89 protein-coding genes and 3 pseudogenes are annotated in these 91,811 nt (G+C 33.7%); 41 read left to right on the top strand and 51 right to left on the bottom strand.

Translation table 11 applies throughout. The features are described 5' to 3' along the window. Together CJF42_RS06440 and torT are read right to left on the bottom strand one after the other, a co-directional pair. A partial coding sequence (locus tag CJF42_RS06440) for an ATP-binding protein (RefSeq protein ID WP_252097542.1) occupies positions 1–1,751 on the bottom strand: 1,751 nt, incomplete at its 3' end. 12 nt (positions 1,752–1,763) lie between these two features. Beyond that, the gene (gene torT / locus CJF42_RS06435; RefSeq protein ID WP_286203474.1) at positions 1,764–2,846 is read right to left on the bottom strand and encodes a TMAO reductase system periplasmic protein TorT; all 1,083 of its coding nucleotides are present in this window, start codon (positions 2,844–2,846) and stop codon (positions 1,764–1,766) included. A 596-nt stretch (positions 2,847–3,442) separates the two neighbouring features. Between torT and CJF42_RS29025 the strand changes: the two genes are divergently transcribed. The 6 genes and pseudogenes from CJF42_RS29025 (at position 3,443) to CJF42_RS06410 (ending at position 11,131) form a co-directional block, all read left to right on the top strand. After that, positions 3,443–3,565: a hypothetical protein gene (locus tag CJF42_RS29025; RefSeq protein ID WP_286203472.1), complete on the top strand. Its 123-nt coding sequence runs from the start codon at positions 3,443–3,445 to the stop codon at positions 3,563–3,565. 152 nt (positions 3,566–3,717) lie between these two features. Beyond that, positions 3,718–5,268 carry a response regulator gene (locus CJF42_RS06425; RefSeq protein WP_095365888.1) on the top strand — a complete coding sequence of 517 codons (1,551 nt, stop codon included), beginning with the start codon at positions 3,718–3,720 and terminating at the stop codon, positions 5,266–5,268. A gap of 762 nt (positions 5,269–6,030) precedes the next feature. After that, positions 6,031–6,177: a winged helix-turn-helix domain-containing protein gene (locus tag CJF42_RS29495; RefSeq protein ID WP_502694775.1), complete on the top strand. Its 147-nt coding sequence runs from the start codon at positions 6,031–6,033 to the stop codon at positions 6,175–6,177. A 177-nt stretch (positions 6,178–6,354) separates the two neighbouring features. Further along, positions 6,355–6,444, top strand: a pseudogene (locus CJF42_RS29490) (transposase); the annotation flags it as partial. Positions 6,445–6,832: 388 nt separating this feature from the next. Beyond that, positions 6,833–7,984: an efflux RND transporter periplasmic adaptor subunit gene (locus CJF42_RS06415; protein WP_095365887.1), complete on the top strand. Its 1,152-nt coding sequence runs from the start codon at positions 6,833–6,835 to the stop codon at positions 7,982–7,984. Between the two features lie 18 nt (positions 7,985–8,002). After that, positions 8,003–11,131, top strand: coding sequence for an efflux RND transporter permease subunit (locus CJF42_RS06410; protein WP_095365886.1), 3,129 nt, complete (start codon positions 8,003–8,005; stop codon positions 11,129–11,131). 406 nt (positions 11,132–11,537) lie between these two features. On the opposite strand, the gene CJF42_RS06405 is transcribed toward CJF42_RS06410, so the two are convergent. Then, positions 11,538–15,512, bottom strand: a complete 3,975-nt coding sequence (locus CJF42_RS06405) for a PAS domain-containing hybrid sensor histidine kinase/response regulator (RefSeq protein ID WP_095365885.1) — start codon at positions 15,510–15,512, stop codon at positions 11,538–11,540. A gap of 134 nt (positions 15,513–15,646) precedes the next feature. On the opposite strand from CJF42_RS06405, the gene CJF42_RS06400 reads away from it, so the two are divergent. Further along, entirely contained in the window at positions 15,647–16,759 is a 1,113-nt protein-coding gene (locus CJF42_RS06400) for an HD-GYP domain-containing protein (RefSeq protein WP_095365884.1), read from the top strand. 196 nt (positions 16,760–16,955) lie between these two features. Here CJF42_RS06400 and CJF42_RS06395 read toward each other — a convergent pair whose 3' ends face one another. After that, on the bottom strand, positions 16,956–17,264 hold the full coding sequence (locus CJF42_RS06395; RefSeq protein WP_095365883.1) for a hypothetical protein: 309 nt from the start codon (positions 17,262–17,264) through the stop codon (positions 16,956–16,958). An 827-nt stretch (positions 17,265–18,091) separates the two neighbouring features. On the opposite strand from CJF42_RS06395, the gene CJF42_RS06390 reads away from it, so the two are divergent. Continuing rightward, positions 18,092–18,319 carry a hypothetical protein gene (locus CJF42_RS06390; RefSeq protein ID WP_095365882.1) on the top strand — a complete coding sequence of 76 codons (228 nt, stop codon included), beginning with the start codon at positions 18,092–18,094 and terminating at the stop codon, positions 18,317–18,319. Beyond that, positions 18,291–18,488 carry a hypothetical protein gene (locus CJF42_RS06385; RefSeq protein ID WP_095365881.1) on the top strand — a complete coding sequence of 66 codons (198 nt, stop codon included), beginning with the start codon at positions 18,291–18,293 and terminating at the stop codon, positions 18,486–18,488. Before CJF42_RS06390 ends, CJF42_RS06385 begins: the two co-directional genes overlap by 29 nt. Before the next feature lie 629 nt (positions 18,489–19,117). Here CJF42_RS06385 and CJF42_RS06380 read toward each other — a convergent pair. From CJF42_RS06380 to CJF42_RS06370, 3 genes are read right to left on the bottom strand one after another with little or no spacing between them, the layout of a single operon-like run. Further along, positions 19,118–21,043: a response regulator gene (locus tag CJF42_RS06380; RefSeq protein WP_095365880.1), complete on the bottom strand. Its 1,926-nt coding sequence runs from the start codon at positions 21,041–21,043 to the stop codon at positions 19,118–19,120. Next, a complete protein-coding gene (locus tag CJF42_RS06375; RefSeq protein WP_095365879.1) occupies positions 21,043–21,651 on the bottom strand; it encodes a chemotaxis protein CheC in 609 nt (202 codons plus the stop codon). Before CJF42_RS06375 ends, CJF42_RS06380 begins: the two co-directional genes overlap by 1 nt. Beyond that, on the bottom strand, positions 21,638–22,003 hold the full coding sequence (locus CJF42_RS06370; RefSeq protein ID WP_095365878.1) for a response regulator transcription factor: 366 nt from the start codon (positions 22,001–22,003) through the stop codon (positions 21,638–21,640). The genes CJF42_RS06375 and CJF42_RS06370 overlap by 14 nt, the downstream gene beginning before the upstream one ends. A 119-nt stretch (positions 22,004–22,122) precedes the next feature. Here CJF42_RS06370 and CJF42_RS06365 point away from each other — a divergent pair, with 119 nt between their 5' ends. Then, entirely contained in the window at positions 22,123–22,905 is a 783-nt protein-coding gene (locus CJF42_RS06365; protein WP_095365877.1) for a PAS domain-containing protein, read from the top strand. Positions 22,906–22,937: 32 nt separating this feature from the next. Here CJF42_RS06365 and CJF42_RS06360 read toward each other — a convergent pair whose 3' ends face one another. The 4 genes from CJF42_RS06360 to sbcD are packed head-to-tail and all read right to left on the bottom strand — an operon-like array spanning position 22,938 to position 29,260. Continuing rightward, positions 22,938–23,921: a phosphotransferase gene (locus CJF42_RS06360; protein ID WP_095365876.1), complete on the bottom strand. Its 984-nt coding sequence runs from the start codon at positions 23,919–23,921 to the stop codon at positions 22,938–22,940. Positions 23,922–23,935: 14 nt separating this feature from the next. Next, complete coding sequence (locus CJF42_RS06355) at positions 23,936–24,316, bottom strand: nuclear transport factor 2 family protein (RefSeq protein WP_095365875.1); 381 nt, start codon at positions 24,314–24,316, stop codon at positions 23,936–23,938. 4 nt (positions 24,317–24,320) lie between these two features. Next, positions 24,321–28,022 carry an AAA family ATPase gene (locus CJF42_RS06350; protein ID WP_095365874.1) on the bottom strand — a complete coding sequence of 1,234 codons (3,702 nt, stop codon included), beginning with the start codon at positions 28,020–28,022 and terminating at the stop codon, positions 24,321–24,323. Beyond that, the gene (gene sbcD, locus CJF42_RS06345) at positions 28,022–29,260 is read right to left on the bottom strand and encodes an exonuclease subunit SbcD (protein WP_095365873.1); all 1,239 of its coding nucleotides are present in this window, start codon (positions 29,258–29,260) and stop codon (positions 28,022–28,024) included. Before sbcD ends, CJF42_RS06350 begins: the two co-directional genes overlap by 1 nt. Before the next feature lie 520 nt (positions 29,261–29,780). Here sbcD and CJF42_RS06340 point away from each other — a divergent pair. Further along, positions 29,781–29,963 (top strand): hypothetical protein, encoded by a 183-nt coding sequence (locus tag CJF42_RS06340; RefSeq protein WP_095365872.1) that lies wholly within the window; start codon positions 29,781–29,783, stop codon positions 29,961–29,963. A gap of 24 nt (positions 29,964–29,987) precedes the next feature. Here the strand turns inward: CJF42_RS06340 and CJF42_RS27295 are convergent, their stop codons facing one another. Next, on the bottom strand, positions 29,988–30,191 hold the full coding sequence (locus tag CJF42_RS27295) for a hypothetical protein (protein WP_170940506.1): 204 nt from the start codon (positions 30,189–30,191) through the stop codon (positions 29,988–29,990). Between the two features lie 217 nt (positions 30,192–30,408). Here CJF42_RS27295 and CJF42_RS06330 point away from each other — a divergent pair, with 217 nt between their 5' ends. Continuing rightward, complete coding sequence (locus CJF42_RS06330; RefSeq protein WP_095365871.1) at positions 30,409–33,303, top strand: FAD-binding and (Fe-S)-binding domain-containing protein; 2,895 nt, start codon at positions 30,409–30,411, stop codon at positions 33,301–33,303. Positions 33,304–33,360: 57 nt separating this feature from the next. On the opposite strand, the gene CJF42_RS06325 is transcribed toward CJF42_RS06330, so the two are convergent. Genes CJF42_RS06325 through CJF42_RS06320 form a run of 3 tightly spaced genes read right to left on the bottom strand, consistent with a single transcriptional unit; the run spans position 33,361 to position 35,102 of the window. Continuing rightward, on the bottom strand, positions 33,361–34,575 hold the full coding sequence (locus tag CJF42_RS06325; protein WP_170940505.1) for an EAL domain-containing protein: 1,215 nt from the start codon (positions 34,573–34,575) through the stop codon (positions 33,361–33,363). Between the two features lie 37 nt (positions 34,576–34,612). Then, on the bottom strand, positions 34,613–34,783 hold the full coding sequence (locus tag CJF42_RS27290) for a hypothetical protein (RefSeq protein WP_170940504.1): 171 nt from the start codon (positions 34,781–34,783) through the stop codon (positions 34,613–34,615). Between the two features lies 1 nt (position 34,784). Next, positions 34,785–35,102: a GAF domain-containing protein gene (locus CJF42_RS06320; RefSeq protein WP_095365869.1), complete on the bottom strand. Its 318-nt coding sequence runs from the start codon at positions 35,100–35,102 to the stop codon at positions 34,785–34,787. Between the two features lie 302 nt (positions 35,103–35,404). Between CJF42_RS06320 and CJF42_RS29020 the strand changes: the two genes are divergently transcribed. Together CJF42_RS29020 and CJF42_RS06310 are read left to right on the top strand one after the other, a co-directional pair. Continuing rightward, positions 35,405–35,527 carry a hypothetical protein gene (locus CJF42_RS29020; protein ID WP_286203471.1) on the top strand — a complete coding sequence of 41 codons (123 nt, stop codon included), beginning with the start codon at positions 35,405–35,407 and terminating at the stop codon, positions 35,525–35,527. Between the two features lie 297 nt (positions 35,528–35,824). After that, a complete protein-coding gene (locus CJF42_RS06310) occupies positions 35,825–37,201 on the top strand; it encodes a hypothetical protein (RefSeq protein ID WP_095365868.1) in 1,377 nt (458 codons plus the stop codon). Positions 37,202–37,622: 421 nt separating this feature from the next. Here CJF42_RS06310 and CJF42_RS06305 read toward each other — a convergent pair whose 3' ends face one another. Together CJF42_RS06305 and CJF42_RS06300 are read right to left on the bottom strand one after the other, a co-directional pair. Beyond that, positions 37,623–38,360: a hypothetical protein gene (locus CJF42_RS06305; protein ID WP_141235498.1), complete on the bottom strand. Its 738-nt coding sequence runs from the start codon at positions 38,358–38,360 to the stop codon at positions 37,623–37,625. A 64-nt stretch (positions 38,361–38,424) separates the two neighbouring features. After that, complete coding sequence (locus tag CJF42_RS06300; protein WP_141235497.1) at positions 38,425–40,800, bottom strand: aryl-sulfate sulfotransferase; 2,376 nt, start codon at positions 40,798–40,800, stop codon at positions 38,425–38,427. A 412-nt stretch (positions 40,801–41,212) separates the two neighbouring features. Between CJF42_RS06300 and CJF42_RS06295 the strand changes: the two genes are divergently transcribed. Further along, complete coding sequence (locus CJF42_RS06295) at positions 41,213–42,112, top strand: hypothetical protein (protein ID WP_095365865.1); 900 nt, start codon at positions 41,213–41,215, stop codon at positions 42,110–42,112. Positions 42,113–42,150: 38 nt separating this feature from the next. On the opposite strand, the gene CJF42_RS06290 is transcribed toward CJF42_RS06295, so the two are convergent. Beyond that, positions 42,151–43,308 carry an anhydro-N-acetylmuramic acid kinase gene (locus CJF42_RS06290; RefSeq protein WP_095365864.1) on the bottom strand — a complete coding sequence of 386 codons (1,158 nt, stop codon included), beginning with the start codon at positions 43,306–43,308 and terminating at the stop codon, positions 42,151–42,153. A gap of 85 nt (positions 43,309–43,393) precedes the next feature. Here CJF42_RS06290 and CJF42_RS06285 point away from each other — a divergent pair, with 85 nt between their 5' ends. Then, positions 43,394–45,199: a glycoside hydrolase family 3 protein gene (locus CJF42_RS06285; RefSeq protein ID WP_095365863.1), complete on the top strand. Its 1,806-nt coding sequence runs from the start codon at positions 43,394–43,396 to the stop codon at positions 45,197–45,199. A gap of 69 nt (positions 45,200–45,268) precedes the next feature. On the opposite strand, the gene CJF42_RS06280 is transcribed toward CJF42_RS06285, so the two are convergent. Both CJF42_RS06280 and CJF42_RS06275 read right to left on the bottom strand, forming a co-directional pair. Continuing rightward, a complete protein-coding gene (locus tag CJF42_RS06280) occupies positions 45,269–45,709 on the bottom strand; it encodes an Hsp20 family protein (RefSeq protein ID WP_095365862.1) in 441 nt (146 codons plus the stop codon). A gap of 154 nt (positions 45,710–45,863) precedes the next feature. Continuing rightward, positions 45,864–46,304: an Hsp20 family protein gene (locus tag CJF42_RS06275; protein WP_095365861.1), complete on the bottom strand. Its 441-nt coding sequence runs from the start codon at positions 46,302–46,304 to the stop codon at positions 45,864–45,866. Between the two features lie 316 nt (positions 46,305–46,620). Between CJF42_RS06275 and CJF42_RS06270 the strand changes: the two genes are divergently transcribed. Further along, positions 46,621–47,475 carry a PA4780 family RIO1-like protein kinase gene (locus CJF42_RS06270; protein ID WP_095365860.1) on the top strand — a complete coding sequence of 285 codons (855 nt, stop codon included), beginning with the start codon at positions 46,621–46,623 and terminating at the stop codon, positions 47,473–47,475. 256 nt (positions 47,476–47,731) lie between these two features. Here the strand turns inward: CJF42_RS06270 and CJF42_RS06265 are convergent, their stop codons facing one another. The 5 genes from CJF42_RS06265 to CJF42_RS06245 all read right to left on the bottom strand — a co-directional run bounded on the left by CJF42_RS06265 (position 47,732) and on the right by CJF42_RS06245 (position 51,660). Further along, positions 47,732–48,160 (bottom strand): GNAT family N-acetyltransferase, encoded by a 429-nt coding sequence (locus CJF42_RS06265; protein ID WP_095365859.1) that lies wholly within the window; start codon positions 48,158–48,160, stop codon positions 47,732–47,734. Between the two features lie 133 nt (positions 48,161–48,293). After that, complete coding sequence (locus tag CJF42_RS06260; protein WP_095365858.1) at positions 48,294–49,133, bottom strand: PhzF family phenazine biosynthesis protein; 840 nt, start codon at positions 49,131–49,133, stop codon at positions 48,294–48,296. A gap of 31 nt (positions 49,134–49,164) precedes the next feature. Next, positions 49,165–49,680, bottom strand: a complete 516-nt coding sequence (locus CJF42_RS06255) for a GNAT family N-acetyltransferase (protein WP_095365857.1) — start codon at positions 49,678–49,680, stop codon at positions 49,165–49,167. 241 nt (positions 49,681–49,921) lie between these two features. Further along, on the bottom strand, positions 49,922–50,446 hold the full coding sequence (gene def / locus CJF42_RS06250; RefSeq protein ID WP_095365856.1) for a peptide deformylase: 525 nt from the start codon (positions 50,444–50,446) through the stop codon (positions 49,922–49,924). A gap of 311 nt (positions 50,447–50,757) precedes the next feature. Beyond that, positions 50,758–51,660, bottom strand: a complete 903-nt coding sequence (locus CJF42_RS06245) for a hydrogen peroxide-inducible genes activator (RefSeq protein WP_095365855.1) — start codon at positions 51,658–51,660, stop codon at positions 50,758–50,760. A 223-nt stretch (positions 51,661–51,883) separates the two neighbouring features. Here CJF42_RS06245 and CJF42_RS28070 point away from each other — a divergent pair. Then, positions 51,884–52,372, top strand: a pseudogene (locus CJF42_RS28070) (peroxidase family protein); the annotation flags it as partial. 54 nt (positions 52,373–52,426) lie between these two features. On the opposite strand, the gene CJF42_RS06235 reads toward CJF42_RS28070, so the two are convergent. Beyond that, positions 52,427–54,190: a S8 family peptidase gene (locus CJF42_RS06235; RefSeq protein ID WP_095365854.1), complete on the bottom strand. Its 1,764-nt coding sequence runs from the start codon at positions 54,188–54,190 to the stop codon at positions 52,427–52,429. 362 nt (positions 54,191–54,552) lie between these two features. Between CJF42_RS06235 and CJF42_RS27285 the strand changes: the two genes are divergently transcribed. The 3 genes from CJF42_RS27285 (at position 54,553) to CJF42_RS27280 (ending at position 55,125) form a co-directional block, all read left to right on the top strand. Continuing rightward, the gene (locus CJF42_RS27285) at positions 54,553–54,699 is read left to right on the top strand and encodes a hypothetical protein (RefSeq protein WP_170940503.1); all 147 of its coding nucleotides are present in this window, start codon (positions 54,553–54,555) and stop codon (positions 54,697–54,699) included. 111 nt (positions 54,700–54,810) lie between these two features. Beyond that, on the top strand, positions 54,811–54,939 hold the full coding sequence (locus CJF42_RS29015) for a hypothetical protein (protein WP_286203470.1): 129 nt from the start codon (positions 54,811–54,813) through the stop codon (positions 54,937–54,939). Between the two features lie 42 nt (positions 54,940–54,981). Next, on the top strand, positions 54,982–55,125 hold the full coding sequence (locus CJF42_RS27280; RefSeq protein WP_170940502.1) for a hypothetical protein: 144 nt from the start codon (positions 54,982–54,984) through the stop codon (positions 55,123–55,125). A 396-nt stretch (positions 55,126–55,521) separates the two neighbouring features. On the opposite strand, the gene CJF42_RS06230 is transcribed toward CJF42_RS27280, so the two are convergent. Beyond that, a complete protein-coding gene (locus CJF42_RS06230) occupies positions 55,522–57,990 on the bottom strand; it encodes a pre-peptidase C-terminal domain-containing protein (protein WP_095365853.1) in 2,469 nt (822 codons plus the stop codon). Positions 57,991–58,394: 404 nt separating this feature from the next. Between CJF42_RS06230 and CJF42_RS06225 the strand changes: the two genes are divergently transcribed. The 4 genes from CJF42_RS06225 (at position 58,395) to CJF42_RS06210 (ending at position 60,892) form a co-directional block, all read left to right on the top strand. Next, complete coding sequence (locus tag CJF42_RS06225; protein WP_141235496.1) at positions 58,395–58,742, top strand: hypothetical protein; 348 nt, start codon at positions 58,395–58,397, stop codon at positions 58,740–58,742. Positions 58,743–58,973: 231 nt separating this feature from the next. Next, the gene (locus CJF42_RS06220; protein WP_095365851.1) at positions 58,974–59,750 is read left to right on the top strand and encodes a siderophore-interacting protein; all 777 of its coding nucleotides are present in this window, start codon (positions 58,974–58,976) and stop codon (positions 59,748–59,750) included. Between the two features lie 423 nt (positions 59,751–60,173). After that, the gene (locus tag CJF42_RS06215; protein WP_095365850.1) at positions 60,174–60,368 is read left to right on the top strand and encodes a hypothetical protein; all 195 of its coding nucleotides are present in this window, start codon (positions 60,174–60,176) and stop codon (positions 60,366–60,368) included. 170 nt (positions 60,369–60,538) lie between these two features. Next, the gene (locus CJF42_RS06210; protein WP_141235495.1) at positions 60,539–60,892 is read left to right on the top strand and encodes a hypothetical protein; all 354 of its coding nucleotides are present in this window, start codon (positions 60,539–60,541) and stop codon (positions 60,890–60,892) included. Between the two features lie 31 nt (positions 60,893–60,923). Here CJF42_RS06210 and CJF42_RS06205 read toward each other — a convergent pair whose 3' ends face one another. From CJF42_RS06205 to CJF42_RS06195, 3 genes are all read right to left on the bottom strand, one after another. Then, entirely contained in the window at positions 60,924–61,178 is a 255-nt protein-coding gene (locus tag CJF42_RS06205) for an ATP-binding protein (protein ID WP_286203473.1), read from the bottom strand. 14 nt (positions 61,179–61,192) lie between these two features. After that, complete coding sequence (locus CJF42_RS06200) at positions 61,193–62,572, bottom strand: sensor histidine kinase (protein WP_095365847.1); 1,380 nt, start codon at positions 62,570–62,572, stop codon at positions 61,193–61,195. Positions 62,573–62,635: 63 nt separating this feature from the next. Then, entirely contained in the window at positions 62,636–63,337 is a 702-nt protein-coding gene (locus CJF42_RS06195; protein WP_095365846.1) for a response regulator transcription factor, read from the bottom strand. Between CJF42_RS06195 and CJF42_RS06185 the strand changes: the two genes are divergently transcribed. Genes CJF42_RS06185 through CJF42_RS06180 form a run of 3 tightly spaced genes read left to right on the top strand, consistent with a single transcriptional unit; the run spans position 63,319 to position 65,670 of the window. Further along, positions 63,319–64,041: a Plug domain-containing protein gene (locus CJF42_RS06185; protein ID WP_141235494.1), complete on the top strand. Its 723-nt coding sequence runs from the start codon at positions 63,319–63,321 to the stop codon at positions 64,039–64,041. The genes CJF42_RS06195 and CJF42_RS06185 overlap by 19 nt on opposite strands. A gap of 41 nt (positions 64,042–64,082) precedes the next feature. Next, positions 64,083–64,250: a hypothetical protein gene (locus CJF42_RS27275; RefSeq protein ID WP_170940500.1), complete on the top strand. Its 168-nt coding sequence runs from the start codon at positions 64,083–64,085 to the stop codon at positions 64,248–64,250. Next, positions 64,234–65,670, top strand: coding sequence for a TonB-dependent receptor plug domain-containing protein (locus CJF42_RS06180; RefSeq protein WP_095365843.1), 1,437 nt, complete (start codon positions 64,234–64,236; stop codon positions 65,668–65,670). The genes CJF42_RS27275 and CJF42_RS06180 overlap by 17 nt, the downstream gene beginning before the upstream one ends. 91 nt (positions 65,671–65,761) lie before the next feature. On the opposite strand, the gene CJF42_RS06175 is transcribed toward CJF42_RS06180, so the two are convergent. Further along, positions 65,762–67,195: a catalase gene (locus CJF42_RS06175; RefSeq protein ID WP_095365842.1), complete on the bottom strand. Its 1,434-nt coding sequence runs from the start codon at positions 67,193–67,195 to the stop codon at positions 65,762–65,764. A 234-nt stretch (positions 67,196–67,429) separates the two neighbouring features. Here CJF42_RS06175 and ahpC point away from each other — a divergent pair, with 234 nt between their 5' ends. Together ahpC and ahpF are read left to right on the top strand one after the other, a co-directional pair. Next, a complete protein-coding gene (gene ahpC / locus CJF42_RS06170) occupies positions 67,430–67,993 on the top strand; it encodes an alkyl hydroperoxide reductase subunit C (RefSeq protein ID WP_095365841.1) in 564 nt (187 codons plus the stop codon). A gap of 123 nt (positions 67,994–68,116) precedes the next feature. After that, positions 68,117–69,682, top strand: coding sequence for an alkyl hydroperoxide reductase subunit F (ahpF, locus tag CJF42_RS06165; RefSeq protein ID WP_095365840.1), 1,566 nt, complete (start codon positions 68,117–68,119; stop codon positions 69,680–69,682). Positions 69,683–69,794: 112 nt separating this feature from the next. On the opposite strand, the gene CJF42_RS06160 is transcribed toward ahpF, so the two are convergent. The 9 genes from CJF42_RS06160 to CJF42_RS06120 all read right to left on the bottom strand — a co-directional run bounded on the left by CJF42_RS06160 (position 69,795) and on the right by CJF42_RS06120 (position 73,469). Further along, positions 69,795–70,274, bottom strand: coding sequence for a hypothetical protein (locus CJF42_RS06160; RefSeq protein ID WP_095365839.1), 480 nt, complete (start codon positions 70,272–70,274; stop codon positions 69,795–69,797). Positions 70,275–70,305: 31 nt separating this feature from the next. After that, entirely contained in the window at positions 70,306–70,773 is a 468-nt protein-coding gene (locus CJF42_RS06155; protein WP_095365838.1) for a hypothetical protein, read from the bottom strand. Between the two features lie 19 nt (positions 70,774–70,792). Beyond that, on the bottom strand, positions 70,793–71,029 hold the full coding sequence (locus CJF42_RS06150; RefSeq protein ID WP_095365837.1) for a hypothetical protein: 237 nt from the start codon (positions 71,027–71,029) through the stop codon (positions 70,793–70,795). After that, on the bottom strand, positions 71,026–71,250 hold the full coding sequence (locus CJF42_RS06145; protein ID WP_095365836.1) for a hypothetical protein: 225 nt from the start codon (positions 71,248–71,250) through the stop codon (positions 71,026–71,028). Before CJF42_RS06145 ends, CJF42_RS06150 begins: the two co-directional genes overlap by 4 nt. Positions 71,251–71,259: 9 nt before the next feature. After that, complete coding sequence (locus CJF42_RS06140; RefSeq protein WP_095365835.1) at positions 71,260–71,448, bottom strand: hypothetical protein; 189 nt, start codon at positions 71,446–71,448, stop codon at positions 71,260–71,262. A 32-nt stretch (positions 71,449–71,480) separates the two neighbouring features. Beyond that, positions 71,481–71,792, bottom strand: a complete 312-nt coding sequence (locus CJF42_RS06135) for a helix-turn-helix domain-containing protein (protein ID WP_095365834.1) — start codon at positions 71,790–71,792, stop codon at positions 71,481–71,483. A gap of 72 nt (positions 71,793–71,864) precedes the next feature. After that, entirely contained in the window at positions 71,865–72,200 is a 336-nt protein-coding gene (locus CJF42_RS06130) for a type II toxin-antitoxin system RelE/ParE family toxin (protein WP_095365833.1), read from the bottom strand. Positions 72,201–72,272: 72 nt separating this feature from the next. Further along, positions 72,273–73,061, bottom strand: a complete 789-nt coding sequence (locus tag CJF42_RS06125; RefSeq protein ID WP_095365832.1) for a tyrosine-type recombinase/integrase — start codon at positions 73,059–73,061, stop codon at positions 72,273–72,275. Between the two features lie 138 nt (positions 73,062–73,199). After that, positions 73,200–73,469 carry a hypothetical protein gene (locus CJF42_RS06120; protein WP_141235493.1) on the bottom strand — a complete coding sequence of 90 codons (270 nt, stop codon included), beginning with the start codon at positions 73,467–73,469 and terminating at the stop codon, positions 73,200–73,202. Positions 73,470–73,999: 530 nt separating this feature from the next. Between CJF42_RS06120 and CJF42_RS27270 the strand changes: the two genes are divergently transcribed. Next, complete coding sequence (locus CJF42_RS27270) at positions 74,000–74,149, top strand: hypothetical protein (RefSeq protein WP_170940486.1); 150 nt, start codon at positions 74,000–74,002, stop codon at positions 74,147–74,149. 462 nt (positions 74,150–74,611) lie between these two features. Further along, positions 74,612–74,803, top strand: coding sequence for a hypothetical protein (locus tag CJF42_RS06105; RefSeq protein ID WP_095365830.1), 192 nt, complete (start codon positions 74,612–74,614; stop codon positions 74,801–74,803). Positions 74,804–75,041: 238 nt separating this feature from the next. Here the strand turns inward: CJF42_RS06105 and CJF42_RS06100 are convergent, their stop codons facing one another. Continuing rightward, positions 75,042–75,944 (bottom strand): LysR family transcriptional regulator, encoded by a 903-nt coding sequence (locus CJF42_RS06100; RefSeq protein ID WP_212668781.1) that lies wholly within the window; start codon positions 75,942–75,944, stop codon positions 75,042–75,044. A gap of 116 nt (positions 75,945–76,060) precedes the next feature. Between CJF42_RS06100 and CJF42_RS06095 the strand changes: the two genes are divergently transcribed. Next, entirely contained in the window at positions 76,061–76,528 is a 468-nt protein-coding gene (locus CJF42_RS06095) for an OsmC family protein (RefSeq protein ID WP_095365828.1), read from the top strand. Positions 76,529–76,541: 13 nt separating this feature from the next. Here CJF42_RS06095 and CJF42_RS27265 read toward each other — a convergent pair whose 3' ends face one another. The 5 genes from CJF42_RS27265 to CJF42_RS06070 form a co-directional block, all read right to left on the bottom strand. Continuing rightward, positions 76,542–76,748, bottom strand: a complete 207-nt coding sequence (locus tag CJF42_RS27265; protein ID WP_095365827.1) for a hypothetical protein — start codon at positions 76,746–76,748, stop codon at positions 76,542–76,544. A gap of 329 nt (positions 76,749–77,077) precedes the next feature. Next, positions 77,078–78,370: a methyl-accepting chemotaxis protein gene (locus CJF42_RS06085; protein WP_095365826.1), complete on the bottom strand. Its 1,293-nt coding sequence runs from the start codon at positions 78,368–78,370 to the stop codon at positions 77,078–77,080. Between the two features lie 251 nt (positions 78,371–78,621). Further along, the gene (locus CJF42_RS06080) at positions 78,622–79,101 is read right to left on the bottom strand and encodes a hypothetical protein (protein ID WP_095365825.1); all 480 of its coding nucleotides are present in this window, start codon (positions 79,099–79,101) and stop codon (positions 78,622–78,624) included. Between the two features lie 135 nt (positions 79,102–79,236). Beyond that, positions 79,237–80,298 carry a hypothetical protein gene (locus CJF42_RS06075; protein ID WP_095365824.1) on the bottom strand — a complete coding sequence of 354 codons (1,062 nt, stop codon included), beginning with the start codon at positions 80,296–80,298 and terminating at the stop codon, positions 79,237–79,239. Positions 80,299–80,469: 171 nt separating this feature from the next. Beyond that, positions 80,470–81,624, bottom strand: coding sequence for a D-alanine--D-alanine ligase family protein (locus tag CJF42_RS06070; protein ID WP_095365823.1), 1,155 nt, complete (start codon positions 81,622–81,624; stop codon positions 80,470–80,472). A gap of 605 nt (positions 81,625–82,229) precedes the next feature. On the opposite strand from CJF42_RS06070, the gene CJF42_RS27260 reads away from it, so the two are divergent. Together CJF42_RS27260 and CJF42_RS06060 are read left to right on the top strand one after the other, a co-directional pair. Further along, positions 82,230–82,406: a hypothetical protein gene (locus CJF42_RS27260; RefSeq protein ID WP_170940498.1), complete on the top strand. Its 177-nt coding sequence runs from the start codon at positions 82,230–82,232 to the stop codon at positions 82,404–82,406. Between the two features lie 458 nt (positions 82,407–82,864). Continuing rightward, positions 82,865–83,407: an RNA polymerase sigma factor gene (locus CJF42_RS06060; RefSeq protein ID WP_095365821.1), complete on the top strand. Its 543-nt coding sequence runs from the start codon at positions 82,865–82,867 to the stop codon at positions 83,405–83,407. Positions 83,408–83,907: 500 nt separating this feature from the next. Here the strand turns inward: CJF42_RS06060 and CJF42_RS06055 are convergent, their stop codons facing one another. Beyond that, complete coding sequence (locus CJF42_RS06055) at positions 83,908–84,186, bottom strand: helix-turn-helix domain-containing protein (protein ID WP_095365820.1); 279 nt, start codon at positions 84,184–84,186, stop codon at positions 83,908–83,910. A 230-nt stretch (positions 84,187–84,416) separates the two neighbouring features. On the opposite strand from CJF42_RS06055, the gene CJF42_RS29010 reads away from it, so the two are divergent. Beyond that, entirely contained in the window at positions 84,417–84,542 is a 126-nt protein-coding gene (locus tag CJF42_RS29010; protein WP_286203469.1) for a hypothetical protein, read from the top strand. Here the strand turns inward: CJF42_RS29010 and CJF42_RS06050 are convergent. The 3 genes from CJF42_RS06050 to CJF42_RS06040 all read right to left on the bottom strand — a co-directional run bounded on the left by CJF42_RS06050 (position 84,487) and on the right by CJF42_RS06040 (position 89,087). Further along, positions 84,487–85,713 (bottom strand): type 1 periplasmic-binding domain-containing protein, encoded by a 1,227-nt coding sequence (locus tag CJF42_RS06050; RefSeq protein WP_095365819.1) that lies wholly within the window; start codon positions 85,711–85,713, stop codon positions 84,487–84,489. The two genes, CJF42_RS29010 and CJF42_RS06050, sit on opposite strands and share 56 nt — an antisense overlap. A gap of 24 nt (positions 85,714–85,737) precedes the next feature. Further along, positions 85,738–88,185, bottom strand: coding sequence for an MFS transporter (locus tag CJF42_RS06045; RefSeq protein WP_095365818.1), 2,448 nt, complete (start codon positions 88,183–88,185; stop codon positions 85,738–85,740). A 218-nt stretch (positions 88,186–88,403) separates the two neighbouring features. Further along, a complete protein-coding gene (locus CJF42_RS06040; RefSeq protein ID WP_095365817.1) occupies positions 88,404–89,087 on the bottom strand; it encodes a DUF2490 domain-containing protein in 684 nt (227 codons plus the stop codon). Positions 89,088–89,288: 201 nt separating this feature from the next. Here CJF42_RS06040 and CJF42_RS06035 point away from each other — a divergent pair, with 201 nt between their 5' ends. The 3 genes from CJF42_RS06035 (at position 89,289) to CJF42_RS27255 (ending at position 90,724) form a co-directional block, all read left to right on the top strand. Further along, the gene (locus CJF42_RS06035) at positions 89,289–89,726 is read left to right on the top strand and encodes a DUF2589 domain-containing protein (protein WP_095365816.1); all 438 of its coding nucleotides are present in this window, start codon (positions 89,289–89,291) and stop codon (positions 89,724–89,726) included. 31 nt (positions 89,727–89,757) lie between these two features. Further along, complete coding sequence (locus CJF42_RS06030; RefSeq protein WP_095365815.1) at positions 89,758–90,321, top strand: DUF2589 domain-containing protein; 564 nt, start codon at positions 89,758–89,760, stop codon at positions 90,319–90,321. A gap of 184 nt (positions 90,322–90,505) precedes the next feature. After that, positions 90,506–90,724: a hypothetical protein gene (locus tag CJF42_RS27255; protein ID WP_095365814.1), complete on the top strand. Its 219-nt coding sequence runs from the start codon at positions 90,506–90,508 to the stop codon at positions 90,722–90,724. A gap of 276 nt (positions 90,725–91,000) precedes the next feature. Here CJF42_RS27255 and CJF42_RS06015 read toward each other — a convergent pair. Next, positions 91,001–91,078, bottom strand: a pseudogene (locus CJF42_RS06015) (Mobile element protein); the annotation flags it as partial. A gap of 200 nt (positions 91,079–91,278) precedes the next feature. Between CJF42_RS06015 and CJF42_RS27250 the strand changes: the two are divergent. Continuing rightward, positions 91,279–91,455 (top strand): hypothetical protein, encoded by a 177-nt coding sequence (locus CJF42_RS27250; RefSeq protein ID WP_170940497.1) that lies wholly within the window; start codon positions 91,279–91,281, stop codon positions 91,453–91,455. A gap of 36 nt (positions 91,456–91,491) precedes the next feature. Then, positions 91,492–91,761: a hypothetical protein gene (locus tag CJF42_RS06010; RefSeq protein WP_095365813.1), complete on the top strand. Its 270-nt coding sequence runs from the start codon at positions 91,492–91,494 to the stop codon at positions 91,759–91,761. Positions 91,762–91,811 lie beyond the last annotated feature (50 nt).

The raw sequence follows: 91,811 nt of genomic DNA, 5'->3' as shown, positions 1-91,811 counted from the left end.
TCATTTATCAACATATCATGTAAAATTTCTCGCGCATATGCGTTATCATCTACAATCAGTACGGTCATATCTTTGATTAATTTTGGTTTTACCTGTGCTTCACTTGAACGCTGTTTTTTTATACCAAAATTGGCTGTAAAAGTGAAAGTACTACCTTCACCTTCGGTACTTTCAACAGTAATATTTCCATCCATTAATTTGGTTAATTTTTTACAAATTGCTAAACCTAACCCAGTGCCCCCAAACTTCCTTGTTATTGAAGAGTCTGATTGGCTAAATGGCTCAAACAGTATTTTTTGGCTCGCAGTCGACATACCGATACCAGTATCTTCAACAGAGAAGCGTAAAGTGAGTGATTTTTTTTTCCATTTAATAACTTCAGCTTTGACTATGACTTTACCGTGGGGTGTAAATTTAATCGCATTACTAATTAAATTAATTAAAACCTGATTAAGTCTTAAAGGATCACCAATAAGAGTTTCAGGTATATCTGACGAACAATCAAAAATTAATTTAAGATTTTTATCAGCTGCGCTTAAGCTATTAATAGTAGATAAATTATTAAAAACATCCTTAATTTGAAAATCGATATATTCCAATTTTAACTTGTTTGCCCCTATTTTTGAGAAATCAAGAATGTCATTGAGTATTGCTAATAATGAAGTTGCTGAAATATGTACTTTATTAATATAATTTTTTTGTTTATCTGTAAGTTCTGTATTCAAAGTTAAATAAGACATTCCAATAATCGCATTCATTGGCGTTCTAATTTCATGACTCATATTTGCTAAGAAGTTAGATTTTTCTTTAGCCGCACTTTCAGCTTGATTTTTTGCTTGTTCTAATTCTTTTGTTGCTATGGTAACGCGTTTCGCAACTTGAATATTTTGTACTTGTAATACAATAATGATAATTGTAAATAACAATGTAATTATTATGCCTAACCATAATGCAGTTTGACTTGAACGAAAATCAATCCCTCCATCAAAGTCTGAGGTAAAATACCAAGTAAATACAATTTCCGCTTCAGAGCTTATCGCTCTATTTACTGTATGATATTCGGAATTATGATTAGTCTTATAAATTGAAATGAAGTTTTTATCTTCTTTTTCGGTATAAAAACGACCATCAATATTTAATAAAACTCCGGTTGGAGTATGTATTGCGTACAATCCATCAATAATGGCCTGATAGTTTAGCAAACCCATTGTTAATATCGGGCCTGTCATAGTTTCTGTATATAATACGATTACTGAAGAAGGCTTACCTTGCTTATCAAATTTAGGAGGACCTAAAATAATTCTACCTGGTTTGGATTGAGCAGTATTAAATAAATTATTTAAATATAAATTCTGATTTAATTTTGTGCCTTTTTTTAGAAAACCTTGTTGCTGTGTACTTGCGATGATCTCCCATTCTAACTTTGTATCACCCTTAGCAATTAACTTGCCAATTGCCATATCATCAAGAAAGAAAGCAACTGAACGAGACTCTAAGGAGTCAAAAGCTTGTAAAAACTGCTGATTAGTTACATTAGTACTATTTTCATATAAAATAGCTATTCCAGAAACGGATAAATATGCACCTTCTAGCCAACCTAATAGGTTATCAGTTAAAAATTCCGAAGATTTAATGGCTTTATTTTGCCAATTATTTTGTGCATCAAGTTTCCAAGTTTTATTAATCCAAAAAGTACAAAAAAATAAAAATAAAAATAAAAATATAGAGGGGAACCAAGATAAAAAATTCATTTTTTTCACAAATCAGTTGCTCCAATCGTTCACACTAAATACAGGTCTAAACCCTCTTGGTGCAACTGATGTTGATGAAATAAAATTATTTAATGTTTTTTTATCAACAATTTCAACTAAAGGAGCAATTTGAGTAAATGAATCATCACCTTCAAGTAATCTAACAATAATATCTACAGATAAACGAGCTTGAATAGCTTGTTTATCTGTAGCAGCAGCAATAATTTGATCGCGCTGAATAGCTTTAAAGGTGTCAGAGCTAAAATAATAGGATAGTACTCCAATACTCGCACTTTGGTTTTTCTGTCGAATAATATCAATAGCAGCATCAGCACTAACCGTAGTCCCTACGATGTAGTCAATATCAGGAAAAATTTCTAAGGCATCTCTGATAAGTTTGCTTTGTATTCTGTATCCTGTATCACCCCAAGCTGTGTGTACTATTTCTATATCACTTCCTGTTAACTCTTGGATAAACCCCTTATTACCAGCAGCTGGCCAACCGGGTCCTTTTGGTCCCGGCAACCACAAAACTTTACTTGGTTCTTTAGCGTGTTTTAATAAATACTTTGCTATTTCAACACCATTATCAAAATAATTAACAGCAACACGAGCGCTTATGTGTTTAGAACTAATCCAATTGATCAAATCAACAACAAGTTTTCCTTGGGAGTGATATAACTGAACTAAATCATTATTTTTATCTGTATCTACACTACTTAAAATTAAGCCATCGGCGCCACTTGCCATACACTCCTTAATTTGTGTGCGTTGTGAAGCCAATTCAGTATAACCCCCAGCCTGTTTAATTCTCATACGAATGCCTAAATGCTTAGCTTGATCTATTAAAGCATAGTTAACTGCAAGCCAGTATGAGTCTTTCAAATGAGGAATAGAAACACATATTTTCCATTGTTTTTTGGCTGTTTTTAATGAATGGTACTTAATTACCTCTCTTTTTATTTCCTTAGGTTCCCAACTATTTATATTAATTGGCCAAGAGTATACCTTCAACGGTTGCCAATCAGCGTAGCAATATGAAACTGTCATAAAACAAACCAATAAAAACAGTACTTTTGTATTAATAATATCCACCCCTTTGATTACAAAGTAGTATGATACAGTTAACAAGTAATCATACAAATCAGACCTCTTAGAATAACCTTAAAGATTACTAGATCGTTATATCAGTCCTATGGCTATTTATTTTAGATTAATCAATGCTAAAAATAGTAAAACTCATTAATACATTTTTTATAGTATAGTTTAAAATCTAATTAGTGGGTCAAAAGCGCATCCATGAATGAACAAGTATAATTTTGAAATTTGATGGAAATTAGAAAGAGCCATTCATCAATTTTCAGTAATACCTTTAGAAAATAGTAAACTACTTACTTGCTAATTGAATGATATTTTTAAGCTGATAAACCACGCATTTTGAATTTTTTTTTGTATATGACATGATCAATGTATTTGCTCTGTTTATGTTTAAATAGTACAATTGTGTAGCTGCTTTGAAGTTCTAAATAAAATGATATATACCCAAACCACTTCAAGATGCAGGATTCAGTTGGAATTAGAAATGCTTTAGGCAAGGCATTGATTGAAGAACATGGTTATTCCCTTTTCAAAATCAATAACGCTGCATAAAGTATTTATAAACCAACCTTACAGGGACTTCTGAGCAAATCATGCTCGTTGTTCCATCTTTTTTTAAGGGAGTAACCATTAATGCAAAGATGCGCCTAGATCATGAATTGCTCAGCAGTCCTGAACCTCACATCTTGAAGTGGCTTGGGTATAGTTCAAGATAAAGCGAATCAGTTAGAGATAATCCATATTTTATCAACGCAAAAAATTCAAGTTATTATAGTTCCTAGCTTACATAATTTATTTTTACTTTAATATATTTAGCTAAACTCCTGCAACTTAATTGGGTATAACTAAATTAAAAAGGTTACTTTGAATGAGTATTTTATTAAATAAAAATCTAATAAACACGTATAAGACCATACTCGTTATAGATGCAGAGCAAACCATGCGAAATATCACTGCCGATGCTCTCATAAGTTTAGGTATAAACAATGTAATAAAAGCAGCAGATGGTGAAGCTGCACTTGCTCATATTGAAGAAATGAATATTGATCTGGTTTTATGTGATTTTGATTTACCAAAGTTAACTGGTCTTGAGTTACTGAAAATAACGCGTACTAATAAAAAAACGTTTAAAATCCCTTTTATAATCATTTCAACAAATATAAATTATCAAGATGTATCTAGTGCAATCGAACTCGGGGTTTCTGATTATTTAGTAAAACCGTATACAATAAAAATGCTAGAAACAAAATTAGAACATACCCTAAAAAGACCAATTAAAGAAGTATTCTCTAGTAAAGCTAAAGCTAAAATTCCTAAATTAGCAAATTCCAAAGCGCATAAATTAACAGTGTTAATTGTTGATGACGTAATAGATAATATAAAAATTATTGCTGAAATATTAAGGAATGACTACAAAGTAATTATAGCTAATAATGCAAAAAAAGCATTGAAAATATGTAATTCAGATAGCCCACCAGATTTAATGTTACTAGATATTATGATGCCTGAAATGTCAGGCTTAGAAGTATGCAAAATAGTTAAAAACAACCCTTTTACAAAACATATCACGATCATCTTTACTACTGCACTAGACCAACCTAAAGATATTGTAAAAGGTCTTGAAGTTGGAGCTGTTGATTATATAACCAAACCAATTAGCCCTTCTATATTAAAAGCAAGAGTGAATACACATATAAATATTACTAAGCAAAATAATCAAATGAGAGACCAAGTAGATCGAATGATCGAAAATTCGCAACTGCGCGACGATTTTGATCGTTTTACTCAGTACGATCTCAGAAAACCAATTGATGAAATAATTAAGTCAATAACGATATTAAATAAGTATAAATTTAATGATAACAAATATAACTTCTCGAAAATGATTTTATCAAAAAATGCCACGCTATTAAGTCAATCCATCGATAATATGCTAACATTATATAAGATTGAAGATGGTAGTTATGAATACTCACCAGCCCCTTTTGATTTAAAAATATTAATAGACGAAGTGCTATCAGCATTTATAAGTACCTCAAAAGATAAATGTTTTGAAATAGATTTGAATCTTAATAAAAGTGTTGTGTTAGGCGAATCACTACTAACCCGAACTATTATTTCGAATTTAATAAAATTTTCATTTAGCACAACTCTAAGGGGAGCAACGATTCAATTAATTTTATCTCATAAAAATAACTTAACAACATTCAGAATATGCTTATCCTCAGTAAATATTAATTTCCCTATAGAAGATATGTTTAATAAAAATAACATTCATACTGAAAATAAATTAGAAGCACTATCATTGTATTGTGCTAGAAGTATGGCCGAGATTCAAAATGGTAATTTGATTTCTTATTGGTCTGATGCGGATAATAAAGAGCTTAATCTTGAATTAACTTTAAACTCTAAAGCATAAATGTAAATTTAGTGGCCTGATTAATAATCATCAGTTATTTAGCCAAAGACGAATAAAATAAGGATAATGGCTTAAACTAATGAGAGGAAGAAAAGTATAAAATCTAACTAATTGATAAAATTAAATATTTTTTCTTCTTAGGGCAAGTAACGCATTCACTCTGCTTAAATAAACGAAAGCCGCTTGCAAATAAAACACGATCACCACTATTTACTATAAATAAGTCATACAACTTAAGATCGGGCTTGTTCAAAACCCAGATAAGGTGTCAGATGCGCGACACCATAGTTACTTATTTGTATATATGCCCTGTTTAGTGTTTAAAAACGAATCTAAAACTTCAAAAGTAACATCCTGAGATTTTTAATCACAATGATTATTTACAGCGCAGTTTGCAAAAGTGCTAATACTTATATCTCCATCAGCTATATAAATATTTTGAGTAAAGTAGCTAAATTCAGTACCGTCATGATGATAGTTTTTTTACCATTCACTTCTTCAACAAAAATACCAAGCCCATAATATACCCGTGCTCAATGAAGATACTTGATTTATACAATAATGAGGATCCTGATATCTTTCAGGAAAAATATCAAACTGACTACCAATAAAAAAATATACCTTGAAGCCCTAAACGATGCAAGTCGTGATGGACGTGTGTTCGAGATCGCATTAAGGCCGTTTCACTTAGTTCAGAAGGTTGATCAGCGTCGATGATTTCTCAGGCATTGCGACTTCATTAAACGATTATCGTTAGACATATTGACGATTATAACAATAATTGAATATATTTGGAGAACCTATGACATTCACTGTTCTATTTCAGGTTTAAATAAATGGCTACATCAACATAATTTTAGTTATACCATATATGAGCCTCTCCGATTGCAAGACAATTTAAATCGTTGAAATAGAGTGCATTGCAGCCATACCTGGTACTATAAGTAGCCTTAAGGTGTTCCTCATAAATTTGACAAAGAAAAACAAGCAGATTTTATTGAAAAATACACTGAATTACGAGCTCATAATGGCAGTAATAATAGAATTCATTTGATTTTAGATGTCGTTGGTTAACATCGAGCACCGGTTGTTAAAGATAAAGCAAATGAACTTAATATAAAACTTCACTATCTACCGCCTTACAGCCCAAATTTAAACCCAATAGAACGGCTATGAAAAATTATAAATGAGTATATTAAAAATAATAAATATTTTTCTACTGCGAAAGAAATTAGAAATAAAATTAATGCGTTTTTTAATCAAACACTGCCAAAAACAAGTAATATTTTAGACAGTAGAATTGATGATAATTTTCAGGTGCTAAAATCTGCACCTTGAAGTGTGATAGTTATATATTAAGATAAGCTGACAGCATTTAACTGTGCAGTTAAAATGCATTTTTCTTTTCAGCTGGTCAAAGCAGTAAATTCAACTTCACTCCACGATGCCATTTTAGATGCATGATTATATAAATAACAAATTGTTATGTTTTCTTACAATTGAATTCACATCTTTTTACAAGTTTTGATACTATTACATCAATTGTGCTTTCAAGGTGAATAAAATGAATCAAAAATGGATAAAAGGCTTAATACCTGTTGTTATTTTAGCGACATGTATTGGTAGTTTTGTAACAATTAATGCTATAGCGAAAGATACCGAAGAAAAAAAACCGGTTGATACCCGACCTACAGTAAAAATAGAAAATATTACAGCAAGTGATTATCAAATCGTGATTACTAGCTATGGGGAAGTAGCCCCTCTAGAAAGCACGCAATTAGCTGCACAAGTTCAAGGCGAAGTGGTTCAGTTGCATAAAAACTTTATACCAGGCGGATTAGTTCATCGCGGTGATATTTTATTTACAATTGAAAAAGATAATTACCAAGCTGACTTATTACAAGCACAAGCACAACTCGTTAATGCGCAAGCTTCTTTAATTGAAGAAAATGCAAAACAAGATGTTGCAATCGATGAAGCGAAACGTTTTCCAAATAAAAAATTTACTGATTTATACCTTAGAAAACCACAGGTTTTAAGCGCACAAGCTGCGGTTAAATCAGCTCAAGCAGGCTTAAAGCGTGCTGAACGTAATCTAGCAAAATGTAATGTTAAAGCGCCATATGATGCATTAATAATTTCAAAAAATATCGGCTTAGGCCAATTTGTAAATACAGGTTCACCCGTTGCTGTACTTAACAATATTGAATCGGCAGAAGTATTGATCCCGATAGCTGGCTTTGATAGCGCATTTTTACCAAAAAATTTAAATGGCATAAATGCATCAGTCAGTCAAAAAGGACTTAATGCTTTTAAGCGTGAAGCCATTATCTCACGCGATTTAGGTATTGTTGATAGTGAAACACGTATGAGCAATTTAGTTGTAAGAATTGAAGACCCATACGGTTTAGATGCCAACCTACCTGTAATTAAATTCGGCAGTTATGTTGAAGTTAAGTTTGCTGGGCAGACTTTACAACAAATTTATAAATTACCTCAAGAGCTTGTAAATAACCGCACTGTTTGGGTTGTAGATTCAGAGGACAAATTAGAAGCCAAACAAGTTCAAGTAATAAGAGAAGAAGGTGAATTCTTTTTAGTCAATCAAGGTTTAAACAATCAAGATAAATTAGTTGTGACATTACCTGAATATCCGCAGAAAGGTATGCAGGTAAACATTGCTGATTCTGATGTTTCAACTACTGAAAAATTGTAGTAAAAGGAATTTATTAATATGACACAACATAAACAAACAGGGATTATTGCTTATTTTGCTAATAATCCCGTTGCTGCTAACTTAATGATGGGCTTTATCATCATTATGGGCATATTGAGCTATTTTACAATTCAAAGGCAGATGTTCCCTAATATTGAAATCAATTATATCAATATTAATGCTTCTTATCCTGGTGCCTCGCCTCAAGAAATTGAAGAAAGTATTCTGATAAAAATTGAAGAATCAATTAAAGATGTTACAGAAATAAAAAAAGGGATTTCTCGTTCTTTTCGCAATAACGGTCGTATTTCATTAGAAATAGATCCTGATAAATCACTTTCGGATGTACTAGATAAAATAAAGTTGCGCGTTGATGGTATTGCTACTTTTCCAGCAGGAATGGAACCGGTTACGATTTATCAAGCTGAATTTCAGCAAGATGTGATTGAAATGTCATTAGTTGGCGACTTACCTTTAACACAGTTAAAACCAATCGCTCAACAAATAGAAGATGAACTTCTTCAACTTCAAAATGTATCTTTAGTGAATTTAGATGTGCCTGAAGATGAAATAGCGATAGAAATCGATCCAGAAAACCTACGAAAATATAATTTGTCTTTAAGTGATGTAAGTAAGGCGATTAGCAGGCACTCTGCTAACTTTTCTGCGGGACAATTGCGTACAGATGCTGGTTTTATTTCAGTAAGAATTGAAAACCAATATTACAATGGTGAAGAATTCCGCCAAATACCGATAAAAATTGGTCAAAATGGCGCTAAAGTTTTACTACAAGATATTGCCGTTATTAAAGATGGTTTCACTGAAGGTGAGCGTTACTTTAAATACTCTGGTAGTAATGCCATGTTTATGTCGGTAAAAGCGACAAAAGATCAAAATATGATCCCTGTTGCAGAGTCCGTTAAAGCATTTATTGCACAAAGAAACAAAACTCTACCACCTGGTCTAGAACTTAAAACCTTAGTTGATATGACTTATTACCTAAATGCACGTTTAGATATGATGTTAAAAAACCTACTTCAAGGTTCTATTATGGTAGCACTTATGCTGACCTTATTTTTACGCTTTAAGTTAGCTATGTGGGTAATGGTTGGTTTACCCGTTTGTTTCTTAGGTGCTGTAATGGTGATGCCAATTTTAGGTATCAGTATTAATATTATCTCTTTATTTGCATTTATCATGGTATTGGGAATAGTAGTCGATGATGCCATTGTTATAGGTGAAAGTGCCTATAGTGAAATTGAAAAATCAGGTGGTGGTGTCGAAAATGTAGTCAAAGGCGCTAAAAAAGTAGCGACACCAGCAACATTTGGTGTTTTAACAACTATGGCTGTATTTGCCCCTTTTACTTTATCAAGTGGCCCTGACAGTGCATTCTTTTATGGTATCGCTGTTGTTGTCATTTTATGTTTAGCATTTAGCTTAATTGAATCAAAATTAATTTTACCTGCTCATTTAGCACACTCAAAGTTTACTCCTATTGCTGAAAACAGTTGGAGAGCTAAGTTTAATAAACGCTTTATGGACTTTGTAAATGGGCCTTATAAACGTTCTATAAAAAAAGCGATTGAATGGCGTTGGGTAGTATTATCTGCATTTGTTGGTTTATTAATTATCAGCTTTGCTTTGATATCTTCTAATTTAGTTCGTACGATACCAACACCTAAGGTCCCTCACGACTTTCCTAGCATAGAAATCGAAATGAATGACAACATTTCTGACCTGAAAACAATCGATGCTTTAAAAACAATTGAATCTATTGTTTGGCAAGTTGAAGATCAAACTAAATCTGAATTTGATCAAGGTATGATAAAAGACTTACTTGCCTTTAATCAAAGTAAAACAGAAGCCAGAATAGTTATTCCATTAGTTGATGAAAATTTAAGACCTTTCAGTACATTTGAGCTATCTCGAAGATGGCGTGAACAATTACCAAAAATTCCAGGCCTTAAATCTATAACCATCCAAGATGATGTAAATAGCTCTGGTAGTGACGGAGAGTTTGGATATTTATTATATGGTTCTGATATTGACACTTTAAATCAAGCTGGATTGCAATTTATTGCAATGTTGCAGCAAGAAAAAGGTCTATACGATATTAGTTCTACTATTGATCCTGCCAGTAAAGAAGTGCAATTAAGTCTATTACCAGTTGCATATGATTTAGGATTAGACTTAGCTACAATAGCTAATCAAGTTGGAGCCAGTTTTTACGGTGGAGAAGCGCAGCGCGTGATCAGAAATGGTGAAGAAATTCGTGTTATGGTTCGCTATCCAAAATTGACACGTGAAGCGTTTTCATCACTTAAATATACTGTTATTACAACAGATAATGGCAAAGAAGTGATGTTAGGTGATGTAGTAGCCCTTTCAGAAAAGCCTGGTATTAGTTATATACGTCGTGAAGGTGGCTATAGAACAGTTTATATATATGGCGCAATTGACGAAGAAACTGTTGAGCCAAATGAAGTTGTTGACAGAATTGATGAGAAACTTCTACCTGAGCTTAAAAAGTTATTTCCAACGGTTAAAACAGAGCTTGGTGGTTCAATTGAAGAACAACAAGCACAGCAAAATGAACAAATACTGTTTTTTGTTGCTGGCATGATTATCGTTTATATTTTACTCGCAGTACCACTGCAAAGTTATACGCAGCCACTTATTATCATGTCAGTTATACCATTTAGTTTAACCGGAGCTATTTGGGGGCATTTCTTCTTTGGTTTAGATTTAAGCATGATGTCATTCTTTGGCATCATTGCTGCCGCAGGTGTTGTAATAAACGATAGTTTAGTAATGACTGATTACATAAATCAAGCTCGTAAAAAAGGAATGGCAATTCGTGATGCTGTACTTGAAGCTGGTTGCGCACGATTTAGAGCCATCACATTAACTTCTATTACCACATTTATGGGGGTATTACCTATTATGTTTGAAACCAGTTTACAAGCGCGATTTGTAATACCTATGGCTGTTGCATTAGGTTTTGCAGTGATGTTCGCGACACTGATCACTTTGGTATTGGTGCCATGTTTATACATAATTGGCCAAGATATACGCATACCAATTAGAGCTGTTAAGCGCAAATTTTCAGCCCGTAAAAATAAAACGTCTACTGTAACGGCATAATTCATATTACAGTTAAAATAATGCTGTCATTAAATATGACAGCATTCCATTTTCTATTTAACTCAAAGGTTATTTTTTATAGCTGTTTAGGGGCTGTTGAACTTTCGAGATTACTTTTTCAGCGAATTGTTAGGCATTTATACAAGGCAGAGGCTTTGTCATGTGTTCCACATAAAAAGGCGATAACGCAGTAAAAATGCCCAACAAACGCTGTCCGAAGGATTCGGCTAAAAGCAATTTATGCTTTTTTGAGTCGTATTTACTTAGAATGACTAGGCTACACACTACTCGCCGCGACTAAAATGCTTTTATCTCGAACAAAATTTAATCCTGAAAGATCAACAGGCCCTAATATATCAATAACTTTTTAACAAATCTAAGTTTAAAAATTTAACAGTACATAAAATTATTGAATTAATTTTTCAACCAATTCTTTTGCTTTATCAAATTCAAAATTTTCTATCGCTTTGGCAATATTATTCAGATTTAAATTTTTACCGTACTCGGAGTCTTTAACGAGTGCTAATTCATCTAAGGCGCGAGTATCATAATTTTCAATCAGATCAAGTAGATTATCCAAAGAAATATTGGTTTCCTTTGCGGGTTTTGTTTGTGCTTGGGTTTGGCTATCAGTTTGTGCTGATTGTTCGGATTGATTTAAATATTCTTTTATAATGCTTAAATATTCGCTCACAATATCAATTTTAACCATCTCAGGGTAGATTCCATTATTGAATGTTGTTTCTAATTCCTTGGCCATGTCTGCCAATTTAATAGCCGCTAAATTTGAAGCCGCACCATATAAAGAATGCGCCATGCGTGTAGCTGTTTCGAGATCTTCTATGGCCATAGCCTGTTTTAAGTTGATCATTTCTTCTATTTGAGCAGAAATGAAGTGTTCTAAAATTTCCCAATATTTTTTATTATTGCCGCCAAGTCGGGATATGCCTAACTTAACATCAACACCAGGAATATCCTCCCGATTGAGCCGATTTGTTTCACTCGGGTTAGTGTGTTCGTTATTTTCTTCAACTTCTTCAACCGTTAACTCAGCCCCTTTAATGTAATGGGCAATTTTTGTCCTTAGTTCGTTAAAGTCTATGGGTTTACCTATATGATCATCCATACCCGCTTGTTTACAATTTTGAATATCACTATCCATTGCATTGGCTGTCATGGCAATAATAGGCATACCGTCAAGCTTTGATATTTTTCTAATTTCTTTGGTGGCTGTAATACCATCCATGACTGGCATTTGCATATCCATAAAAACCAGATCAAAAGTATTTTCGGTTAATTTGTCGAGAGCCTCCTGGCCATGATTAGCAACCGTGATATTGACCTTAAACTCTTCCATCATACCCATCGCAACTTCTTGATTGGTTATATTATCTTCTACAAGTAAGATAGATTTATCACTCAGGTCTAAGCTGACTTCTTCTTTATGTTTGTTTGACTCGGATAACCTGACATGTTCAATATCATATGCATCCATTACCGCATCAAATAACAGCGAAGGGTTTACTGGTTTAATAATGATCCCGTCTAATAAGGATTCTATATTTTTGGTCATACCTACTTCACGGCCATAGGCGGTCACTAATATAAATTTTGGTTTATGGACTAAGTTCATGGCATGAATTTTTTTTATGGTTTCTATGCCATTGATCCCTGGCATATTCCAATCCATAAAAATAATAGCATAATCTGGATTTTTAGAATTTTCAATCGCGGAAATTGCTTCAAGGCCGTTACTAACGGCCGAGACATTAAATTTCATTGCAGTGAGTAAATTGAGTAGTATACCCCTAGCAACATCATTATCATCTACCACTAACACAGGTTTATTGATTAAATTTTCAACAGGTTGATAACAAGCCCGCATTTTAGCATCTTGCAGGCCACATATTAAGGTAAATGAGAACGTAGAGCCTTTTCCTGCAGAACTGTCGCACCAAATCTTACCACCCATTAGTTCGACTAAACGTTTTGAAATTGTCAGCCCCAGACCAGTTCCACCGTATTTTCGGGTAATGGATGCATCAGCCTGAGAGAAAGATTTAAAGAGTTTATCTTGTTGCTCAGGAGATAAACCTATTCCCGAATCACGTATATCAAATTGCAGCACTAATTTATCATCTTTACGTTCAAGCAACTTCACCGCTACAACCACTTCACCTTTCTCGGTAAATTTTATTGCATTACCACATAAGTTGATCAAAACTTGTCCGATTCGTAAAGGATCCCCGACAAGCGCCAAAGGAATAGCAGTGTCTATATCAAATAAAAATTCTAATCCTTTATCTTCTGCTTTGATTGCGATGATGTTGGTCAAGTTATCTAATGCATCGTCCAACCTGAAATCAACCATTTCAGTACTGAGTTTGCCCGCTTCAATTTTAGAATAATCTAATATATCGTTGATAATGCCTAATAATGATTTAGCTGCAGCATCAATTTTACTGATATAGTTTCTCTGTTTGGTATTTAAGTCGGAATTTAATGCCAGATGAGACATACCGATAATGGCATTCATCGGAGTGCGTATTTCATGACTCATATTTGCGAGAAAGTCCCCTTTTGCTTTACTCACTTCATCAGCCGCTTCTTTGGCTTTACGTAATTCTATCTCCATTTGTTTTCGCTCTGTTACATCTAATAACAGGCCTACAACACCTTGAGGGTCGCCATTTGCGGAATAAAAGGTGGCTTCATAGACCATAACATCCCTGTATTCCCCAGCCGAATTTTTTAATCGTGTATCATAATTCAAAGCGCCTGTATTTTCTAAAAGTTTGATCTCAGAGTCATCAAATTTTTGCGCGATGTCTTTTTCAAATAAATCTTTAGGGGTAAATCCGATAATATCGGCTTCAAATAAACCAAAAAACTCGGTAAAACTGTTATTGACACCGATATATTCGCTAGCAACGTTTCGGTAATACATGGGATTTGGGATTGCATCGAGAATTTGTCGGTTTAACTCTAATTGTTCTATGACTTTTTGTTCGGTTCTTTTTTGAAGTTCAAGGTTTCGGGTGAGTTGAACCCCTATAGACAGATCATCAATCACATCCATTATCCAATGTTCAACGCTTTGTTGAAAAGGGGTTAAAGTACCTATCTCTAATAATCCCACTGGGTTTTTATTAACCACTAAAGGAAAATAATGCATCTCAGATAAAGATAAATTAGAACCATTGAGAGAAATAGAATATTTACCGTCCAAATTTTTAAAATTGCGATATTCTTGACCATAAAGTATACTTTTATGTATTGAATCATCATGTTCATAAAATGTGGGTGCTCCTATGCTATATCCTATACCTGCGACTCTCTCGAGCTTGGTATCGTCCAATACATAAAGACCAATTAAAGGTAAATTCAGCTTAGCAATTAAAAATTGATAGACTTCTTTGCCTAAAACTGCAGTATTTTCTTTCCCTCTGAGCACCACGCTAAAATCTTTTAATAAAGAATTTCGTTGAAATTGTTCGGATACATTCTTAAATACGTGATTTAATGCTTGGTTAAACTCACCCATCTCACCTTTAGCGGTCGTATCCAAAGTGAAATTAAAATCATTTTTAGCCACATGTCCTACTACCGTATTTTGCATATTTCTTATCGGATGAATATACAATATCCATTGAATGAAAAAACATACTAAAGTACTTAATATAAAAATACACCAAATAAAAACTTGCATGAAATATACATAAGATTGATTTTTTTGAATCATACTTATATTGTTTAAACTGCGCTTGGTGATCGAACGATGTGCAATGCTTATCATCGACATGATTTTTGCTGTATCGATTAAATATTGGGTATTAACTAACTTAGTCATAGCATCGGCGCTGGAGTTTGGATTGCTTGACAGACGAAATAATACTCTGCGTTCATCTGCGGCTATTTCGTTGGCTTCTTGCAAAGCAAGGCTAAGCTGCGTTAATTCGTAATCACTGATATCATATTTTTTGATTTCGGCTATCAAGGGAGGAGTTTCGGTTGAATATATTTTTTCGAGAGGGATCATTTTATATTCAGGGTTTAATATTTTTTCCCAATAAGTCACTGAGGTTCCTTTAGGCAGAGCAGCAGTGCCATTTCTAACCGCTAAAATTTGTTCAAATAGCTTAAACCATCGTTTATTACCGGTTAACACATAAAGTTTAGCAAACTTTGTTTGCTGATTTTTGCTCAGACGAAATTCATAAAGTAATGAATTAGTGTTATTTAAATTAGCATAATTTTTGATTATTTTTTCTTTCTTTATTTCGGTTAACACCATCAAAGTGATGGAAAGAATTAAGCTTATGAACATTAATATTAAAAAACCTTTTAAAATATTTTTAAATCCAGTTTTTGTCCAGCCCATCAGTCTTGCTTCCTTTAGTTTTTTAAATACCCGAGGTTTGAATTATCAAAAATTAACTCTGTAAGTATTAGTGCCGATATTAATATTAGACCTATAATTTAAATTAAGTTATTAAATTTTTTAATGGAGCCGGTATGTTTAACAAAAAAGCAGGAGCTTTAGAAAAAATTAAACCTACAGTTTTAATTGTTGACGATACACCCGATAATCTGACCTTGCTAAATGAATTATTAAAAGAAATTTATAATATAAAAGCCGCAGTCAATGGTGTGATAGCACTTAATATTATTAATAAAGGTGGCATAGACATCATATTATTAGATGTGATGATGCCTGAAATGGATGGTTATGAAGTTTGCCGCAGAGTAAATGCCGATCAATTAATATCGCATATTCCGATTATTTTTTTAACCGCTAAAAATAGCATTGAAGATGAACAAATGGGTTTTGAATTAGGTGCAGTAGATTATATCAGCAAACCAATCAGTCCTCCTTTGCTTATTGCCAGAGTAAAAACGCATTTAGAGAATAAAGCCACAAAAGATTTTTTGAAAGATCAAAATAACTTCCTAGAAGAAGAAGTTAAACGCAGAACTGAAGAGGTATCAAGAATACAAAATGTAACCATTACTGCGATGGCAAGCCTAGCAGAAACCAGAGATCAGGAAACAGGTAATCATATTCGACGTACTCAGCTATATATTAAAGTGCTTGCGACTAAATTAGCGACTTTAGATAAATATAAAGTGCAACTCACACCCGATTATATTGACATACTATTTAAATCGGCGCCACTTCACGACATTGGTAAAGTGGGTATTCCTGATAATATTCTGTTGAAACCCGGTAAACTGACTGCAGATGAATTTGTTATTATGGAAGGTCATGCCATGTTGGGCTTTAAGTCAGTGGAAGAAGCAGAAAAACATATGGGAGTAGAGGATACGTTTTTATTTACCGCCAAAAATATTGCTCATTATCATCATGAAAAGTGGGATGGTTCTGGTTACCCTGATGGTTTGGTTGGAGAAGATATTCCTTTATGTGCCCGAATGATGGCGATTGCTGATGTTTATGATGCTTTGATCAGCAAACGTGTTTATAAAAAAGCGATGCCCCATGAACAGGCAATGCAAATTATTATTGAAGGCCGGGGTAGCCATTTTGATCCAATTTTAATAGACAACTTTCTTGAGGTTGAGCCTGAATTTTATGCGATTGCTTGTGAATATAGCGATGCTAAATAAATCTTTATAAAATTAATGAAAATCACGAGTGTGTTATTCGTACAGTTTCCTGCCCTAAAACGAATTGGGGCACAAAAGTAGTTAAAGGTGTAGATTTTGTTAACCGACACCTTAATATTTTCAAGTTATGATGAAATGATGGGTGAAGGAAGCTAACTCTATTAAATTTTTATCTAACTCACATTCCGCAGAATTTTTAGGCTCGTTTATTATCCTGTTCAAAGATCTGGTTAAATAATTTTTTACGTTCTTTTTGTAGTAATTCAGCACTGGCATTATCAGTCATTCCCATCACCTGCTCATCTAGTATTTCAAAACATATCCCTTCTTTCAAATATGTTTTAGCATCAGTTAGATATTTAAGTTTTTCATAAAGTGTCATTATGTTTTTATAAAGGTATTTCTTTCGTTGCTTCCCTTTGTTGTCTGTTGTTATTTCAGGAAAAAAGCAAGGTAGGTGATAATTGATGTATGGGTAAAGGTACTTCAGATTAAACTCATTCATTAGCGGTGCCCATTTTTGAGCAATATGCTGATAACCTAACTATTTTCTTACTATTGAAGCATTTTTGCTTTCCGCTAATGCACTATCATTTGAGTGACGAGAACGTAATTTCGTTAACTCAACTTGAAGTTTTGTTAATAATTTACAAACATGTTTATTGATATATTCAGAGCCATTATCAGAGTGATTTAGTAAAGAGTCGTCACTGCCTTTGATAACTTGTTGATTGCCTAAGGTTGTAAATATGAGATACCGATATTTTAGCTAGAGACTTATATTCTTGTTGGTCAAATACATGAAAAGCTCGCTCGCAAAGTTTTTTTATTGCATGACCCAAATGTCTTCGTGGCGAGTATCCATTTCAACTAAAAGCTTAATATCCTTTTTATCATAAGTCTTTGAAAAACCATTGCTACGGCAAGGATGCCATTCAATGCGACCTGTTTTTTTTATATTGTTTTATCAAGCGTGTTAATTGTTGCCGAGAATAACCCGTTACTTTACGTAAGTAACGGTTTGGTTGCCTTGAATAAAAGATTCAAGGGCTTCAATAGTAGCTAAATTGTCAATATTCATGATCGTTTTCATCTTATGATCATGAACAGAATTTGAGTTTTTAGACGCATTTCATGTTAGAAATACGTAATTACTTCAGACTCATTTCATATTGGACAAGGCTTCATATGGACAAATTTTGTTATTGAGGTAAGCTTTGTGTATACTTTTTTTTTGTTTGCAGTATAAGAGATTAATACTATCGCAGTTCAAGCCATCGGTGAATATTCATAGCGATTTTATCAGCCACAGCTCTACCTAAATTTATAGATATGCGATCTGAAGCACTCTCAGCAAAAATGTATGCTGTTGCTGGCACAATTAATAGTGCTAAAAATATTGTTTATGCTATGGCACTTGCTCGTGGCAAGCAGAATGAACATTTTGTCTCTAGTTCTGGTGTCGCAGCTATTTCAAACCAAGCCAAAGTGGGAGATGTCTTTATTGAATATGGCTACTTCTGGGGCTATTATGGCAGCAACATCGCTGAAGATTCATAGAGATGGCTATTCCGGTGATTATGATTTTAAGACTGATACCTCCGTTGATCCTCATGTAATCATTATTTTCCCTAATGGCCTTTCTGAAAATGATCAATGCACAGTAAGCTATCATCAAGCAAAGGCTGTCGAGCCAGCTCGAGTAGAAATTAATACGGATGGCTGTTGATAGTTTTGCTTAATCAATCGTTGGATGTGTTAGTTTTGAAATATATTGCATTGGACTAATGACATGGCTATTGATTGATAAACTAACCAGTAAGAAAACTGGTCGAGCAAGCCTTGGCAATCAATTTAGTTATCAAATTGATTGAGCGAAATAAAGGTAACAAATCAATCGCGCTTATAAGAGTATTGGTGATATGTCGCCAATTGAGTTCGAAAGTTCCATGTTAAAACTGTGCGGTAATGGTTGACCAGAATAATGCGCTTGAAGTTCATGATTTGGATAAATGTCCTGATAATGGGCTACAGAGTTTAAACGTTATGTAGGACTGGCTATTCTTGCGAGAAACATTCAAAAACTGGGGGTTCAATTGCAAAAAACACAGCAACTGAATGAAAAGCGCCAACGATATAAAGATAAACTCGCGGCTTAGGGAAATGCCACAACAAAAAAGCGAAAGCCCTAAGATAGTTACGCGAAAAACTCACTAAATCTCGTTAAAAAACATTTGAATTACTCATAAAATCAAACTCACTTAACACCATGAATAATTTTTTTGCTACGCAGTTAAATTTAATAAACTCATGTCGAAAATTCGACTTTTCGGTCGGGCACTAATTAAAGCAATCAATTCAAATTTTTTTAGTCTTTGAACATGCGAGTAAAGTTTGTGATATCTTTTCAATATTAATCGGTTTAGTCAAAAAATCATTCATACCACACTTTATACATTGCTCTTTTTCTGTATGTGTTGCATTTGCAGTCAGAGCGACTATTGCAACATTTTGATAAGCTTCACCGGCTTTACCTTGTCTAATTTGCTCTGTGGTTTCAAAACCATCTAACCTAGGCATTTTGCAATCCATAAATATAATATCGAATAAGTCATCTTTTGAATTCTTCAAAATATCAATGGCATCCAAGCCATCCTTTGCGATTTTACACTCAAAACCTAATTTATTAAGTATTTTTTTTATCACAATTTGATTTATTGGATTATCTTCAACAATTAAAATAGAAAGTTCATTTTTAGTAAATTCAGTCAATTTATGACTTATTGAACTAACAAGTTTATGTTGAATCAATTCAATTAATTTGGTTCTAAAGATGGGTTGATTTATAGTATGAAAAATATCAATACCTTTAGTTTCAGAATATGATGGTGTAATCAATATCGGTTCAATTTTTTGTTTATTTGCCTTTAAAAATTTCACTACAATATTAAGGTTTTGATCATAAAAACCGGATTCCAAAAATAGCAAATCAATATCTTTTTTAGTTTTAAGTAAAGTAAAAGCATCAAAGTCAATGGAGCTGGTAAATACCTGCGCTCTTTCATACTTTAAATAAGATTTTAATATCTCTAAACTGGTACCATTTAATCCAATAATGATAACATTTTTATTTTTCAGCAAAGGCTTCCTAACAGGCTCAGGTTGATAAGCGAGTATAATGTCGAAATTAAAACAACTCCCTTCACCTATTCGACTTTCCACTTCTATTTCACCGCCCATTAAATTACATAATTGCTTCGCGATTGATAAACCTAAACCAGTACCACCATATTTAAGTGCAATCGAATTATCAGCTTGTTTAAAGGGTGAAAATAAAGCAGATTGATGGATTTCATTTATACCTATGCCTGAATCATAAACCTGACAAAAAAATTGTACTTTTTGGTTATCTATCGTTAATATTTTTGCTTTTATAGTCACTTCACCGACTTCAGTAAATTTTAAAGCATTTGAAATCAAGTTCATCAAAATTTGCTTAATTCGGTTTGGATCGCCAATTACACAACTGACATTTAGCTCTGTTGTATCTAAATTTAATCCTACATTTTTTTCTTGCGCTGTAAATACAAATAATTGTACCACTTCTTCTAAAAACACGATGATATTAAAAGACCTTTGCTCTATATCAAGTTTACCCGCTTCAATTTTTGAAAAGTCTAATATGTCACTCACTATAAATAACAAAGCATTAGCACTGGTGTAAGCAACATTTACAAACTCTTGTGTCTTTGGGGGTAAGTTATCTCTTTTTAATAAATCTAACATGCCTAAAACACCATTTAATGGTGTTCTAATTTCATGGCTCATGCTTGCTAAAAATTCACTTTTAGCTTGCTCTGCCTTTTTCCTTTCTATTACTTGTCGCTCTAATGCTTTCTCTCTTGCTACCGAAGCAGATACATCTGTTATTTGAATAATACAACACGATTTATTTTTAACTGTAATAGGAAAAACACTAATTGATTGCTGAATTAATTTTTGACTTGAATTAAAAAGAGGAAAAACCGAACGATTAAATACATTAGATAACACTGAAGGCATTTTTTGTATAAATGCCAACTCAACAGCATGTAATAATCGACCTTGATAAGCATCAGGATAAATATTATTAAGTGTTTCGCCTATCACTTCATTTGAATGTAACGCGCTATTTTGCTCCATCCATAAATTCCAAAGGAATATTCTTTTTTCATTATCGATGCCAATTAAACCAACGCTGATCTGATTTACTATTTCAAGTTCATTAGATTTATCTTCATCCATCAAGATAAAAGCCCATTAATCATTTTATTCAACATGTTTTTAAACTGTAAAAAAGATAAACTTTCTAATAAAAAAACTAAATATCCGTGCACCTTACTTTCGCTAAGCATTAAATTGATACGTATAAATAAAATATTCTCTTGCTCTTGAGTTTGTAAGACTTTTGATATTGACCCTATTTGATAAGAAGGCAAACCGACTTTAAATTCTTCTTGAAATGATTGCCCAAGAGAGCCAATACACGCATTAAGCACTATATTGCCTATCTCAGTAAACCCTTCTTGATGTAGCTCAGCGATTGTTTCGTTAGAATAGCCTTCTCCAAGCATCTTTTTCACAATTTCTAAACTACTCTCTTCTGGGAATAACAACATGCTATTAGCGCTAAATGTTCCTTGTACTGATTGAGAAACACTGCATATATCTTGATGCTCTGCCATTTTTTTATTCAAATCGTCTATCGTTATATATTCTACTGTTGGCACTGATAATATGATTTCCTGATTTACAATTTGGCTTAAAGAATCTGCTGCCTTACCTATACCGATATTAAATAATTCGACTAAATAGTCTTGCTCCAGTTCAGTCAATAAATTAGTTTTGCTCATTAAAATATCCTAGCATTTTATGAATACTCTCAAGCGTTACTGGTTTATTAAATGATTGAATCCCTAGCTTATCTGCTTTTTCATGTGTTGCTTGCTGAATGTTTGCTGTTAATAAGGCAAATTTTGATTCTTTAAATTTTGGTTTGAGTAATTCAATCAGCTCTAATCCATCTCGGCCTGGCATATTTAAATCTATTGAAAAGTAATCCGGCTTATGCTCAGTACATAACTTTAATGCCTCTTTTGCATTACCTGCTTCAATTATTTTCCAATCTTGATATTGTTCTAACACAATGTTTTTAATCATCATCCTAGATACGCGGCTATCATCAACTATCATAATATTTTTCATCTATTTTACACACCTCCCCTGCTAGATATATTATTAAACATAGTCGTAATTTAACCATTCATAAAATTATTTTTAGACTACAATTAAATAAAATCGATTCGCTGCTAAAAGGAATTGAAGTGAAACGAAATAATGAAAATGAACATAAACGTTTTTTTCAATTAACCGAAAATGCTTCTACTGGTATTTTTGAGGCAGGCCCCAGCGGTGAATGTACTTATACAAATAAAGCACTACAATATTTACTTGGCTTAACTTACCATCAAACATTAGGCCAAGGTTATACAACTTATTTTCATCCAGAGGATAAAGAAGCCGTCATTAGGCACTGGTATCGTTGCATAACTAAAAAAAGTGATTTCTCATATAAATTTAGAATACTATTACCTAATAATAAAATGCTTCACTTGCTGGTAAACGCCCATCCCATTTTAAACAGTAAACACCAACTCATTGCCTATGTAGGCTGCGTAGAAGATGTATCTGAATTTAATCAAATTCAATCTCAACTTAAAATCAGTCAACAACGATATAAACTTGCATTAAAGGGTTCTAGTGCTGGTATATGGGATTGGGATATAGAAACCAATGAAGTTTATTATTCTGTGAAATTTACAGATCTGTTAGGCTACGGTAATTTAGCTTTTGGTAATAACTGGGCTACTCTGTTAGAACAAATACACCCTGATGATATTGGTGAATTTGAATTTAAGTTACAAAAACACTTAGATGATCCATTTATGGAGTTTAATATTGAATGCCGTTTATATTCACAAAAAAGGCATGAATTGTGGTTTCAAATATTAGGAGAGGCAATCAGAGAGCAACATGGTAAACCATTTCGTATGGTGGGTTCTATTTTAGATATTACTGATAAAAAGCAATCTCAAATTGTAATTTAGCAACAAGTTAATTTCGATCTTTTAAGTTAAAATTAATTATTACTAATGTCAGAGTTTAACTCTATGAGTGCAAGCTCTGTTATAGCTAAACTATGTTGATTCAATTTAAAATGATTGGGTGACCACCCTTTTAAAAAGCGTACAAAATCAGCCCATGCAAATTTATATAAACTTCGCCATTGTTTACAAACATCTAAAGCATCAATATAATCATGATATCGTGATAAATACTTTGCTAACTTAGCAAAGTAAAAATCCAAATAGACAGTTTCATTTTTCATTAAGGTTTGAGGCATACTACTGAGTAAAAGCATCACATCTTTAATACCCACTCCACCGCCCACATATTGAAAATCAACGGCTGCGGCACCTTCATTATTAAATAAGAAATTAGCAAGTTTTGCGTCACCATGAATAATAGTTTGGTACTCACACTTATTTAATAAGGTATTGATATTGTGAGCTTGTGCTTTTAAATCCGAATCGTTCATAGCAGCCAGTTCTTCTACTCTAGTCGCTAAATGCCAATAGCTTCCTATTTGCCAAAGATTTTTCGGGTTAACCTGTAAGTGTTGCGCATGAAAATGTGCTAACCAGTTTAAACACTGTTTTATTTGTTTACTGCTGACATCATACTTAAGTGGTAAAAAGTGACAACATGCTAAATCTTCTAAAATAATGACAGTTTCATGATTTAAAGTTTTAGAAACATATGACTTAGCCACTTTTGTTGCACACAATTTTGAGTACTCCTGATACCAAGTACTTTCAACTTGGTAAGACTTTAGTTTTCGTTGTGTCGAAAGGTCAGAGTGCCACCCTTTTGGGTGGCTTATTTCTGTAGGTACTTTAATACATTTTACAATTACACTTTTCATTAAAGCGTCTAACAATTCAACCCGTAATAGTTGACCAAAATCGCTCCATAAGGACTGGATAAGCTCAACTTGACCAATCTGTATCTGTGCACCAAACCGATCTTTTAAAGTACTAAATGTTAATTCACTTAAAAGCATGAATTCGTTATAACCTAACTAAACACATCACAAGGTGTGCCTTGATGAAATTGCATTTGCCATTGTGTTCCGTTGTATTTATAAATAGAGCTTCTATGTGAATACTTAATATCCGAACGACCAGAAACAAAAATTTTAGCCCGATACACAAGTTGAGCGACATCATCAGCTAGTACCCTTAATTGATAATCTTGCTGAGTCACAGTAAAAAGTATTTCACCTGCCAATCTGTCATACACATCAGCTTTTAAATATGGTGCCCCACCACTTGCCGGATATTCCATAAAATCCTCTGTAATGAGCTGGTTTAATGTCGCTTTACAACGACGTACTTCTGGTTCAATTAATTTCAATTCTAGAGTAATCAAGTATTGCTTTAGTTGCACCATATTCATAATATTACTCCTTGATAAACTTATACTTATCTTCCAATTTGCTTACGCCTAAGCCATTCATTTTTTTCACTAAGATCTGTACAGGAATACGTTCTTTCATCGCTTCAATATGGCTGATCACACCTATCATTTTACCACTGGCATTTAAGCTATCTAATGCATTAAGCGCGATATCTAAAGTTTCACTATCTAATGTACCAAAGCCTTCATCTAAAAACAGTGAGTCAATACTCGTTTTATGACTCACTAAATCAGATAAAGCCAATGCTAAGGCAAGGCTTACTAAAAAGCTTTCTCCACCTGACAAGGTTTTAGTATCACGTACTGTATCACCCTGCCAAGTATCAATAACTTGTAGCTCTAATGCCTCAGTTTGCTTACGTTGCAATAAATAACGACCATGTAATCTATCTAGTTGTTTGTTAGCTAAATACACTAAATGATCGAGTGTTAAACCTTGTGCAAATTTATTAAACTTAGCACCTTTTTGAGAGCCAATTAAGCTATGCAGATAAGCCATATCATCATATTCTATTTGGCTCTGTGCTATTTGTTCTATTAATAATGCCTGATTTTGCTGTTTTTTATCATTTTCAGTTAATTTAAACTTCGCATTAGCAATACTTTCAGTTAAAGCTAAAATATCAGTTTCTAATTTTTCTAATTGTTCTGTTACTTCTAATAAATTAGATTCAGACAACAACTTACTTTCATCTTGTTTTTTAACACTGTCTAATTGTTTTTTAGCTTCAACTTGTACTGCTTTGGCACCATCAAATTCTGTTTGTAAAGTTTGCTTTAAATTGATCAAGGTTTCCCGTTTATCTTCATCAAGTAATGCCGTTTTAAACTCAGACTCCTCGGTAAATGGACTCTCAGACAACTGCTGTTGCCATTTTTCTTGTTCCTGAGTTTGTTCCGTATTTACTGATGCCAATTGAGTAGTAAGCTCATCTAATTGACCACTTAACTTAGTTAGTTCTTGCGCAGCAATGTGTGCATCAGTTTGAACTTGTTTTTGTTTATCTTGTGTATCAATAAGTTCTTTTTCACTTATAGCTCTTTGCTCAGCAACATCTTTATCAGCGAATAACTCAAAACGTGTTTTTGAATCAAGTTCAAGCTGCTGTTTTAATCCATTTAAAACATCTGTTTCTTGTTTTAATTGTGCTTGGGAGTAGGCAATTTGTTTTTCTAAGTTTTCACTCTTAACCAATGCTGCTGTTAACTGCTCTTGCAATGCTATGATTTGTTCTTTGGCATGTGTATATTTTTGGGCATCTTGTTGTTTATTCTCAAACCACTCACTTGCATTATGAAGTTCAGGTAGAGTAATCGATAAGCTTTCAAATGTTTGTTTTAATTCATTTTCATCAGTTTTATATTGTTCATCAATGTTTTTAAGATCTAATTCTGTTGCTATAACTTGCTGCTGTAAAGCTAAAATTTGTTGCTGCGCTAATTCGATTTGATGAGCATTTTTAGTTTGCTCATTTGCAGAAGCATCGACAAGAGTTTGTAATTCTCTTATTGCAACTTCTTGTTGCTCTATTTGTCTTATATGTTGTTCTAAGTAGTTTTTCTGCTCTGAACATTGGTTTATATAATCATTAAATACATTAATATTATCTATGATGATTTGCAGTTGTAACTCATTACAAATACTTTGCCATTGTTCATTTAGCGTTTGCCCTGTGTTTGATAATTCTTGTAATTGCTTAGTGATTGAAGTTAATTGTTCATTGACCACAGCTTGTTGCGTTTTTAAGTTTTCGCCATTACCTTTAATGGCATCTAGCTCAGTGGTAACAGCATTAAGTCTTTGCTCAGTATCAGAGACATTAACTGTTTGATAATTTTTAATTGAGGGATGTTCGTAGGAGCCACATAAAGGACAGGCATCACCTGGTTGTAATTGTGCTCTCGCTTGCGTTAAGTCTGTTATCTTTCGTTCTTGCTCTAAGATTTTTTGTAAATCTTTTTGCATTTGTAGCTTAGGTCGGTAATCAGTTCTTAATTGCTGAATTTGTTGCTCAAAATTAACTGCGTTTTGTTGTAGATCTTGATGTTGTTGCGTTAATTGATGGTATTCATTTTGCGAATTTTGCCATTGTTCGCTATGTTGTTTAAGGATTAAACGTTGTTCTTGCTGCTGGTTTAATATTAATAACTGCTGCTTTAAGTTAGCTAGCTCGTCATCATTGAGTAAGGCAACCAAGTTTTGTTTTTGTGCATTTAATTCTACTTGTTGAGACTTTGAACTTAGTTCAACTTGCTTAATCTTCGCTTGTGTTTTTTCACAGTTTGTTTGATGTTCAGTCGCAGCAGTTTTAGATGCTTTTAATGTTTTCGTAAATTCGATTTTTTGATTGTTAAGCTTACTTAAACCATCAAATTTTAATTGCCAAACTGGTAGTTGTTCGGTTAATTTTTCATCATGCTTATTTGATACCAAATACTCAGTAAATTGAGTATGTTCACCTTGCATCTTTTTTTGTGTTTCGATATGTACTTTTTGCTCGGTTTCTTGTAGTTGCTCAGTTACTTTTAATGTCTCTATTTCGTGTTGTTTTTTATCTAATTCATCAGATAATTGGCTACATTTAGCATCTAAAGGCACGACCTTATTATTTAATAGCGCATTTAATTCAGTATGAGATTGAGTCAGTATTTCAAGTTCGCTATTAGTTGAGGTAAGCACTTGAAATAATTCAGTTGATACTTTTTCTGTAACTTGTTGATCTGTACTTAATACGCCGTGTTTATGCCTAATTGTAGACAATTGCTGCTTAGCTTTATTTAATAATACAAATTGCGATCTGAGTTTTTCAGCTGGTTCACAGTTAGCTAACTTTTCAAAGCTATTTTGTTGTTCATCTATATTTTTTTTTGCGGATAATAAATTATTCTCTGATTGGGTTAAGTTATTTTGCGCTTCATCATGTTTTTTCAACCAAGCTTGTTGCTCTATTAAAGTTTTTTTAATTTTATAGTTGTTTTCTAAACTTGTTTGATTATTTGTTTGCTGCTGTTTTAACTGAGCTGAATCATCATCAGATAAAACATCAACATCTTGTTTTTTATCATTTAACCTTACTAACTCATTTTTAAGTACACTGAAATCTTGATGAACTTTTTCAGAGATCACACTGAATATTTCGGTGCCTGTTAATTGCTCTAATAATTCAGCTCGTTCATTTGGCTCTGCATTTAAAAAAGCGGCAAACTGACCTTGAGATAACAACATAGACTTAGTAAAACGTGCAAAATCAAGACCACTGATCTCTTCAGTTAATTGCACTTTAGCTTTTACTTGTGACGCTAAAATACGGCCTTCACCATTATCTTCTAATTGAACCAGTTCAACTTTAGCTTCTTGTAAATTACCGGCAATTTTACCCCGAGATCGCTTTTGGCTCCAAAATGAACGATAAGCAATGCCTTTTACTTCAAATTCCACTTCTGCCATACATTCAACGGTATCGCGAGTCATTAACTCATTGGTGGTTTTCGAGATGTTACTCAGTCGTGGTGTTCTATGGTAAAGCGCTAAACAAATCGCATCTAATATGGTGGTTTTACCTGCTCCTGTTGCACCTGTGATAGCAAACAAACCATTATCGTTAAAAGGCGCTTGGCTAAAGTCAATTTTCCACTCACCTTTAAGTGAATTAATATTCTGAAATCTAAGGCTTAAAATTTTCATTATTTAGCCTCCTTAATATCTGCAACAATTTTTTGAAAAGCTGTGATAATTCGCGTTCGCCTTTGTTGTTCTTGCTCTGTTTCAAATGATTCTTGTGCCAAACGTTGCTCAAATACATCTAAAGGAGTTAACTCTGCCAATACTTGTTTTTGTTGCTTTTCAATCGATACTTGTCGATTAGAGCGCGCTCTACGTAGTTGTAACACTTCCACATTGAGACCTTCAACTAAACTCACGATACGTTGTTGCAAATCATTTAGGTAGTCTTGTGTTTCAACTTCAATATATAACCAAGTTGGTAAAGCATCAGATTCATTTTCAAGTGCATTAAGTTGCGTCTCAATACTCTCTAAATCCCCTTTAATTGATTGCATAGGCTGAAATAATGGCACTTTTAAAGGCGTAACAGCCTCTAAAGTACAGTCATTAAACTCAGCAATTAATATTTGTTTTTCAGTACCTAGTTCATCAAAGCTTAATGGGATCGGCGAACCACTGTAACGAATATGTTCAGATTTAGCGACAACCTGCGGGCGATGTATATGCCCAAGGGCGATATAATCTGCCGGTGGAAACTCTGAAGCCGAAAAAGCTTCTAAACTACCAATATAGATATCACGAACGGAATCTGACTTTTTAACACCTAAAGCTGTTAAGTGCCCTGTAGCTATGATTGGGAGATTACTATCAAGTGTTTTACGTTTATCATTTGCTAATTGATATAAGCTGGCATAATGATTTTTTATTGCTTGCCCCAACGCTTGTTGTTTTTCTTGTCCTGTTTCACCTGCACGACTAATCATAACATCTTTAGGCCGAATGAAAGGAATGGCACATAGCACGGCTCCTGGCTGTCCTTTATTCTCACCAAACAAATGATTTAAAACGATAATTTGTTCACTTAAATCATCACTTACATTAGCAATAACTTGTGTATTTAAATAAGCCAATAAGCTTTTAGATTCATTTAAAGTAGATACAGAATCATGATTACCACCCAGTACAATCAGTTGACAGTCTAATTTATTCACTTCAACAACAAAACGATTATAAATTTCACGAGCATAACTTGGTGGTGCGCCAGTATCGAATACATCACCTGCAATAATCACGGCGTCAACTTGTTGCTCAACAATTTGGATTAATATCCAATTAATAAATGCTTGGTGTTCGCATGCGCGACTTTTGCCAATAAAATTCTGGCCTAAATGCCAATCTGATGTGTGTAATATTTTCATATATACCTGTATTCTTTATTCTTTATTCTATTCATAAATAAACATGCTTGAAGCCCAAATAATGTTCTCTTTTGGCGTGACCATATTTTTATAAATATAAAAGTGATGACTATATACCCAAGCTCTCAAACCTGCATTTTCAAGTAGCACGGATATATCAAGCTGAACCTATCTACAAGACCTGAAATGAGTGATCTGAGTAATATTTTCATATTACAAAAAGGATAGTGACGATTAAAATGATTATCTCAATTTATCAACCATATAAATAGCTTTAGCTATGCTAATTTTTTTAGGTGTGCAGATTTAAAACAGTTTACAGATTTATGTTAAATATATTAGACATAATAAATCAAAATAATACAAAATTAACCAATAATGTATAATTCTATCGTTAAGATGTCTCTCACTTCTTATTACATCGCATTTTGCATTGCGAAATGTCGACTTTGATATTAAAACTGGGATTATTTGCATGATCCTGAACTGCTACTTTTACAATTTTAACCGGAGTATTATTATGAATAACTGGAAAAAAGAAGTATCTCATTTAGATAAAGTATTAACTGAACAGCTAGAAGTTAACGAAGAAGATAACTTTGAACAAATGCTGAGTATACATAAACAGGTGAGAACACAGTTAAATCTGGTTAAAGCAGCGTCTCCTTTATCTGATGCACATAGACTCAGCGAATGTGATTAAATTTATGCCCCTCTATGCCTATATTTAACTCCACCATGCTACATGGAGATGTGTAATTTCGAAGTAGCACGGATATAGGCATAACCAAGTCACTTTAAAATGAAGTATCTTGGATATATACCCAAGCCACTTCAAGATGTGAGGTTCAGGACTGCTGAGCAATTCATGATCTAGGCGCATCTTTGCATTAATGGTTACTCCCTTAAAAAAAGATGGAACAACGAGCATGATTTGCTCAGAAGTCCCTGTAAGGTTGGTTTATAAATACTTTATGCAGCGTTATTGATTTTGAAAAGGGAATAACCATGTTCTTCAATCAATGTCTTGCCTAAAGCATTTCTAATTCCAACTGAATCCTGCATCTTGAAGTGGTTTGGGTATATAATACTTTGGTATTTAATGATAATTTAGTTATTAAGCGCCAAAGCATTATTCCGGGATCTGTATGACACATCTGTTATTTACCAATTTCAAATCTCAACTCACTACATTTTTAAATCCAGATGCAATCATTGAATCTTTCACGAAACGTTATGCTTATGGTACTGACGCTAGCTTTTACCGATTAATACCCAAATTAGTTCTAGCACTTAAAAATAAATATCAAATACAGCAAGTTTTAACGCTGGCAAATCAATATAGCGTACCGGTAACTTTTAGAGCTGCGGGCACAAGTTTATCTGGTCAAGCAATAACAAATTCTGTATTAATCACTTTAACTTCTAACTGGCAAAACGCTGAGATTATCGATCAAGGCGATAAAATCATTTTGCAGCCCGGTATTATTGGTGCAAAAGCAAACCAACTATTGAAACCATTTAATAAAAAGTTAGGTCCCGATCCTGCCTCTATTGATAGCTGTAAAATTGGTGGCATGGCAGCAAACAATTCATCTGGCATGTGCTGTGGTGTAAAACAAAATAGCTATCATACCTTAGCTGATATGACGATTATTTTTTCTGATGGCACTTTGCTTGATACATCAAATAAGCAAAGTTGTGATTCTTTTTTAAATACAAAATCAGAGCTTATAAATCACATTAACCAATTGCTGTTAAGCGTACACAATAACCCTGAACTATCTCAGTTAATTAAGCAAAAATATCGTTATAAAAATACCTGTGGTTATGGCATTAATTCATTGCTTGATTTTGAAGACCCTATCGATGTTATTAAACATTTAATGATAGGCAGTGAAGGTACGTTAGGCTTTATAGCAGATATTACTTATCACACAGTTGATGATTATCAACATAAAATAACCGGTTTCTATATATTTGATGATTTAGCTTTAGCGTGTGAACTTGTATCTGAATTTGCAAAACTAAATATCACAGCCCTTGAGTTATTAGATTTTCGAGCATTACAAAGTGTTGCTAATAAACCTTTAATGCAACAATGTTTAAATCAAAATTCTGACGTAGAATTGAGCAAAAACTCAGCGGCTTTACTTATTGAAGTACATGCTAAAAGTGACTATGAATTAGCTACAATTCACAAGCAGTGCCAAAGTCTGATATCTAAATTTCAAACCAATATACAAGCTGAAGTCCCATTCACTGAAGATCAGTCAATCAGTAATCAACTTTGGCAAATTCGCAAAGCAACCTTTCCCGCTGTCGGTGCAACAAGACAAACCGGCACTACCGTAATTATTGAAGATGTCACCTTTCCTATAGAAAAGTTAGCACTAGGTGTTAAAGCATTACAGAGCTTATTTAATAAATACCAATATAATGAAGCCATAATATTTGGCCATGCATTAGATGGTAATTTACATTTTGTTTTTACTCAGTCATTTAATGTACAAAGCCAAACTAATAGATACAGTGCATTTATGCAAGACGTTGCTCAATTGGTAGCAATTGAATTTAAAGGTTCATTAAAAGCTGAGCATGGCACGGGTCGAAATATGGCGCCGTTTGTTGAATTAGAGTGGGGCTCTGATGCATACAAATTAATGCAACAAATAAAACAGGCTTTTGATCCTAATAATATTTTAAATCCAGATGTTGTAATAAGCGACAATAACAACATACATTTAGAAAATTTAAAAAAAATGCCACCAACTGATGACATAATAGATCAATGCATTGAATGTGGTTTTTGTGAATCCGTCTGCCCATCAAATGGTTATACGTTCACACCTAGGCAACGTATTAGTGTTTGGCGACGCATTGTAGAACTTGAAAGTAGCCTTAAACAAGATTTAAAAAATGACTTAGTAAAACAAGAACTAGATGCACTACAGCAAGATTATCAAAGCTTAGCTATAGACTCTTGTGCTGCTACAGGTTTATGTGGATTAAAGTGCCCTGTTGACATAAATACAGGTGAGTTTATAAAGTCATTACGAGCAAAAAAAATAACAAACAAAAATGCCTTCTTAAAGTTATCAAAATTAACAGCAAAGCATTTAGATAAAACAATTTCAGCTGCAAAACTTGGTTTATCCGCGGTAAATGCTATTCATTCTGTAATACCTAAACCAGTTATAGAAAAAAGTTTTAAACTACTTAATTTTGTTACTAATAATCATATTCCTTTGTATTACCCAGCTTGGCCTAAAGGTGCTAAAACCATTTCATCAAACAAATCAGAGTTTAATACAGATAAACAAAAAGTTATCTATATACCAAGCTGTGGTGGCAGAGCATTTGCGCAAGATGAAACAGCTCAAGATCAACGCCCTTTATTTGAAGTAATGACTTCAATTTTAGAAAAAGCTAATTTTGAAGTGTTGATCCCACAAAGAATTAATAATCTATGCTGTGGTATGCCTTGGCAGAGCAAAGGCGATAATCAAAGTGCTGATCAAAAATCTCAAGAACTAATAACAATAATTGAATCTTTAAACCAAGATAATAAAATTCCTGTGATAATTGATGCGAGTCCATGTTCTTTAACGCTCAATAATTTTGAAAATATCGCATTTAAAGTTTATGAAACTGCAGAGTTTATAAATCTCAATGTTTTAACTTCTTTAAAAATCATCCAACAATCACAACCTATTACACTACATGTTACCTGTAGTAGCAAAAGGCAAAACACTGAACAAAATTTAATTGATATTGCTAAAGCTTGCGCAAATGAAGTGTTGATCCCAAGCGATATAAACTGCTGTGGTTTTGCTGGTGATAAAGGATTTTTTGAGCCCGGGCTCAATGAAAATGCTTTAAAACCCCTGAAACTACAATTAAATAACTGTAATATAGGGAAAATAACAGAAGGATTTTCAAATAGCCGAACTTGCGAAATAGGCTTAACCAAAGCAACTGATATTCCCTATCAATCAATTGTTTACTTGCTTGATAGGGTGAGTAAATCTTTAGGTAATTAGATCATGAGTTGCTCAGCAGTCCTGAAACTCGCATCTTGAATTAGTTTGGGTATATATTTAGATGATCGTAGTCATTGTGAGATAACCTTTCACATCTTTCTCTTGCTTAAACTGATTGCACTTTAACCAATGCACTACCTTGGATATCGGCATTGGTTTAGCAATGTGATAACCCTGAATACAACTTGGTTGTATATATTGGGTTATTTGATAATCTTTTGCGCACTCAACGCCTTCAATGATGACGTCAAACCCTAATTCTTTCGCTATGGTTGTGATCCCCGCTGAAATTTTAAGGTTTGCTGGATCCGCCTCTATTTGTCTTAAAAAAGATTGATCTAATTTTATACTATGTGCAGGGAGCTTAGTTAAATATGATAAAGAACTTTGACCAACACCAAAATCATCAATATGAATGTTTATTCCTAAATCACGTAAATTCTTAAGCCCAATGGCAATAGTATCCAAATCTTTTATCAACGCTGTTTCTGTTATTTCAGCGATGAGTTGTCCGCTCGACATTGCCAGTGTTGCTAATTTCAATTTATCGTGTATTTTATCAAAATATAGATCATAACAAGATAAATTTACCGCTATTTTAGGAAACATATTTTCTGTTGATAGTACTTGAGCGGCTTCTATTGCCAGGTCAATAACGCGTAGAGTTAAATCTTGCATTAATGGCGTTTCTTCAATCCATGATATTATTGAAAATGGACTAATGTTACCCAATTCAGGATGTTTCCATCTTAATAGGCACTCAAGTTCGATACATTGTTCAGATTTAGAATCTATAATGGGTTGAAAATACAATCTAATTTCTTCAGAGTTTTTTAATGCTCTAGGTAGATCCGACATTAACTTAAATTTTTTTTGAAGAAGGTTATCTTCTTTTTCATTGTATGCAATATAGGGATGCCTTGTGCCTCTGATCTGAATCAATGCTGAAGTAGCGAAACGTATCAGTTCTTTGGCATTTTCATTACCTTCAATGTACCGACTAACAAAACCTATTTTAGGGCAAGGTAAATATTCTACTCCGTTAATATTGATTGGTGATTTAAGTTGCTTAATCAGCTGTTTTAAAGCCATTATATCATTCTCATAATGAATATCTTTCACAATAGCCAGATAAACATTTTTGCTGTGAGAATAAAGTAGTGTTTTGTCAGGACATTTATTTATCAGATGTGCTACTGACTCAACAATACAAGTTTTAACAAAGTTGCTACCCTGAACGGCTTCGCCTGCTTGTAAAGTATAATCATTCATCAATTCGATGGCTAAAATTGATAGTACTTTAGATTTATTAGCGTTCATTGATAAGTTCTGATAATTGATTTATCGCTACAGTTTCAGTAGACAACATCGCTGTATGATCTATCTCATTATGATTGGCTTTTAATTGTAAAAGTCTCATGGTTAACTTTGCTAATTCTTCCAGTTTATTTGTTTGTTCTTGGCTGAGCGTTTGCCGCATTTTAGTGTCGACAAAGCATAAGGTACCAACTGGAAAACCTTGCTCGGTCTTTAGAAGCATCATTAACAATTAATGCTGTTTTTTGTTCTATCGCCGCTGAGCAAAATGAATCTCTACGATCCATTTCTTTGACATCAGTGCCAAAACCAGATTTAAAAAACAAGCGATCTCTATCAACCATAGAGATAAATGACATCGGTGCGTCAAATATTATAGAAACCATTTTGGTTATTTGATCAAAATCACTGTCCCTTTCTGTATCTAGCACATTAAGTTTATGTAGCGCATTGATGCGTTTTATTTCAAAATCAGGTGTCATTATTGAGCCTCTTTGATGTTGTAAAATAGTCGAAATTTCTGTTATTTACAAAATTCAATGATGTTGTTTATATCATAGTAATGTCGGTTGATGTATTTGGCACGCTTATCGACTTGCTGAAATCGCGCATTTCCATGTAGCATGGGTATATACCCAAACCACTTCAAGATGCAGGATTCAGTTGGAATTAGAAATGCTTTAGGCAAGGCATTGATTGAAGAGCATGGTTATTCCCTTTTCAAAATCAATAACGCTGCATAAAGCATTTATAAACCAACCTTACAGGGACTTCTGAGCAAATCATGCTCGTTGTTCCATCTTTTTTTAAGGGAGTAACCATTAATGCAAAGATGCGCCTAGATCATGAATTGCTCAGCAGTCCTGAACCTCACATCTTGAAGTGGCTTGGGTATAAAGGTTTCTAACTACTAACATCGAAAAAGACAAACATGAACAATGGCTTAAATTAAGACTAAAGCATTAGCTGTCAAACAATATCACCCTGTATACTGTTCCAAGTTTAACTATACCCAAGCCACTACAGAATTCAGTTAGAGTTAGAAACGCTTTAATTTCAACCCAGAACATCAAGGGAGTAAGCTGTTTTGTTTTTTCCTAGAGGTTTCCTAGTATTTACAGAAAATATAACAGTACATCTTTGACAACAAGAACCCATAAAAGGTACATTGTGATTTAATATTTGATTATAAAAAGGAATGTAATTGTTCTTATCTCAGCATATAAAATTTACTATTTTAAAATTGGCTATGTATACAAATATTCATAAACATACAATAAAATATTACGCACATAAAACAATTAAAAGTGAAAAGTTTATAAAACTAATTTTACTTGTTAATGGAATTACGAGTTTTTTTTTAATAAACAAAATAGTACCCAAAATAGATAACTTTAATAAGGCAAGTCAATTTAATCTTCATAATATGTTAAATAAATCTAACCCAATTGATTTTGATCTAGAATCAAATCTAGAATACATGCTTTTTATTATAGGACACCATCAAATAGAGTTATGTAAATCTGGATCATTTTATGGTAAATATATTATAGACTTCTCTCACATGAAGGATATGAGTCTCATTTCTGAACATATCAAGCCTACCATAGGCGTTTTTGATCTTATTGATAATAAATTAAAAATTAATAAAATCTCTATTGATAACAAATTAATTAAACCAACTGACGCACAATGGTTTTTAGCAAAGAAAGAGCTTTGTAGAAATAGTATTCTTTTTGCAAAATTTCAATACCATGCTTTATCAATACATATGAAATTTGGTGAAATTTTAAAAGAATTAACAGAAAATAGCTCAAAGTATCCTTGTAAAAGTTTACTTTATATATTCACAGACAAAGTTCATTTTAAAATAATCAACAACTTGTTAGAAGATATTCTTATCCACAAAGATGATCCTATCAGGTTTCTTAAGGATAATAATGTAGACTCCAATAAAATACATGATTACTTAAAAGAGGATTCTGTTAAGGGATTTAAAGTCAGAAAGTTTAATTATAATGATTACTTTAATGATAATTGTTTTAAGAATATAAACGAGCCTTATCCAAAATTTGTAAAAAAACTATGGGACTGCTTTAACCTTTTTGTTAGGCAATACATTGAAACTTTTTCAAATTTAACTTTAAATGAAATAATACCAGTTAACATGCAAGATAATATTTACGATTCTTTAAGGTTCAAAGTAAAGGATAAAAATGACCTAATTGAAATATTAACCATAATTATTTTTCAAAACTCTGTTGGCCATAGCATTGCATGTGGACATATATTTGACATGCATAACTACGATATAGGTCAAATGCATATTAACAAAAATGTGCACCTTAGAGCTGCTATTAGACTTCAAGTTCGTCAGTATAGTTATCAAGGGTTTAATACTATAAAGGAGTTATTCCCTCTTCTTGAAGCAAAAAAATTTGAAAATAATAGTCATCAAAATATATATAATTTATTTCAAGAATCACTTTTGAAAGTTGAAAGTGAAATTTTAAATCATGAAGATTCAGATAAATACACTTGTTTACTCCCTTCCAAAATATCTAGAGTAATACATACATAGTTTGAATAACTTCCGAATCAAGATTAAAATATTTTTCAATATACTATTTTAACAATATATACCCATAATACCTCAAAACGAGCGATTTCGGCGAGAATTAAACAGGATTTAGATAAGGCATTAATTGAAGAGAATGGTTATTCCCTTTTCAAGATCAATAACGCGGCTTAAAGTGCTTCTAAACCAACACATAAGGGACTTCTAAGAAAATCATGCTCGTTGTTCCCTACATGCATTGCCAAGAATACGGGTATATGTTGTATATACCTCTTTACCTGTGCTACTTGGCAATAACATAAGATCTCACTTGTATGCCACCCATGCTTCAAGCTCAGCTGGCATACCAGCATGATTTCCTTTAAGTACTAGAATATATTCAGCTTTTGTTTAATAATTTGTTGGACGGTGTCTCTTTAGCAGCTCATAACATTAACTCTAATGTAACTTGTTCAGATAAAGATAACAAAACCAGCCTCCCATTTTTATGGCTAGGTACTGAGTGAGTTATTATTTTAAGGGCTTCACTTACATTAATTGAAATAACTAATGATAATGGCTTATGACTAGCTGGGATCTCTAAATTGATAGGAAAGTTTTTACCAAAAGCATAATCTGATTTAGCAATTATATGAGAAGTACCTATATTTAATTCAAATTGTTTCCCTGCAATAAATAAGCTCGATTTAGTGATTTCAGAAGATAAACCTTGGTTATCTGGTACCTTACCCAAGGTGTAATTCATTTGACAATATTTTCCTTTGGGCAACTTATATATGCCTAAATAAATATCTGTTTTAACTAATAAATTATGGCGTTGTTGAACGGGTATTTGAGTTGGCTTTGTAAAGCTCACACCATGATTAGCATGAGCCGCAGGTATTAACCAAGATAACAAATTAACTTTATCATTATTAACAGGTTTTAAGTTAATTTGTGGGCAGGCAATTAATTCAAAACTAAATGAAGACAGATAAGCTTGCGTTAAATTAATTAAGTCACCATTTTGTGCTGTTAATTTATTATCTAGTGCGGGGATCTGCAGCTTAACTTCAACTCTTGTAAAGTCATCACTGTGTGCTAATACTAAACTACTCTTGATTAATAAAAGCCAAACAAAGCTAAGTTTAAGCCATGTGTTTTTTAATATTTTTATATTCAAAACTGATATTCCAAAAGCCACATCTATTACACTAAATGTGGCTTATTAAACTATAAATTATAAACTACGGATTAAATCTCGGGTTATTGTCAGATACTAAATGTGTTGGCCCTTTGAAACATGCCATATAATAAGGCCATTCATCTGTCGCGTAATAAGCATAACTGCCATCAGGACGTATCATACCATTACATTCATCTAGTGGACTTAAATCTGCTTGGTACTCATGATAGTTCCAAGCGTTTTCATTTGAATAATCTCCTGTACCAATATAACGATAGCTGCTATTTACTTTAACTGTGCTACTACAACTTTCATCGCTACATTCCCAAGGTGACATAATAGGGAAGCCATCTAATGCATAAGCCATTACAACTCCTGACGTTTGTGCTGGTAATAAAGACTCAGCACCTCCTAAGGTTTCCCATTCAAAAAAGCACTTTGCACGTTCATGAAAATGATACTCACGGGTATGGCCGCCACAATAGTTCAATAAACCATCCGTTACAGGATTTGCATAGTTATCAGCTGAGTTTTCATTTGGACCAAAAATTTGCAGACCTGTCACCGTCACAGCAATCGGGCCCAATAAAGGAATCGCCACTTGTTGTGATGTTAAGTTAGGGTTTCTCGGTATCGTCCAACTTTTATAAATGGTAGAAGGGATCGCGCTGCCTTGACCTAAATTGATCCAATCAAAATTAGTCGCACCATTACTCGTAACATATAACACTTCATCATCACAAGTCACACTTAATGTTGGTTTTAACGCATCGCCAAAAAGATCTGCATTGGTATTACCATCTAAATTATAATCAATATAATTATCTGAATTATTGGTATCAACAAAGTTAACTGCTTCACTGCAATTAGCAATATCAATGGGAGAATTTACATTATTTGGCGGAGTTTGGACTAAACCAACAGAGCTACTCATTAAATTTTGCCAACTAATACGTTCTGCACGATAAATAGCAGTATTTAAGACTATTAACTCCCATGTCACTTGCGATGGCAACTCAGGTGTTACTTCAATAATATGTGCTGTATTACTGCTACCGGGACCACCAGCATTAATTAAAATATTGCCATTGGATAATTCATCAACATCACCTAAAGCTTGGGTATATTTAGGAGCGATATATTCCCAGTTTTGAACAGCCGTCATTTCATTGGTATTAATGTTATAACGCACCGCCCTACTATTATTTATATTGCCGGCAAGTTCTGACTCATTTCGATTATCAAATATTAAAATATCACCCAAGTTTGTAAACATAGCGGCATGCTGACTTGCCATCCAACTGCCATTATTTAATGTGAAAAAACTACCTGAGTAGCTATTAGATATCTCTTTATCATCACCTAAAATCCAAAGTACATTTCCCGTTTGATGATCAATATTAAGCACCCAGCTTTGTGAGCGACTAGATAATAGAATTGTATCGTCATGGGGATCATAAAAAAGCGCATTCGAATGAGTCCAATCTTTTTGCCCGTTATTAATTCGATTAGCCAATACTCCCGGAAAACGCTCTGTATCCATATGTTCAAAAGAAGACCATTGCCATAACGTATTACCTTGCTGATCAAGTTCTATAATTTTATCGCCTTTGATTTGTTCATTATTAATTGTGGCAACTTCAGTGGTCAGTACTAATAAATTACCATTACTTAATAAATTTACATCATGGTGATATGTTGGCAAATCATATGTTTGTAAAATTTCTCCTTTGGTATCAATTATCCAAACAGCACGTGTTAGCAATAACATTAATCGTCCGTCACCTAAAGATTTCACAACAGGGGATGCCGACATAGGAATATTATCTCCATGTAAATACCATACATATTCACCAGCTTCATCTACACCATAAAAAGTTGAAGCACCTTCAGTAGCAGCAAAAAAAGTAATACCACCAAGGCTATTTTGTTCATGTGTTAAAACTTCAACGATTGGTGCATCTGCAGGTAAATCACCAGTTGTATGTGTTTCTATATCTGTTTCATAAACTTGATTATTACTATCTGTAATGATGGCTTTAAAGTTATATGGTGTATTTTCACGCATACCAACAATCGTAAAAACGTGCTCTTTACCTAGATCACTTTTAAGGGTTTGTTTAAGAGCTGTATTTTCTGAACTAAATTCGATTATAACTTGTGCATTTTCTTGTGTGATTACACTCGCTATCGCCATTAAGTTATTTTCGCTATGACCGACTACACTCAAACTACTATCAGAAACTGGTGTATCATTATCGTTACCAGAGTCATTTCCAGATCCTGTGCCATCATCAACAATAGGATCTGGCACAATATCGACCATTTTTTCTGAAGAGGAACTTCCGCCACAACCACCAATTAAAAATAACAGCATTACAAATATAAATGATGTCCGATAGTCATTTATCATCTTATTATTAGACTTTTTAAACAAAATGGTTCCCCTAAATTACTTTGCATTTATTTCAATTTAAATACAGAAAAATTCTTACAATAAATGTAGTCAATTCTGATTTGAAATAATTAACTTAAAACTATAAACGCTTAAAAGTTGAATTGGTTGACATGAAAATGTAATTTAAAAATTGAAATGAGCTAAATCAGCAGAAAAAACGATGCGACTTATACTATTTTCGTTAATAAAGAGGTCAATCAGCGGAAGTTCTAAGCGCTTTAGGCATGGTATTGGTATTAATTATTGTATGGATGGTGCAAGCCTTGAAAAAGCAAAAAATCGATATCAAAAACAGGCAAAGTTAAGCTGTAGTGTGTAGTCCACATATTTCATATAATCTATTAGCATAATAAATTATAATATTATTTTTATTCAATAACTTGGATTTACCATGCAACTAAATAGCGCATTAGAAAGAGTGGCAACCATACATCAGCAACACGCAATAAAGTGCTATTTAGCAGTAAAGTCTCTTAAAAATATGTTTAATTGGCCAAAAGAAGATTGGAGTACAATTGAAAATCTAATCAAAATAGAAGAACCTAAATTTGATTTAAAAATACTACAATCTAATGAACTTCCTTTTGAAGTTATTAGAAGGCGCAGACATTGGGTTTTAGCCCATGCAATATATCCATATGCATATTTCACAATGCTAGATTGGTTTCAAGAATCTTGTAGTAAAAAAATATTTGATTACTACTTAGAACAAAGTACCGAAAAAAATGAATATTTAGGGCACAATGTATCAATTTTATTAGCATTTATAAAAGCATGGGACGAGGTACACACTGAAAATCAAAAACTGAGGTTTATTGAGCGATTCTGTGAGTTTATTACAGCTACATTTTATGGCAACAATCATAAGTCATACCCTTTACACCATGATTACAAACATTTAGAAAATTTTGGAATAAATGAAGTATTAAAATGCGCCCTTGCACAACCTGGATTTTGGGGTCACCATATTATAGCGCTAGCCTCTATTACGAGAGCTCAGTCCTCCTTATCAGAAACAACATTTGAAAAACTATTGATTAACTTACATGAGCAGTGTCATTGGGTTTATCAAGATGAAATGGATCAACCACATATTAATGAACTTGTAGAGCAAGTACCATCATTCAAAGAGTTAGAATGCCAATGCCATAAATTACTTCTCAATAAAAAAGATAACTTACATCAAATCACATTAGCGGAGTCTATTGCATACATTTTTCATAGAGTAGACATCTCTCAAAATAACAAGTTGAGATTACTAGAAATTCTGAAGCATTATTCAAAAAACTAACGATCAGTAATTTATTTCGTTAAAGGTAAGTACTTCTGCTAAAAACTATTAAATATTCGTGTAATTGAACCACATATCTCAGAGCGCCTTGCCCCTGTCACTTGTGGATCATTACCAGATAGTCTATTTAAACATCTATGTGCTAACCAAGCGAAAGCCATCGCTTCCATAAAATCACCACTGATCCCCACATCATCTGTTACTTTAACTTGCCAAGTTGGTAATGAGGTTTTCAAATATTGCATAATTGCATTATTTTTAGCGCCACCACCACATACTAAAAGGCGACCGGAGGGTAAATAATTGATAGCTTCAACAATAGGGTTACAAGTTAAAGCAACAAGTGTCGCCATAACATCTTCATCAGATATATCACCTTTATAATAAGTCAGTTTTTGCTCAAGCCACTCTAAGTTAAACAATTCACGTCCTGTACTTTTTGGCGCAGGTAAACCAAAATAATTTTCTGAACCAAGTAACTTTAATAATGTATCGTTACATTTTCCTTTTGCAGAAAAGCCACCATTTTCATCATATCGTTTACCAGATACTTTAGCCATCCAACTATCAAGTAATACATTACCTGGCCCAGTGTCAAAACCAATTAAAGGAGGTGGATTAATAATAGATATATTTGCGATACCGCCTATATTTAAGAATACGAGAGGTTGCTCGATTATTGATGTCATTTGAGAAACTAATCCTTGATGAAACAAAGGCACTAATGGTGCACCTTGACCACCTAAAGCAATATCCATTGACCTAAAATCAGTCACAGTTGTAATATTAGTATTGACTGCTATTTTTGCAGCATCAACCAATTGCATTGAAAATGAATTATTACCACAAGGCTGATGAAATACAGTTTGCCCATGACAACCTATCGCAATAATTTGGCTTGGCGCTATTTTTTGATTCTTTAAAAGTAAATTAACCGCTTTGGCATAAGCTAAACTTAACTCACCAGTGATCTCACCCAAATTTTGTAATGAAGTATTTTGTGTTTCACATAATGACAATATACTTTTGCGTAAATCATTATCAAAGGGAAATTCCTCCCCAACTACAAAGGTCGTTTTATTATCATTTTTAGAAATTGATACCAAAGCGACATCTATACCATCAAGACTTGTTCCTGACATTATGCCTAAATAATATTGGTTTAAAGAAGTATCTGTTGTATTGGTGGTTTTCATATAAAATAACAATCTCAAAGCAAGCGACGAATTTAAATCTAATTTAGATTTTAGCCACTTTATGGTTTTAAAAACAGGACTTTAAATGTCAGTTGTATCTGGAAATAAAATAAAACATCAAAATGTACCTTTAAAAGTACAAATTGCACAAAAATTAATGATTGATTTACGTTTTTATAATGATGAACCCATCTCTAAAATAAATGAACGTAAACCATTAACCACACTCCCTAAATCAATTAAAACTTTTATAAGTGATAGTCACCTAGGTGGCATTATTTTATTTTCAGACAATTTAGAAAACCCAGAACAAACCATCAAACTCAATTATGACTTACAACAAGCAGCTTCAAATTCTCATTTTAAATTTCCTTTACTTATTTCAGTTGATCAAGAGGGAGGGCGCGTATTTAGAACCAACCGTCAAGATACCACCTCATTTACCGGAAATATGTCAATTGGAGCAACTTATGAAAAATATGGTTGTGTATATGCAGCTAAAACCGCAGAAGTTATAGGGAATGAACTAAACCATTTAGGTTTTAATGTTAACCACGCCCCCACTATAGATGTAAATGCAAACCCTAATAACCCAGTGATAAATGTGCGCTCTTTTGGTGAGAGCCCTGAAACAGTTGCGAAACTGGGATTATCACAAGTAAAAGCATTTCAAAAAAATATCATAAGCACCATTAAGCATTACCCTGGTCATGGTGATACCGATGTTGATAGTCATACAAGTTTACCTGTTGTAACGCACGATCTTGGTACAATATATAAAATGGATATCGCACCATTTAAATACATAATAGAAAACTCAAAACCTGCAATGATCATGACTGCACATATACAATACCCTGCATTAGATAATAGTGAATTTATTACCAAATCTGGCACCAAAGTACTTAAACCTGCTACGATGTCTCGCATTATGATCAATGATATTTTACGTAACGAATTAAATTATCAAGGTGTCATTATTACTGATGCTTTAGATATGGCTGGCATAGCTAACTTTTTTAGCGAACATGATGCTGTTATAAACACTTTTAAAGCGGGTGTTGATATTGCACTAATGCCAATCAAAATCAGGAGCCCGCTAGATTTTAATAAGTTAGAAAAACTCATTGATGCCATAGTCTGTGCAATAGAAATAGGAGAATTAGATAAAAAAGAGATCCATAGCTCATTTTATCGTATCCAAAAGCTTAAAAATGATTATGAGTTAGAAAAATCATTTGATGTTGATATAAGTGATTCAATAAAAAAAGCAAAAACACAACTTGCCAGTGATCTAAGTCGAAAGTTAGAGCAGCAACTGGCTGATGATGCCATTACGTTAGTTACTGGTTGTGATGACATTTTACCTCTGAAGGAAAATCAAAAAATTCATTTGATCATGCCTGATAAAACAAAATCTATTACACTAAAGCATATGCTTAATACGCATTTAGGCAATAAAACTTTAATTACCTATACCAATATGCACAATTATGATTTAAATCAAGTTCACCAACAGATCAAAAATGCTGATATTGTAATAGCCAGCCATATTTCTCCCAAGCAAAGTGCTGCAGAAATGGGCGGCATGGATGATTTAGCTGTAAACTCAAAAATAAGTAAAAATGTAACTAGTCCACAAGCTGTTTATGATTTATTAAAACTTGCCAAAAAACATAATAAGCAAACCATGTTTGTAAGCTTAAGAACCCCTTATGAAATTACTAAATTTAAACAAGTGGCAGATCTCTGTTTAGCAACATATGCCTACAATACTTATATTGACCTCAATTCAAATGAAATAAATAGTCCTGCATTATATGCTTTAAGCAAAGTATTAACGGGGAAAATATCAGCAAAAGGTGTTTTACCTGTTACCGTTAATATTTAATATTAACGCATAGAAAAAGCCCGATAAATCGGGCTTTAAAATCAGGGGAATAACGAAAAATAAACAAAATTAGTGTTCTACTAACACCTCTTTACCAATTTGAATTTGACGAGGTTTAAGTTCTTCGGGTATTTCTCTTTCTAAATCAATATATAACAAACCATTTTCGATATTTGCCGATAATACCTTAACGTGATCACCTAATTGGAAAGATTTTTCAAAATTTTGAATGGTAAGTCCTTGATGAACAAACTCAGATTCTACTTTCTCTACTGGTACTATTGTACCTGTGATTTTTAAAGCTTTATTTTGAGATTCAATATTTAATTCTGATTCTGTAAAACCAGAGACAGCCATAGTGATGCGATATTTATTATCATCAAAAGATTCTATATTATATGGAATGGAATTTGATTTTTTGTCATTTCGTTTAGCCGTATCAATTAAAGAAGTTAATTGTTCAAAGCCGATGAATGAACGGTTTAGTGGAGAAAAGTTTATTGTACGCATAATATTATCCTCATTGAGCGATATTGTATTGTGCTCTTCATAATGAACGAGCATTTTGTTTTACTATTATTTAAGTGGACCCTTTGGGCATCCTACTTTGTTTGAAACTACAGATAATTATGCAGTTTCATTTTTATTTATAATCAAATATTGACTAACTTTCTAATAATTTACTACTGCCAATTTTGATTTGGCGCGGTTTCATTGCTTCAGGAATTTCTCTTTCTAAATCAATATGAAGTAAACCATTCTCTATATCAGCACCCATTACTTTAACATGATCGCCTAGTTGAAATTTACGTTCGAAGTTACGTTCTGCGATACCTTGATGAATAAAATTACTTTCGATCTTAGATTTATTGGCTTTGGTACCGGTTATTTTTAAATTATTATTTTCTGATTCAATAGCTAGCTCAGATTCGGTGAATCCGGCAACAGCCATGGTAATACGGTATTTATTTTCTTTTAGCAGTTCAATATTATAAGGGGGAAAACCTGATTGTTTTTCGTTACGATTTGCTGCATCTATAAGAGAAGCTAAATGATCAAAGCCGATGAATGAACGATGAAGTGGTGAAAAATCTACTGTACGCATAATATTATCCTCATTGAGCGATATTGATAATTCAACATTGAATTATCTTTAGTTTTGCTCTTCATAATGAACGAGCGTTTTGAGTGTTATCTATAAACTTAGAAAAACGTTTAAATTAAATAGTTTGTTTGGAACTATGTACTACTTTTAACTTTGGGACCCTGTCGGCGTCCTCTGATTAAAGATATATGGATAAAAAAATAACTTTCAAGGGGAAATAGTAAAAAATTAAATTTTTCTTAAAAAATTATCTTTATTAACGTAAAATGATTTCTTGTACTAAATTAACAACGCGAAGTAGAAAGAACTAAACTATATGAAGACACCAAAACGGATCCAACCTTTAGTTGATGAAGGCCTAGTCGATGAAGTTATCAGCCAGCTAATGAGTGGCAAAGAAGCAACTGTATATGCCGTACGTTGTGGTGATGAAGTACGTTGTGCCAAAGTTTATAAAGAAGCAATTCAACGTAGTTTTAAAAAAGCAGCACAATATAATGAAGGCCGAAAAGTAAGAAGTAGTCGCCGCGCTCGCGCAATGGAAAAAGGCTCTAAATTCGGCAGAAAACAACAGGAAGAAATTTGGCAAAATGCAGAAGTGGACGCTTTATATAAAATAGCCGAAGCAGGCGTACGCGTACCTGAACCTTTTGGCTGTTATGATGGTGTGCTATTAATGGAATTAATCACCGATGAAGATGGTGATGTTGCACCACGCTTAAATGACGTTGAAATGTCAGAAGAACAAGCAATTGAAGATCATCTAGTCGTAATGACCTATGTTATGCGTATGTTATGTGTAGGTTTAGTACACGGTGATTTATCTGAGTTTAATGTACTCGTTGATGAATATGGTCCTGTGATCATAGATTTGCCACAAGCAGTAGATGCCGCAGCAAATAATAACGCCAAAGCCATGCTTAAACGTGATGTGAAAAACATGACTAATTATTACAGTCAATTTGCACCTGAACTTTCAAAAACACATTATGCCGAAGAAATGTGGGCACAATTTGAAGCGGGTGATTTACATGCCGATTATGAACTAACAGGCCAATTTAAACAGAGTACTAAGCAAGCAAATGTTGATTCTGTATTAGATGAAATTAAAGCTGCATTTGAAGAAATGCAAGATAGAGAAGAAGCAATTGCAGCGAGCTTAGAAGACTAATTTATGATTTAGAGTTGATTTTTTTTAAACAAACCAAAAGATCTGCTCTTTTTATGATGTGATAAAAGCAGTTTCTACTGTTTATACTAATAATTCGCTTATTGTTTAAGTTTAGTCATATGAAGAGTCTCTGACCCTAAGTTACATAAAAATATTTTGCTTTAACATTATTAGCAAATATTTTTCAATACAATAAGCAATATTCTTGTAATTTAAATATTAAGTGATAGAAAATACTCAGCTATTTTCAATAACTTTACCCTAAGGTTTTCGTTAAATAATGTGATGCATGCCCTTTTGGTCTATCCGGTAAAGTTGCAACATGTTCATAACCCGCTTTTTCATAAAAAGGCTTTGCTTGCCAGCTTGTAGTTTCTACAAATGCCTTTTCACAACCATTTTCTTTGGCAAAAATTTCAGCCTGTTTTACAAGTTTATTGCCAATACCTTGGCCTCTACATTCTTGTGAGAGCCAGAGTAATTCTATATGCAAAGTATTCCAATAACAGTTACAACGGATCCCACCTGTAACCTCATTTAAATCATTTCGCGAAAATACTGAAAACTTAACTTCAGCTTCATTAAGCTCTAAATCAGGGATTGATTTTTGATTAAATGAGATAATCCCTTGGCTAATAATATGTGCCTCTTCTTTCGAAGCAGATGTCGTTAATTCTATTTTCATTTATTTTCTCAATTCTTACTTAACTAAAGTATGCATTTTAAAATTAAGGGGTGATTATAAAGATAATTAGAATACAAAACAGATACAGAAATATAAAATAAAAACCAATACAGATTACTTTATTAAAAATCCGTTAAACAAAATTAATATTTGCCACTTTACATACTTGCCCACTTACATAAACATTACTAAATTCATTTTTATCGCCATCAATACAGACCTTTATTTCACTTGGTCGCCCTAAAAAACGGCCTTGTTTTATAACAAACGATTCTTGAATATTTACTTTATTATGTTTACATAAAAAAGCGCCAGCAGGGCCTGCGGCACTACCCGTTGCAATATCTTCAACTTTTCCAAAATTATCCCAAGTGCGGCCTTCAAAAGTATTAACATCCAAAATATATGCAAATTTAGCCTTATGTTTGGCCAGTAAAGATTCCAAGTTATTTATATCAATTTTTACCTGTTCGATGCCGCCGCTAATTGGAATTATAAGATATGGCAACCCCGTTGATATCACTTCAAGCGGCAAGTTCGAAACCTGTTCTATATTAAATACATCTAAAAATACTTGTGAATCTGTGGTAGAAAGCGTTTTAATAAACTCTGGCTTGCCTTGTTCCATTGCCGCTTCAAAATAATGATCTAACTTATTAGTTTTTAGTTTAACTGTTTTTGTATTGAGCTTTACATGCCATGTGAGTGTATCATCTTGACCATATTCCTCATGTAAATGTGCCGCTAAACCAATTAAAGGGTGGCCTGCAAAGTCTAACTCTTCTTCAACTGTAAATATTCTTGCATTAAACCCATTTTCCCCTTTTACAACAAAAATTGATTCAAACTGTCTCATTTCTTGAGTCAACAATTGCATATTTTCAGATGATAGTTCATCAAAATCATAAAATATCGTAAGTCCATTACCTGAGAGTTTGTCTTTTGCAAATACATCAACTAACTTACATTTCATTTTAACTTCCTTTTGTGATTTGTAGTCAAACTTATAATTCAAGTGAAAATTTAACACTCGGAGTATCGTAGCCAACTAACTTACTCTCCCCCTGCATACTAAAACCCAATTTATTTAACACATTAACTGAGTTGATATTATCTTTTGCTGTATAACCAAGAATACGTGTTAATTTTAATTCATTTTTTGCATAATCAAGCACTGCTTTTGCAGCTTCCTGCAAATAACCTTGTTTATGATATTGACTCATTAACGCATAACCCAAATCAATATCATCTGTATTGTCTCGTTTAAACAATCCACATGAACCAATCGGTATATTGGAATCTTTCAATAGAATAAGAAACATACCAAAACCATTTTTTTGATAACTTTTCATTGGCCCATCAATAAGAAATTGCTGCGCATCTTCAAGATTATAAATTTTCTTATCTGCAATATTCTTAATAAATAGAGGTTCGTTAAAGTGCGCTAAAACAAAAGCATTATCATCCTCTTTCATCTGACGTATTATTAATCTTGAAGTCGACGCTATCACTTTATCCATGGAATACTCCTTTGATTCTGTTTGAATTTATTAAGGCTAAATTCACTATATAGCATGTTTAGAGGGATAAATAATGAGATAAATTGTTTTTGTATGAATTGAACTAATAAGAGATGTGAATCCGATTAAACCTTTTGTTATAAGATCTTTGTGAGAATGACTTAACGACACAACTTACTACCCAATCAAGATGCTTCAGGACTGCTGAAATCACGCATTTCCATGTAGCATCAGTATAAGTTTACAATACAGCTTCCTTTATTGCTTTTTTAACTTTTTTAACTTTTTTAACTTTTTTCAAAGCTAGTTTCTGCTTTAACGGTGAAAGATAGTCAATAAATAACTTGCCTTTTAAATGATCTATTTCATGCTGCAATACAATTGCAAGAAAGTCATCAGACTCTATAAGCACCTCTTTTCCTGTACGATCTAAACCTTTAACTTTAACACTTGTGAACCGCTCGACATCAGCATAATACCCTGGTACAGACAAACAACCTTCTTGCCCTTTTTCAATGTTTTTTCCACTGATCACTTCAGGGTTAATAAGTATTAAAGGTGAATTTCGTTTTTCAGATACATCAATCATAATAATTGCTTCTTTTCGACCAACTTGTGTAGCAGCTAAGCCGATACCATCATCAGTGTCATACATTGTATCTAACATATCATCAATCAAACCTTGGACTTTTTCAATTTGGATAACGCGTTGTGCTTTAACTTTTAATTTTTCATTTGGAGCTTTAATAATGTCTAAAACGGCCATATTTCCTCAATATTTCAATTAAGAGTTAATCCATAAACATGAATTAACTCTATTCAAAGCAGGACTTAATTATGAAATTTGGCAACATTGATCGCCATAATAATTGTTAGGGTAATTACATTGGGTTCTTTTTTGTTTATTCTCTCTTTTTTCAAAGATTGATTTTATATTATTTAATATACTTTTCATATTGTTCACCTTAGTTGTTTAGTACAAAGCCAGTGTGATGTATTTTTTAAATTTGTTAAATCAGGTTAATTAGAAGATATAATTCTAAAAAACTGGACTTTCAATTTTCACTTTTTAGTACTTTAATTACACTTTTCAGATAATTGCGCAGAAAAAATATCTTTAAGCAGAATTAATTCTCTGGTTCTCACATAATTAGGCCTAATAACTAAAGCTATCGTTCTGTGTGGCCCTGGTTCATTTAAATGAATTGCTCTGAGTTCTGATTCATTATAGGTAAGTTGATCTAGCGCCATTTGTGGTACTAAGGTTGTGCCAAGCTTGCCTGCAACCATTTGAATTAAAGTATGTAAACTTGCTGAATCAAAATCTGAATCTTGCTTTTTATTGTGTAAACTACATGCTGCTAATGCATGCTCTTTTAAACAATGGCCATCTTTTAATAACATTAACTTTTCAATTTCTAACTCTTCACTGGTAATTTCTTTTACTTTACTTGGACATTCATCTTTATGGCATACCCAATAAAAGTCTTCTTGCCAAAAATCAAAACTCATTAATCCGTCTATTGGATATGGCAAGGCAAGTATCGCAGCATCAACATCGCCATTTCGAACCATATCGACTAGAGTATGAGATTGTTCTTCAACGATTTTTAATTTGAAATCTGGATATTTTGCTCGAACTTCAGGCAATACTTTTGGTAAGAGGTAGGGGCCAATTGTGGGGATCACTCCTATACTCATAGGTGCTGAAAAATGTGCTTTATTTAATTGTGATATTTGTAATAACTCGTCCAATTCCAATTTTACTTTTTTTGCTTTATTAAGTATTAACTGCCCATCATTGGTGATCAAAACTTGTTTATTATTTCTTTCAAATATTGTTACATCAAGCTGTTTTTCAAGCTCATTGATTGCTGTACTTAATGCCGATTGAGATACATTACATGCTTCAGCCGCTTTTTTAAAATGCAGAGTCTTTTCAATAGCTAAAGCGTAGTGCAGTTGTTTTAATGAAATCATATATCTTTAAGTGTTATTAATAATGTTACTTCGATTCTAATCAGTAAGTAAGCATAGTGCACGATTAAAAAACAGAATGTTATCTTTAATTTAATCAATTATAAAAGTTTCACCTTAAACTCCAAGCTTTATATTAACAATAAATCAACTATAAATCAGTAACTTAATAATACTAAAAAAGTCAATACCACTGGCAGTTGCTATTTCAGTTGCGCTTTTATCTATGGTGATATATTCCTCTTCACATGCAGCGAATAAAAAAATAATCAATTTTGGTGGCTTGAACAATTAAACTTGAGCCCACTTCGCCAACATGGTGCAGAATCAAACCCTGATGCTGAGCGTAGTTCAATTACGCTAAATAGTTTGCAACGATCGATTTAGTTACACTTAAAAAAAATATTCAAATCACATTCACTGATTCAAAAACCGGCTTATCTGCTGGTTGGGGACATTATGATCTACTGATGATCGAATGGCATAGCTCAGGGGGTTATCGTGTACACAATGGTCGTGATGGTGCATCTGGCGGACAACAAAGATTCGACCCACTTAATAGCTGACCCGATAATGCTAATTTGGCTAAAGCCCGGCGTTTATTATGGCCTGTTAAACAAAAATATGGTCGTAAAATTTCTTGGGCGATTTAATGGTACTATCAGGAAACGTCGCCCTCGAATCTATGGGTTTTAAAACCTTTGCTTTTACCGGTGTAGAACCGATAATTGGAGGCCATAATATTTATGGCCTAGATACTGCAAAAAATTTATTGTGCTGTCAAAGAAACACCTGAGAAAGTAGAATAAGCATATAAACTTAAATACCAAGTGCCAGCTGTAGGATTAGTTATAGTACAAGTCTCAGTGCTAGTCGGTGTTGTTGATTTACATTGATAGCTGTTTTCGGTAGCGTAACTTCCAGCTTGTATATATAAATCCATATCTCCAGTGCCACCCATTGTATTAACTGTAAATGATGCTGTATTTACTGGCACATCAATTGTAATATCAACCCATTGACCTTGTGAAGCACCTAGATTCGTTTCGGTTACATTAAGACCCCCTCCTGTATTGCCTTTCGCCCTTAAAACAGCAGCTTCAGCATCAACAAGACCTGTACCACAACCAGAACAAGATGCTGGGAAAGTACGAGTTGTGCTTTTCAATATATCTTCAATTTCATCAGGTGTTGCACTTGGTTTAGCTTGTTTTATCAGAGCTGCAACACCTGCTATATGAGGTGCAGCCATTGATGTACCTTGCATATAAGTTAAAGTATCAGAGCTAGGGCCATTACTACCAGTATTATGTGTAGATAATACACCATAGTTATTACCATATCTTTGATCGCCACCAGGAGCAGCTAAGTCGATAGCATCACCATAGTTTGAGTAAGATGCACGTGCACCTGTAGGGCCAGTAGCAGCAACATTAACTACTCCGCTACAGTTACCTGGATTAAAATTATTTGCATTTTGACCGTCATTACCTGAAGCAACAACAATAACTGCGCCATTAGATCTCGCAGTATTGATTGCTGTTTGTGTTACTGAGCTACATGCGCCTTGACCACCTAAACTCATATTAATAACTGATGCTGGATTTGCATTGTTTGGTACACCAGATACAGACCCCCCTGAAGCCCAAATAATCGCATCGGCAATATCAGAAGTTAAACCACCACATTTACCTAAAACTCTTACTGGTACAACTTTAGCGTTATAAGCTACACCAACACCACCTTGACCATTACCTTCAACTGCAGCAATTGTTCCCGCGACATGAGTTCCATGCCAGCTTGAACTTTGATCTGTTCTAGGTACCGGATTGCCTTGCTCGTCGTTACCACACTCACCACGAGTAATCGCATCGCCAGGATCTCTCGCATCTGAGTCACGTCCACCAGTACCATCATTTTCTACTAGAGAATGTGAGATCATATCGTAGCCACCTACGATATTATCCACTAAATCAGAGTGTGGACGATAACCTGTATCGAGTACGGCAACAGTTACACCATTACCAGTTGCGTTATTCCAAGCTCGAGGTAAATTAATTCCTGAAGTTTCATTTGAGTAATGCCATTGAGAGCTATAACTAGGATCATTCGGTGTTGCGTAGTGTTGTAACATTTGATCTAATTCAATTGATTCAATATTCCCTGACGCAGCCATATCTAGCATATATTTTTGTGCTTCAATAGCCGTCATTTTTTTATTTACACTAATGACATGATGGTTTTTAAGTGCCATAGAACGCATATATTGTGTTTTTAGATTATTATTATTTTTAAAATTATTAGCAAAGTTTTTGGCTTTATCTTGCAAGTCTTTAGTTGAAGTACTCATTACAGTACCTATCTGATGCTTATTCATTTTATATTTAATAATGAATTGTGTTGCACCTAAGTTCTGGCTGGCTAATTTTAGCTCTGTTTGTTTTAAATCTATCTGTGCAGCATTTATATGAGCAGTAGAAAAAACTGCAGGAATAGCAATTGCTAATAAATGTTTTTTAAATGTGTGTTTCATTAATTTATCCTGGATTATTGTTATTAATTTTGTATAAATAAATCATTAATGTTTATTTACGGGTACAATTGTAAATAAAAAGTAACAGTGATGATAGGGGAGCACCAGCCATTTAAGGCAAAAGGAAACAAAAACAAGGTAACACGTTAAAGTTAAGATAATGCGACGCAGAAAAACTCTGGATAATACTGTAACTTCCCAACATCTAACAGTAGATCTCGCTAATCAATAAATCTCACTAAAACAGCGCAGCAGAGCTAATATGGAAAATTTTTGTAGGTCTAGTTATTCTCCATCAAGAAAATTTAACGCAGTATACAGAAATTTTAGCCTCGCCCGCAGGGAATGGCCAAAAATCAATTATGAGTTTATTAAAAGTTTTACCCGTTGTTTATATTTTATCTAGCTTTATGGCAAATGCGGAAAGCCAACAAATTCTAACTGATAAAAAGATAACTAAAATTCATATACCCAAACCACTTCAAGATGCAGGATTCAGTTGGAATTAGAAATGCTTTAGGCAAGGCATTGATTGAAGAACATGGTTATTCCCTTTTCAAAATCAATAACGCTGCATAAAGTATTTATAAATCAACCTTACAGGGACATCTGAGCAAATCATGCTCGTTGTTCCATCTTTTTTTAAGGGAGTAACCATTAATGCAAAGATGCGCCTAGATCATGAATTGCTCAGCAGTCCTGAACCTCACATCTTGAAGTGGCTTGGGTATATATATGCAAATCAATAACTCTCACTTACACACCAGCAATTTCGGATAAAGGAGGTTGTGATGGCGTCAGTCGCCGCAAATAATAATGAAATAATACCGTGGGACCAAGATCCAGAGTTAAAAGCTTTATATTCAGCTGCATTAGCAGCTTATTCTGCTGCATTAGCAGCTTATTCTGCTGGAAAACTGTTGGTTTTGGTATAAGTGGTTGCGCGAATGGATATGACGGCTCAATTCCAGTGATATATACCCAAACCACCCATCATGCGTGTAGCCGTGCAAAATACCCCCAGACTGATGCGGTTATCCGCATCAAAATAACTAAGTCTGCTCGCTTTTAGCGAGCAAAATATAAAAATTGAATATACAACTGTAGATATTAAATGATCTCATAATTACGGAATCATCGCACGGTTTGCTAATATAGAGCGCACGCTCTGTCTTGCATTCCAGGGCAGAATGGCATCCAAGTTTCCAGGAGTATGAATAAAGACCATCGTAGCGATTTTTAAAGACTTACAGTCAAATTTATTGCCATACAAGGCAATAAATTTGGACTCAATTGCTTCATGCAATCGAGTCAACAATTATTTAACTTTATTACTCCCAAATTGCATTTAAATTTACTCCTAATGCACTGCCACCATAAGCAAATATACCGATATACCAAACACCAGCAGCAGGTGCCGTTATTTTACACTCTTCAGTATTATTATTCGTATTAGCACGACAAATATTTTGGGTATAAGTCGGTTTACTACCTTGTCTTAGGTAAAGATCAGCATTACCAGTGCCACCAGATGTTAATATGGTCAAATAACGTATACCTTCCGGAATATTAACAGCATAGTACTGCCACCTGCCAACTGGGATTGAGATATTATTTTTGATAAGTGATCCACCTGGATTATTTGTCGATAACGTATAACCACCTTGAAGATTTAAACTCTCAAAGCGACTGTAAGCTTTTAACATTATGTACCAAGTACCTTTACTTGGATTATCTACAGAACAAGTTTCTGTATTACCATCACTATTTGACCGACATATATAATTTGAACTTGTTGGACTATTAGCGTGTTTAATATATAAATCCGCATCACCTGAACCACCAAATGTATTAATTACCAGCTTTTTAGCATCAACAGGTACATCAATTGTATAATATAATCGTTCTGTAGTAGATGCTGAGATAGCACTTTTTATTTCATTATTACTAAGTACATTAGTAGTCGTGTCATTGTAAGGTGCATATGAAGCCTGCAATGTCACATTTTCATAATGATCGTAAGCACTCAGTAAAATATACCAATCGCCTTGGCTTGGCATTGATATAAAACATTGCTCTTGATTACCTGAGCCATAGCTACAATACGAAGTTTTTACACTGTTTGTTGCAATACTATTTTTTGCTAAATAAATGTCGACATCACCAGTACCACCAGCGGTATTCACTGTAAAGTTAGTCGCTCTTGCTGGAATCTCTATTTTGAAATTTTTAGCTTCATACTTACTTGCAGATAAATTTGATATAACTTGTGCTTTACTTAGTGGTACTACTACTTGTTCATTCTCTTTTTCAATATAACTTAGCTGCATAGAAACGCCACTATAAGCTTTATATGCTTGCATTAGAATATACCAAGTGCCTGAGATTGGCATTTCGATTAAACAACTTTCTGCATTTTTATCATTATATGAACGACAATCATATAGTTTTTCTGTGGGTTGTACTGCCTTTCTCAGGTATAAATCAACGTCACCACTACCACCCGCTAATTTGACACTTAAGTTACTGGCATTTTCGGGTAAAGTGACTGTAAACAGTCTTGATTCACTTTTATTAGCTGTTAAATTATTTAAAATTTGATTATTGATTAAAGGCACAACTTCTATAGGCTCAACGGAACCCACTCCTGGGTTGGTAAACCAAGCAGAGCAAAATTTTTGACTATTCTTTTCTAGCCAATAATTATTACAGTTTGTATCGTAATCACTATTACCTGCATGTATTTTATAACCAGAGAGTGTCACACCATTCAAGCTAAACGGCGAACCATTCTTTTTCAAGGTAACATGCGTATGTGGACCACCAGACCAACCTCCTTGACATAAGGCTTGTGCTGAATTATTAGCATAATTAGCTATTGCTTGATTACGCTCAACACGCTCATGATTTTGATTTTTTATATTATCGACATGATAATAACTCGTTGACCAACCTCCTTCATGGATCACTTCAACAGAGCACGATGAATGAACAATAACTATACCAGGTGCTGACGCTGAAACCCATAAATGTGTAACATCAGAGCCCCAGCCACCACCATTACTATAATCAATCGCGGATTCAGAGCTATGCGTACCACCTACATGCCAAGATTCACCAACTGGGAATGGAAACTGTAATAAATCTACAGGTGGTAAGTTAGATGCATCCCCATTCGCACTATCACTAACAGGCGCATCAGGCATAATTGAATATAAATGATCATATGTTAAAAACAGCAAATTTTTAATTTCAATTATAGTTTGCCCACCTAACGATTCAGGCGACAACGATAATAAACTTTGCATTGCAATTTTTGCATGTGCATCGCTGATTTCTTGATGCCTGTTTAGGCTAGCTTGACTACCAAATAAAAGTACATTTAATTTTGTAGTAATATCTTCTACTTGCTGTGAAAAACCAACTTTATTAGAAAGTAAACCAAAAGGTTTATCAATATATATATCAGGTTCAAAGCTTGAAATCAGCTGTGTTTTGAACTCAATTAAAGATATTATTAATTGAGGGCTAATTGAAGTTCGACCCGCATGATGTGAAATTATTTCAGCATATTGACTTAAATGGGGAGCATTTTCATTAAGGTAATTCTTAATATCGAAATTAAGCATTTCATCATAAGTATAAACAAGATCACCTTTAGTTAAAGGTGATAATTCAATCACGTTTATTTCATCGGTATTAGCATATACATTACTAGAAAATATGCATGCTAATATCGATAAACTTATGTTTAAATATATTTTTTTAAAAAAATATTTAATTGTATTTCTTCTATTCATAGATTGTGCCTATTAGTGCCTGTATCTTTAATTAAAATATGCTAGTGCTACACTTCAATAAAAATGAAAATAGGTACGAAAGATATTTTATCAAGCCAATTAGAGCAAGTTTTGCACATTACAAATTTAAAAGATGAATACTTTTAGAACAAAATAATAAAGAATGCTTCGTCGCAATATAAAAATACTCATGATGATCTAGCTGCGCTATTTTTAAAACGAATTAAAAAGAGAAACGCGTTATTCCAAACGCTTGAACGATAATAATTAATTATTGGTAGATTTTATTGTAATGACACAGATATCAAAGCGATTAATAAAAGATGATAAAAAAAACACATGTATTTCAACAAGACTCAATAGTGAAAACGCTTATGCTTTGCATACTGACTCTTGGTTGTTACTTGATATATAAACTTTATTATTTCTCTAAAAAAATTAACCAAAATACCGAACTAACAATACCAAATAGCTTTATTGCTGTTACTATTTTATTTTCCACTTTTTCTTTTGTTAGCTTAATTTATGGTTTAGTTAATCTAGATGAGTCATTTATATTCAAAAACCACTTAGGTATCCATATCATTTCTAGTATTTTAGATATCTCTTGGATCACCATGGTTCGTAATCGTATAAATACCATAACAGGCGCCAATAAAGGCGATAGACTTTGGTTAAATCCCTTTATTACTTCAATTTTTCATGTGATATATATGCAACATAAAATAAACCAAAGTTTAATGAAGTCTTAGAAGCCCTACTGGTCAGCTTATCGCTTTTAAAAACAAACAACTTACTCTATCCCCTTAAACATAAAAAAAGAGATGATAATTTTAAATGAGTAATTCGAAGGTTATGAGCTCTAAAGGTCAGTATTACCTCTAGAATTCATAACTGAAAATATAAATTTGATTTTAAATACTACCCAGCTGTGAAAAGTGATGCTAACCTAAATGCAAAAGAGAATTATTATTAAGTAGATAATGAATAAACTATCACTCAAGCAACTAACAGTATTAAGTACAAATAAAATTACTGCAAACATGCAACGTATAACCTTACAAGGAAATACACTAGCTGACTTTTCACATGAATGCGAAGGTAATTATATAAAACTACTATTCAACCCCATTGGAGAAACTGATTTAAGTACGATGACTGAAGGTGAGAAAACTATCATGCGCACTTATACCATTCGACGTTTTTCGCCTATAGATCACACTATTGAAATCGACTTTGTACGCCATATTACTCAAGATTTACAATGTGGTTTTGCTGCTCGTTGGGCTATGAATGCTAAAAAAGGTGACACTATTAATATTGTTGGGCCAGGTACAATAAAAGAGATGAATACGCATACTGATTGGTTCTTAATGGTTGCCGATATGACCGCGCTGCCAGCCCTTTCTGCAAAAATTAAAAAACTGCCACATGATGCCGAAGGTTATGCCATTATAAAAATTATTGAAACTAATGATATACAATTAATAGCAGCACCGAGCAACTTCAAGGTTATATGGATTACTGAAAAAAAATCACTTGTTGACACAGTAAAGTCACTCACATGGTTAACTAGTACAGTATCAGTGTGGACAGCATGTGAGTTTGATTCAATGCGTCAATTACGCAACTACTTTCGTAATGAAAAACAAGTAGCACACGAAAATATCTACATTAGTAGTTATTGGAAAAAAGGAGTTTCCGAAGATGGCCATAAAGTAATTAAGAAACAAGACGCCACAGAATATAATGTGTTTTAAATTTGATAAATACAACTAAGCTACATATTTAGTCTATTCATTTTTTATCCATTGAGTAACATGTTGTAAGAATGCTTTTAACCAATATAAACAATACTTTTGAGCGAATAAGATCCGTTAAAATACTGAGTTTTGTATATTGCGGATCGACACTATGTTGGGGCTGACTTAATTTTGAAAGTTGTAATATACCCAAGCCACTTGATAATGCTTGTTTCAGAATTTATCAGGTGAGTTAACACAAGGCACATCATTTTAGGAATGCTTATTGCATTTCAAACTGATGTAACGTAGTGATTATTTACCTGATAAATTCCCTACGGGCGGATTTTAAATGGTCAATTTATTACAAACTTTGAAAAATAAAACTAATGATGGCGATAATGCATTGTCTCAATTTGAGATTTAGCAAATAATTTCACTTTGCAAGGCAAATTAAACTCTCAGTTATTCCTTGATGCAATAGAAACATGGGAGAGTAAAACTAAAGAAAAATTTAATGTCAGCAGTACTGAAGATATGGTTACCGTTATGTTCGAAATATCCCAAGATACAACAAATAAGTTCTTTGATCTTCAAGAAAAACTATCATTGAAAATCCAGCCTAATCACTTGTGACTTTTATTGATGAGAGCAATTTATTTAGCCATATTAGCGTTGAAGTTTCTGAAGAAGAAAATACTCTAAACCATAAAACGGGTAATTTTGATTTTTTAGCTAGTCTAAATGTTGTTTCATAGCATATTTTTAATCAATACTTCAAAGATCAAGATACTATGAATTCGAGTATGTTTGATCATTTTATGAATATGGAACGGATAGATTTACATGCTGTAATTAATAATAAAGCGGCATGCAGTGAATTATTTTTAGCTGAGAAATTTCAAAATTATCTTAATATGGATTTTAATAAGGAGCAAAAAGACACTGGAGTCACTGTTAAACTAAACAAACCTTTAGAAGATAATAAAGGTGATATTCTCCAGAATAAACAAGATGATCTACTCTTAAAAAATATTATCAAAGCAGATATTTTTGAATGGCCATTACCAGAAAAGCCTGGATATGAAAAAGTTGATATTAGGGGGTTAGTAGTATTCCAGGTGACAGTATTTTATATATTACAGCGCGCAGTCTCTTAACTATAAAACCATTTTAAAAACCACTATAATTTTATACCTGCTTACATTTAAAATACATTTTCATTGCTAAACCAGGAGTCATTCGCTGTACTTCAATTGTGCCTTGTTGCGCTAATACCAGTTCGTATACTAAGGCTAAGCCTATGCCTGTACCTTGTGTTGAGCGAGTTAGCTCACAGCCTCCCCGATAGAACAATTCAAATATTTTATTTTGTTGCTCTGCAGTAATACCATTGCCATAATCACGAATTTCCATCAGTATTTTATCTTTATTATTTGGATCAATATTAAAAATAAAATCTATTTTTTTCGACTTTCATCCTGGATTACCTCGTTATCAAAAAACTTGATCGCGTTATCCGTTATATTGATCACAACTTGTGAAAACGCATCAATATCAACTAATAGCATTACCCGATCCGGTTGTTCAAAATCGTTAGATATATTTAACTGGAAGTCACTTTTAATTAATAATGAAGATACTTTAGAGCGAATGATATCCGTTAAAATACTAAGTTTTGTATATTTCGGATCGACACTATGTTGAGGCTGACTTAATTTTGAAAGCTGCAATATATTGTCTATTAAGCGAGATAAACGCTCACTTTCACTGTGTATAAATTCGTAATATTCTGCTTTGTATTCTTCAGAAGGCACCATGCCAGATTTTAGCATTTCTGAATACATGCGAATGGACGTCAAAGGTGTTTTTAGCTCATGGCTTACTGAAGACACAAAGTTTAGCCTTTGCTCTGCTAATTTTAGCTGTTTAACCCCGGTTCTATAAAAACCATAACAGCCCAATATAATGCCAGCCATTAAAAATAACATTAAACTTAAGCTATAAATTGCCGATGTTGTAAGTTCTAATTTTGAAGTTGAATAAGTAAGTTTATAACCTTTAAAAGGCCACCTTAAATCTAGGCTACCTATAATAAGTTGATTTAATTGAGCGTCTAATTGCTTAGTTTGAGTTATTTCAGCCTGCTCTTGAGCATTGGTTTCATAAATAAAAAAAGTACTATCAGAAAGTGTATTATTCGGTTGTATTTTGATTGCAATGGCAGTGTCAAATTGGACTATTTTTATAATGCGCTTAATTCTACTATTTAAGTATCTTTTAATATCAACAAAATAACCTTGCAGTTTTTTGGTTTTGTTAACTTGTATAATGCGATAAAAAATAAGGTATTCGGGTACATCGGATATTAAAGCAAAGGTTTTACTGTCAGCCGATAATTTATCATCAATCAGTGTTTTTAATTCTTTAGATTTTGATGTGATCTGATATAACTTTATAGCGAGGTTTTTACGTTTTTGTGCTGTTTCATCATCATCACTTGTTAATTTTACAGTATTATTAATAGTTTCAGGCCATACAGGGCTATTAAATTCACCTTGTTGATCTATTTGAAAATAGCCAATTAGACCAGTAAAACGCTCATTATATTCAGGAGTTGAAAGAGGAGACTTTACACGTGTTACTTGTTTATTAAGTGGATTATAAATATGTTGGTAATAATCAAATGTGAGAGTGCTCATCGCATTGTCAAATACTGAACGCTTAAAAAGCTTTAAATTTAATTGAGCAGTGACTTTTTCTGCTTTTCTTTGGTACTCTAATAAAAGATCTTTTTCAAATTGATTAAAGCCTTTATAAAAAAAATAAACGTAAAGCATCGTAATCGATTAACACGCTGCTGATAATTTAATAAACGCTTGTCTGAAAATAATTGCTTCATATTACGACTGACAGCAAAATAGTTGATACCCTTCACCTCTCAGTGTAACTAAATGTTCAGGAAATTTAGGGACAATCTCAATTTTTTTACGAATTTTAGCGATATGAATATCTACCGTTCGTGTATCTATCTGTTCCGTCGATTTATACCCCCACACTTTTCTGAGTAATTCATCACGAGACACAGGTTTTTTTTGCTGATTTAAATAAGTTAAAATAGTTACTTCACGACGAGTATAACGCATTTCTTTGTTATAAGAAGTGCCTATTAACTTTTGTGTACATATACTGACATCATCGTTAATTGTGAGTTTATAATCATTGCCAGATAAACCTGAACGCCTGATCAAAGCGGTTACTCTTAAGATTAGTTCAGAAGTAGAAAAAGGTTTTGCCAAATAGTCATCAGCACCTAAAGTAAGGCCGTTAATAATATCTTCTTCTGTATTTTTTGCGGTTAACATTAAAATTGGTTGCACTTGAGATTGCAGCCTTATGGCATTATAAATTTCAAAACCGTTCACTGAGGGCAACATCACATCCAAAATAATACAACTAAATTGACCCTTTAAAGCACGGTTTAAGCCTTTTTGGCCATCCATTTCGCTTTCTACATCAAAACCATGAAATATAAAAAGGTCAGTTAAGCCTCGTAAAATACTAGGTTCGTCTTCAACGATTAAAAGTGTTGGTTTTATACGCATATAATTTTTCAAATCCTTTGCACATTAAGACGAAACTATATCGTTTTTTTAAATACGCGACGATACGTAAAGCTATTTTATCTTGTTTTTTACTAGGCACAGGTCCCCTTTTACTCGGATTTTCAAATGCTAGCTGTGCCAGTGAATCCACGACTAATACTTCAAATATCGATAAATATGATACTAGTTTTTTCATGGCGTTTGAGCCGCAAACCTTATACGACATTTTAGAAAAAACACCGGGCGCTAACCGTTTATTAAACTCAATGAACAATACGTCACAAAATCGAGGATTTGGCTCTGTCGGTGATCAAATTTTAATTAACAGTAAACGCATGTCGGGTAAAGAAAATAATATCGCCAACGAACTTGACAATATTCAGGCTAAAGATATTGATTATATTGAACTTATTCGTGGTGCCAGATCTGACTTAGATGTACAAAATAATGGCTTAAGTCACACTGTTAATCCAACTGAGCTCAGTTCATCTGAACAATTTATTTCCCCAGAGCAAACTCATACACAAACCAATACGCGTATACGTGAGAACTTATACAAAGAAATCCAGTTATCAACCAAGTTAGAATATTTATACCCAAACCACTTCAAGATGCAGGATTCAGTTGGAATTAGAAATGCTTTAGGCAAGGCATTGATTGAAGAACATGGTTATTCCCTTTTCAAAATCAATAACGCTGCATAAAGTATTTATAAACCAACCTTACAGGGACTTCTGAGCAAATCATGCTCGTTGTTGCCTGCATGGATGTAGGTACTAGAGCAATGCAGGAGCATATTGCCGGTCCATCTTTTTTTAAGGGAGTAACCATTAATGCAAAGATGCGCCTAGATCATGAATTGCTCAGCAGTCCTGAACCTCACATCTTGAAGTGGCTTGGGTATATATTCTGATAAAACCGCTATGCAACTCAATGCCCTTTACGAGAAGATTTATGTTGATGCAACTATCATTAATGATAGTGAATACCTAATAACTAACTCTCAAGAAAATAAAGCGCTACTTTATGATTGGGCCAGAAATAAATGGGAGATCAGCGGAGATATTACCTATGCAGTCAATGATGACAATCAATTAAAGCTACTGTTTATTAGCAATAAATTAGACTCTGACGATAAAATTTGGCATAGCGCCTCTCTAAATGGTGATGTACTTCAACCTGACTATCAGTTGCCTCGAAAATATACTTCAAAAGAAAATGTATTGCGTACAAACTGGCGATATAAATTAACTCCTCAACATACTTTTGATTCTGGTATCGAAGGAGCAATAAATCAACTTGATGAAAAATTACAGTTTATCAGTCAATCAAATTCACCTTATCACTCTACTGAACTCAATGATATTAAAGAAACACGCTATGAAGCTTTTAGTAATTATAATTTTGCAATTTCTTCAACACTAAACCTGCAATCATCATTAATTTATGAACGCTCCACGATAGATGTAAAAACAGATTTATCATTAATAACTGATACATTACAAAATGCACAAAATGATGTCTCTCGTACATTTTCTTATCTCAAACCACGTTTAAATATAAGATATGATTTAAATGATATTTATCAAATGCGTTTTAATTACCAACGTACTGTTAGCCAACTTGATCTTAAAAGTTTTGTGCCTTGGTTTGATAGCTATGAAAATAGGCTAGAAGAAACAAACCCAGATTTAAAACCGGAAGTACGAGATAAATATTCAGTGGGTTTAGAAAAACAATGGCAACAAACCAATGGCAGTCTTACATTAACGCCTTATTACCATAAAATCAGCGATTTAATTAACGAAGTACTGTTAACTAAACGCTCTGGAAATGGCAATATTGATAGTGCTAAAGAATATGGCGTTAAATTAGATACTCACTTTGGTTTAGAAGCTATCGGATTCAATAATACTTTAATTAGTGCCAATTATACGTGGCGAGACAGCGAAGTGATCCATCCTTTCACTGGAGAAAAGTCACCAATTGAAAGAGTGAGTCAAAATGAATGGAATATAAAAATAAACCAAAATGAGATTCTACCTGGGCTTTCGTTGAGCTTAACTTTAGAAGATAAAAGCCACTATGAATTTTATTATTATGATTATCAAGGCAATGTAGATACAAAAATGTCTGCAAATGCTTTTATTGATTATCAAGTAACTAAAAACCTTAAAGTGAGACTTAAAGGGGATAATTTACTTCATGATAAATACACAGTAAATAAAACTCGCCATACCGAGCTGTTTACGCAAAGTGATTTTTTAAGACAAGAGCAAAGAAAAAATGAACGCGCCCCTAGATTTTCAATCACGCTAACAGGACAGCTCTAATAAAAACCAACAGTAAATTACTTTAGACTAAATTAAATCAAAAGCGAGTATAAAACATTGAGCAAACTCGCTTCTGATTTTTTCAGTAATTTTATAAATTTAGCGCAGCGCTTATTCCTGCACCATAATTCGCATCAGCCGCTGTACAATGTTTAATATGCCTTAGCTTTATTTCATCTGATACACTTGCCATTGAACCAGCCGTATTATCAAATAGCGCTTGTTGTTGCTTTGGGGTCATTAGTCTAAACAAATCACCTGCTTGAGAAAAATAATCATCATCTTCTCTATGATCCCAATGATCCGCATAACCTTGTAAATCTAATGGTGGCTCAGAAAAGTCAGGCTGCTCTACCCACTGCCCTTTATTATTAGGCTCATAACCGATTTTGGCTCCTTGATTGCCATCAGTTCTCATTTGTCCATCTCTATGGTAACTATTAACCGGACATCGCGGCGCATTTACAGGAATATGATTATGATTGACACCTAAACGATAACGCTGTGCATCGCCATATGAAAATAATCGTCCTTGGAGCATTTTATCTGGTGAAAAGCTAATACCGGGTACCACACTTGCGGGATTAAAGGCCGACTGCTCAACATCTGCAAAGAAGTTCTCTGGATTACGGTTTAACTCCATTACACCCACATCAATTAAAGGGTAATCTTTATGTGGCCATATTTTAGTTAAATCAAAGGGGTTGTAACTTACTTTATTTGCATCGGCTTCAGACATAATTTGAATTTTTAATGCCCACTTTGGATAGTCATTATTTTCTATCGCTTCAAATAAATCTTTTTGATGGCTTTCTCTGTCTTTACCTACAATTATTTCAGCCTCTGCATCCGTTAAGTTTTTAACCCCTTGCTGAGATTTCAAGTGAAATTTAACCCAAAACCGTTTGTTATCAGCATTGATAAAACTAAAAGTATGACTGCCAAAACCATGCATGTGACGATAAGTTGCAGGAATACCCCGATCGCTCATAACAATCGTGATCTGATGCAAGGCCTCAGGTAAAGAGGTCCAAAAATCCCAATTATTAGTAGCACTGCGCATATTCGTTTTAGGGTCTCGTTTTACCGCATGATTCAAATCAGGAAATTTCAAAGGATCTCTTAAAAAAAACACTGGAGTGTTATTACCAACCAAATCCCAATTACCTTCTTCTGTATAAAACTTAACAGCAAAACCACGAATATCTCGCTCAGCATCTGCTGCTCCTCTTTCACCTGCAACCGTAGTAAAACGAGTGAATAACTCTGTTTCTTTTCCTACTTCTGAAAAAATTTTGGCGCGGGTATATTTTGTAATATCGTGAGTAACAGTAAATTTACCAAATGCACCTGAACCTTTAGCGTGCATACGCCTTTCAGGTATCACTTCACGATCAAAATGTGCCAATTTTTCTAAAAACCATACATCTTGTAAAAGCTGTGGCCCTCGCTTCCCTGCTGTCATAACATTTTGATTATCTGCCACAGGGCAGCCCACCTCGGTTGTTAATTTTTTATTTGACATATGCCTTAACCTCAAATTTGTAGTGACAGTTTAGTAAATCAGCGAGAATTAATTCTAGTTCATATTTATTCATTCAGCATTACGATTAATTAGTCGTTCAGTTTTTTAGAATATTAATATCAGTTTAATCAAATTTATTAATTTCTTCATTAAATCTAGTATACATCCATCGAAAGCAAACATGCTTTTTAAAAAACGAAAAAAATTTTACATTTAAATAAAGAGGAACACCCCATGGCTCAAATAGGCAAAACTATCCCAGAATTTAAAGCTCAAGCATTTCACAATGGCGAATTTGTTGAAGTAACAACTGATAGCGTGAAAGGTAAGTGGTCCATCTTTTTATTCTACCCAGCTGATTTCACATTTGTATGTCCAACAGAGTTAGAAGATATGGCAAATCAATATCAAACGTTACAAGAATTAGGTGTTGAAGTTTATGCAGTATCAACAGATACCCACTTTTCACATAAAGCATGGCATGACTCGTCAGATGCCATTGGTAAAATTAAATTTCCTATGATTGGCGACCAAACAGGACATATTACTCGCGGTTTTGATGTGATGATTGAAGAAGACCATATGGCACATCGCGGTACATTCTTAGCAGATCCTGATGGCGTAATTCAAGTTGCTCATATTCATGCTGGTGGCATTGGCAGAAGTGCAAAAGACATGGTTCGTAATGTAAAAGCTGCGCAATATGTTCGTGATAATGACGGTGAAGTATGCCCTGCAGCTTGGGAACAAGGCGAAGCAACATTAACGCCTAGCCTAGATTTAGTTGGCAAAATCTAACAACAGCTAAATAAAATGGCGGAATAACTTAAAACTTCCGCCTTAATTTTTTAATCAAATTCACTAGTTAAATTCACTGTATTTATAAGTTAAAACACTGAATTCAGTTATAAGGTTGCCCCTATGTTAAGTAACGATATTTTAAACGCATTAAAAAGTTATACCCAAAATATGACTAACAAGGTGTCACTAGTTTTACAAACTGGTGAACACACTAAACGACAAGAATTAAAAGATTTTTTATCACAGATAACGTCTGTTTCAGATAACTTATCATTAGTAGAACGTGATGATAATTTACGTAGTCCAATAACCTTTTATTTAGAAGTTGAAGGTAAGAATAATGGTATTCATTTTTCAGGTATCCCCAGTGGACACGAATTTAATTCGCTTATTTTAGCCATTTTACAATCGTCTGGCACAGAGCTAAAACTAGATAAAACCCTAACAAATATGGTTAAAAATATTTCTGATAAATTGCATTTTGAAGTATTTATATCCTTAAGCTGTCATAACTGCCCTGATGTTGTGCAATCACTCAATCAGTTTGCATTACTAAATAATACCATCAGCAGTGAAATGATAGATGGCGGCTTATTTAAAGAGTTAATCGATGAACGTAATATTCAAGGTGTGCCTAGCGTTTATTTAAACGGTGAATTATTTGCAAATGGTAAAATAGATACTGCTCAGTTAATTGATAAGCTGACCAAACGCTTTCCTTATATCCTAGAAAGTAAAAAAACAGAACAACTACCACTTCAAGACGTCACAGTGATAGGCGCCGGCCCTGCTGGTGTTGCGGCTGCAATTTATGCTGCACGAAAAGGTTTAAATGTTACTATGATTGCCGATCGTATTGGTGGCCAAGTAAAAGATACCGTTGGCATTGAAAACCTGATCTCTGTACCAAAAACGACAGGCACTGAACTAACAGGTAATATGCAAGCACACTTAAATGATTATGATATTACGATTAAAGAATTTTTACGTGTAGATAAAATTGAAAAAGATGTCGATATTACAAATGCACCAAAAAAACTTCACCTTTCAAGCGGAGAAATAATAGAAACTAAAACAGTGATTGTTGCCACAGGTGCAAAATGGCGTGAGCTAGGAGTACCAGGTGAGAGAGAAAACATAGGGTCAGGTGTCGCTTACTGCCCTCACTGTGATGGTCCATTTTTTAAAGGTAAAGATGTAGCAGTTGTCGGTGGTGGTAACTCAGGAATAGAAGCCGCACTTGATTTAGCGGGTATGGTAAACCATGTGACTGTATTGGAATTTTTACCTGAGCTAAAAGCCGATAAAGTGCTGGTAGAAAAAGCCATGGCGCACGAAAAAATTACGATTATAAAAAATGCTGCCACAAAAGAAGTGGTAGCAGTAAAGGGTAAAGTCGCAGCGATTGATTATGAAGATAGAATAACAGGTGAGCTTAAACGACAAGAACTAGCAGGTATATTTGTACAAATAGGTTTAATACCAAACAGTGAGTTTTTAAACGGTGTTGTTGAGCGAACTAAACATGGTGAAGTGATTATTGACGAAAAGTGTCATACAACAGAACCAGGTATATTTGCCGCTGGCGATGTTTCAACTGTACCATATAAACAAATTGTCATTGCCATGGGTGAAGGCGCAAAAGCATCACTTTCAGCATTCGATTACATTATAAGAGAAAGCTAAAAGTACTACGCATCTAAGCTAATTACAGTTTGATTAGCTTAGTGATTTCCCATTTCGGCTTACTGTATATGCCCAACTTAGATATTACAAACCTATGGTTTCCTATATTTAACTATTTAAAATTAGCCGCTTTTAGAATTCCCTGGCTTGTAACTTTTTGACAAAAATTTTCAACCTGTTGAAAAATTGGTTCAGCACTTTTATCAAATGAGTGAAGTTCTATAATGTAATATAAATTATGTAATATATTTTCAGCTTGGCTAGCATTAAGCTTTTCTTGTTCATTTAACCATTTCAAGGTATTAAATATAAGCTCTTCTATAGGGCGTATAATTTCTCCTGTACTCCCCTCTACCGGTCCTTGTTCGATAAGCCGACGGCTGAATTCATAGTTGTCTTTTAATACATCCAAATGAGAATTAAGAGATTGAAATAGTGATAAAGCTTCTTTAATTAAGTCAATATTTACTAATGAGTGTTGATTACCCACCCTATATAAGTAATAAACACTTCTTAGCTGCTCAATTAAGTCTTCGTTAGCCCGAATCTGATTTCTTTTTAAAATCTTACTAATAGTTTTTTCAAAAAACATGAAATTTTCCCTTATGTTTTTGTTTCGTTCATTAAGCTCTAAATGGTACTTCCTTTATTTTTTGCTCTGAGATTTCTAGTAGTTTGATAAACTCTTGAACATTTTCTTTTATCGCACCTGGTGTTTCATCTATTAAATTATCCATTAGTCTAATTAGTTTTTTGACTTTGAAACAATCGTAATTAACTGGATCATCTGAAGTACCATTATCAACACCTGAAAAATGCGAAGTATTTGACATTAAATACTCTACGTAAATACGAATGCTAGGATGCTTATTATTCTTAAATAAATAGCTTTGAAAACCCCACTTATCTAATCCCCGAATAGTAGATATAGCACTAGCGGTAAAACGCCAGTTGGTTTCTTGAGCTTCTATACTTTTTCTTATGAAATGTATGGTACTAAAGAAAATCATTTCATTTTGATTATGATTTCGCATAACAGAACCCACGTTATCCCAAAATCTATTTATTGCTCGAATAAAGTTATCTACCATGATTTTTTCCAATACCAGGTTATTTACTTGAGGTTCTGAATAACCGACTAAAGATATAAACAGTTATACCTGTAACAGCGATTATTAGACCCATAGATATAGTTGCTACACCTTTAAAAAACTCAGGTGGAATATAATTGGCGTTACTTACCGAAAAACCTTGAGAAAACGCCAAATCCATTGACCCATTCATCATTACTAAAAGCCCTACAAATAATAGAGCCAAGGCAATTTTTACCATTACCAATTCTTTCATAGTTTCTTGTTTCCTTTACAAGTTTCTTGGGTTCTATCTTTCCAAATTAAAGCAAATCCAATTACTACCAATAATGTAACAATAACGCCTTGATATATGATTGATAATGAATAAAACCAATCAATATTTTTGTTCAATAAGTAAGCTGAAAAAAATCCAAATAATGATAGTGATAGTGATAGTGCATATTTTGCATTTAATAATCTTTTAGTTAACGACATTATTTTTTCCTATCCGTTTAATTTAATGAGCTTACGCTCAACAGAGACAACAGCCAAATCACAATTGAACTCTATATCTGAACCTTGTTTTTGCGCAATAACAGCCATCGTTCTTGCCATGCACGATAAAACTTCACTGGTTCCAAGCTCGGCTAATGCAGCACCTATCTGATCGCAAAATTCGGTATTATCGGCCATGTTTGTTCCTTAATTCAGTTATTCCAATTTTCCTATTGGGCTTGGACGGATTCAACCGCCATAGTTAATTGGTTATTAGCAAAGGAAGGTTTAAAGCGAAAGCCTATGCGGTATAAGCAATTCATTAGCTTATCGATGCTGAATTTTTCAATGCGACCATTTACTAAGTCACTGACACGCGGCTGAGTTAGCCCCATTTGCTCCGCAGCAATCGCCTGTGACCATTTATTTGATTTAATAATGTCACGTATAGCAATCATCAAATCAGAGCGAGTTTGAAGGTCTGACGCTTCCGCGTTATCCTCTGTGATTGCTTCAAAGATATTGTTATATTCAAGAGTCATATTTATAAACCTTATTGATTAACTTATAAACATAATATATCAACTCTGATATATATACAAGTGTTGATATAATTATTTTTTGGTTTCTTTTTGCATAAGTTTGTAGCGCTTCTTGGCAGTGTCCATAGCTTGCTTATCAACGCCATTTGTTGTCTTAGTAAACGAGTGCAATATGAATACAGTGTCAGCAAATTTAGCGACATAGATTGTTCTATACGCTGGCCTGCCGTTTTCTATCAGCTCAACAGCGCCAATACCTACACTCTCTTTTAAGTGCTTAAATTTACTAAACGGCTCTTTGTTTTGGCATATAGCATTCAAATCATTGGCAAAGCGTTTTTGGATTTTATCTGGTAAAGCTAAAAACTCTTTCTTGGACTGGTTATTTATAAACTTAAATTTCTTCATTATTTTTTTATTCTCCTTAATTGTTAGTGTCAGTTTAAGTAACGGAGTGTCACACGAACTAGTACCAATCAATTAAGTTTTGTTAGGCTTGCGACCTCGTTTTTTAGGTCTTGGCATTATTTTTTTAGCGCACTCTCTAATATGATTAAAATTTACATCTGTATAGTCACGCTTTGATTCTGATGAACGATGATGTAATAAGTTCTGTAATATACGTTCTGCATCGGGATTGTTTTTCTTCTCAAGTAGCTTTTGTGCAAATCTTGAAAAACTGTGCCGCCCACCGTGGCTACTGGTTCTAGGAAATCCATAATCTTTATAAAGCTTGGTTAGTAAGTTCTGTACGGCAGTAGCAACTAAATACTCTTTCCCCTTACTAATCTTGCGAGTTAGAGAAAAATTTTGCCAAGTTCCACGCCAGTTACTAAGAAAAACATTGCTATCAGGATCTAAGCCCATGTAATCTTTTGACCCTGACTTATCCGTGCAAATATTATATTTTACTCTGGCCTCAAGCCATTTATTTAGCATTTCTCTTTGTTCGATCACAACCACGGGTGCTATTATCGGATATTTGCCTTTAGTAGCTTCCTTGCGTAGTTTTGTCATTTGGCAGATCGTTCCAGTGCGCGAGAGACATTCTTTGACCTTCCATTGACTTACTTCAACAGCTCTGAAACAAGAAAAATAAGTCATGAGCATCATACATTGGTTGCGTAATGCAATCAGCGCATCAACGTTTTCATTATCAAGACGCTCAATCAAGTCCAAGAATTCTTCAGGACTGAGGACTTCAGGTTGTTTTACAGTTCGCATTTCGGGTATATTCCATACCCATTTATATGCTAAATCATCACTCATAAATTTATATAGTAAACTTAGGTTTCCTATATGGTAGCATGAAAATAATACAATGCGCTACAAGCGCTTAATTTACTAGGGTGATAGGAAACGACTATTGAGTACCAGGCAATAAAAAAGCTCCCGAAGGAGCTTAGATTAATGCTGTAAACGAATAATACGTTTTACAATGGATTGTGGAGCTTCGAAACTTCCTATCAATATATCACCGTCAAACAGTTTATATGTAGCCTTTTCAAGCGGTGTAGACTCGTTAGCCACTTTAACAACTAACTGACTCATCACCAAACTAACCAAATTCCTCAGGCTTTTATCAATATTAATAGTGTGACTTAGACCCGCTTTATCTAGTTCTTCTGACATCGCTGAAGTATAGATTTGTGCATTCATATAGTGGAATACAATCATATTTCCAGATAAAACTCCTACAATTAAAAATCACATTTAATCTACATAGCAACTTTTTTAATTCCATGAGATGGACTCCACCTTTTGAATTGAAAAAATCTATGTTTCTTGTATAAATTTATTAGCGATACCTCTCCTAAAATAAATTGAATAAACAGTTAAACTATTTATTTCTAAGTGTCTATTTTTTATCACGATCTCTATAATTTCAGCGAGGTGTTCATTTTCACTAAAACCATAAAATAGTACTTTTGAATTTTCTATATCTTTAATGGTTCTCAATCGTGGAAGGAAATTAAGCGAGCCTATAATTTTTGCTTCAATTTTATAAGTATTTTAAACAAGAGTATGATGAACATTTGTTTGAAGTTTCATATATACCCAAACCACTTCAAGATGCAGGATTCAGTTGGAATTAGAAATGCTTTAGGCAAGGCATTGATTGAAGAACATGGTTATTCCCTTTTCAAAATCAATAACGCTGCATAAAGCATTTATAAACCAACCTTACAGGGACTTCTGAGCAAATCATGCTCGTTGTTGCCTGCATGGATGTAGGTACTAGAGCAATGCAGGAGCATATTGCCGGTCCATCTTTTTTTAAGGGAGTAACCATTAATGCAAAGATGCGCCTAGATCATGAATTGCTCAGCAGTCCTGAACCTCACATCTTGAAGTGACTTGGGTATAGACTAATCTCACGCCCCATGCTGATGCGAAAAACAGTATCAAAAATAGCTTAAAGGTCGCTATATGTTAGCTGATTAACGGATCAATAATCCTCAACTTCATACAACGCACATAATTAACACACAAAACAAGAGTATAAATATATACCCATGCTACATGGAAATGCACGGGGTATATTTAGTCAATGTAATAAAAAGGTGCCTATCAATATCATTTATTGCGCCTTTATATTTAATCATCGCAATACTTTTAGATAAATGCATTATGGGCCTTGATAAATGTAATTACCTTAACTATTGCGTTATACACAAAAAATATGAGGTCTGTAACAACAATGGAACAAAACGTTGATAATTATCTAAATTCAGAGGTATTCATTACTGATTCAAAAGCGGCGAAATTAACCAGAAACAATAAAATAATGAGAAATCTTAAAAATAGGAGTGACAGCAATGTCGTGGAATCAATATAATACACAATTGCTGCTTGCGGACAATTTAATTAAAGAACTACAACAAACAATAGTGCAAGCGCGAGACTTACAATATCAAACTATCACACTACCGCTTGAGGAAATTGATTTGTTATTACATAAAATTGATGAGCTGCAGCAAGAAGTTGTAGGACACACAACAGCTAGTTAATACTTCTGCGTTTTATATTTATGTAGGTATTAAAGCCACAATCCAAGTGAATTGATATGACAGCGCGCGTATTAATAAGATATGCTCAATAATGTCACTGGTTATTTAATCTGTAGTCGTGAAACAGCTAAACCCATATCTACACAAAATAAAACGACTAATTCAGATATTGACCTGAGTTAATAAACTATACCTTTAGTTGAATATCTGAGCGAGAGGTTAAATATAAACGTTATTTCTAATCACATATTTTCTCTGATAGCCAATCTGAAAAAAGCATAAATGATGCGTTTTTCCATGAACGATTCGGAGCAACGAGATAATAATTGTAAGCCGTACTTAACGTATCATCGTTGAGTTTACATAATTGGCCAGATGCAATGTCATCTTTGGCCAATAAATGCCACGCCAGCGCAATACCTTGTTTAAATTTAGCTGTTGTTAATGCCATATAAACATGGCTAAACCACATTTGATTTAATTCTTTGGGTTTCTCAATATCAAAATATTTAAACCAATCTCCCCAAGAAACGCCACCGGGCTCATCTTCAATCCCCGCTTTATAAATGAGCAGTTGATGCTCTTTTAATAACGTCGACAGTTGAGTATTATCAATGCCTCTCACTAAGTCTGGATGACAAACAGGATAAACCGTCTCATTACATAATAATTTAGCTTCACAACCTGGGTAATCACCTGCTCCAAAATGAATATGCCCATCATATTGTTCCGAGTTAAAATCAGCTAATTGGTCTAAAGCGATTAACTCCAGTTCAATATGCGGATAATTATTAATAAACTCATGTAAGCGAGGCATAAGCCATAATTGGCAAAGAGAGGGTATCACAGCAATAAAGAGTCTTTCTTTTTTACTAGAAAATTGGCTTTGAATAATGCCATGCTGAATATTTCTCACACCAGATGTAGCATGTTGTTTTAGTGTTTCTCCTGCTAAGGTTAATCTCACGCCCTTTGACTGACGATAGAATAAGGTGACTGCCATTTGGCTTTCTAATAGTTTCATTTGGTGACTTACTGCACTTGGAGTTATATGCAGTATTTCAGCAGCTCTTGTAAAACTCAGTTCTTTCGCGATAACAGTAAAAGTATGTATCGCAGAAAATGAAATATTATTACTCATAGTGATGTGAGCCATCCTCATATCTTATTGAAATATTATCGCTTTAATAAAACTTCAGAGTCAAGCCATAATACAGATTAAGACAGTAATAATGATATTAACTAATCGAGATAAACATGTCACAATACACAGCTGAAATTTTATGGCAACGAGATGAACAAGAGCTATTTATTGACTATAAATACAGTCGATCACATCAATGGAATTTTGATGGTGGGGCAAGTATCGCGGCATCTTCATCACCTAGTATCGTACCATTGCCGTATTCTATTGAAGAAAATGTTGATCCTGAAGAGGCTTTCATTGCCTCTCTTTCTAGCTGCCATATGCTATTTTTCTTACAACTTGCTGCTAAGAAAGGATTCATAGTAGATAAATATGTTGATCAAGCAATGGGGGTTATGGGCAAGGATAACCAGGGAAAAATGAGCATGCTAAAGGTGACGCTTCGACCACATGTTCAATTTTCAGATGATAAACATCCCACTAAAACACAGCTAGAAAAACTGCATCATCAATCGCATGAGCAATGCTTTATAGCAAATTCAGTTAAAACCCAAATCATGACAGAAATTATCTTTTAAAAGCTTTAAGGATTTATATGTTAAAAATGTGTGTCTTAATTGTGGTTGAGATTTTACTTATATACCCAAGCCACTTCAAGATGTGAGGTTCAGGACTGCTGAGCAATTCATGATCTAGGCGCATCTTTGCATTAATGGTTACTCCCTTAAAAAAAGATGGACCGGCAATATGCTCCTGCATTGCTCTAGTACCTACATCCATGCAGGCAACAACGAGCATGATTTGCTCAGATGTCCCTGTAAGGTTGGTTTATAAATACTTTATGCAGCGTTATTGATTTTGAAAAGGGAATAACCATGTTCTTCAATCAATACCTTGCCTAAAGCATTTCTAATTCCAACTGAATCCTGCATCTTGAAGTGGTTTGGGTATAGACCAATCAGGTCCGCTGTCGCACACCAAACGGAGCTCAGTCTAAAACATCAAGCTACATTAATCAAAAAACGAATACAAAACTGAGCACGAAATAAATCGGTAAATTATCAAACTCAATAAAAGACATTCCCCTTGAAAATCGATATTTGAATAATCTACTATTAAGGGGAAAATCACGTATTTAACTCTCCAACCGTTTGTGTCACATTTTCTGCACCATTATATATTTCATCCATTACGGCTGTTATTTGAGTGATTTTATCTGTCCCTTCAATAGTTATATCTGAAATGTCAGACATCGACTGCATAACACCAGAAGTAATTGCTTGATTACTCGATACAACATTCTCTATTTCAGTCGTAGATTGGGCCGTTTTTGCAGCTAACATTCTTACTTCATCAGCAACAACAGCGAAGCCTCTTCCGTTTTGTCCTGCACGCGCAGCTTCAATTGCGGCATTGAGTGCCAATAGATTAGTTTGTTCTGCAATCGCTTTAATTGTGCTGACTATATTACCTATATCACTCGAACATTTATTTAATTCAGTTGTTTGAACAACCGCTTCTTTTACATTTGAATTAATTAATTTAGAAACATGAACGCAGTCTACCAATAAATCAGATCCTTGCTTCGCTATTTGAGCCGTTTCTACTGCTGTACTATGTGCAACTTCAGAGGCTCTAGCAACAGCGTCATTACGCTGGATCTGTTCAGTAACATTAGTTGCAAACTTAATAACTTTAATTACTTGACGACTAGCGTTAAAAATAGGGTTATAAGTCGCTTCGAGCCAAAGATCTTGTCCTGATTTTGTTTTACGATGAAACAGTCCAACTTTGGGTTGCCCTAGCGCCATATCACCCCAAAAGTTAGGTATATCAATATAAAAATTTTCATGACAAAAAATACGATGATGATTACCTTTTATCTCATTGAGAGAATAACCAACTGTGTTTAAAAAATTGCCATTTGCTGTAATAATTTCGCCCTGAGGGGTAAATTCAATGATAGCTAAAGAACGATCAAGTGCTTCTAATATGCTATTTTGTGCAATACTCTCCTGATACTTTACTGTAACATCACTCGCTATTTTAATTATCTTAACCACTTTCTCATCTTGTATTATTGGAAAATAGGTTGCTTCAAGCCATATTTCATGACCTTGTTTATGTACTCGTTGAAATTGGCCTGTTTGCATTTTTCCATTCGCTAGATCTCTCCAGAATTGTGTATACTCTTTACTAGCCACATAGTTAGGAAAACAAACAGTTGAATGATGCTCATATTGAACTTCATTAATTGAATAACCAATGATATCGAGAAAAAGTGAATTAGCCGTTAATATATGTCCATCAGGAGTGAATTCGATCATAGGGATAGAACGATTGATAGCATCAAATTGACTTGAACTTATCACTAATTCCTCAGAAAGCTGTTTTATTTTTTTATTTTTTTTATTGAACATAACAATAACGACCTTTATTTTTTGTGATAATTTTACTTATACAACATTGACGTTCACTGTGCCAATCTGTGATAAAAACCATAGTGAATTTGTATATTTATACGCTTTTTTTATGTGGTAGTTATGTGCTTTATGTGAAAATGAGGATTATTGTTCCATTAATAAACTAACATATAGTGGCGGATAGCAGGTTGAGATAATGATTACCTGCTAAAAGTGCTGAAAATGTTTTGATACTGTTATCTAAAGTGCTATTTTAAATCTTGTTTTGGTAGTAATGGTTCGCCTATTTCACATTCAATTTCATCAAAAACAACCTTACCTCTTGCACCTGAACGTACTTTAAATTTTTGAATAAAAATAATAGGATAGCTATCACCACTATCTAACTTTAATATGATCGCATCTTGTTGCTTCGTTCTAGATAATTTAATTACACCAGTATAAACGATACCACAAGCTTTAACCTCTCCTCTTTCATATAATTTTTTATAATTCTGCCCTAGATTATGAATATATTTAGTGGGATTTTCGGTATACTTTTCAAGGCTAAATTTTGCTTCTACTATGCGATTGTCTGAATTAATATGAACAGATGCAGGGTATGCGTATTTATGTTTTTCAATAGACATGCACGTCGGTGGCATTAAAGCATTTAAAATTTTCTTATAATGAGGGCTAAGAATCACGTCATCCTTACCCTCAACTTTATGATTTTTCACTTCAGTCATACAAATTAATCCTTATAGCACGCAAATTTTTCAGTGATTAACTGCTATTTCACAATAATAAAAACGAAATAGTTGCTAATCGTCATTCCACAGAGTTGTGTTATTTATAAGACGTTCAATAAAATATTATGTGATTCATTTTTTTATCATTTTATTTAGCATATTTTCTAAATAATTAAAAAAGCTATCAAGGTTATAACCAACTAAAAATGCTAAAACGAAAAAAGTCAAATGGTTATTATCTGATATAACAAGTGTTTCAAAAAAAATTAACTTACTAGACATCGCTGTTATCCCTCCTAAAAAAATTTGTAAATTACAATACCAATAGGAACGTTTTATTAAATTATGGCTATTGTATTGTTGATATATATCTCTAAGTACTTTTATAAATGCTCCTAAAGAGCCGTATAAAATGGGTAAAATATAATCTTCTATCAATGATAAAATATATTTGGCTGAGATATTATTAAGGAAGTAAATATTTCTAGATTCTTTTAATGCCCGCTCTAAAATTAAATTGCTTTTAATTAATTGATTTTTAGCATTTTCTTGTTTTTCATAATAAACAGCATTATCATAAATGGAAAACTTAGGTGTAAATGGTATCCCAAATCGCCATATCAAATTCCATTGCATTAATATTTCTCTATTTGCATCAAACTGCTCATCTAACAGATCAATAGAATTATTAATCTTGCGATAATCTATATTTTCATTAATAGATACCTGCATTCTTTTTAGTAAATTTATTTTTTTGAGTAAGTCTATTTTCATATCGTTTCGTTGTTTAAATAACACATTATTTTTGCTAACAACATCATTTCCAATTAGGTAATAACTTTGAACGATCAGTATAAAAAAAACCCATAAACAAGCGCTAATGCCAAATACTTTCATATGCTGTTGTAAAATTTTTTTATATAGTTGTTTTTTTCCAAATGCAAAATTAGGAGATAAACCAATATATTGTTTTATATGAGCAAGATCAGTTCCTAGTTCAGATAAAATATTTGCCATGCTACTCCAAAGAGCAAGTTCATCACTCGCATCGAAATTAGCGCCGTCATAATATTTACTACGTAACTTTAAAAGTAGGTTTAGATCCAACTTGATAATTTCGGTCATATCAGTTTTACCAAGATAAGCCGCTATTATCTCAATATCTTTCAATGCGACTTCAAGTTCGGTGCTCATTATTATCCCCTCCTAAAATTAATTCCTATAAAGACTCTGGATATATTCACATCAGCATTTAAAGTGGGATTCAAAGTCAATAAATTATCATTAATGAAATAAAACGCAGAATCTTTGATTTGATTACAGTGATAAGTAAGTAAACCGACAAAAATAAATGAATCGATAATTCTAAATAGCGTTCAAACGTGCCAACCATTGTTCGCCCCACTGCGCTAAATAATGTTCAACAGCATTAGCGACCTGGCTGACAATAAAGTGATCATAACTAATACCCACTTCACTTAATCCTAAAGCCAACAAACTCGTTTTTTCTATTGAATGAATAATGTCTGGCTTGGGATTTGCCTCTAACACATGTAATTTTCCAACTTCATCTTGGCGTAAGTCAATTCTAATTAACCCTTTCAAATTTAATTTAGTATAAAGTTTACAAGCTATACTATTAAGTTCTTTCAGAGTGTCACTATCATTATTGGGATCGAGTTTTATAATGCGCTGCGCACTGATAGGTTCTCTATCTATAGAGGTAAATATTGATATACCTGGCTGAAGTTTTCGCTCAAACTGGGCAAAACAAAATGGCTTTTCAATTCGATTTAGCTGTATATTTTCATCCTTCAAACCACTGCAAATAAGTCGCCCTGTTACAGCAACAGAAAATTCTCTCCCAGGTAAATACTCTTCAACCAATACCCAGTCTTTAGTGGTGTCATGAACCTCTTTAACAAGATTTAAAACCATTCTAGAGTCATATGCAATACTGACCATATTAGACGCTCTTCCTGTCCCCGGCTTGATCACAAAAGGCCCTTTATGATGTAAAAAAGACCTAATATTAGTATGCTTTTTCAATGTGTGATTTATAAACTGCTCTCCATTCCACAACACAGCTTCGGGCACTTTAAGCCCTAATACTTTACAGAAATTTTTAAAATAAGGTTTATAATCAAGAATACAGGTAGTTAAAGGACGATGACCGACATACGCAACTCCTTGCGATTCACAAACTGCGGCAGCATGGCACATACTATCATGCCCTTGTAAACCACCAGAATTTAACCAAGCTAAATTTATTTTATAAAGCTTTAGTTTTCTGGCGAGATCAGCATTTTCTTCTAATAGTCTTACTTGTATAAATCCAATATTTTTCAAAGCTCGTGCAATATCTTCAGCGCCTGTTTTATAACTTTTCCAATTTCTTGGATTATTTGTTCTGTATTGCACATTACCTGAAACCTGAGGATCACCTGAAAAAATCACAGCCACCGGTGTCTGCCGCACCTGATTTAATAGTTTAGATAATTCTTGAATAGATACTTGCATCACATTACTCCAAATAAGGTGAATATACTAAGCTTAAAGCATGGTTAATTATTCTTATGCCATCTTATTTTTTTCTATCTTGAGAGTGTAAAATTTATACGCGCATTGTATTTATTTTGATAAAAAGCTCCATTAAACACCCTTTCAATTGCCCTCCCACAATCTTTTATTAGCGTTTTAATATAAATACTCATTTGATGATTCAGTTTTAATAAATATATTTACTAAATCTTAAATAAGTTGCGATATCGGTTTTCATATTTAAATTGAATACACAAGTATTAATAAGCTAAAAAACTAAGATTCTTGGTAAGAGTGTATAAATGAAAAACATTATAAAGACGTATTCGATTAGTCTTATGTGAACAATTATCGTAAAAAAGAAGAAATCGCAAAACTAACTTAATAAAACGGTATGGTTTATCAATTAAAAAATAACAACGAAACCATAAAAGTCGAAGATATATACCCAAACCACTTCAAGATGCAGGATTCAGTTGGAATTAGAAATGCTTTAGGCAAGGCATTGATTGAAGAACATGGTTATTCCCTTTTCAAAATCAATAACGCTATAAACCAACCTTACAGGGACTTCTGAGCAAATCATGCTCGTTGTTGCCTGCATGGATGTAGGTACTAGAGCAATGCAGGAGCATATTGCCGGTCCATCTTTTTTTAAGGGAGTAACCATTAATGCAAAGATGCGCCTAGATCATGAATTGCTCAGCAGTCCTGAACCTCACATCTTGAAGTGGCTTGGGCATACACCTAACCGAGTTTAACGTTTCAAAGTAGCAAAAGCTGAATCTTTTTGGTTTTTTATTCAAGTAAGGACTTTTAATTGCTATTTATTAACAATTTTTAGCTTTATCGTTTAATAATACGATTTATTAAAGCTGTTTTAGCTCATTTTAATCGCTCACAATATTTCTCTTCCTTATTATTCTTTAGAAAGTACTTAATAGATCAAACTATGGAGATTGAACTGTGGCATTTAATTATGTCGCATTAAAAATACAATTATAAAACAACAACCTAATTTTTTTTTATAAAAATCAATTTAATTTCATAAACTCCACATTTACCCCACAATTTAATTCTAGTCTTACTTTTATGGAAAAAAACAACATATTTTCAGCGCCACAAATAAAAAAACAATAAATTTTTAGTACCTAAATTTTCACATAATCATTTGCTTCACGTCATTAGTTTAATTCAACTACATAAGGAATTTTATATAATGACAAATATTAAAAATAAGGACGGTTTTTGGGATGAATGGATAAAGTATGAAGACACTTTAAAAAAACAATGTTTGAAATATCTAAAATACAAAAAACATGATGCAGAAGACGCAATGAGCACCGCAGCTATTAAAGCATATAATAATTATGATAAGGTAACTATCCGTGACATAAAGCCTTGGCTATGCAAAATTATTTATAATACATGCATGGATTTTTATAGACAAAATGCCAAGGTAGTAACAAACTATTTTAGCGGTGAAAGCAAGGTGAATAATATTTACGATTTACAGATAATAACGAGCGAAAAAAATTTAGTAGAAAAAAAGGTCCAATCAGATAGACTATCTAAACACTTACAAATAAAGATAAAAAATTTAAATTTAATAGAAAGAGAAATATTACATCGCAGGGTGAACGAAAATCGATCTCACGAAAGCATAGCTAAGATTATGGATATTTCAGCTACTTCATCAAGGAAATACTATCAATTGGCAAAGAAAACCTTACGAGATACCTTTGACCATACAGCCTTTTAAAATAAAAAATTATTAAACAAATTGTCTAAAGTTGTTTACTTAAAAATTGAATGTAAAATGACTGCTAATATGTTGTGGTTAATTCAACTTTAGACTTATTTACACCATATTTGTAAGTTTAATATATACCCGTCACCATTAAAAATACGGGTTTTAAAACCTGAAAGTTGTCATTAATCCAACTATCGAGTGTGTTAGCAGTTTTGAGCAATGTGCTCCTAAAAAAAGTCACTAATTCGCTATCGAAATTCTTTTATCGAGCTAAAGCCCCCACCATTAACTGCATATTTACTCGCCATTTCCTACATATTTATTCATCGCTTTCCAAAATCGCTTTTACGTACTATGCTCATAAAATTAACGATTGACTCCCCGTTAACTGTTTTTTCATATTCTTTGATAACCGCATTTCCCAAATGGCCTAATTCAATATCACCAATAAGATTAATGCGAGAACGGCTGCCAGTTGTTTTTATCGCTTTATCATCATTTTTTCTTATCTAACCTGCTGTGATTTTGGTTGCTTGCGCTAGGTGAACTGCATCCATGAATAATATATGTTCATCTGGTGCTACCGTTGATTTAAGCTGCTCGTAAAAAGCAATAAATTCGGCTTGTTTTTCTGCATCAAATTTATGAGGGACGCCTTTGGCTTTTTTATAGCTGAACTTATGTTGATGTACCTCTTGATTCAATCCGGAGATAGTATAACTGGTGCCAAATGTTTCTTTAATATAAATGGCTATTTGATGTGTGTGAAGATAAGTGATATCGAACAATACAGGTTTTGCAACATTTTAAAAGCTCGTGTCATTTAAGTTTGGGCGACTCCACATTTATTTTTCCCCCAAGGTATATACCCAAACCACTTCAAGATGCAGGATTCAGTTGGAAGTAGAAATACTTTAGGCTAGGCATTGATTGAAGAACATGGTTATTCCCTTTTCAAAATCAATAACGCTGCATAAAGTATTTATAAACCAACCTTACAGGGACTTCTGAGCAAATCATGCTCGTTGTTCCATCTTTTTTTAAGGGAGTAACCATTAATGCAAAGATGCGCCTAGATCATGAATTGCTCAGCAGTCCTGAACCTCACATCTTGAAGTGGCTTGGGTATATCCATCTATTCTAACCGCCTCCCCTTTATGATTGTAAATCACTACGGCATCTTCAAAAAATTTAAACGGCAGTTTTAATGATGTGTTTTCAGGCATACGGCTAAAATTAATTGAAATATCAGGTGTATCTACGATCCCTATCGGCAAAGTCTGTGGGATAGCTTTTTTTTGTAATATTCTAGCGCCATAGTCAGCGGCTAGTTTGGCGTTAGTTTTAAAGCTAACACCAATAGCCATCAATACACTAGAAAGTCCAGAAGTAACATGACTAGGCGTAACACTTAATACAGGTAAAGCCATGGCATTTTTATTTATGCGATCTATATTTTCAAATAATTCAGTACTGCCAGTGATCAAAAATATACTGTCACCAGGTTTTTGGGATCCCTCAATGAATTTTTTCATTTGTGGAGCAAGGCCATCATTGACTTTATTTAAGTCGACTTCTATTAATGTCAATTCAATATTATCACTATGCTCTAGGTAATTAATCAGAGGGGATACCTGAGTTTGAATTGAACTGGGATTATTTATATCATAAATGATAGCTATTCGTGATAGGCCAATAAGGAACTTTTCTTTAAAGTAATCTATTTGGGTACTAACATCAATATTAAGTGAGGTATAGGCAATATTACTTTGGCTCATGCCTATTTTCCCATCGACCTGATACAAGGATACAGGATCTTTACTGCACACCGAAACAACTGGCAATTTACCCGTGCTGTAATAATCAAACATAAAAGCTGTGGTGCTTGACCCTACAGAAAAAATGAGATCGACCCCTAAATTTTCAGCAATATCAATAATCACTTTTGCTTGATCTTTATCTTGCTGATAGTTAAGCAACGTATAACTCACATTCAATCCCTGACTAGCGAACTGCTCGATAATAGTTTTAGTCGCAATATCATAGGCCGTTGACCACTTAGGGGATAAAATAAGTACCTTGAATCCAACATCATCAGCGGTTGAGATCGCCGTCGGTATAATATGGTTTTTAAATAACGTTAGCGGCTCGCTCCATTCTTTTGACTCCTCCATGCACTGATGCTCAGAAAGTTGTAGTCGTTGACAAAATTCACTTGCTGGAGTGATATCAGCATAGGCCTTCATAGCAAAGATCATAAACACCGGTATCATTAGCCAAATTGTTTGGTTTAAAAACTTAGTTGATTTACGCATTAGGGTTACTCTCTGTAATTACTGTTACTTTTTAAGTTTTTTATTAAATGAAATATTCGGCCAGATGAAAATTATCCCGCATACGATAATAGAAAAACCGACTAGAACGAGTAATTCAATATTCATTGTGCCATCGTGATTCACGAGAATTAAAGAGGCTAATACAGGACCAGCGATACATCCTAGTCTTTCTAAAAATCGATATGTAGCGGCTGTAGTCGCTTGACCAACAAGCAATGCAGATTTTGAACGAACAACATGAGTGACAATCGGTGCATGAATCAATCCATGTGCTATACCTATCAGCAACACAGACACTAATATTACAGCAGTCAATTTAAAACTTTTCCCCACTAGCATTTCTTGATGAGTCGCTAACTGCCCAAGCATACCTAGCATAATCAGTCCAAGACCACTTCCCAGACAGCCTAAAAATAACATTAGCGAAACATAATTTAAAAACCCACCAAATTTACTTATCATTATCGTAGATATTAATACCCCAAAATAATAAAAAACTAATATTTGGCCAATGGTGTCTATATCAAATCCAAACGCTTTAAGCAGGAGTGGTATCATAAACATCAGTACGCCAACATAAACAGCTTTAGTTGGAAAACCAATCAATATGACCGATTTATACAAGTCTAAATCGCTGAAAAGTTTTATAAATTTATATCGCTTAGGCATTTTTACTTGATTGGATACATCTCGTTGAATAAGTGCTCCTGTTTTATGAACAGGATCCAAGTCTGTGATCATCATAAAACAGTAAATACAATTGATTGTTCCTATGGTAGCACCAATCAAAAATACCGAAGATTCACCTAGCATTGGCATAAGAAGTGCGCCTATAGTGACCCCCGATATAGTACTCATGTTAAATCCTATCACCAGCTGTTCTGTCGCCTGTAAATTTTGCAGACGTAGTAAATAACTCTGTACTGCAATAAGCAATATACCTTGTCCAAAACCACTGAGCCCTCGTAGCACTATGATAGATAAAGGATCATAAATAAATGCAATGCCCCCAATGCCAATGACCGACAAAATCAATCCCGTGAGCATCATGTTACGTAAACTATAATTTTCAGCGCAGCGTCCAGCAGGGATCAAGATAATCGCAAAACAAATAAAATAAACAGCAAAAACGCTAGATACTGAAAAATCGGCGTCAACAAAGCGAGATGATAAATAAGCGGGTAAAAAGGATAAATTAATCGCCTCCATCAGTACCCCAAGTGCAAATACTGGCCGAATAAGCGTTAATAGTTCTGCATTATCTACTTTTTCTTTAACTAAACGGTCTTTTATATCCCCCTTGCTGGTGTTGCAGTTGTTTGATCTGTTTCTGGTATTTTGTATCGACACCAAAACATCAAAAAACAAACTTAACAGTAACACTGCCGCGATAAGCAATACCAATATATTACGTGCTGCCCGCCATAATTTAGTTAATACTCGAGACCACGGCGTTTTTATCACAATTTGATATGTTGAACCCACTAGGTCTAAACAAATAGAAATATATTGACTGTGCTGTGCTTCACTTGACAGTGATGAACACACTAAACTCTCTTTACTTTTGTATTCATTCTGATGACTTTCAGTCACACTACTACTACTGATTTTGCTATTATTAAGCAAGTAAATGTGGCTAATATCAGGGTTTTTAAGTCGATATTCTAAAAGTAGTTCATCGAAACCACTCAAATCGCTATCAAGATCAAAGCCTAAAGTCAGAGGTATAGACAAGCGGGCTTCAAGTGAACGCGCAAGAGAATTAGACTGAGCTTTAATACCTGCCGTATATAGGTTTATCAAACTATTAATGATCAAGCAACCGACCAATAAAAGTGCTAAGTGATAAAGGCCTTGTTGCATCAACTTAGCATATTTGATCTTCAGATGTTGATTGAAACAAATAATGAAAGGGAACAGTACGCACAATACCAATGATAGTATGATCACCGAACGAAATTGTGCATTAATGGCTTGCTTAAAAAAACCGTGTTCAGGTGTGATCACAAGTTGTGCTACTTGACCAATTTTATCTGCTAAACCCAAAGTAATCTGATAATGGTCATCAAAGTCTGACTCTATTAGCAAGCCTTGCCAATCTATCGTTAAAACACGCTGTAAATCTTTATCAGTCATGTTGCAAGTCAAAATTAATGCATCATGATGTTGAGCCTGTTGATCATGCAGTATGATAATCTGAGCATTAGCAATTTGATCACTTTGTTCAGCTAGATTATCAGCCAGCTGATTAAAACCTTTAAACTCTACAGGTATACCCAGCTTCAGATTGGTTTCGATTGAATTTTTTAATAATTGTGCCTGATTACATGCATCAGTTAACAACAATGAAGGCATTACCCTGTATGATTCACCAACACCGATAAACAATAACAAACCCATAGAAAGCGTCATAATAATTTGCAGTGACAATATTTGTTTAATTTTTTGCATTTTTCACCTAATCATCAGTATTATTTCTATGCTAAAAATCTGCGACCACAGCGTTGAAAAGCACTGTTGATTAAGGTATTTACTTGAGCTTGACTATGAAATGCCGCAGTTTAATTTAAGTAATAAACTCTTTTTAATATGCGTAAACCAAAATATTCTAATTTAAAAAAAACCGATAAATAAACACTTTAGTTTTGCTAATTGGCACATTAATCTCGCTAAAATGACAAATTTAGCCCCAAAATATGGTTATAGTTCTTGTCTTCTTTATTGGATCTTTTGAGCATGTAAAATACATTGAGGTTATAATCTTCCGTTAATTTAAATTTGAGGCCTAGCGGTACAAATCGATATTGTTCAAGTTGTGTATTATCGTATTTGATTACATTGATTAATTCATGACTAACAAACATTGATTTTAAATAGCGATTATTGGTGAATTTTTTAGTCAACATTAAACGTTGCCTCAAACGTTTTTTATCGCTTGCTCCCGATTGAGTGATGAGTTCAAGACGATTACGTAAAGAAAGTTTATACAAATTATCATTATCAACAAAAAAGTTTGGAGTAAACTCAATTTCCCAGCGATTTAAATTATTATGATGACCATCATTCCCCCGTATATTGATAAACTTATAAGCCCCACCAATTTTGAGATAATCATTGAGTTTGTGACGCAATATAGGTCCTAAAAAAAAGCCAGTCACATCACTCACGTCTTTACTTATGCGCATTTCTTTGTACAAAGTCACTTGTGAGGCCTTATCTTCACTTTGCCAAACCTTATTATTTGCTGAAAGCCAAAGCTGTTTATCATCTGCAAAACTAGATAATGAAGTGAATGTAATAAAAAAGATTATATATCGATTAAAATTTACTGAAATAAATATATTTTTTGCCATCTTAGCTGCCCTTTGCTCTGTTCAATATCATGTATATGTCGTATTGAATGCTCAAATGTGACTTTTTGTTGTGTATTGACAAGTATCAAGACAGCGAACATGAAACTTTGTGAATAAAAATATCACATAACCTGATGTTGTACGTCTTTGTATTAATTTGGTTAAAGTTAAAAAAATTACATCAATGTTTAGGAGAAACATATGGGATACAAAAGTCTAGGTGACTTAACTAAGTCTATTTCAATGGCGGTTTCACAAGCTCAGGATACTGTCAACAACCAATATTTTAAAAGTCTTGCACAGCATTTCGATACACAAATCATAGATGAAGAAGAAGTTTTGGTAGCTAAGATGTTGAAAATAAAATTATCTAACGATGATACATCAGAGCATATTGAAATGCCTTCATTTAGTCTTGCCCCAACAAACGGTTTAGATATCGAGCGCGTAGAAGTTGAATTAGACGCAAATATTGTAGCACTGGAAGAGCGCACTAAAGACGAATCTGACGTCATGCTTGATGTTTGCAAAAATGATGATAATAACAATTCAGTCAAAGTTAAAATTGTTATTAAAAAAGGTGAGACACCTGAAGCGATGATCCGCTTAAAAGACAGTGCTAACAAATATTTACCTTAATTTTAATTGACAATTACTCTTGGAGTTTTTTATGCCAACCACATCAAAAATATTACGGGCACTGCCCATGTCAAAATTGATTTCTTCACCGTTAACATCAACAATTCAAGCACAATGCGATATGTCAAATTCATTAATTAAATACATTCATAAAATGGGTTTTAACAAGGGAAAAACTCGCACGATTGATTTTCAATTAGAAAGACCTGTAACACTAGATGGTATGAGTACCTCAACTGAAAAAGTAGATGTATCTGTACCACTACTTTCGTTTGTACCAACACCAAATTTAATGATAAATAATGTATCAATTGAATTTAGCCTGCAGGTTACTGAACAAAAAAGTGATAAAAGTGCTAAAAATATCAACCCAAAATCAGCCTTAACACAAGATCAAGTCACAGAAGAACAAGTAGCAGAAGAAGGTGAACTTATGGGCAGACTTGTTTCCCACTCTGAAAAAAACAGGCAAGCTAATAGTTCAGCCAATTATTCAGTATCAATTCAAGCAGTTCAACAACAACAAAGTGAAGGTTGGTCTAAGCTTCAAGATTTATTATGCTCGGTAATAGAACCCAAAAGTAGTAATTATTAACAATATAGTTCGACCTAGTAATATAATGAATATACCCAAACCACTTCAAGATGCAGGATTCAGTTGGAATTAGAAATACTTTAGGCAAGGCATTGATTGAAGAACATGGTTATTCCCTTTTCAAAATCAATAACGCTGCATAAAGTATTTATAAACCAACCTTACAGGGACTTCTGAGCAAATCATGCTCGTTGTTCCATCTTTTTTTAAGGGAGTAACCATTAATGCAAAGATGCGCCTAGATCATGAATTGCTCAGCAGTCCTGAACCTCTCATCTTGAAGTGGCTTGGGTATAGAGCACCGATTAGTTTAAAATACGAACACCAGAATGGTCCAAAAATCACACAGGCAAGGGGTATTAGTGAATGGAATAGCGGGCTATTTCGAGCTGATACAACGTAGCATGTGTGATTTTTGGCCATTCCCTGCGGGTGAGGCTAAAATTTCCGTATACTGCGTTAAATTTTCTTGATGGAGAATAACTAGACCTACAAAAATTTTCCTAGTCTACGAAAATTTTGGCTCTCGCTGGTGACTATATTTTGAACTGATCGGTGCTCTAGGTCGGGCTATAAGTTTAGCACTACATAATAACTTATAAGTCCGTGACAAAAGTAAGTGACCACTGTCCTACATTTAAAATGTTTTTACCAAGTAAAGCTGTACATTTCAACGTACACGACGAACACAACGAGAAATACAGTGGTAGTATTTGGTATCCGTTAAACTCACTTGCCTTTGACGTGCTATTCCCATGGTTGTTTACCTATCTTTTAAGCTGATTAATAAAAGATAGGCCACATATACCCAAACCACTTCAAGATGCAGGATTCAGTTGGAATTAGAAATACTTTAGGCAAGGCATTGATTGAAGAACATGGTTATTCCCTTTTCAAAATCAATAACGCTGCATAAAGTATTTATAAACCAACCTTACAGGGACTTCTGAGCAAATCATGCTCGTTGTTCCATCTTTTTTTAAGGGAGTAACCATTAATGCAAAGATGCGCCTAGATCATGAATTGCTCAGCAGTCCTGAACCTCACATCTTGAAGTGGCTTGGGTATATACGCTTTGTGCCTGTCAAAACAGGTCATCATCAAGCCATTTTAGCCCTGCATCGTGATCGCTAACGTTTAATTGAGCAACGCACTGCCTGTATTAATCAAATGCGTAGTTTATTGCTTAAGTTTGGTGTTGTGATTGATAAATCGTATAAAACATTTAAAGCGACGTTAACGGCCTTACTAGATGAAGGTATTCATGCTGCCATTACCCATATGCTTCGCGATGCCATAGACGAACTTACGAGTTTAGATAAAAAACTTAAACGAGTAGAGCGAGAATTTATACACTACAATGACCAAAGTTTCTCCGCGAAAGTTAAATTACCGCCAGCAGAGCCGGTGGCTTATTTGATTACGCCCTCGAAAGGCTAAAGTTAACGCCAAGGCCTATTAAATTCTAAATTTCAGTTGATCTCGATGCT

This window comes from Pseudoalteromonas sp. NBT06-2 (assembly GCF_002276045.1).
Classification (GTDB): domain Bacteria; phylum Pseudomonadota; class Gammaproteobacteria; order Enterobacterales; family Alteromonadaceae; genus Pseudoalteromonas.
Note: the sequence above shows the minus strand (reverse complement) of the source record. Positions and strands in the feature narration are given on the sequence as shown.

Coding starts and splice junctions, on each gene's coding strand:
- CJF42_RS06395 (WP_095365883.1), bottom strand. CDS start 17,264: ATGAATGAGTTTAATCTGAAGTACCTTTACCCATACATCAATTATCAC.
- CJF42_RS06105 (WP_095365830.1), top strand. CDS start 74,612: ATGTCGTGGAATCAATATAATACACAATTGCTGCTTGCGGACAATTTA.
- CJF42_RS27255 (WP_095365814.1), top strand. CDS start 90,506: ATGCTCGTTGTTCCATCTTTTTTTAAGGGAGTAACCATTAATGCAAAG.
- CJF42_RS06130 (WP_095365833.1), bottom strand. CDS start 72,200: ATGAAGAAATTTAAGTTTATAAATAACCAGTCCAAGAAAGAGTTTTTA.
- CJF42_RS06150 (WP_095365837.1), bottom strand. CDS start 71,029: ATGAAAGAATTGGTAATGGTAAAAATTGCCTTGGCTCTATTATTTGTA.
- CJF42_RS06295 (WP_095365865.1), top strand. CDS start 41,213: ATGCAACTAAATAGCGCATTAGAAAGAGTGGCAACCATACATCAGCAA.
- CJF42_RS06380 (WP_095365880.1), bottom strand. CDS start 21,043: ATGGATGAAGATAAATCTAATGAACTTGAAATAGTAAATCAGATCAGC.
- CJF42_RS06085 (WP_095365826.1), bottom strand. CDS start 78,370: ATGTTCAATAAAAAAAATAAAAAAATAAAACAGCTTTCTGAGGAATTA.
- CJF42_RS06100 (WP_212668781.1), bottom strand. CDS start 75,944: ATGAGTAATAATATTTCATTTTCTGCGATACATACTTTTACTGTTATC.
- CJF42_RS06385 (WP_095365881.1), top strand. CDS start 18,291: ATGGCAGCAACATCGCTGAAGATTCATAGAGATGGCTATTCCGGTGAT.
- CJF42_RS06010 (WP_095365813.1), top strand. CDS start 91,492: ATGCGTAGTTTATTGCTTAAGTTTGGTGTTGTGATTGATAAATCGTAT.
- CJF42_RS06415 (WP_095365887.1), top strand. CDS start 6,833: ATGAATCAAAAATGGATAAAAGGCTTAATACCTGTTGTTATTTTAGCG.
- CJF42_RS06160 (WP_095365839.1), bottom strand. CDS start 70,274: ATGTTTTTTGAAAAAACTATTAGTAAGATTTTAAAAAGAAATCAGATT.
- CJF42_RS29025 (WP_286203472.1), top strand. CDS start 3,443: ATGCTCGTTGTTCCATCTTTTTTTAAGGGAGTAACCATTAATGCAAAG.
- CJF42_RS06135 (WP_095365834.1), bottom strand. CDS start 71,792: ATGACTCTTGAATATAACAATATCTTTGAAGCAATCACAGAGGATAAC.
- CJF42_RS06200 (WP_095365847.1), bottom strand. CDS start 62,572: ATGCTTTACGTTTATTTTTTTTATAAAGGCTTTAATCAATTTGAAAAA.
- CJF42_RS27265 (WP_095365827.1), bottom strand. CDS start 76,748: ATGCTCGTTGTTGCCTGCATGGATGTAGGTACTAGAGCAATGCAGGAG.
- CJF42_RS27250 (WP_170940497.1), top strand. CDS start 91,279: ATGCTCGTTGTTCCATCTTTTTTTAAGGGAGTAACCATTAATGCAAAG.
- def (WP_095365856.1), bottom strand. CDS start 50,446: ATGGCCGTTTTAGACATTATTAAAGCTCCAAATGAAAAATTAAAAGTT.
- CJF42_RS27280 (WP_170940502.1), top strand. CDS start 54,982: ATGGCGTCAGTCGCCGCAAATAATAATGAAATAATACCGTGGGACCAA.
- CJF42_RS06220 (WP_095365851.1), top strand. CDS start 58,974: ATGAATAAACTATCACTCAAGCAACTAACAGTATTAAGTACAAATAAA.
- CJF42_RS06030 (WP_095365815.1), top strand. CDS start 89,758: ATGCCAACCACATCAAAAATATTACGGGCACTGCCCATGTCAAAATTG.
- CJF42_RS06175 (WP_095365842.1), bottom strand. CDS start 67,195: ATGTCAAATAAAAAATTAACAACCGAGGTGGGCTGCCCTGTGGCAGAT.
- CJF42_RS29015 (WP_286203470.1), top strand. CDS start 54,811: ATGCTCGTTGTTCCATCTTTTTTTAAGGGAGTAACCATTAATGCAAAG.
- CJF42_RS06325 (WP_170940505.1), bottom strand. CDS start 34,575: ATGAATGATTATACTTTACAAGCAGGCGAAGCCGTTCAGGGTAGCAAC.
- CJF42_RS27275 (WP_170940500.1), top strand. CDS start 64,083: ATGCTCGTTGTTGCCTGCATGGATGTAGGTACTAGAGCAATGCAGGAG.
- CJF42_RS06265 (WP_095365859.1), bottom strand. CDS start 48,160: ATGAAAATAGAATTAACGACATCTGCTTCGAAAGAAGAGGCACATATT.
- CJF42_RS06280 (WP_095365862.1), bottom strand. CDS start 45,709: ATGCGTACAATAAACTTTTCTCCACTAAACCGTTCATTCATCGGCTTT.
- sbcD (WP_095365873.1), bottom strand. CDS start 29,260: ATGAAAATATTACACACATCAGATTGGCATTTAGGCCAGAATTTTATT.
- ahpC (WP_095365841.1), top strand. CDS start 67,430: ATGGCTCAAATAGGCAAAACTATCCCAGAATTTAAAGCTCAAGCATTT.
- CJF42_RS06075 (WP_095365824.1), bottom strand. CDS start 80,298: ATGAGCACCGAACTTGAAGTCGCATTGAAAGATATTGAGATAATAGCG.
- CJF42_RS06095 (WP_095365828.1), top strand. CDS start 76,061: ATGTCACAATACACAGCTGAAATTTTATGGCAACGAGATGAACAAGAG.
- CJF42_RS27270 (WP_170940486.1), top strand. CDS start 74,000: ATGCTCGTTGTTGCCTGCATGGATGTAGGTACTAGAGCAATGCAGGAG.
- CJF42_RS06270 (WP_095365860.1), top strand. CDS start 46,621: ATGAAGACACCAAAACGGATCCAACCTTTAGTTGATGAAGGCCTAGTC.
- CJF42_RS06035 (WP_095365816.1), top strand. CDS start 89,289: ATGGGATACAAAAGTCTAGGTGACTTAACTAAGTCTATTTCAATGGCG.
- CJF42_RS06425 (WP_095365888.1), top strand. CDS start 3,718: ATGAGTATTTTATTAAATAAAAATCTAATAAACACGTATAAGACCATA.
- CJF42_RS06255 (WP_095365857.1), bottom strand. CDS start 49,680: ATGGATAAAGTGATAGCGTCGACTTCAAGATTAATAATACGTCAGATG.
- CJF42_RS06070 (WP_095365823.1), bottom strand. CDS start 81,624: ATGCAAGTATCTATTCAAGAATTATCTAAACTATTAAATCAGGTGCGG.
- CJF42_RS06195 (WP_095365846.1), bottom strand. CDS start 63,337: ATGCGTATAAAACCAACACTTTTAATCGTTGAAGACGAACCTAGTATT.
- CJF42_RS27260 (WP_170940498.1), top strand. CDS start 82,230: ATGCTCGTTGTTGCCTGCATGGATGTAGGTACTAGAGCAATGCAGGAG.
- ahpF (WP_095365840.1), top strand. CDS start 68,117: ATGTTAAGTAACGATATTTTAAACGCATTAAAAAGTTATACCCAAAAT.
- CJF42_RS06390 (WP_095365882.1), top strand. CDS start 18,092: ATGCGATCTGAAGCACTCTCAGCAAAAATGTATGCTGTTGCTGGCACA.
- CJF42_RS06040 (WP_095365817.1), bottom strand. CDS start 89,087: ATGGCAAAAAATATATTTATTTCAGTAAATTTTAATCGATATATAATC.
- CJF42_RS06370 (WP_095365878.1), bottom strand. CDS start 22,003: ATGAAAAATATTATGATAGTTGATGATAGCCGCGTATCTAGGATGATG.
- CJF42_RS29020 (WP_286203471.1), top strand. CDS start 35,405: ATGCTCGTTGTTCCATCTTTTTTTAAGGGAGTAACCATTAATGCAAAG.
- CJF42_RS06290 (WP_095365864.1), bottom strand. CDS start 43,308: ATGAAAACCACCAATACAACAGATACTTCTTTAAACCAATATTATTTA.
- CJF42_RS06210 (WP_141235495.1), top strand. CDS start 60,539: ATGTTTGATCATTTTATGAATATGGAACGGATAGATTTACATGCTGTA.
- CJF42_RS06145 (WP_095365836.1), bottom strand. CDS start 71,250: ATGTCGTTAACTAAAAGATTATTAAATGCAAAATATGCACTATCACTA.
- CJF42_RS06045 (WP_095365818.1), bottom strand. CDS start 88,185: ATGCAAAAAATTAAACAAATATTGTCACTGCAAATTATTATGACGCTT.
- CJF42_RS06050 (WP_095365819.1), bottom strand. CDS start 85,713: ATGCGTAAATCAACTAAGTTTTTAAACCAAACAATTTGGCTAATGATA.
- CJF42_RS06405 (WP_095365885.1), bottom strand. CDS start 15,512: ATGGGCTGGACAAAAACTGGATTTAAAAATATTTTAAAAGGTTTTTTA.
- CJF42_RS06140 (WP_095365835.1), bottom strand. CDS start 71,448: ATGGCCGATAATACCGAATTTTGCGATCAGATAGGTGCTGCATTAGCC.
- CJF42_RS06375 (WP_095365879.1), bottom strand. CDS start 21,651: ATGAGCAAAACTAATTTATTGACTGAACTGGAGCAAGACTATTTAGTC.
- CJF42_RS06355 (WP_095365875.1), bottom strand. CDS start 24,316: ATGAATATGGTGCAACTAAAGCAATACTTGATTACTCTAGAATTGAAA.
- CJF42_RS06245 (WP_095365855.1), bottom strand. CDS start 51,660: ATGATTTCATTAAAACAACTGCACTACGCTTTAGCTATTGAAAAGACT.
- CJF42_RS06340 (WP_095365872.1), top strand. CDS start 29,781: ATGAATAACTGGAAAAAAGAAGTATCTCATTTAGATAAAGTATTAACT.
- CJF42_RS06060 (WP_095365821.1), top strand. CDS start 82,865: ATGACAAATATTAAAAATAAGGACGGTTTTTGGGATGAATGGATAAAG.
- CJF42_RS27290 (WP_170940504.1), bottom strand. CDS start 34,783: ATGCGGCAAACGCTCAGCCAAGAACAAACAAATAAACTGGAAGAATTA.
- CJF42_RS06285 (WP_095365863.1), top strand. CDS start 43,394: ATGTCAGTTGTATCTGGAAATAAAATAAAACATCAAAATGTACCTTTA.
- CJF42_RS06155 (WP_095365838.1), bottom strand. CDS start 70,773: ATGGTAGATAACTTTATTCGAGCAATAAATAGATTTTGGGATAACGTG.
- CJF42_RS06330 (WP_095365871.1), top strand. CDS start 30,409: ATGACACATCTGTTATTTACCAATTTCAAATCTCAACTCACTACATTT.
- CJF42_RS27295 (WP_170940506.1), bottom strand. CDS start 30,191: ATGCTCGTTGTTCCATCTTTTTTTAAGGGAGTAACCATTAATGCAAAG.
- CJF42_RS06410 (WP_095365886.1), top strand. CDS start 8,003: ATGACACAACATAAACAAACAGGGATTATTGCTTATTTTGCTAATAAT.
- CJF42_RS27285 (WP_170940503.1), top strand. CDS start 54,553: ATGAGTTTATTAAAAGTTTTACCCGTTGTTTATATTTTATCTAGCTTT.
- CJF42_RS06230 (WP_095365853.1), bottom strand. CDS start 57,990: ATGAATAGAAGAAATACAATTAAATATTTTTTTAAAAAAATATATTTA.
- CJF42_RS06120 (WP_141235493.1), bottom strand. CDS start 73,469: ATGATTGTATTCCACTATATGAATGCACAAATCTATACTTCAGCGATG.
- CJF42_RS06260 (WP_095365858.1), bottom strand. CDS start 49,133: ATGAAATGTAAGTTAGTTGATGTATTTGCAAAAGACAAACTCTCAGGT.
- CJF42_RS06400 (WP_095365884.1), top strand. CDS start 15,647: ATGTTTAACAAAAAAGCAGGAGCTTTAGAAAAAATTAAACCTACAGTT.
- CJF42_RS06235 (WP_095365854.1), bottom strand. CDS start 54,190: ATGAAACACACATTTAAAAAACATTTATTAGCAATTGCTATTCCTGCA.
- CJF42_RS06080 (WP_095365825.1), bottom strand. CDS start 79,101: ATGACTGAAGTGAAAAATCATAAAGTTGAGGGTAAGGATGACGTGATT.
- CJF42_RS06275 (WP_095365861.1), bottom strand. CDS start 46,304: ATGCGTACAGTAGATTTTTCACCACTTCATCGTTCATTCATCGGCTTT.
- CJF42_RS29010 (WP_286203469.1), top strand. CDS start 84,417: ATGCTCGTTGTTCCATCTTTTTTTAAGGGAGTAACCATTAATGCAAAG.
- CJF42_RS06125 (WP_095365832.1), bottom strand. CDS start 73,061: ATGAGTGATGATTTAGCATATAAATGGGTATGGAATATACCCGAAATG.
- CJF42_RS06360 (WP_095365876.1), bottom strand. CDS start 23,921: ATGCTTTTAAGTGAATTAACATTTAGTACTTTAAAAGATCGGTTTGGT.
- CJF42_RS06320 (WP_095365869.1), bottom strand. CDS start 35,102: ATGACACCTGATTTTGAAATAAAACGCATCAATGCGCTACATAAACTT.
- CJF42_RS06350 (WP_095365874.1), bottom strand. CDS start 28,022: ATGAAAATTTTAAGCCTTAGATTTCAGAATATTAATTCACTTAAAGGT.